Origin of the sequence: Leisingera sp. XS_AS12 (genome assembly GCF_041224635.1) — a bacterium.
Taxonomy (GTDB): domain Bacteria; phylum Pseudomonadota; class Alphaproteobacteria; order Rhodobacterales; family Rhodobacteraceae; genus Leisingera.
Window position 1 is genome coordinate 54,518 of the sequence record NZ_JBGFGM010000085.1, and the last position, 104,594, is coordinate 159,111.

109 protein-coding genes and 2 tRNA genes are annotated in these 104,594 nt (G+C 59.8%); 65 read left to right on the forward strand and 46 right to left on the reverse strand.

Translation table 11 applies throughout. The features are described from left to right. Positions 1–272 precede the first annotated feature (272 nt). Positions 273–797, forward strand: coding sequence for a hypothetical protein (locus tag AB9K35_RS07785; protein ID WP_369925178.1), 525 nt, complete (start codon positions 273–275; stop codon positions 795–797). A 7-nt stretch (positions 798–804) separates the two neighbouring features. On the opposite strand, the gene AB9K35_RS07790 is transcribed toward AB9K35_RS07785, so the two are convergent. Together AB9K35_RS07790 and AB9K35_RS07795 are read right to left on the reverse strand one after the other, a co-directional pair. Next, a complete protein-coding gene (locus AB9K35_RS07790) occupies positions 805–1,443 on the reverse strand; it encodes an acyl-homoserine-lactone synthase (RefSeq protein ID WP_369925179.1) in 639 nt (212 codons plus the stop codon). 105 nt (positions 1,444–1,548) lie between these two features. Beyond that, complete coding sequence (locus AB9K35_RS07795; protein WP_369925180.1) at positions 1,549–2,271, reverse strand: LuxR family transcriptional regulator; 723 nt, start codon at positions 2,269–2,271, stop codon at positions 1,549–1,551. A gap of 205 nt (positions 2,272–2,476) precedes the next feature. Here AB9K35_RS07795 and AB9K35_RS07800 point away from each other — a divergent pair, with 205 nt between their 5' ends. The 6 genes from AB9K35_RS07800 to AB9K35_RS07825 all read left to right on the forward strand — a co-directional run bounded on the left by AB9K35_RS07800 (position 2,477) and on the right by AB9K35_RS07825 (position 5,662). After that, positions 2,477–2,932, forward strand: coding sequence for a hypothetical protein (locus AB9K35_RS07800; RefSeq protein WP_369925181.1), 456 nt, complete (start codon positions 2,477–2,479; stop codon positions 2,930–2,932). 59 nt (positions 2,933–2,991) lie between these two features. Further along, positions 2,992–3,654, forward strand: coding sequence for a hypothetical protein (locus tag AB9K35_RS07805; RefSeq protein ID WP_369925182.1), 663 nt, complete (start codon positions 2,992–2,994; stop codon positions 3,652–3,654). Between the two features lie 12 nt (positions 3,655–3,666). Beyond that, a complete protein-coding gene (locus tag AB9K35_RS07810) occupies positions 3,667–4,134 on the forward strand; it encodes a hypothetical protein (RefSeq protein ID WP_369925183.1) in 468 nt (155 codons plus the stop codon). 13 nt (positions 4,135–4,147) lie between these two features. Then, the gene (locus AB9K35_RS07815; RefSeq protein ID WP_369925184.1) at positions 4,148–4,657 is read left to right on the forward strand and encodes a hypothetical protein; all 510 of its coding nucleotides are present in this window, start codon (positions 4,148–4,150) and stop codon (positions 4,655–4,657) included. Positions 4,658–4,674: 17 nt separating this feature from the next. Then, on the forward strand, positions 4,675–5,088 hold the full coding sequence (locus tag AB9K35_RS07820) for a hypothetical protein (RefSeq protein WP_369925185.1): 414 nt from the start codon (positions 4,675–4,677) through the stop codon (positions 5,086–5,088). 88 nt (positions 5,089–5,176) lie between these two features. Beyond that, complete coding sequence (locus tag AB9K35_RS07825) at positions 5,177–5,662, forward strand: hypothetical protein (protein ID WP_369925186.1); 486 nt, start codon at positions 5,177–5,179, stop codon at positions 5,660–5,662. A 52-nt stretch (positions 5,663–5,714) separates the two neighbouring features. Here the strand turns inward: AB9K35_RS07825 and AB9K35_RS07830 are convergent, their stop codons facing one another. Then, positions 5,715–7,472, reverse strand: coding sequence for an LPD5 domain-containing protein (locus tag AB9K35_RS07830; RefSeq protein ID WP_369925187.1), 1,758 nt, complete (start codon positions 7,470–7,472; stop codon positions 5,715–5,717). A 72-nt stretch (positions 7,473–7,544) separates the two neighbouring features. On the opposite strand from AB9K35_RS07830, the gene AB9K35_RS07835 reads away from it, so the two are divergent. The 4 genes from AB9K35_RS07835 to AB9K35_RS07850 all read left to right on the forward strand — a co-directional run bounded on the left by AB9K35_RS07835 (position 7,545) and on the right by AB9K35_RS07850 (position 9,608). Next, the gene (locus AB9K35_RS07835; protein WP_027234122.1) at positions 7,545–7,796 is read left to right on the forward strand and encodes a hypothetical protein; all 252 of its coding nucleotides are present in this window, start codon (positions 7,545–7,547) and stop codon (positions 7,794–7,796) included. Between the two features lie 64 nt (positions 7,797–7,860). After that, positions 7,861–8,409: a hypothetical protein gene (locus tag AB9K35_RS07840; protein WP_369925188.1), complete on the forward strand. Its 549-nt coding sequence runs from the start codon at positions 7,861–7,863 to the stop codon at positions 8,407–8,409. Next, positions 8,406–9,116, forward strand: a complete 711-nt coding sequence (locus tag AB9K35_RS07845; RefSeq protein WP_369925189.1) for a hypothetical protein — start codon at positions 8,406–8,408, stop codon at positions 9,114–9,116. Before AB9K35_RS07840 ends, AB9K35_RS07845 begins: the two co-directional genes overlap by 4 nt. Positions 9,117–9,221: 105 nt before the next feature. Further along, positions 9,222–9,608: an Ivy family c-type lysozyme inhibitor gene (locus AB9K35_RS07850; RefSeq protein WP_369925190.1), complete on the forward strand. Its 387-nt coding sequence runs from the start codon at positions 9,222–9,224 to the stop codon at positions 9,606–9,608. Between the two features lie 69 nt (positions 9,609–9,677). Here AB9K35_RS07850 and AB9K35_RS07855 read toward each other — a convergent pair whose 3' ends face one another. After that, positions 9,678–10,082 carry an EF-hand domain-containing protein gene (locus AB9K35_RS07855; protein WP_369925191.1) on the reverse strand — a complete coding sequence of 135 codons (405 nt, stop codon included), beginning with the start codon at positions 10,080–10,082 and terminating at the stop codon, positions 9,678–9,680. Positions 10,083–10,126: 44 nt separating this feature from the next. Then, a complete protein-coding gene (locus tag AB9K35_RS07860; protein ID WP_369925192.1) occupies positions 10,127–12,310 on the reverse strand; it encodes an AAA family ATPase in 2,184 nt (727 codons plus the stop codon). Positions 12,311–12,510: 200 nt separating this feature from the next. On the opposite strand from AB9K35_RS07860, the gene AB9K35_RS07865 reads away from it, so the two are divergent. The 4 genes from AB9K35_RS07865 (at position 12,511) to AB9K35_RS07880 (ending at position 16,017) form a co-directional block, all read left to right on the forward strand. After that, positions 12,511–13,776, forward strand: coding sequence for a hypothetical protein (locus AB9K35_RS07865; RefSeq protein ID WP_369925193.1), 1,266 nt, complete (start codon positions 12,511–12,513; stop codon positions 13,774–13,776). Between the two features lie 133 nt (positions 13,777–13,909). Continuing rightward, a complete protein-coding gene (locus AB9K35_RS07870; RefSeq protein WP_369925194.1) occupies positions 13,910–14,593 on the forward strand; it encodes an NUDIX domain-containing protein in 684 nt (227 codons plus the stop codon). Between the two features lie 178 nt (positions 14,594–14,771). After that, positions 14,772–15,401 (forward strand): hypothetical protein, encoded by a 630-nt coding sequence (locus AB9K35_RS07875; RefSeq protein ID WP_369925195.1) that lies wholly within the window; start codon positions 14,772–14,774, stop codon positions 15,399–15,401. 97 nt (positions 15,402–15,498) lie between these two features. Continuing rightward, entirely contained in the window at positions 15,499–16,017 is a 519-nt protein-coding gene (locus AB9K35_RS07880; RefSeq protein ID WP_369925196.1) for a hypothetical protein, read from the forward strand. Here the strand turns inward: AB9K35_RS07880 and AB9K35_RS07885 are convergent. Beyond that, entirely contained in the window at positions 15,990–16,394 is a 405-nt protein-coding gene (locus AB9K35_RS07885; RefSeq protein WP_369925197.1) for a WGR domain-containing protein, read from the reverse strand. The genes AB9K35_RS07880 and AB9K35_RS07885 overlap by 28 nt on opposite strands. Positions 16,395–16,426: 32 nt before the next feature. Continuing rightward, positions 16,427–17,047: a hypothetical protein gene (locus AB9K35_RS07890; protein WP_369925198.1), complete on the reverse strand. Its 621-nt coding sequence runs from the start codon at positions 17,045–17,047 to the stop codon at positions 16,427–16,429. On the opposite strand from AB9K35_RS07890, the gene AB9K35_RS07895 reads away from it, so the two are divergent. From AB9K35_RS07895 to AB9K35_RS07915, 5 genes are all read left to right on the forward strand, one after another. After that, complete coding sequence (locus AB9K35_RS07895; RefSeq protein WP_369925199.1) at positions 17,040–17,795, forward strand: hypothetical protein; 756 nt, start codon at positions 17,040–17,042, stop codon at positions 17,793–17,795. The genes AB9K35_RS07890 and AB9K35_RS07895 overlap by 8 nt on opposite strands. A gap of 11 nt (positions 17,796–17,806) precedes the next feature. Next, complete coding sequence (locus AB9K35_RS07900) at positions 17,807–18,451, forward strand: hypothetical protein (protein WP_369925200.1); 645 nt, start codon at positions 17,807–17,809, stop codon at positions 18,449–18,451. A gap of 3 nt (positions 18,452–18,454) precedes the next feature. Beyond that, the gene (locus AB9K35_RS07905; RefSeq protein WP_369925201.1) at positions 18,455–19,072 is read left to right on the forward strand and encodes an NADAR family protein; all 618 of its coding nucleotides are present in this window, start codon (positions 18,455–18,457) and stop codon (positions 19,070–19,072) included. Continuing rightward, positions 19,062–19,805: a hypothetical protein gene (locus AB9K35_RS07910; protein WP_369925202.1), complete on the forward strand. Its 744-nt coding sequence runs from the start codon at positions 19,062–19,064 to the stop codon at positions 19,803–19,805. The genes AB9K35_RS07905 and AB9K35_RS07910 overlap by 11 nt, the downstream gene beginning before the upstream one ends. An 82-nt stretch (positions 19,806–19,887) precedes the next feature. Beyond that, complete coding sequence (locus AB9K35_RS07915) at positions 19,888–20,397, forward strand: hypothetical protein (protein WP_369925203.1); 510 nt, start codon at positions 19,888–19,890, stop codon at positions 20,395–20,397. A 3-nt stretch (positions 20,398–20,400) separates the two neighbouring features. Here the strand turns inward: AB9K35_RS07915 and AB9K35_RS07920 are convergent, their stop codons facing one another. The 3 genes from AB9K35_RS07920 to AB9K35_RS07930 all read right to left on the reverse strand — a co-directional run bounded on the left by AB9K35_RS07920 (position 20,401) and on the right by AB9K35_RS07930 (position 23,691). After that, complete coding sequence (locus AB9K35_RS07920; RefSeq protein ID WP_369925204.1) at positions 20,401–21,423, reverse strand: restriction endonuclease; 1,023 nt, start codon at positions 21,421–21,423, stop codon at positions 20,401–20,403. A gap of 616 nt (positions 21,424–22,039) precedes the next feature. After that, positions 22,040–22,960 (reverse strand): sigma-70 family RNA polymerase sigma factor, encoded by a 921-nt coding sequence (locus tag AB9K35_RS07925; protein WP_369925205.1) that lies wholly within the window; start codon positions 22,958–22,960, stop codon positions 22,040–22,042. A gap of 164 nt (positions 22,961–23,124) precedes the next feature. Further along, entirely contained in the window at positions 23,125–23,691 is a 567-nt protein-coding gene (locus tag AB9K35_RS07930; protein WP_369925206.1) for a DUF3085 domain-containing protein, read from the reverse strand. A gap of 254 nt (positions 23,692–23,945) precedes the next feature. Here AB9K35_RS07930 and AB9K35_RS07935 point away from each other — a divergent pair, with 254 nt between their 5' ends. Both AB9K35_RS07935 and AB9K35_RS07940 read left to right on the forward strand, forming a co-directional pair. Then, positions 23,946–25,613, forward strand: a complete 1,668-nt coding sequence (locus AB9K35_RS07935; protein ID WP_369925207.1) for a hypothetical protein — start codon at positions 23,946–23,948, stop codon at positions 25,611–25,613. Positions 25,614–25,740: 127 nt separating this feature from the next. Further along, entirely contained in the window at positions 25,741–26,856 is a 1,116-nt protein-coding gene (locus AB9K35_RS07940) for a hypothetical protein (RefSeq protein WP_369925208.1), read from the forward strand. Between the two features lie 90 nt (positions 26,857–26,946). Here AB9K35_RS07940 and AB9K35_RS07945 read toward each other — a convergent pair whose 3' ends face one another. Then, on the reverse strand, positions 26,947–27,348 hold the full coding sequence (locus AB9K35_RS07945) for a hypothetical protein (protein ID WP_369925209.1): 402 nt from the start codon (positions 27,346–27,348) through the stop codon (positions 26,947–26,949). A gap of 823 nt (positions 27,349–28,171) precedes the next feature. On the opposite strand from AB9K35_RS07945, the gene AB9K35_RS07950 reads away from it, so the two are divergent. The 3 genes from AB9K35_RS07950 to AB9K35_RS07960 are packed head-to-tail and all read left to right on the forward strand — an operon-like array spanning position 28,172 to position 33,581. Beyond that, a complete protein-coding gene (locus AB9K35_RS07950; protein ID WP_369925210.1) occupies positions 28,172–29,386 on the forward strand; it encodes an exonuclease SbcCD subunit D in 1,215 nt (404 codons plus the stop codon). Positions 29,387–29,388: 2 nt separating this feature from the next. After that, positions 29,389–33,123, forward strand: coding sequence for an AAA family ATPase (locus AB9K35_RS07955; protein ID WP_369925211.1), 3,735 nt, complete (start codon positions 29,389–29,391; stop codon positions 33,121–33,123). Next, a complete protein-coding gene (locus AB9K35_RS07960; protein ID WP_369925212.1) occupies positions 33,120–33,581 on the forward strand; it encodes a hypothetical protein in 462 nt (153 codons plus the stop codon). The genes AB9K35_RS07955 and AB9K35_RS07960 overlap by 4 nt, the downstream gene beginning before the upstream one ends. An 80-nt stretch (positions 33,582–33,661) precedes the next feature. On the opposite strand, the gene AB9K35_RS07965 is transcribed toward AB9K35_RS07960, so the two are convergent. From AB9K35_RS07965 to AB9K35_RS07980, 4 genes are all read right to left on the reverse strand, one after another. Continuing rightward, a complete protein-coding gene (locus tag AB9K35_RS07965; RefSeq protein WP_369925213.1) occupies positions 33,662–34,543 on the reverse strand; it encodes a glutamate--tRNA ligase in 882 nt (293 codons plus the stop codon). A gap of 8 nt (positions 34,544–34,551) precedes the next feature. Beyond that, a complete protein-coding gene (locus AB9K35_RS07970) occupies positions 34,552–34,809 on the reverse strand; it encodes a hypothetical protein (RefSeq protein WP_369925214.1) in 258 nt (85 codons plus the stop codon). Between the two features lie 108 nt (positions 34,810–34,917). Next, positions 34,918–34,992: transfer RNA gene (locus tag AB9K35_RS07975), tRNA-Glu, on the reverse strand. 2 nt (positions 34,993–34,994) lie between these two features. After that, positions 34,995–35,070, reverse strand: a tRNA-Glu gene (locus tag AB9K35_RS07980). A 347-nt stretch (positions 35,071–35,417) separates the two neighbouring features. On the opposite strand from AB9K35_RS07980, the gene AB9K35_RS07985 reads away from it, so the two are divergent. The 3 genes from AB9K35_RS07985 to AB9K35_RS07995 all read left to right on the forward strand — a co-directional run bounded on the left by AB9K35_RS07985 (position 35,418) and on the right by AB9K35_RS07995 (position 37,638). Next, entirely contained in the window at positions 35,418–35,978 is a 561-nt protein-coding gene (locus AB9K35_RS07985) for a hypothetical protein (RefSeq protein WP_369925215.1), read from the forward strand. A gap of 157 nt (positions 35,979–36,135) precedes the next feature. Further along, on the forward strand, positions 36,136–36,837 hold the full coding sequence (locus AB9K35_RS07990; protein WP_051357666.1) for a calcium-binding protein: 702 nt from the start codon (positions 36,136–36,138) through the stop codon (positions 36,835–36,837). Positions 36,838–36,951: 114 nt separating this feature from the next. After that, positions 36,952–37,638 carry a hypothetical protein gene (locus tag AB9K35_RS07995; protein ID WP_369925216.1) on the forward strand — a complete coding sequence of 229 codons (687 nt, stop codon included), beginning with the start codon at positions 36,952–36,954 and terminating at the stop codon, positions 37,636–37,638. A 15-nt stretch (positions 37,639–37,653) separates the two neighbouring features. On the opposite strand, the gene AB9K35_RS08000 is transcribed toward AB9K35_RS07995, so the two are convergent. The 5 genes from AB9K35_RS08000 to AB9K35_RS08020 form a co-directional block, all read right to left on the reverse strand. Further along, positions 37,654–38,523 (reverse strand): ATP-grasp domain-containing protein, encoded by an 870-nt coding sequence (locus tag AB9K35_RS08000; RefSeq protein WP_369925217.1) that lies wholly within the window; start codon positions 38,521–38,523, stop codon positions 37,654–37,656. Further along, entirely contained in the window at positions 38,520–39,413 is an 894-nt protein-coding gene (locus tag AB9K35_RS08005) for a metallophosphoesterase (protein ID WP_369925218.1), read from the reverse strand. The genes AB9K35_RS08000 and AB9K35_RS08005 overlap by 4 nt, the downstream gene beginning before the upstream one ends. Positions 39,414–39,429: 16 nt before the next feature. Then, on the reverse strand, positions 39,430–40,035 hold the full coding sequence (locus tag AB9K35_RS08010; RefSeq protein WP_369925219.1) for a hypothetical protein: 606 nt from the start codon (positions 40,033–40,035) through the stop codon (positions 39,430–39,432). Next, the gene (locus AB9K35_RS08015; protein WP_027234095.1) at positions 40,035–40,295 is read right to left on the reverse strand and encodes a hypothetical protein; all 261 of its coding nucleotides are present in this window, start codon (positions 40,293–40,295) and stop codon (positions 40,035–40,037) included. Before AB9K35_RS08015 ends, AB9K35_RS08010 begins: the two co-directional genes overlap by 1 nt. A gap of 133 nt (positions 40,296–40,428) precedes the next feature. Then, the gene (locus AB9K35_RS08020; protein WP_369925220.1) at positions 40,429–42,360 is read right to left on the reverse strand and encodes a DUF4139 domain-containing protein; all 1,932 of its coding nucleotides are present in this window, start codon (positions 42,358–42,360) and stop codon (positions 40,429–40,431) included. Between the two features lie 430 nt (positions 42,361–42,790). On the opposite strand from AB9K35_RS08020, the gene AB9K35_RS08025 reads away from it, so the two are divergent. The 15 genes from AB9K35_RS08025 (at position 42,791) to AB9K35_RS08095 (ending at position 55,233) form a co-directional block, all read left to right on the forward strand. Next, positions 42,791–43,186 (forward strand): hypothetical protein, encoded by a 396-nt coding sequence (locus AB9K35_RS08025; RefSeq protein ID WP_369925221.1) that lies wholly within the window; start codon positions 42,791–42,793, stop codon positions 43,184–43,186. A 102-nt stretch (positions 43,187–43,288) separates the two neighbouring features. Beyond that, a complete protein-coding gene (locus AB9K35_RS08030; RefSeq protein WP_369925222.1) occupies positions 43,289–44,527 on the forward strand; it encodes a phosphoribosyltransferase domain-containing protein in 1,239 nt (412 codons plus the stop codon). Further along, positions 44,524–45,264, forward strand: a complete 741-nt coding sequence (locus AB9K35_RS08035; RefSeq protein ID WP_369925223.1) for a hypothetical protein — start codon at positions 44,524–44,526, stop codon at positions 45,262–45,264. The genes AB9K35_RS08030 and AB9K35_RS08035 overlap by 4 nt, the downstream gene beginning before the upstream one ends. 16 nt (positions 45,265–45,280) lie before the next feature. Then, complete coding sequence (locus AB9K35_RS08040; RefSeq protein WP_369925224.1) at positions 45,281–46,402, forward strand: cysteine protease StiP domain-containing protein; 1,122 nt, start codon at positions 45,281–45,283, stop codon at positions 46,400–46,402. Between the two features lies 1 nt (position 46,403). Next, positions 46,404–47,366, forward strand: a complete 963-nt coding sequence (locus tag AB9K35_RS08045) for an HpcH/HpaI aldolase/citrate lyase family protein (RefSeq protein WP_369925225.1) — start codon at positions 46,404–46,406, stop codon at positions 47,364–47,366. Between the two features lie 81 nt (positions 47,367–47,447). Then, entirely contained in the window at positions 47,448–48,041 is a 594-nt protein-coding gene (locus tag AB9K35_RS08050; protein WP_369925226.1) for a TerD family protein, read from the forward strand. Positions 48,042–48,053: 12 nt separating this feature from the next. Further along, positions 48,054–48,503 (forward strand): tellurite resistance TerB family protein, encoded by a 450-nt coding sequence (locus AB9K35_RS08055; RefSeq protein ID WP_369925227.1) that lies wholly within the window; start codon positions 48,054–48,056, stop codon positions 48,501–48,503. Positions 48,504–48,567: 64 nt separating this feature from the next. Then, on the forward strand, positions 48,568–49,548 hold the full coding sequence (locus AB9K35_RS08060; RefSeq protein WP_369925228.1) for a calcium/sodium antiporter: 981 nt from the start codon (positions 48,568–48,570) through the stop codon (positions 49,546–49,548). Positions 49,549–49,575: 27 nt separating this feature from the next. Then, positions 49,576–50,157, forward strand: coding sequence for a TerD family protein (locus tag AB9K35_RS08065; RefSeq protein WP_027234086.1), 582 nt, complete (start codon positions 49,576–49,578; stop codon positions 50,155–50,157). Positions 50,158–50,237: 80 nt separating this feature from the next. Further along, positions 50,238–50,816, forward strand: coding sequence for a TerD family protein (locus AB9K35_RS08070; RefSeq protein ID WP_027234085.1), 579 nt, complete (start codon positions 50,238–50,240; stop codon positions 50,814–50,816). 97 nt (positions 50,817–50,913) lie between these two features. Continuing rightward, on the forward strand, positions 50,914–51,438 hold the full coding sequence (locus AB9K35_RS08075) for a hypothetical protein (protein ID WP_369925229.1): 525 nt from the start codon (positions 50,914–50,916) through the stop codon (positions 51,436–51,438). 81 nt (positions 51,439–51,519) lie between these two features. Then, entirely contained in the window at positions 51,520–52,758 is a 1,239-nt protein-coding gene (locus AB9K35_RS08080; protein WP_369925230.1) for a VWA domain-containing protein, read from the forward strand. A 49-nt stretch (positions 52,759–52,807) separates the two neighbouring features. Next, complete coding sequence (locus tag AB9K35_RS08085) at positions 52,808–53,989, forward strand: TerD family protein (RefSeq protein ID WP_369925231.1); 1,182 nt, start codon at positions 52,808–52,810, stop codon at positions 53,987–53,989. 52 nt (positions 53,990–54,041) lie between these two features. Continuing rightward, complete coding sequence (locus tag AB9K35_RS08090) at positions 54,042–54,485, forward strand: DnaJ family molecular chaperone (protein ID WP_369925232.1); 444 nt, start codon at positions 54,042–54,044, stop codon at positions 54,483–54,485. Between the two features lie 13 nt (positions 54,486–54,498). Next, positions 54,499–55,233: a DsbA family protein gene (locus AB9K35_RS08095; protein ID WP_369925233.1), complete on the forward strand. Its 735-nt coding sequence runs from the start codon at positions 54,499–54,501 to the stop codon at positions 55,231–55,233. Between the two features lie 303 nt (positions 55,234–55,536). Here AB9K35_RS08095 and AB9K35_RS08100 read toward each other — a convergent pair whose 3' ends face one another. Next, positions 55,537–56,301, reverse strand: a complete 765-nt coding sequence (locus tag AB9K35_RS08100) for a hypothetical protein (protein ID WP_369925234.1) — start codon at positions 56,299–56,301, stop codon at positions 55,537–55,539. A gap of 342 nt (positions 56,302–56,643) precedes the next feature. On the opposite strand from AB9K35_RS08100, the gene AB9K35_RS08105 reads away from it, so the two are divergent. Together AB9K35_RS08105 and AB9K35_RS08110 are read left to right on the forward strand one after the other, a co-directional pair. Beyond that, on the forward strand, positions 56,644–57,687 hold the full coding sequence (locus AB9K35_RS08105) for a hypothetical protein (protein WP_369925235.1): 1,044 nt from the start codon (positions 56,644–56,646) through the stop codon (positions 57,685–57,687). Between the two features lie 229 nt (positions 57,688–57,916). After that, on the forward strand, positions 57,917–58,927 hold the full coding sequence (locus tag AB9K35_RS08110; RefSeq protein ID WP_369925236.1) for an IS30 family transposase: 1,011 nt from the start codon (positions 57,917–57,919) through the stop codon (positions 58,925–58,927). Positions 58,928–58,979: 52 nt separating this feature from the next. Here AB9K35_RS08110 and AB9K35_RS08115 read toward each other — a convergent pair whose 3' ends face one another. Next, positions 58,980–59,375: a hypothetical protein gene (locus tag AB9K35_RS08115; RefSeq protein ID WP_369925237.1), complete on the reverse strand. Its 396-nt coding sequence runs from the start codon at positions 59,373–59,375 to the stop codon at positions 58,980–58,982. 159 nt (positions 59,376–59,534) lie between these two features. Here AB9K35_RS08115 and AB9K35_RS08120 point away from each other — a divergent pair, with 159 nt between their 5' ends. Next, on the forward strand, positions 59,535–59,993 hold the full coding sequence (locus AB9K35_RS08120) for a hypothetical protein (RefSeq protein ID WP_369925238.1): 459 nt from the start codon (positions 59,535–59,537) through the stop codon (positions 59,991–59,993). 54 nt (positions 59,994–60,047) lie between these two features. On the opposite strand, the gene AB9K35_RS08125 is transcribed toward AB9K35_RS08120, so the two are convergent. Both AB9K35_RS08125 and AB9K35_RS08130 read right to left on the reverse strand, forming a co-directional pair. Next, positions 60,048–60,842 (reverse strand): thymidylate synthase, encoded by a 795-nt coding sequence (locus AB9K35_RS08125; RefSeq protein ID WP_369925239.1) that lies wholly within the window; start codon positions 60,840–60,842, stop codon positions 60,048–60,050. Between the two features lie 37 nt (positions 60,843–60,879). Then, on the reverse strand, positions 60,880–61,065 hold the full coding sequence (locus tag AB9K35_RS08130; protein ID WP_369925240.1) for a hypothetical protein: 186 nt from the start codon (positions 61,063–61,065) through the stop codon (positions 60,880–60,882). 168 nt (positions 61,066–61,233) lie between these two features. On the opposite strand from AB9K35_RS08130, the gene AB9K35_RS08135 reads away from it, so the two are divergent. Genes AB9K35_RS08135 through AB9K35_RS08145 form a run of 3 tightly spaced genes read left to right on the forward strand, consistent with a single transcriptional unit; the run spans position 61,234 to position 64,011 of the window. Next, positions 61,234–61,677, forward strand: a complete 444-nt coding sequence (locus tag AB9K35_RS08135; RefSeq protein WP_369925241.1) for a helix-turn-helix domain-containing protein — start codon at positions 61,234–61,236, stop codon at positions 61,675–61,677. A gap of 14 nt (positions 61,678–61,691) precedes the next feature. Next, the gene (locus AB9K35_RS08140; RefSeq protein ID WP_369925242.1) at positions 61,692–62,927 is read left to right on the forward strand and encodes a hypothetical protein; all 1,236 of its coding nucleotides are present in this window, start codon (positions 61,692–61,694) and stop codon (positions 62,925–62,927) included. Between the two features lie 19 nt (positions 62,928–62,946). Next, positions 62,947–64,011, forward strand: coding sequence for a hypothetical protein (locus AB9K35_RS08145; RefSeq protein WP_369925243.1), 1,065 nt, complete (start codon positions 62,947–62,949; stop codon positions 64,009–64,011). Between the two features lie 45 nt (positions 64,012–64,056). On the opposite strand, the gene AB9K35_RS08150 is transcribed toward AB9K35_RS08145, so the two are convergent. The 14 genes from AB9K35_RS08150 to AB9K35_RS08215 all read right to left on the reverse strand — a co-directional run bounded on the left by AB9K35_RS08150 (position 64,057) and on the right by AB9K35_RS08215 (position 81,058). Then, a complete protein-coding gene (locus tag AB9K35_RS08150) occupies positions 64,057–64,629 on the reverse strand; it encodes a GNAT family N-acetyltransferase (protein WP_369925244.1) in 573 nt (190 codons plus the stop codon). An 8-nt stretch (positions 64,630–64,637) separates the two neighbouring features. Next, positions 64,638–65,288 carry a hypothetical protein gene (locus tag AB9K35_RS08155; protein ID WP_369925245.1) on the reverse strand — a complete coding sequence of 217 codons (651 nt, stop codon included), beginning with the start codon at positions 65,286–65,288 and terminating at the stop codon, positions 64,638–64,640. A gap of 13 nt (positions 65,289–65,301) precedes the next feature. Continuing rightward, on the reverse strand, positions 65,302–66,348 hold the full coding sequence (locus AB9K35_RS08160; RefSeq protein WP_369925246.1) for a hypothetical protein: 1,047 nt from the start codon (positions 66,346–66,348) through the stop codon (positions 65,302–65,304). 60 nt (positions 66,349–66,408) lie between these two features. Beyond that, on the reverse strand, positions 66,409–67,383 hold the full coding sequence (locus tag AB9K35_RS08165) for a hypothetical protein (RefSeq protein WP_369925247.1): 975 nt from the start codon (positions 67,381–67,383) through the stop codon (positions 66,409–66,411). Between the two features lie 82 nt (positions 67,384–67,465). After that, positions 67,466–68,920 (reverse strand): hypothetical protein, encoded by a 1,455-nt coding sequence (locus tag AB9K35_RS08170; RefSeq protein WP_369925248.1) that lies wholly within the window; start codon positions 68,918–68,920, stop codon positions 67,466–67,468. Beyond that, positions 68,920–72,393 (reverse strand): TraM recognition domain-containing protein, encoded by a 3,474-nt coding sequence (locus tag AB9K35_RS08175; protein WP_369925249.1) that lies wholly within the window; start codon positions 72,391–72,393, stop codon positions 68,920–68,922. Before AB9K35_RS08175 ends, AB9K35_RS08170 begins: the two co-directional genes overlap by 1 nt. Before the next feature lie 314 nt (positions 72,394–72,707). After that, a complete protein-coding gene (locus AB9K35_RS08180; protein ID WP_369925250.1) occupies positions 72,708–73,814 on the reverse strand; it encodes a hypothetical protein in 1,107 nt (368 codons plus the stop codon). Between the two features lie 20 nt (positions 73,815–73,834). Continuing rightward, a complete protein-coding gene (locus tag AB9K35_RS08185) occupies positions 73,835–74,923 on the reverse strand; it encodes a hypothetical protein (RefSeq protein ID WP_369925251.1) in 1,089 nt (362 codons plus the stop codon). 102 nt (positions 74,924–75,025) lie between these two features. Continuing rightward, the gene (locus AB9K35_RS08190; protein WP_369925252.1) at positions 75,026–76,201 is read right to left on the reverse strand and encodes an ATPase, T2SS/T4P/T4SS family; all 1,176 of its coding nucleotides are present in this window, start codon (positions 76,199–76,201) and stop codon (positions 75,026–75,028) included. Then, a complete protein-coding gene (locus AB9K35_RS08195) occupies positions 76,201–77,805 on the reverse strand; it encodes a hypothetical protein (RefSeq protein ID WP_369925253.1) in 1,605 nt (534 codons plus the stop codon). Before AB9K35_RS08195 ends, AB9K35_RS08190 begins: the two co-directional genes overlap by 1 nt. A gap of 76 nt (positions 77,806–77,881) precedes the next feature. Beyond that, positions 77,882–78,391, reverse strand: coding sequence for a hypothetical protein (locus AB9K35_RS08200; protein ID WP_369925254.1), 510 nt, complete (start codon positions 78,389–78,391; stop codon positions 77,882–77,884). 13 nt (positions 78,392–78,404) lie between these two features. Then, positions 78,405–79,115 carry a hypothetical protein gene (locus AB9K35_RS08205; RefSeq protein ID WP_369925255.1) on the reverse strand — a complete coding sequence of 237 codons (711 nt, stop codon included), beginning with the start codon at positions 79,113–79,115 and terminating at the stop codon, positions 78,405–78,407. After that, entirely contained in the window at positions 79,115–80,572 is a 1,458-nt protein-coding gene (locus AB9K35_RS08210; protein ID WP_369925256.1) for a hypothetical protein, read from the reverse strand. Before AB9K35_RS08210 ends, AB9K35_RS08205 begins: the two co-directional genes overlap by 1 nt. 3 nt (positions 80,573–80,575) lie before the next feature. Then, complete coding sequence (locus AB9K35_RS08215) at positions 80,576–81,058, reverse strand: hypothetical protein (RefSeq protein WP_027234588.1); 483 nt, start codon at positions 81,056–81,058, stop codon at positions 80,576–80,578. Between the two features lie 237 nt (positions 81,059–81,295). Between AB9K35_RS08215 and AB9K35_RS08220 the strand changes: the two genes are divergently transcribed. The 14 genes from AB9K35_RS08220 (at position 81,296) to AB9K35_RS08285 (ending at position 97,262) form a co-directional block, all read left to right on the forward strand. Then, positions 81,296–81,784 carry a hypothetical protein gene (locus AB9K35_RS08220; protein ID WP_027234587.1) on the forward strand — a complete coding sequence of 163 codons (489 nt, stop codon included), beginning with the start codon at positions 81,296–81,298 and terminating at the stop codon, positions 81,782–81,784. After that, positions 81,744–82,925, forward strand: coding sequence for a hypothetical protein (locus AB9K35_RS08225; RefSeq protein WP_369925257.1), 1,182 nt, complete (start codon positions 81,744–81,746; stop codon positions 82,923–82,925). Before AB9K35_RS08220 ends, AB9K35_RS08225 begins: the two co-directional genes overlap by 41 nt. A 26-nt stretch (positions 82,926–82,951) precedes the next feature. Further along, entirely contained in the window at positions 82,952–83,347 is a 396-nt protein-coding gene (locus AB9K35_RS08230) for a toxin co-regulated pilus biosynthesis Q family protein (protein WP_161631080.1), read from the forward strand. Positions 83,348–83,371: 24 nt separating this feature from the next. Then, on the forward strand, positions 83,372–84,949 hold the full coding sequence (locus tag AB9K35_RS08235; RefSeq protein WP_369925258.1) for a hypothetical protein: 1,578 nt from the start codon (positions 83,372–83,374) through the stop codon (positions 84,947–84,949). Between the two features lie 62 nt (positions 84,950–85,011). Then, entirely contained in the window at positions 85,012–86,562 is a 1,551-nt protein-coding gene (gene pilO2 / locus AB9K35_RS08240) for a type 4b pilus protein PilO2 (RefSeq protein ID WP_369925260.1), read from the forward strand. Between the two features lie 58 nt (positions 86,563–86,620). Further along, positions 86,621–87,511, forward strand: a complete 891-nt coding sequence (locus AB9K35_RS08245) for a hypothetical protein (RefSeq protein WP_369925261.1) — start codon at positions 86,621–86,623, stop codon at positions 87,509–87,511. A gap of 77 nt (positions 87,512–87,588) precedes the next feature. Then, the gene (locus AB9K35_RS08250; protein ID WP_369925262.1) at positions 87,589–89,211 is read left to right on the forward strand and encodes a GspE/PulE family protein; all 1,623 of its coding nucleotides are present in this window, start codon (positions 87,589–87,591) and stop codon (positions 89,209–89,211) included. Continuing rightward, positions 89,208–90,086: a hypothetical protein gene (locus tag AB9K35_RS08255; RefSeq protein WP_369925263.1), complete on the forward strand. Its 879-nt coding sequence runs from the start codon at positions 89,208–89,210 to the stop codon at positions 90,084–90,086. The genes AB9K35_RS08250 and AB9K35_RS08255 overlap by 4 nt, the downstream gene beginning before the upstream one ends. Beyond that, complete coding sequence (locus AB9K35_RS08260; RefSeq protein WP_369925264.1) at positions 90,083–91,162, forward strand: type II secretion system F family protein; 1,080 nt, start codon at positions 90,083–90,085, stop codon at positions 91,160–91,162. The genes AB9K35_RS08255 and AB9K35_RS08260 overlap by 4 nt, the downstream gene beginning before the upstream one ends. Before the next feature lie 496 nt (positions 91,163–91,658). Beyond that, positions 91,659–92,132, forward strand: a complete 474-nt coding sequence (locus AB9K35_RS08265; RefSeq protein ID WP_369925265.1) for a hypothetical protein — start codon at positions 91,659–91,661, stop codon at positions 92,130–92,132. Between the two features lie 237 nt (positions 92,133–92,369). Continuing rightward, entirely contained in the window at positions 92,370–94,814 is a 2,445-nt protein-coding gene (locus AB9K35_RS08270) for a DotA/TraY family protein (RefSeq protein WP_369925266.1), read from the forward strand. 187 nt (positions 94,815–95,001) lie between these two features. Continuing rightward, complete coding sequence (locus AB9K35_RS08275; protein ID WP_369925267.1) at positions 95,002–95,415, forward strand: hypothetical protein; 414 nt, start codon at positions 95,002–95,004, stop codon at positions 95,413–95,415. Positions 95,416–95,636: 221 nt separating this feature from the next. Beyond that, positions 95,637–96,170, forward strand: a complete 534-nt coding sequence (locus AB9K35_RS08280) for a hypothetical protein (RefSeq protein WP_051357740.1) — start codon at positions 95,637–95,639, stop codon at positions 96,168–96,170. Positions 96,171–96,395: 225 nt separating this feature from the next. Beyond that, complete coding sequence (locus AB9K35_RS08285; protein WP_369925268.1) at positions 96,396–97,262, forward strand: glyoxalase superfamily protein; 867 nt, start codon at positions 96,396–96,398, stop codon at positions 97,260–97,262. A gap of 57 nt (positions 97,263–97,319) precedes the next feature. Here the strand turns inward: AB9K35_RS08285 and AB9K35_RS08290 are convergent, their stop codons facing one another. Genes AB9K35_RS08290 through AB9K35_RS08325 form a run of 8 tightly spaced genes read right to left on the reverse strand, consistent with a single transcriptional unit; the run spans position 97,320 to position 102,665 of the window. Continuing rightward, positions 97,320–98,387 carry a 3'-5' exonuclease gene (locus AB9K35_RS08290; RefSeq protein WP_369925269.1) on the reverse strand — a complete coding sequence of 356 codons (1,068 nt, stop codon included), beginning with the start codon at positions 98,385–98,387 and terminating at the stop codon, positions 97,320–97,322. Continuing rightward, entirely contained in the window at positions 98,377–98,700 is a 324-nt protein-coding gene (locus tag AB9K35_RS08295; RefSeq protein ID WP_369925270.1) for a hypothetical protein, read from the reverse strand. The genes AB9K35_RS08290 and AB9K35_RS08295 overlap by 11 nt, the downstream gene beginning before the upstream one ends. A 26-nt stretch (positions 98,701–98,726) precedes the next feature. After that, complete coding sequence (locus AB9K35_RS08300) at positions 98,727–99,050, reverse strand: hypothetical protein (RefSeq protein WP_369925271.1); 324 nt, start codon at positions 99,048–99,050, stop codon at positions 98,727–98,729. 21 nt (positions 99,051–99,071) lie between these two features. Continuing rightward, on the reverse strand, positions 99,072–99,578 hold the full coding sequence (locus AB9K35_RS08305) for a hypothetical protein (RefSeq protein WP_369925272.1): 507 nt from the start codon (positions 99,576–99,578) through the stop codon (positions 99,072–99,074). After that, entirely contained in the window at positions 99,575–99,952 is a 378-nt protein-coding gene (gene icmT / locus AB9K35_RS08310) for an IcmT/TraK family protein (RefSeq protein ID WP_369925273.1), read from the reverse strand. The genes AB9K35_RS08305 and icmT overlap by 4 nt, the downstream gene beginning before the upstream one ends. Further along, the gene (locus tag AB9K35_RS08315) at positions 99,952–101,226 is read right to left on the reverse strand and encodes a type IV pilus twitching motility protein PilT (protein WP_369925274.1); all 1,275 of its coding nucleotides are present in this window, start codon (positions 101,224–101,226) and stop codon (positions 99,952–99,954) included. Before AB9K35_RS08315 ends, icmT begins: the two co-directional genes overlap by 1 nt. 4 nt (positions 101,227–101,230) lie before the next feature. Continuing rightward, positions 101,231–102,172 (reverse strand): type IV secretory system conjugative DNA transfer family protein, encoded by a 942-nt coding sequence (locus AB9K35_RS08320; RefSeq protein ID WP_369925275.1) that lies wholly within the window; start codon positions 102,170–102,172, stop codon positions 101,231–101,233. A gap of 4 nt (positions 102,173–102,176) precedes the next feature. After that, complete coding sequence (locus AB9K35_RS08325) at positions 102,177–102,665, reverse strand: DotD/TraH family lipoprotein (protein ID WP_027234570.1); 489 nt, start codon at positions 102,663–102,665, stop codon at positions 102,177–102,179. 641 nt (positions 102,666–103,306) lie between these two features. On the opposite strand from AB9K35_RS08325, the gene AB9K35_RS08330 reads away from it, so the two are divergent. Both AB9K35_RS08330 and AB9K35_RS08335 read left to right on the forward strand, forming a co-directional pair. Further along, entirely contained in the window at positions 103,307–104,035 is a 729-nt protein-coding gene (locus AB9K35_RS08330) for a hypothetical protein (RefSeq protein ID WP_369925276.1), read from the forward strand. Positions 104,036–104,086: 51 nt separating this feature from the next. Then, a partial coding sequence (locus AB9K35_RS08335) for a hypothetical protein (RefSeq protein WP_369925277.1) occupies positions 104,087–104,594 on the forward strand: 508 nt, incomplete at its 3' end.

A 104,594-nucleotide genomic window follows, 5' to 3' on the forward strand; every position in this document is an offset into this window, starting at 1 on the left:
TCTTCGAGCAGAGCCTCATATTTCGGAAAGTCCGGTTTTTGAACCGGCGTCTTGCTCCGAAGGCTAGCGAGCTGGCCTTCCAGGGTCAATATTAAATTGCATTGCGCAATTTAATGCGTGCCAATAGGCTCCGCACAGATGTCAATGACCGGCGAGCTGTGCGCAATCCGTCAGAAAGAGGAAGAGCATCACTGCTAAAGATCGGCTGGGCCTCAAGAGTCGGCAGGGCAGAATGGGAGGACTTGCTGCGCGAAGCCCAAAGCCTGTCCGCCATGTCGGACAGCCCGCTGCATGGTGATAATCACTGGCGCGCAGTGGCCAGCTCGGGGCTTGATATTGCCGATGCGGACGCGGGGGTGAACCGCCGCCTGGTCGTTGCCTTCGGCCTCATCCACGACTTCCAGCGCATCGACGACGGCTGGGATGAGGAGCATGGCGCCCGGGCGGCCAATGCCATCGGGCGCCTGAAGTCATTGCCCGCAATGCTATCGCGAACCGAAATTTCCAAACTGAAAACGGCTTGCGAGGATCATGAAAAGGGCTTCGTTAGCGAAGATCCGGCCATCGGCGCCTGCTGTGATGCGGACAGGGTCAATCTCTGGCGCATCGGCGTCAAGCCGGATCCAGCGTTTTTCTCCGTTTTGCGCGTTGGCCGCGGCTTTGAGGAGGTATCGCACAAGGCGCGCGAGACCTTCAGGCATCCTCCGGGCTGGCAGGAGATTTTCGAGCGCCTCAGAGCGCCCCGCCGCACTCTGGGTGATGCGACCTATGACGTCCCCGGCCAACCCATCCTCTAGCCCGGCCTTACGCCATTTCAGCAACACTTTCGTCAGCGCGCATCTTCTCAAGGTAGCGGATCTCATTCGACAGGGCGATCACCCGAACTCGATTAAGGATTTTCGCACTTACCTTGAGTTTGGCGGCGCCGGTTTCAAATCTGCCAATCTTCTTGACCTCTCCGAGCAGCTGGTACTCGCAGCCGGAAGCCTCCAGGCTCCGCTTGAAAATCATGAGCGGCATAACGCCAATGAAGTGATCTATGCCGCGCTTGAGGCCAAACCGCTGGCATCCCTCGATGAGCCCGGACACGACCCGCGCCCGCTCCCGCGCTGTAAGATCATGGTCACAGCAGAACCTGGTCGCTTCCCATATGGAAGCATCGCGCGGCCGGTGGCTGCCGAGCATCTCCGGCCACAGATCCAGCGCCATATACGGCATTGTTGTCGGCACAAGCCGCACAGATCCCTGCACGACGCCCTGGTCATTTTTCCAAAGGATGTACCAGCTGGCCGGCGTATCGTACTGGTCATATTCAGCGCCATCGGCACTTGGTATGTCCCACCCCATACGCTCAACGAAAATCTTCTTGCGCAGCAGGTGGTGCTGGTACCAAGCATCACCATACAGGTGAGCGTTCGCCCACCTGACTTCCAGAATAGCCAATCTCTTATTCCTTTTCGCATACCCGAATCTAGCGAGTTGAGCTTATGCGAAAAAGAAGCTAGGAGCGCAAGCTTCAAAGGCCTACGCTCCAGGTTAGACGGGCCGTCACTCGATGTGGAAAGCGCCCGCGGTGATGCATTTCAAGACTGCAACCGTCCGGTTCTTGGTTCCGAGATGCTTCATTGCGGTCTTGATGTGATAGGTGACAGTGTTTTCCTTCAGGTCCAAAATGTCCGCGATGGCCTTTGAGGACTTCCCCATTGCAGTCCAGTACAGGCATTCAACCTGACGCTTGGACAGCCGTGCAACGGCCGTGTCGTCCATCAGCATCTTGTCAAGTTTCGAGAACGCCAAAAGCGCCATAGCGTGAGCTTCATTGATCGCGTTCAACGCCAGCGGCCGCTCATCGGCAGTGGCAAAGCAGATAAGTCCAGGTTTACCGGAGCGCCCGTGCAGAGGGATTGTGATCCCATCGGTGAGGCCGTGAACTGCGGCCTTGGCAAAAACAGCGGCCTCCTCACGGGTCAGCTGGATTCTATCGCTCATCTCGGACCAGATGAATAGTTCGTCGATCTCGTGGCTGCGCTGAACAATGGGATCCACGCGATACAGCCCCTGTGCCTCGTATTGCTCAACCCATGCAGCCGGATAATTCACCATGCCATAGTGCTTGACGGTAGTTGCGTCACTGGCCGGATTATTGGCAACCTGCCCAAAAGCAGAGAACTCAAAGCCAATCGTTTTTGCATAATTCTGCAAGAGCTGAAAGACATCCTCCGCCTGCTTGCACTGCTGGAGGTCTTCAGAAAATTTTGCCAGTCTTTTCATTTTTTTTCACCTACTGCCTTGTCCCGGCATGGCCGCCTTGTCGCGCGGGATTGTTATCCCGGGGCTGAACCATGTTCAATCAAGTCCGGATCGCAAAATTTGAAAGCGACGCAGCGGCAATAAACGGTGCTAAAATCATTGCCAATCCGGAAATAAATTCTGATATTGTTATGCGAAAAAGAAACTCCAATGACAAGAGGAAAATGTGCAACCACTTATGATTATCGGCCTACTGGCAGCAAAGGCTCTAGCTAGCGCAATTCTCTACAGATCGCTCTCAGATCCGCTTTCCGCCAAGATCACCGAATATGTGCTCAACGTACCAGCCTCTATGATCTATGTCACAGATGAGCCGGGATATCTCGCTGATGTACTGCACCGTTCGTATCCGCTTCCCGAAGTTCCCCAGCAGATTACCTTCCCGAACAATGGCAAAACCATTGTCTTGCCCGGCGGCGCCGGCGAATTCGAAGTCTTTGCATTTACTCCGGAGCAGGGAGGGGCAGTTGTGATTGCTGCGGGATATGATCGCAAGCGCCGCTTCCGCATGCTCCCCATCCTGGTGCGAGGCGGGAATGATGAAGACCGCCAGGCGATGAAGCACCGCATTGAAAAACTGTGCAGAGAAAAAGGCCGCCTGGACAAAATGCGAAAAACATAATCACTTGGCGTTTTCCCTGAGCCCTAGCAGGATTTCAGAAAGCTGCCTGGAGAAAGATCATGTTGCACAGAACAATCGAAATACGCCCGCTGCGGCTCTACACGAGCTATGTGCCCGCAGATGAATTCGACATTTTTGTGCGAGAGCATGGCGCGAGCCCGGCTTCAGCCATTGCTGAATACCTTTCCGTGATGGAGCACCACCCAGGCATGAAGGGCATTCGGGCCGCCATGGTTTTGGATATGCAGGAATTGCGCGATGGGGATCATTTGGGCGGACCCGTAGATGTCGAAGGCCGCCAGATTGAATTCCTGGACAGCTGGAATGCCTTCCTCAGCGGGGAAGACAGCCCGGAGATCCATGCCCGGATTACTGGGCCCATTCAGGCGCTGATCGAAAATGAGGCCGTCCGGCTCTTTGCCCCCAACAAAACCCGCCGCGGACCGATCCGCCCTCACCATCTGGGCCATGCGATCAGTCTTGAGACTGCCGTCAGGCGTCTGAATGGGGTGGAGCGGGGCCTGGCTGAACGCTTGATGACAGGCACATCGGGGGCCGCATTCACAGGCTATCGGACCGCGCATGACGGCAATGGGTTGATCCAGGTAAAGCTGGAAGGCTTCAAGCCCGTCTTGGAGCGGGCCCGCAATACCCGGAACGTGATGACCTGGCATGCGCTCGAGATGCGGGATCTGTCTTCAGATCCGGAACCGGCAATGTGAGGGGTCGAGAAAATGGAACGTGATGAGAAAATTGAAGAGATCTACTGCTATGGCGAGTGCTACGCGATGGCAATTGCCCTGCATTGCGAGCTGGGCTGGCCTATCAAGACCCTGACCGCCTTACGCACGAACTACGCCACGCTGCCACATCCTGCGCATTCCTGGGTCGAGGCCCCGGACGGGCGTGCTTTTGATGCCAGCGGCTTTCGCACAGAAGCCGATATTCTCGAAACCTACCTCGCGAACCGCCCGGCGTTCACGGTTGACAGCGCTCGCATTGCGCAATCGGCGGATCAGGTTGAATACATGAGCTTCCTGCTTCACCTGGCCGACGGCGGACCTGACTTCAAGCAGTGGTTTGAAAGGCAGATGGCTGAGGCGATTCCGAAAGCTGCAGACGCCATCAGAACCTATTTGCAGCCCCGCTATGATCCTGCAGCCCTCAATGAACATGCCGCAGAACCCGAGTTCGCCCTTTAGGAGTTCCAATCAAATGCAAGATTTTCAGGTCCGATATCAGCCCGATGGCATCACCTGCGGACCAAGCTGCCTCGGCGCCGTTCTCGACGCCCTGATCGATAACGCCCCGTCGACAGAGGAAATTGCGGAGCTTTGCGGAACCAACCCCTACACGGGCACAACGGATGTCGCCATGAAAAGGGGGTTGAAGGCGCTCGGCGTTTCTTACACCCACCCGGCCTCTGAAGAGCGCAGAGCGCCAGGCTTTCTTGATGCGGCCCTTGAGGACGGGAATGCAGTCATGCTTCGGACCCTGGTCGGCGGCATCAAGCACTGGGTTACTGCTCACGCAGTGACGCCGGCGGGGTACAGCATTGCCTGCCCTGTGGCCGGAAATGTCATCTGGAGCCGGGAGGACACCCGAGCGGCCTGGGGCGCCCGGGATTACGACTGCATCATCATCCCAAGGGTTCCATCCGCACACCCGGAGCTGATGCGCGCATCGATCCAAGAAAGTCCGGAAGAGACCGGACCGCTGCTATAAGGACGAAGGACACCTCTATGAGCTATCATCGCTATATCACCGGACGCCTGCAGATTACCCCGGCTCTCACCCCCGCCGCGCTGCCTGAAATTCAAAGCTGGCTGCAGCAGGAGCATGTCACCTCCGTGCTCCAGGGCTGGGAAGCGTCACCGGAGGCGGGCTGGTTCGACAATGATGCCTCCTGGCGTCCCGGGATGGACGAGCCATTCGATCTTAGCAGCTTCGCATCGGGAATCGCGGCCTTTACGGAGAAGGCCAATCAGGCGGGAAGTGTGGCTTCCGGGACCATCACCATCACGAGTGAGGGGTATGGGGATGCAGATGACATCTCCCGCATCCGGGTGGAAAAGGACGGAACCGTCACTCTTGATGGGTACCCAGTTGGGCCTATGGAACTCCAACCCTTGGAAATTGAGCACCCCGAGCTCTAGCCGGAATTTCCGTTCAGGACTGATTTGCAGGATTGAGAACATAAAGAGAACATGCTACCTGAGGGCATTCCCGGATAAGGAGTATCAGATGGGTCTTGTTCTACGTTATGTGCCTGGTTTTGGGACCTACCCGGACGGCCGGCTGCGTGCCGGCCCCTTCAATGCTGACGGCGTCGGCATGCTTTACCTGGCCATGGATAAATGGGGCATCCGGCCGGGCGCCGAGGGCTCGCAAGGCATTGTTTCTCAAACCCCTGAGGGGATCATGCTCTCAGCACAGGGGGAGGGCGTTACCGGCTATCTTCTCGACGCGGAGGGGCTGGAATCTTCCCGCAGCGATCTCGATGGTTTCATCCTGGAAACTGTCCGGCCAGGAGCGGCATGCCGCATCAATGGCCATTGGTGCCCGGACCCGGACCGCATGATCGTATCAGAAGCGACCGCTGTTCATGACGGGCGCTATGTGACCTGGGTGGAAACCCGGGACATTCTGCACCGGGACGGTGGTCGGCAGAATATCAGCCGCAGCCTCCCCGTGGCGCTGCCAGCGCAAAGGGCGCTCCGGATCGCCTGATAGCGACCGGGCAGGAACCCGGAATGGCTCCAGCGGCAGACCGAACGGCCGCTTAGCCAAACACGAGATCGTCGTCTTCGCTGATCTCAAGCTCATCTTCCCGGACAGCGACTTCCGCCTCCGGGTTATGCGCCAAAGCCCCCTCCGTTTCCCGGACGCCTTTGATGGTGTTCTGCCCGGAACCGGATAACTCCACCACTTCCAGACCGCCCAGCAGCTGCGCGATGGCCCCCTCGGGACCGAATGCGCTATCGAAGACGCGAGAAATCTCTGCCATCTCCGACCGCCGGGGATATGGATAGCGGCTGTCCGGCAAGCCGAGGAGACTCGCCTCTGCGTCGAAAACCTCTTCGGGGAGGATGTTTGCCAGGTAGTCATTGTGGGAACCGGTCCGGCCCAGCCGGTCGCAGACCCACGCCTCAAATGCCCTCGCACTGATCTCGTAGGGAAGACTGTAATACCGCGTCGACCGGTACCGGTCAGCCGTCTTTGCTCGTTCCGCCATTGGCGCGGAAGCGAGATCCGCCCCCAGCCTGGCCAGCGCCTCGACCGGCGCCCGATCTTCATAGGTGAGCCCGGCCGAGCATCCCTGCTCAAGGCCCGTGCCAAAATAGGTGGCCGCTCCGCGCTTGCGCCCCACCATATTGTCGAGCGCATGAAACCACTCGTGGGCAAGAGAGCCAGCACCCTTTGACTTGGTGAGATTGATCACCGTCTGCAGGGGCTCGTAATGTGCGGCAGCCGCCCCGACGCCGCCGGTTCCCCGAGCGCCGAAGGCCAGTCCAAGACGCCCGTCCAGCGACAGCGCGGAAGGCTGACACCCCAGGACCTCAGAGAGGTCCATCAGGGCATCGAATGCATCGTTCAGATCCTGCTGACGGCGGGGTCCCTCAACATAATTGCCGAACTGGACGCCGCGGAACCCAAACGTTGCCGAAAACTCCCCTGGTGTCACGTCACGGCCGCCGCGGTGGTCGGCGCCCCGCCTGTCACGGTTGGAGGCAGCACGCTCTCCCGGTGTCTTCTTGAGGTCCTCATAGCGCTGGACCAGCTCTTCAAAATTATTGAGCTTGTACTTCCGGGCCTGGGCGGCGGTGTCGAAGGAAATGATATCGATCAGCTTTCCTCCGAGCTTACGCCCAAGCCAGACCCGGCCGCCTCCGTTGCGGTAGGTGTAGATTTTGAAATGCTTGGCCTGGCTGGAAGCCGCTGTTGGGGCAGGCCCCTGATCCGCGACATGCTGTCCGAGACTGCCGATCACCTCATCGAGCGTGCCTCCTTGTGCAAAGAACCGGTTCTTCCGGTTCTCGATCGTCCAGCGCCGTTGCGGCGGATCAAAGGCAATACCGTCAAGCCGCCTGTAGACACTGTTGCCGATCACATATGGCTTCAGGGAGGTGCCGTGACCGAGGCGCTCGTAAGCGCGGATCTTGCCCAGCAGTGAAGCCGTTTTCAGCCCGCTGCGCTGCAATGCGTCCTCAAGGGCCTCCGGACCAACCTCTCCGTTCAGGAGCTGCCGGGAGAACCGGCGCAATGACAGCACCGTGTTCCCCCAACTGACCAGGCGGTGCTTGTTGTTCCGGGTTGCCCGGGGTTTGGCCGGGATACTGTCCCGTGCCGCGCGGATGAAGGCCAGGACAGTGCGATCAACACCATCCCTCTCCAGAGCCTGGTAGCTGGGCTCAGGGAAGATTTCCGAAAACGTGTGATCGAGGATGGCGCGATCCTCAATCGCGCTCAGACGAATGCGGTACCGGCTCCACCGATCCTTGGCCGCGCCATCAATTTTTTCGCCAAAATCCTCGATCATCACCCACCCCATTCTTTGCGTTTCACTTCTGAGATGCTAACGTGAGTATGCGAAAAACTGATTGGAAATTTGATGACCGTGACAGCAGCGCCCTTGAAAGGCGTCCCCGCCGGCTTTGAAGACCTTCCCGCCCTGCTGGAGGAGCTCGAGGAGCATTTCGAGTATGACTACAACAACCTCTCAGGCACGACCGGCCTTACCGGGGATGAGACCGCTGAAGACATTGCGCAGATGGAGCCCGGCACGGATCGCGAAGTTTGGGAATTGCGCAAGCTGGCGGATTTCCGGAAGCGCATTGCTCAGCTGCAAGCAGCGATGCGCTGACCAGGTCATGCGAATTTTCGTTCGCTGCTGCTAAGAATATCCGAAACATAATGGGAGTTGCGGCATGCAGTGGGTACACACAGGGGACGTCAAACCTGAGAACGGGGCCGCCTATGTGCGGAACCCGGAAATTGATGAGGGCGGGGATTTTTCTGCGGAAATCATCGAATGCATCCCGGAAACCAATGTTGGCGGTGACGAAAAGCGGCACCTCCTGCGCCAGGGCACCGTCTTCCTGCCCCGGAAGAGCTTCAAGGACGCCTTGGCTACGGTCGGCGCGCGCATCGACGGCAACCACATCGTTCGTCCGGGACACCATGGCTCAGATGAGCGTTACGCAGCTGACAGCCCCGAGGGTCTGCTGGAACTTTTCCATGCCGCGCATGCTTACGGCAGCATCGAGGCTGAAATCGAAGTCGTAGTCCAGATCGGCGCGGATCAGGACTACGACCAGGATCGCAAATTCACGGGCGAACGCTGCATCTTCTATCACGACAGTGCCCTGGAATCGATTATAGAGCAGCTAATGGATGCGTTTGATTATCCGCATGGCAAGCCGAAGGCGCGGCTGCTGGAAGTCGAGGAAGCACTTGAGGAGGGCATGTCACCATGAACGATAAGGATCTGCGGCGCGAAGAAATCATGCACCGCTTCCGGATGCGCTACCGTGGCGCATTCACCCACGAAAGCGGTGGGAGCCTGGATCTTGCCGAGGCCGGCAAGGGCGATACCGGCGCGGGCCAGGTGCAGCAGCTGGTGAATGCTCTGAACCGGGTTCGGGTTCCGGGATGGAGCCTGGCAGGTTTTTCCGGAGAACTTGCTGAGCCGGTACCGCCAGAGCCGGAAGGCATGACCGCCGAGGAATACCATCGCCGCATTGATGCCGCGGTCAATGTATTGCGGGAAGCCGGGGTAGAACAGCCTAATCAGGTATATGGCCTCCCCGCAGGATGGACCCGTATCATTGAGCGCGCCTGCGAGGGGATCGCGGCCCGGCTGTCCTTGGAGGAGGATGCGCTTGTGTGCATTTCCCAAACCAAAGAGAAATTTGGGACCCTGCGCTTCTACGTATCCGCCATGGGCCCGGATGAATTCATGGATGATATCCACGCCATTGCATCCTGGGCGGAGACCGCCTCTGAAAACAGGTGCTGTGCGACCGGGCGCCCCGGCGAGATAAGGGGGCAGGGCTGGTACCTGACCCTGTGCGATGAAATGGAGGCGCTCCGCCGCGATAATCCAGCAGCATTCCGCAGCATCGTGTATCCGCCCGAGCCCGCTGAGCCGGCCGGCGGAGATCTCGCCGCACCCGGCGCATGAGCGCAATATGAAGGGATGTGGAAAAAATTTTTCACATCATCTTGTGTGCGCGCCGAAGGCGGCCTAATTTTTGGCAAAGAGCAAAACACGGACCAGGAGCCTCATATGATCCGCCACGCCATTTGCGCAATTGCGTTCTCCATCGGCCTGACAGCCGCGGCACAGGCCGACGAGCTGCGCTTTCATGGCGCTCTGGCGCAGGATGGCGTTCGGGAACGGGTGACTGAGCTTTTGGGCGAGCAGCCCGCTTGGGTTGATTTTGTGCTCGAAAGGGGCGGCGTTGAAGGCAAGCCCATCACACTGACCCTGAAGGATCAGTCCTACGAGTATTACGAGACCTGCCGGCCGCATGAATGCGTCATGAAGCGGATCGGGATGATGATCGGTGAAGATGGCGTGGTCTATGTCCGCCTGTTCGGCACAAAGACGGATGACCAGGTGTTCGGCGAGCCTCCGGCCGAGATCGAGAAAGTGCTGCGCGCTCAAGGCTGAGAGCAGGCAGATAAAACAAAAAAGGGCTCCGGCAGCATGCACGGAGCCCTTTTCTATTGCTTCCCAGCGCTATCGGCCGAAGCGGGCTACTGCCTCGGCATATTCCTCTGAAGAGAGGCTGCCGCTTCTATCCAGGTCTGCGGCCTGGAAGATCATCGGAAGATCCTGGGCGATCTCATCGTAGTCCAGCTGATTGTCACCATCGGTGTCCAGCAGCTCGATGTAGTCCGCCGCCTGCCGCTCATTCATATGCGCGGCAGCACGGGACAGCTCCTTGGGATCGAGCTTACCGCTCCTGTTGAAATCCGCTTCGAGCGTTCGTGTGTCCATGAAGTGCCGCGCTTCGGCCATGGTCAGCGCCCCGTCCCGATTGCGATCGAGACTTGCAAAGTCCGGGATGCCTTCAGCTGCCACCCAAACGGGGGAAACTGCCAGCGCAGCGGCGAAGAATGCGATCCTCTTTTTAAACGTCATGAGACCTCCACAGTTCAATTCAGATAGGCCGGATTACGCGGCCGCTAGGCGGCCTGGAAACCGATCTTGCGGCCGCCGCCGAAGTCCACGGCCTCCTTTTCCAGCATCCGGACCATTTCAGCGGGGCTTTCGATGCCCATCATCTCGCAGCGCGCCTTCACCAGGCCGAAATGGGCCGGCGTGAGGCCGGAGAGTCTCGCAATCGCGTCCGGCGCCGGCAGCCCCAGATAATGGGTGAAACAGGCAGCCGCCTTCTCGCCGGGCAAGGTCTTGAATTCCACATGGAAGAGGAACCGGCGCATTGCCGCCTTGTCCATCCGGTCGCGCAGGTTGGTGCATCCAAAGACCGGCGCATCATGATCTTCCAGCGCTTTCAGGAACTCATTGACCTGACTGGTTTCCCAGCTTCGGCCATGATCAGAGCGATCGCTCAGCAGACTGTCGATCTCGTCGAAGACCAGCGCAGCCCGTTCATCCCGCGCCTCTTCAAAGGCAGACCGGATCAATTTTTCGCTTTCCCCCACATAAGCCCCCAGGAGATCCGACCCCCGTTTCTCGATCACCTTCACTCCCATTGCATCAGCAATATGCCGCGCCCCGGCACTCTTGCCGGTTCCCGCGGCTCCGAAGAACAGGAAGCTCGCTCTGATCGCGCCGCGCCCGCGCAGCTTTTCAACGAAACCCGCAAGCGGGATGTCGGTCTCGGAAAACTCCGGACGGTAGATATCTTGCGCGGCTCTGCGCGGGGATTTCAGGCGGCGGCCGGTCAGAGCGCTATTGAGGTTGAGGTAGGCTCTCTCAAGATCCCGGGCACCTCCGCCAGCCAGGCTGGCGGCCTTTACGGCGGACCTGGCCACTGCCGGGACAACATCAGCAACCCCCTGCATGCGGGCGATGTCGCCATCTTCAACTTCAATAGCCGCTTCGCAAGCCAGGCTTTTCAGGATGCTGCGCTGGATCTGCACAGGCGGAACAGGGACCTCAAGAACCAGCATCATCCGCCGGAGCAAATAGTCCGGGATCATGTCGAGGTCATTGGCAACGAAGACCGTCGGCACCTTGGCATCATCCAGAAACCGGTTCAGAACAATCTTGCTGCCCTCACCGGTCCGGCGCACGGTGAGATCCTCCATTTCATCGAAGACGCATGCCGCATCCGGATCATTCTCCAGCAATGCATGCGCCATGAGCAGATCGCCAATCCGCGCTTCCCGGTCGAGATCCGCGCCATCCTCCTCCTCGGCGACAGCAAAGGCCTGATAGCCCGCCTCCGCAAGAATGATGCGGCTCAACTCGGTCTTGCCCGTGCCCGGAGGCCCATAGAGAAGGATTGAGACGTTCCGCGTGCCAGCCGCCTTTGCGCCCTTCAGGGCGCGGATGCAAAGATCGGCATCCGCTTGCAGATGAGGGGCATTACTCAGGGAGATACTCGCCGCCTGCGCTTTGGGCAGCAGCCCCGCGCGAAGCTCTTCAGGCTCCAAGTCCTCACTGCCCATATGGATGCGAATGGGCGGCCGCAGCTCAAATTGATCAGTAAATCCGGAATAGTCCGGGTCCATGATCAGCACCCCGCGCCGCACGCTCAGACTGCGGCCGTTGAGAAGCTCCTTTACGCTACTGCGGTCTGCATCGATGAAAGCGCATAGCGCCGCTTCCCGGATGCTGACATCAGACGTCAGGTTGTTGACCACCTTAGCGATGGGGCTCATCTCTGTTGCGGCATGAAGGATATAGAGCATGCGCGCCTCATAGTCGCGCAACCCGAAAACATCCGCGATCACATCCGCATTCGCCAGGCTGCGCCGCTTGAATTCGCTTTCCGGCATCTGCGCGAGCATATCCAAAAGCCGGGTACGGACCTCGGTCAGGAAGAGGATCTCATCCCGGCTGCTGCGCCGATCCCGTGAGCTGCCCTTCCTCTTGGGGTTTTCTTCCTGGCCACCCCAGAATTCAGTGGCGTCTTCAGCAAGCTCGGAGAGCGCATCGCTGAGGAAACCGCCGCGGAAGTACACGTCAATGTTCTGGATTCCATTCGCAATGACTTCCCGTGCCGTTGCATTGAGCATGCAGCGATCCAAAATGCGGCAAACCAGGTCGATATAGGTATCCAGCCCGCCCTCAGGCGCCGCACGGTCGAGATCAGCGATCACCGCCTCGAGCCCAGCTGCCGCTTCGGGCGCGGCTCCTGCGTCCATGGCAAGCGCCAGCTTTCGGTTGTGGTCATTCATGCGCAATCCAATTTCGAACAATACATTTCCCTCATACTAGAACTGCAGACGGTGAATGGAAATCAATTTTTCGCATTTCCGATTGCGGGCTATGCGAAAAAGTATTACAACATCTGAGCAATGTGCTGCGGAATTCCCATTTTGGTTTTTCAGTCGTTGCTCATAGGCTCCACCATGAACGAAGAACCGAGGAGAGATCCATGTCCATCGACCTGAAGAAGGCCCTCAACGAGAAAGGCCTGAATGCCACCTACGAAGGCAACCCCGCCAAACTTCTGCCCATCAGCGAGAACGTTCTGAGCGAATACAAGAGCGCCGCTGATGCGAAAACCGGAAAACACCTCGTTGCCGGCGATATGATCGTCACCTGGCGCGGTGAGAACGGCGGTTTCCGTGGCGAAGTGCTGGACCCGATGGCAGACAATGATCTGAAGATCATGATCCGCAAGAGCGACGGCGAAGATATGGCCGTGCCCGCCGGCGACATGGGGGACGCCATCGTCCGCCTCTCCGCGCTGGTCAAGGATGACAAGCAGAACCGCGCTGAACTGACCGAGACCAACCGTGCCGCCGAAAAGGCGCACCGTGCGGCCGTCGCGCGCAACGAAATTGATGAAGATGAACAGTTCACGCCCGTGAAGCCGCGCTTCGCCGACGGCGCCTTCGCCAAGCTGCCCGACCTGGTGGACTGCATGAAGTCCCGCCTGAGTGTCGAATATGGCAACGAATTTACCGGCGCGGCAGGCAAATCCCTGGCGGCCCTGAACGAGCTCAAGGTTGGCGATGCGACCCGCCACAACCTGACTGATGCTGAGCTGGCCAAGGCCAAGGAGGCTCACGCCCTGCGCGCGGAAATCGCGAAGCTGGAAGCCAACGCCGCCGAGGCCCCCCAGGCCGAGCGCGAGCATGGCACTGAGCGCGTGGAGGCAGCCCTGGAAGATCTGCGCTATCCCGGCGAGGGCATCAACCAGGCCCAGATGGCCGCCATCATGCCCAACCAGGACCTGATGAACCTGGCATTCCAGCCGTTCACCACTCTGCCGCCGCATGAAATCCAGGCCCGCCGCCTTGGCCCGCGTGACGCGAACACCGTGCTGCAGGACCTGCGCCGTTTCGAAGACAAGGAATGGGGCACCACCGCGGTGGAGAAATGCCGCAAGCTGCTGAAGAGCCGCATGCCGGGTTACGACTTCTCCGCCAAGGTCTTCAGCCGCGATGGCGCTGATATGCTGATGGTGGCAGACCAGGCTGGTGCGGTTCTCTATGCCTGGGACAGCGAAACCCGCGTGAACGACTTCGATACCGCGCCGGAGCTCGTGTCCTTCTCGGAAGCCGACGTTCCGAGCGATGAAGAGCTGGAAGCACTGCGCGCGCAGCTGCGCGACATGCGCTATGACGCCAACGGCGATATCGACTTCGACTTCGATATCGGCGGCGATGACGAGGACCCGGTCCTCGAAGGCTAAGCAGCCGCCTTGCGAAAATCTAAAGCCCCGCTCTCGCGGGGCTTTTTCTTTGCCCGGCTTCGCACGCGGCATTTATCAAGTTGCACGGTGCGATTTTATCTGCGATCCTGATCTCAAGAACAGGAGCCACCGAATGAACGACCCGGACATCATCTATCCAATCACCACAGTCGACGTTGTCCTGCTGACCATCTCCTCCGGCCAGCTGTGCGTTCTGCTCCTGAAGCGCGAACAAGATCCTTTCAAAGGATCCTGGGCTTTACCCGGAGGCTGGGTCCGGACCAACGAGGATGAGACCGTCGAGGCAGCCGCGCACCGCGTGCTGCGCGATAAGGTCGGCATGCCGCCCTATCACCTGGAACAGCTCGGAGTGTTCTCCGGCGCCTCCAGGGACCCTAGAGGCTGGTCGCTGTCGGTCTCCCATCTCGCACTCGTGCCGCATGAGGAGCTCGAAGATCTGGACCAGGCGCATGTGTCCCTGTTTCCGGTTGAGGAAGCTCTGAAGGCGGCCACCGCATTCCGGCATGATGAGATCATCGCTGCGGCTCTTCAGAGGCTGCGAGGGAAGGGGGCATACTCCTCTCTGCCGGCCAGCTTGCTGCAGGATGGCTTCTCGCTCGCACAGCTGCATCAGGTCTACGAGATCATCTCCGGTGAGGAGATCAACTCCGCTTCGTTCCGGCGCAAAGTTCTGGATCTCGGCTTCATCGAGGAAACCGGCGAGTCCCGGATCATGCCAGGCCATAAGAAGCCATCGGTGCTCTACCGGGTCACAGACCGGGCGCGCACCTTCCACCGCACACTCACCCAGGTCTGAAACTGCAGGATGCCGCCTAAGAAACAGGCTATATTTCCAACTGGATGCCAGTTTGGGAACTCTCTTTGCGCGTTTGGCCATTAACATGCCAACAAGAAATTAACTAACTGCTCAAGCTTCTTGATGGTATGCCTGTTTGGTCGTAAGGAGGACCCTAATCAATGGCGAAATCTCACTCATGTTGTTCCCGGAAAATTATCCCGCAAGCCCAGACGATCTGATTTTTTTCGAGCTGGCCCCACTTACGGCGCCGCTCTATTCCATCGGATATCCGCCATATGCGAACCAGGAGACGCTCCGCGCTCATGGTGTCGCATCGATCGAGATTACGCCGGTTCTATACGAGCGGCGCACTCCGGAGTGGTATGACGGAGCTACAAATGAAGACCCGGTGCATGAAATACTGCTATTCTTTGATCCAGATGAGTTCCCGGTTAAGGATTATGGCCTGATCTTCGGCGACAAGGGGCTGGAGGCGATGATGGCCAGACACATGGGCCGGATTCTCCCGCAGAAAAGATTTGGCCAGCCTGAATACTCCAGCCTCAATGAGCAAGGCGATGATTTTGTGTCCATGCGCTACCCGATCGGTGGCGGCCGCGGCTTCAGCAAGGAAATCCGAAAGGATCCGGATTTTTTCAAGGTCCTGAACGACCATCCTCAGGTCAGATCAATCACCCTGGTTAATCCGCTGACGGCAGAACGCTACCGCCAGGCCATGGAGCCACGGCGCCCTGACGGCGCCCGCCCCGCGCCGCCACAGGGGCTCTACGCAGGAATGTGGATAACCTGGGACGGCAGCCTTTAAACAGCTTCCAGCCCCCTGCCGGCCGGTTGCCGTTGAATTTGCGAAATTGCATATTGTTCGCAAGTCAGCCATCCGCAGGCAGGAGGTATCCGCAACAATGGACGGTGAGGTCATTCACCTGTCACGGGAGGTAAGGGAGCGTCCTGCGGGCGCCAGCCCGGTTCCCGCGCTCAGCAGCCGCACACTGCAGCTCGTTGGAACGGTGTCTGGCAACTGGCACCGGATCCGCTTCAGCCCGCAGCTTCGGCTGCGGCTGGGATTGAGCCGAACAGTGCGGAAAATCAATTCCGGTGAGATTTCTTCGCCAGTCACCTGGTTTGCCCAAACGGATGGGGCTGGGCGCACGGCGGCGCTGGCTGTGCATTGGCAGGAACCTGTATTTCTGGACATTGATCAGCTGCAATTCGCACTCCGGGAAGAGAGCGGCAAGCTGGCCTCCGATATGGCGCTCAGCGACCAGGTCATCGTGCTTCCGCTTAATGGCGGGCAGGAACTGTCTGAAGAGGATGCCCTGCCATTGATGCGCCATCTGAAGACCATCCTGGTGGGCCAGGAACTGCACCCGCAGCCGATACCGGAAATTGAGCTTCATCTTGCATCAGGTGAAGCTGCATAGCCTGACACAAGACGCTCATGCGCAGGTCCGGCGCTCTCAGATAGCAAAATGCTGGAAAGCGGATCTTCGATGATGTCAAAGGCCCTGCTCCCAGGGCGGAAGCGGGATGGCTCCGCTTTCGCATGTGGCGAATGCGCAAAGATGCGGCGGTATCCGCGTCTGAGCTTTTGCCGAGCCAGAACACAGAATGCCATTTCCGCCTGGTCCGGATACCTGAATGTTTCAAAGAGGATCCGTCCGGGCTGCCCAATGCGCCCCCACTCCCGCATGAGCTGAGGTTCACCAAACAGGCTCCGCAAAATCCTGAGACGATAGAACCGTCGTTCTTTTCTCTCAGGGTTCACCCGGTACAAGAGGATGTCGCTTGGAAAATCCATGGTTGAATCATGGAATGCGGAACTCTCCTCAGTCAAGCTGAGAATTCTGCATCCATGCCTTCAGAGCCTGACAGCCCGGTGGGCATAGGAGTATGCCCCGGTCCGATCTGATGATCTGCACGGTATTCCATATCCAGATCGCGCTCCCAGGTCTCCGGGTCCCCGTAGAGCGCCTGGGCCGCGGCGTATCCTTCTTCATCATCGAGATCCACCCATCCGGATCCTTCCCCGGAGTAGAAGCGGCGAACCCAAAGATCCAGAATCCATTTCCGGTCTATGACCGCAAAATCATGGCGCTCGCGAAGCTCCCCCATGACCGTTGCAGCCGGGTTTTCAAAGCACCAGAACCCGTAAATCCTGACCCGGTCCCCCAGCAGCTTCCGGGCCTGGACCGCCCATGCAAGCGGATCGGCCGCGTCACTTCCATCGCGGAACGCACCAATCCCGAGGGAGCCAGCCTCCAGCTGCCCCGCCAGCAGTTCTTCGAGCTGCCCAACATCGCAATCACGACCGGTCAGCATGGTGCGGCAATCTCCGGATTTCGTTCTTCGGGAGAATATACAGATTGCGGGAAAAACCCAAATTTCTTTCCTTGTGTGATTTTTTCGCATCTCCCTCATAAAATCTGAGGGAAAGGAAAATGCTATGAGCATCCATAATCCGGATCCCTTCGACGACATCACATCGCTGCCTGTGGCGGATCGCGGCCCCTGGCTAGCGACATCGACTGGCGGCATGTGGTCCATCAAGCATCCATCGCCGCGCGATGTGTCCATTCGCGATATCGGCGCCGGGCTGTCACGATGCTGCAGGTATAATGGCCAGCTGGTCGAGGAGTGCGATTTTCTTTCCGTTTCCGAGCACTCCGTTCTTATGACGCAATGGGCCATCGAGAACGGCCTGATCGCAATGCGGGAGGATGCGCTTGCCCTGCTGCTGCACGACGCCTCGGAAGCCTACTTCGGGAATATGGCAACACCTCTCAAGGAGCTGATGCCGGCATTCCGCACTTATGAGGACCGCTCCCAGGCGGTGATCATTGAAGCCTTCGGGCTGTCCCCGAAGAATGTGGACATTCAGAAAATCCAGATAAAGCAGATCGACCGCAGGATCCGACTGGACGAGCGCGACGCGGCGATCTGCGAACCGGCCCGCAGTGCGGGCAAGGATCTGATCTGGAAAGAGGACCCTGCGCTGACCGAGCTGGGCGTCCGTATCCGGGGCCTGAATGCCCGTCAGGCGCGGCAGGAATTCTTCGAGATGTTCCTGCATTGCGTTGAACATCTTCCTGCGCGGGATCCAGGGATCTCACAGCTGCTCGAGCGGCACGCCGACCAGGCGCGCGCACACCTCGATCTCATGGAAAAGCGAAAACCCGCATTTGATTGCCCTAGCATGTGAAGGAGATGGAAATGGTATTCCCGGCGACTGACCCTTTCGACAATATCGATCAGCAAACATTGCGCCATGTGAGCCTGAAGGTCTTGCAAAGGGTCAATGGCTTGCGCACCGGCTTCCTTCGCACCACGGACAACCGGCCGCATCTGTCCGTCTTGTCCGACGCTGAGCGCAGGCTCGCCTTTGGCGTTCAGCTCACCGCGGCGCGCACCCTGGCCATGGCGGGTGTGCTGCCGGATGCGGATCCCGCCGTGTTTCTGGCTTCGTTCTCCAGGTCTGCCGCCGCTGAGCAGCGCGGAATCTTCAGCCGGATGTTCAGGGGGCAAAAACAGGCGGCTCAGGCCGGGCTGATGGAGCGCATGATGCCGATCCTTGCCGCCTGGCCAGCCTTTGACGCCGATGCATTCTGCGAGGGCTCACCACAGCCCGATGAGTTCATGGCTGAGTTCACAATTGATTTTCCCGGACTTCGGGAGATGGCATATGAGGTCAGCAAGCCAAAGCAGGTCCTTTTGCAGCTGGAGAGCCACTTGGCTACCCTCGCGCCCATCTACAGGGATTTCGAGGGGGCGCTCTTCTCCGGCATCGATCGGGACGCGCTCTCGGCCTTCATTTCGAGGTCCGCCGAGGCGGCCCCGGAACCTCAACCGGTAATGTGAAAAATGCCGAGCATCCGTGAGTATTCTGAAGCCGAATGCGCTGCCTTCCATCGCGTCCGCGATACGTTCGGCCCCTTCTCCAACATGGCCTCAGGCTATGGATTTCAGATCGGTGATGTTGCGGTTTTGTCGAGCGAGCATCAATACCAGGCCATGCGCTTTCCGCACCGTCCTGACATTCAAGAGCAGATCCTAGCGGTGAAGTCTCCCATCAAGGCCAAGCGGAAAGCCTACGAGTTCATCTCGCAGACCCGGGAGGACTGGCATCGGGTCAACATCCCCATCATGCGGCATTGCATTCAGTTGCGGCACGCCTTCAATGCGGATCGCCTGCAGCCGCTTTACGACCAAAGCGCAGACATGCCCATCGTGGAGAAATCGCTGCGTGATGATTTCTGGGGCGCGAAGCCAATTGGCTCCGGACGGCTGCGCGGTGTGAATGCCCTTGGGCGGCTTCACATGGGGCATCGCCTGGAATTGCGAAATGACCCTGATTTCTGCGTTCTGACTGTTGCTCCTCCCGAGATCCCGGACTACAGGCTCCTTGACCGGAAAATCGACGTGGTGGATGTTCCTCGCATCAATTCGGCTAAGGGATGGCAGACATCGCTTGACCTCTGAAAAGGAGAAAAATTCGGATATGCTGCAAGTGGACGGGCCGATTTTCGGAGAAGCATCAGCTGCACAGTATGAGAAAAGGTGCCTCCAACTTCTTGAGGACAGGCCCCGCGATGCCCATGGCGAGGCCCTGCGCATGGCGCTTGCCCTTGGATCCGCTCGCGTTCAGGGCATAACGGAAGCATTGGGCGACCCTTTCACCCATGTCTCCCGGGCACAGCACTTGCTCACAGAGCTGACCGACCGCCTCCAGGCGGCCGATGCGATCACATCGGAGGACTGGCACCACTTCTACCATGACGGTGTGAAGGCGGTTCAGGAGGGCAGGGGCTCTAACCTGCCGCTGCTGACCTCCTCGCTGGTCAATCTCCATCGCTACACCTTGGAGGAGGCGGAAACGCTAACCTTGTACCTCGTGGCGGTAGGCGCCAAAGACGCGCTGGCTGAGACCATCGCTTCAGCGACCGTAACGGCCGGCACGGTCGCCTGCCTCTGCGGGCGCTTTTCCCAATGGGCCTCTGCGCTGGCGCGCCACAACATGAAACCTCTGAGGGCTCTCCCGGAAGCTTCAGCGGAAGCTTGCCGTGGATTTCAGGCGGCAACGTTGAAGCGATTTTCAAAAATCCGGAATTTGGATGACATCGAAAGCGCCCAGGAAGAGCAGCGCGCGCAACGTATCGCCCTTCACAGAGTCCTTCTGGAAAATGACAACGAAAATCGAATACTTGTAAGTTAGATGTTCACTTTTTCGCTTACTATTGTTTTTCTATTTTTAGAACGGGGGCTATCATTGTCGCACTGTCCACCAAGGATTCATCATGACGGAGCAAATCAGGAAACAAGACGCACACTGTGAGCCCGGAAAGAACCGGAACGGTGCGATCAAGAGCCGGATGGATCTCGCAGAAGGGGATTTGATCATCTACCCATTCCTTTGGTCATGGCAAAGCGCCCGCGGTCACACGCGGTCCGACAAGCTGAGGCCATGCGTTGTTCTGATGCGCGAAGAGACCGAGGATGGCCCGGCCGTCCTTCTCTTGCCGATCACCACCAAAACGGCACGTGAGCATGACAACCGGATGCCGGTTCCGATCGAGGAATGCATGCGCGTAGGGATGGACCCCAGCCGCCAGGCGTCTATTGGCATGAATGATTACAATCTCGATTACATCGAGACGTCGACCTGCCTGCGCCACAACGTGCCGATCAGGTCCTTCAGCCCCATGTTCATGCATGACCTCATCGGCGAGTTCAGGGAGGTTCTCGCGAGCCGCAAGGCGCAGCAGATCATCCGGATTCCGTCGAAGACCGAAGAGCTGAGCTACTGACCATCACGCGATCCAAGCCTTGCGAAGGGGCATGGTATCGCGGATGTGCAGGGGCAGCCGGTCATAGCAATCGACGAACTCATCCATAACGTCAGCGGCCGACCACATGCGGACCTCATACCAGAGCTGTTCGCTGCGCGCGGCGACCTGACGGGTAAAGCCGCCCCAGCTGACCAGGAGCCCCTGCTGCGCCTTTGCCGCTCGCATAGCGCCCTCGAGGCGCTGCAGGATTTCATGCCCGGCCGTCTGATCTCCGGATTTGACCTGGACAATCAGGCGGCTGTCACCTCCCAGGTCGCCCTTCCCTGCATAGATGTCCACGCCGCCATCCGGCCCGGGCGGCGAGACCCGAACCTGATACCCGCGCACTTTCAGGATTTCGCCGATGAGATCGGCCAGGGCGTGCCCGCTGAACACCACACCCATGCGGGACATGATCCTCTGGCGCAGCAGGCTCTCCAGCTCATCCGGGTCATCCGGCAGAAGCCCTCCAGCCCCTTCCGGGCCAGGATCTGTGTTCCCGCCCAGAACCGCCTCAATGCGCCTGGCCGCGTCATTGCGCGCGATTTCACAGACCTTCTGCTTTGCGCCCAGCGAGTAAAGAAGGTCGTGCATCAGCTGATTTCTGGGGACATCCTTGCGCAGCCATTGAACCATACGGCCCGGCCTGCCGTCCCGGTCAACTCCGGTGTCGCCGCGGAAGACGCCCACTGCCAGCCGTCCGCTGGTGCGCAGCGGAGAGATTGCAAGGTCCCCGGCCTGAATGTCATGCAACAGGAGATGGAGCTGCCGCGCCGAGGCTTCTTGCCTCAGCAGACTCTCGCCAGGATTTGCCTCAGCGACCTCTTCGAGGATATCGGCAAATTCGAGATGATCAGACAGGTCTGCGCGCACGCCCGCGTCAAAAACAACAAGCCCGGTCTCAAGCGCCTGAGCTTCCGCCGCAGCTGTCCTGTCAAGCCTGACCATCCAGACGCGGCGCAATTTTGAAAGACCTGTAGCCGCGGATTTCTCCAGCTGCGCCATGCCACTCTCCATCGGGAGCCTGGCCCCCTTGATGCAATCAATTAGTGCCTCTGGAAAAATGACCCGGACAGTGTCCGGGTCAGTTGGGGATTAAGAGGCAGTCTGCCTCGGCAGATGAGACTAGAATATTTGCGAAAAACATTGCTGTAAAGACGTCAGGGCCAATTTGCGAAAAATAAAACTCCACCGCGCTGTGTTTCTATGCGACTATGGGGGACGATGAAGTATTGAGGTGGACGATGAGTTCCGTGAAATGCGGCTTGTGCAGCAAGTCATATCCCGCCATTTTCTCGCGGGACAAAACACAAGGCCGCGGCTGCTCGGCCGAAGTGACCGAAGATCTCCTGGTGGGGCACTACGGTTCTGAAGTCGCGGATATGGAGGTTCTGGCGTTTACAGGCAAGCCTCCGGCAAACGGGACGCTTGTCTGCGACGATTGCATTCGATCCGGGCTGGCCTCGGGCAAACTGAAGCGGCTTCCGGATAAGACGCCTGGCTTTTCTGCGAGGACTGACAGCAGCGCTATCATTGAGATGTTCGACAAGCTGCAGTAGGGCGGCGGAAGTCAGGCCGCTGCCTGCTCGGAGGCGGACAGCTCATGTCCACCTCCTGTAATTCAAGGCACGAAATCCTGATATCTGGACCCGGCCGATTTGATTGCGCGCTTCATCTTCTCGAGAGCTCTCGCCTCGATCTGCCGGATCCGCTCACGGGAAAGACCATACTGCACGCTGAGTTCTTCTAGCGTCGACGGCCGCTCCTCCTGAAGCTTGCGCTGGCGGATCACGTCCCGCTCCCGGTCAGAAAGGCTGAGCAATGCGGTTTCGATGAGGTCGCTGGCAACCTTTCCAGAGTTACTACTGATCAGCTCAGCTTCAGCGTCAGGCGCCTCATCCTCCAGGAAGTCCAACCAATCGCCGCCGCCCCCGTCTTCGCTGAAGGTTTTCAACGGAACGTTCAGGCTGACGTCGCTGCCGAGAATCCGCGCACCATACGCAATCACAAAATCCTCGGGGACGCCCAGCTTCTCGGCGGCAAGGCGCAAAAGAGCATCGCTGGTCAGCCGCTCGCCGATTTTCTCATGCTTGGCCTCGATCGCTTTCATGACTTTTCTCAGATTAAAGAAAAGCATGCGCAGGCGCCCTGAGCCGCCAATCCGCACGAGGCTGTGCTGCGAGATGATGTAATCCTGCATCGCAGCGCGGACCCACCAGCGGGCATACGTCGAGAAGCGAAACCCTTTGTCCGGGTTAAACTTGTCGGCCGCCTTCATCATTCCAATGGCGGCTTCGCTTTTCAGGTCCCCCTTCATTGCAATAGCCTTGTCCACGGGCATTTTTCGCAGAAATGCGGAAACTTCGCTGCTCAGGAAGCGATCGAAGGCCAGGACGAGACGCTGGCGGGCCTCATAATTCTTGTGCTTTTGCCAAGCCAAGGCCAGCCTGGCTTCCTCCTCCTGGCTCAGTAAGCCACCTTTCGGTCCACCACGACCTACAGGCTTACCTTTACGCGCGGCAACCGCATTCATCGATGTCATCGTCAATCCTCTTGGCCGGATCTGCCGGTCCTTGCTCACTTTTTCGCATTTTCCGGCGGTCTCCGCAAGAACGTAAGGGGCCGGGCCTGCGCGATCCCTAGTACAATTCTGTTAGATGAGCAGGCTTTCAACTGCGATCGGCTGGCGGGCCGCATGCTTCAAGATTAAAGATCCGGAACGCCAACTGCGTCGCATGTCTCCATGCCCGCCTCCGGGAGGCTCATGCGCCGCTCCTTGGGCAGAACTGGCAGGATCATCGTCTCGGGCGTGATCAACAGCCGATACTTTCCGGCCTTGGGGAGTCCGGCAGACACTGAAGCTGACGACAGGAACTCGACGCCATCATCTCCCCCGAATGTGGCCCGCTTCATTCGGATCCATTCCCCAGGAGAGACCAGTCCGGGGTCGCAGCCCTCCGCGTATGCGGTGTGCTGGATTCCCTTGGCGCGCAGATATTCGATGGGCGCATTGGACATCAGATAAACGCCTTCTCCTCCCACCAGCCACAAACCCGGTTCTATCCGGCTCGGGTCGATATCATCCGCGCTCACACTCAAGACCACACCAAGCGTTTCAAGCTCTTGGCGCAGGAGCCTGATCCGGGACGGATCCAGATCCTGCCGCCAAAGATCCGGGTTCATCATTTGTGACAGGCAAGGCAGCCTTGCGGAAGAACGCAGCGAGGCGCTCAGGAGCGCGGCAACATGTTCAGCTTCGAAAATCAGGTCCATCGGATCCTCCAATTTTCAGGCAGTGTTCCAGCATGCGGCGAAAATGCGAAGCACGGGAAACAACGGACATCAGCTTCCATTCCCGGTCCCGGCGCTCTGCTTCTCGTCCTTGCATTTCGGAGCCTCATTTGCGATTGGCTCGGTCAATTCATCCACAGGGGGATCAAATGGCTCGAACCGGGCTCCAGACACTCATAGACAGCCATTTCCCCACACTGAATGAGAGGGAGGCCGCAACGGAGCTTCACAAGCTCATGAAGCCTCTGCCGGGCAACACCACAAGTGTTGAGAGGATCGAGCGGCACCTTGCCGGCGAGCTGCCTCTTCCGGCTTCATTGGGCATTCATCTGGGCATGCTGATAGGGGGATACCCCAAGCCCCTTCTGGGGATGATGGGGATCGGGCCGAAATGGCAGAGCGGGGCTCGCGCAATTCTGACCGACATCAGCAATGTGAAGGGGGAGCTGACCGAAAGCCCTATGAATTGGCTTGCCAAGATCATGGAAAGCGAAGGCGTTCCCGGCAACAGGGGCAAGATTTCCGGGCTTTTCTCAGGAAACAACCCGCCACGAGCAGCCACCTGTGAGGTTCTCGCGAAACACCTGCCAACGTTCCGCAGCCACCTGAAGGAACGGCAACTGAGCAAGGATGTCAGAGCAGGCCGGGGCAAGGCCGCTATAAGGGGTGCCCTGCAGCTGACCGGCAGCCCCCAAGTCCAGGACCTGGCGCCCATATGCGGCTCCATTCAGAGCAAGAACTTCATATCGAACTTTGCGGATGCCCTTCAGGGGGCGCCAGGTGCTCGCGCAGCCCGCACAGCCTTGGCCGCGGCTATGAGGGAGCCGGACAAAATGAAATGGCCACTGGCCGTTCAGATCTCCTGGCTGCTGGGTTTCACGCCTGATTGGGTCTTCCCGATCAGGGTCGAAGATCGTGACCGCAAGTTGGCGACAATGCTGATCCAAGCGCTGCTTGATGCAGAAAGCCTGCCTCATGGCTCTGACTTGTACGAGTGGCTGAAGCCCCGGCTTCAGGAGCAGGGCATAACCCCAACATATCACGCGCTCGGAAAGTGGTTCAAAGGCCTGACACGACCAAAGAGCGCCACACTCAGCGCCTTCCTGAAAGCGTTGAATGCAAATGAGGCAACGTTCAATGCCGTGCTGTATACGCGCGGGCTCCCCAAAAATGCATCGCCCTCCCGGCCCAGAAACCGCCATCCGGTGAAGAGCCTTCGACAGCTCGATGGCCGCAAAGATATCGTGGAAAGCATATCGGTCCCGAAAGCTGACCGAAAACTCAGCGAGCGCATCCGCCTGGCCGCAGCGGAACACCTCGGATCATATACGTCGGATGTGCCTGAACTTGCAAAAGCCATGCAGAAACGGCTTGCATCCATGGCAAAGTTCAAGGTGCCTCTTGGGCTGGTCGAGCAATGGCTGGCCGGCACATCCGGCATCTGTGACCTTGAAGTGGACGTGATTGCCGCGAGCCTATCCATCAGCACCCCCAAACTGATCAGCGGCAGGGCAAATTTCCTCGAAAAGGTGCATAGAGCCAATGATGCCAAAGTCATTGGCCACAAACTGAATGCGTATACGAACACAAGCCTGCGGATCTACCCTCTCATGGCTGCGCATGAAGGCAAACCTGAATTTGAGGACCGCCTGAAGATGCTGCTCTATGTTCGAGGCGTAACCCAAAGCCCAACCGCCTCCCGCGAGGAGGTGTCAGAGGCTCTCAAGTACCTGATGGGCTTCCAATACAGCCTGGATCGCAATTCTTCTGAGCCGATTGACCCGTCGGAGATCCGCGATCTCGTCCTGGTGGAGTCCAGATGCGGCTCGGCGCGCGGCTGGCTGGAGGACGGCATCCTCACGCGCCAGTCAATCGTGCAGTTCAACCTGGACCGCATGCGGTAAACCCGACCATCCTGACCCCGCCGCTCTCACCTGGAGGCCGCGGACAGGGATCAGGTAAGAACGCAAAAATATTTTCACATTATCGCTCTGATCCTCTACGTTGATTATGCGAAAATCGGAGTGGATCATGGAAAGCAAAAGCATCAAGCTGTACAAAACCGAGGGCAGTTCGGACAAGGTCTACAACGTTGACCTCTTCGAAAAGGATGGTGCGTGGGCGGTCCACGCCCACAACGGGCGCCGCGGCAAACCGCTCAAGCTCCAAAACAAAGGCGAAGGCATGTCGTATGAGGCGGCACTGCCGATCTACGAAAGCCTTGTGAAAAAGAAAATCAAAGGCGGCTACACTGAACATGAAGACGGGGTGAGCTTCTCTTCCAGCGAGTTTGCCGGCGAAAAAACGGACTTCCAGGCGCAGCTTTCAAATGAAATTTCGCTCGAAGACGCGCTGGACTTCGGCGACGAGTGGCTCGTCCAGGAAAAGCACGACGGGGAACGCCGCGGGGCAAGCTTTGATACCGGATCTGCTGTCTATTCGAACCGCAGCGGCCTTGCTGTTGGCGTTCAGTCCCCCATTGATGAGGCCTTCAAGGCCCTGCGTGAAGCACTGGGCGCCCCGATCGCTGTTGATGCGGAAGACCTTGGGTCAAAACTGGTCATCTTCGATATCAAGCGGCACCCGGACCTGCCCCCTCAAGCAACATTCAGCCAGCGCACTGCCGTTCTGGAGACCCTCAAGGAGCAAATCGCGACGGCTGGGCTGGACGAAACCCTTCAGGTGGAAATTCCGATCCCGGCGCGCGACTTCTTCGCAATGCATCTCCCGGAACTTCAGGAGCGCAAGGCTGAAGGCTTCATCCTGCGCCACCGCGACAGCCTCGACACTCCGGGAAAGCCCAGTTCCGGCGGGCAAGTGCTGAAGGTCAAATTCTGGAAAGACGTGACCTGCCGTGTAGGAGAGTCGCGGCCGGGCAAGCGCTCGGTCGGGCTTGAGCTGCTGGATGACGAGGGCAGCTGGACGGCTGTGGGGAACGTGACGATCCCCGTGAACGCTGAAATCCCTCCCAAAGGCAGCCTGATTGATGTCAAGTACCTCTACGCCTTCAAAGGCGGCGCGATCTATCAGCCCACATACAAGGGCCTGCGGACCGACATCCCGGAAAGCGACTGCCGGGTGGACCGCCTGAGCTATAAACCGGAGCCCGAGGATCCCGGTTACGCCTCGGCCGGCCTCAGCATGTAAGTCTTCAGCGTCCCGGGCATGCCCGGGGCGCTGCGCCTGATGCATTCAGGCATCTCACCGAGCGGACCGACGATATGCCGGATCAGGGCTTCAGCCCCGCATTTCCCGCACCGTGTTAGCGCACTGCGCGTGCGCATTGGGTTTGCCGATGTGATGGGGGTTGAGGACCAGATACCATTCCGGCTCATACCCGGGTGCCTGCGTCCGCGAGTAAGTACACCCTTCCGGAGACGTCCAATAGACACCATTCCCGGGGTATGGATAGTAGTCGCCAGCATAGCCAGACGGGATCCTGCGCCCGCCATACGGGTTGTTCGGATTGGTTGCCGTTCCGAATACATCCGAGATGTCACCAGGGTCTTTCGGGCCGAATGTCTCAGTAGCATATTCAACCAGATCGTCCATGCCATCCGGGCCATCAAACTGCTTCGAGGATGAGCAGCCCGCAATCGCAAAAAGAAGTGCTCCCGCAAGCAATTTTGTTGAATTCATTGTCAATTCCTCATTGTGATCGGAGCGACCATAGATTTTCTGCGAATTTTAGTAATTTGTTTTTCGAACTTATCCACATCTTGACACACGCGCTGGCTCAATGTGAAAAAGATGCACATGTTAACCTTGCGCGAAACGTCAAGATCCATATTGATTTTTCACATATGTATTGTACTGATGTGTGTGATGTAAATTACATAAACTCGCAGCACAGTGGATGCGCTATGATACTTCGATGCACAGCCGTTTCAGCCTTGGTATTCGCCGTGATGGCGAGCTCGGTTCATGCTGACTATGTGAGGATACCGCATTGGACCGTCGAGAAGGTGGACGCGCATGGCGTATGCCGTCAAATTGGCAACCTTAGCGGTCGCGCGATCATGGTCCCATTTCGCAGCGCAGATGAGTGGAGCGTAGGATCAGGTGCATTCCTCAATACTGAGCATGCCAAGATCGACCTCTATGCATGCAATGAAGACCCGCCCTGGGTCGATTATGGGAACTATGAATACAAGACTTGCACGTCCGACGTTGAAGATTTTGGGACAGGTGGCGGAAGGGATCGAACCAAATTCACCATCACAACGCATAAGGCGGTTAATGGTGTCGTCACAACAACCACAGGCTACTCTTACAGGTGGGGCGCCTGGAGCTGTTATCACTACTAGACAAGCCCTTCACCTGCAGCATCCAGGAATAACGGCGGTATGCTCTAATCGCCCTTGAGTTGCGAAAAAATATTACATATCATCCCCCAAGCTGATTGAGAAGACACTATTGAGGGCGGTCGCCCAAATTCACTTCGGGGGATGAATTGCGGTTCTTGCACACGGCTGACTGGCACTTGGGACACAGCTTGAATGGGTGGGCGCGCGATGGCGAGCACAGGGTGTTCTTTGAACGCCTGGCCCGGATCATCGAGGAAGAGCAGGTTGATGTGCTCCTCGTTTCCGGGGACATCTACGATGGCATCAATCCTTCCGGGGAAAGCCAGAAGATCCTCTTCGATGCACTGGCAGAGTTCCGCAGGCGGCGCCCGGACCTCCTGACCATCATGACATCTGGAAACCACGATCCCGCAGGCCGTCTCGAGGCCCCCGAGGCCATTTTGTCCGGGCAGGGCACCAAGGTCATCGGCACTGTCCGCCGCCAGGATGAAGACGTCGACCTGCAGCGCCACATCATCGAGGTGTCGGGCCCGGACGGGGCTCCGGCCGCTGTGGTCATGGCGGTGCCTTTCCTTCGCGCCGCGGATATGCCGGGGCTCTCATTTGCTGGCTCCGATCCGGGCCGATCTCCGATTGTTGATGCCGCGCGCAGCCTTCACCGGCAAATGGCCGCGGCCGCCCGCGCCGCTGCCGGGGATCTTCCCATCATCGCGATGGGGCATCTGACGTGCATTGGCGGCGAGGAAAGCGAGGGCGCAGAACGGCGCATCCTGATCGGCGGCGAACACGCGCTGCCGATCGATGTCTTCGATGAAGACATCGCATATGTTGCCTTGGGCCATCTGCACGGCCCCCAATCGCTCGACGGCGGCCGGATCCGATATTCCGGCTCCTGTTTTCCGCTCTCCGCCGCAGAGATCCGTTACCGCCACGGGGTAACCCTGATTGATCTTGCTGATGGCAATGTTGAATGGCGCCATGTCGAAATTCCGCGACCGGCAGAATTCTACCGCCTTCCCGCAACCGGCAACATGTCCCTCGATGAATTCCGGGTCGCACTTGACGCTTTGGACCTTGACCCGGAGACGCCTGCGGATCTGCAGCCCTTTGTCTATGGGACATTGTCGGCGGATGGCCCCGCTTCGGTCATTCTTGCAGAAGCCGAAGCGGTTCTTTCCGGGTATCCGGTACGGACGGCCGGGCTGAAAGTGCAGCGCGATGTTGCAAATGATGCACCTGTTGTGAAGGTTGCCTCCCTTCAGGACACGACTCCTGAGAAGCTCTTCATCGAAGCTTTCCGGAAAATCAATGACACCGATCCCGAGGCGCGGCATCTCGCAGCGTTCCGGGATGCTGCGGCGGAGGTTTGAGCATGCAGATCCTGTCCATCAGCGGGCGCAATCTCGCCAGCCTGGCCGATCAATTCAAGATCGACCTGCGCGATGAACCGCTCCGGTCAGCGGGCCTCTTTGCCATCACTGGCGAGACCGGTGCAGGCAAATCAACCATCCTGGATGCCATGTGCCTGGCGCTTTACGGGGAATGCCCCCGGCTGAGCTCTTCCGGCATCAATGATGACGTGCCCGATGCGTCCGGGGAAACCATCAAGGCCCGCGACCCGCGCGGCGTGCTCCGCCGGGGCGCTGCATCTGGATATGCGGAAGTCGAATTCATTGCCGCGGATGGCGCAGCCTACCGGGCGACATGGGGCATCCGTCGCGCGCACAACAAATCCGATGGGCGCCTGCAAAAACCTGAACGCAGCCTGACCCGGCTTTCGGACGGCCAACTGCTGGCCTCTCAGATCAATGCGGTCAATGACGAAGTGGTGCGCCTGACAGGCCTGCAATACGATGAGTTCCGCCGCAGCGGCCTGCTCGCCCAAGGCGATTTCGACGCCTTCCTGCGTGCCGACACCGCAGATCGTGCCGCCCTTCTGGAAAAGGTCACCGGGACCGGGATCTACCGCGAGATCTCGAAGCGGATCTATGCCCGGGAAGGTGAGGCGCGGGAAGCTTTGGAGAGGCTTAAGGCGCGGCAAGGTGAACACAGCACGCTCTCGGACGAGGAGCGCGAAGCTCTCCGCCTGGAAAGCGGGCAGCTGACCCGGGAGATCGGTAAAGCAGACGCCACTCTCAAAGAGCTTGCTGCCGATCTTCAGAAGTACAAGGATGCTGAGGCTGCCGAGGCCCGGTTGAAAGAGGCCGCCGCAGCTCATAGCGCGGCTCTCAAGGATCAGGAGGCCGCCGCCTCCGAACGCTCCTTCCTGCAGCAGATCGACATCGCATTGCCGATCCGTCCGGCATACGACCGGGCCGTGAACGCCCGGCAGCGGACCAAACAGGCCGCGCTTTCCCTGAGCCAGGCCAATGAGGCGCTGCAAGCCCGGTCAGCTGCCGCCCTGAAGGCGCGCGACGTGGCTCAGGCTTCCGGGCATCAGGCCGCCAAAATGGAGGCGGAATTCAAAGCCTTCGCTCCCCTCTGGGATCAGGCGACTGCCCTCGACAGCAAGATCGCAACAGCTGGCGAGGAGCTGAGCCGCGCACAAGATGCGCTCCGGGAAGCGGATGAGGCCCTCAGGCTGGCCACCAAGAAAGCAGCGCAGCTGCAAGAATCCCGGACATCCCATCAGAACGCTTTGGCATCCGCTGAAGAGGGGCTGGCCAAATTCCCGGGACTGGAAAAACTGGCATCCCGCTGGGATGAGGTGCGCGCGCGGATCGATGCCCGCGCGAAGGTCTCAAAGGACCGCACCGAGCAGCAGCTCCTGAACGACAAGGCGGGACAGGCAGCCGAAAAGGCACGCAAGGAGATCGAAAAACTCGACGAGGCGGACCGGCAGGCGCGCAACCGCATCACCGAGCTGTCCGGGAAAGATGCCGCTGACAGCCAGCGCCTTCAGGATATCGAGAAGGATGATCCTCAGGACCGGATGGCCCGGCTGACACAGGCTCAGGGCGCGGTGAGCGAACTGCGCAGCCACACGCGCTCTGCGGATCAGGCTCAGGCGCGCCTGAAGGAAGCAGAGGCTTCCCGGGAGGCCGCCGCGGCCGGTTATGCCCAGGCCGAAAAGGACGCTGCGGCTGCCAAAGGCCGCATCAGCGCTGAGGAAGCTGCCATCCGGGCGCTCTCTCAGCCGACCGAGAGGGCGGAAGCGGCCGCCTCCAATGCAGCCGCCCAGCTCCGGGTTCATCTTGAAGATGGGGAGCCATGCCCGGTCTGTGGCTCCCCGGACCACCCCTTGAGCGCAGATGAAGCGCTGGCGGAGCTTGCTTCCGGGATGCGCCGTGAGCTTGAAGGCCATCGCAAGGCGCTCGAAACGGCCTCCAAAGATCTGTCTTCGGCACAATCCCGGCTTGCCAGCTTTGAAGTCCAGAGGGCACATGCCAGCAAGGACGCGGAAAGCTGCCGTGGGACGATTGCCAGCAACCGGTCAGAATTCAGTATCATCCGGGAACGCGAAGCTGTCGCTGGAATTTCCAACCTCATCCCGGAAGAACCGGTGGGTGCAGGCCCTGCACTGTCGGAGGTCGACGTAAAGCTTCAAGCGCGCGGCCAGGAAATCAGCGCCCTTGTTCGAGAGGCCAGCGCATTGCGTGCTGCACTCGACCAGCGCGCCAAGGAGCGAAACCGGCTCAATTCTGAAATCGAAGAGCGGAGCACTATCCGGGAAGGCCACAAAGAAGCAGCTGCACTGGCAGATCAGGAAAAGGCCCTCTCAGCGCAGAGGGTCGAAGCCCTGGGCGCACGCCTTAGCGAGATCACTGATGAGATCGCGCCAGCTCTTGCCGCCGCCCGCACCACCCCGGAGGATCTGGACACGGATCCGGATGAAATGATGCGCAAGCTCAGCCGCCTGTGCGAATGGTGGACGACCCAAACCGGGATCGTTGAGCGGACCAGGGCGGCTTTGACGGATCTTGTTCCGGAAATCTCTTCGGCTGAGAGCGAGAAGGCGGGCGCCGAGGCGGCCCGGAAGCGGGCGGGTGCCACAGTTTCCGAACGCTCGGGTGTCCGGGATGGGCTTGTCCGAGAGCGTTCCGGTCTCTTGGACGGTGAGCCAACCAATACGCACCGGAGCCGGATCAATGCAGCGCGCCTGGATGCAGCCAAACGCAAGGAGGAGGACGATCAGGCTCTGACTTCCGCGTTGGGTCAGGAGGCCGCCGCCCGTCAGAAGGCCGAAACGGCGCAGGAAACCGTGTCGGAAGCAGAGGCTGCGCTGACAGCCGCGGAGGCGGCTCTCTCCGAAGAGCTTCGTGATGCTGCGCTATACCCGGAGACCCTCTCAGAGATCCTCGCTTTGGGCCATGCTGAGGTGAGCGCACTTCGCGCGAAACTTCGCGACACGGATGACCGTGTGACCCGGACGTCATCGGCGCTTCAGGAGCGTAAAGCGGATCACGAGCGCCTTATGGCTGTCGGCCTGCCAGCGATCTCCAAAGAGGATGTTTCGGCCAGAATGGCTGCGGAAGAGAAGGGGCAGACTGAGCGCCGCGCCCGGATCGGCCTGATCCAGGGCCGCCTGGAAACGGATGACCTTGCCAGAACCCGCCTTCAGGGCCTGCTGCGCGACATCGAGAAGCAGAAGGCCGAATGCGATACCTGGATCCCGGTGAACGCGGCGGTCGGCTCAAGCAGCGGCAACAAATTTGCCCGCATCGCCCAGCTCGTGACCCTGTCTGTGCTTGTGGAGCGCGCCAACACGCATCTCGCCCTGCTCAAGCCCCGTTATGAGCTGATCCAGGGCGGGGAAGATCTCGCGCTGCATGTCATCGATCATGACATGGGGGATGAAATCAGATCGACCCGCTCCCTCTCGGGCGGTGAACGCTTCCTTATCTCCCTCTCCCTGGCTCTGGCTCTGTCGGGCCTGGGGCGGCAGGGTGCAATTGCTGCCACGCTCTTCATCGACGAGGGCTTTGGAAGCCTTGATGCGGACTCTCTCGACATTGCCATCGAGGCGCTTGAAGCGCTGCAAAGCCAGGGCCGCACCATCGGCGTCATTTCTCACGTCGAGGCCATGAAGGACAGGATCCCCGTGCAGGTCCAGGTGCGCCGCACCGGTAGCGGGAGAAGCCTTGTGGAAGTCGGGCTGGCCGCATGAGCGGCCAGCACCTAGTACGCAGAACGCATTCGGATAAAGAAATGCCAGTATATCGCCTGTTCCATCTCGACCACCGCAATGAGCCCATGGCTCCGTCAAGCAGCGCCATGGAAGCCCGCTTCCAGGCTATGATGGGCCGCGTTGAGGAGGCGGTGCGCCTCGGCCTGTACCGGGAGGTGGCCCGGGTACAGTCCCCGGACATTCATCAGCTGTTCCCGCTTACCAATCACATTGATGCGGATTGGGCCGAAGGTGCGAATATTCTTGCCGCATCTACACCTGCGCGTTCCACCAGCGTCGGCGACATCGCCATGGATGAGGAGACCGGACAGCTATCCGCATGCGCGGCTAACGGCTGGGACGGCCTCGATGCGGAATATTCCGGGATGCTCCGGGACCATCTCGGCACGGCCATCCCGGAGCTCCCTGCACCGGCAAGCCCGGACTTGACCCCCTGAGTGTGCGTATTTCAGTTTCCGGGTTCGTTTCTCCGCAGCTTCCGGGCCATGCTTCTGCGGGTCCTGGGAACCAAAGACCGTCAGGGTGAGGGCCGCTGCGCCTTCGCCTTGTACTTCCGATCGAAGCTTGCAAGCTTTTGCGGATCAAACGTGGCCGGGCTTGCTCGCATCCTCCCGGACTGCAGGAAGAGCCCTGTCGCGCGATCGCGATCGATCAGAGCCATGGACTTGTCGTCGCAAGACGGCCCCCATCCCATCCTCAGGAGGAAGTTCAGCATGGCATCCCGATCGACGCCGGCATCGCGATAGGACAGCAGACTTGCTGCCGCATCTCGCTTCGACATCTTCTTGCCGCCCAGAGTGATCAGGCCCAGGTGTGCGAAATGGGGCAGGGGATGGCCGAGCGCGTCATAGATTGCCGTGTGCCGGTACGTGTTCGTCATATGATCAATTCCGCGGAGCACCAGGTTGATCCCCATATCCGCATCATCCACCACCGACGCGAAGTGATAAACCGGCATCCCATCCGCCTTGATCAGCACCTGGTTCCGCGCCAGATCCTGCACCTTGCCGCTTGGCGCCTGATTGCCGGAAATGAGGTCGTGCCAATGGCCTGCGGCACCATCCGCAAGCAGGATCGCTCCATTATCCGCGCGAACTGCGCGCCCGGCCGAGATCAGCTTCCCGGCAATGCCGTGATACAGATCCAGCCGATCGGACTGCCGGTGGACCGCATCCGGAATGAGACCAAGCCAATCCAGGCAATCGTGGATGACATCCACTGATGCGCCATTGTTGCGGGCCAGATCGGTGTCATCGATCCGCAGGATGAACCGGCCGCCGGAGGCTCGGGCCGCGAGCCAGTTGAAATAGGCGGTGCGTGCCGTGCCAATATGGAAATTCCCCGTTGGAGAAGGGGCGATGCGGGTGGTGTATGCGGGTGTCATTTCGGGTTGCGCCATTCTTGATATCAGGGGAGGAGCGGATGGTCCGGGATGTCTTCCGGATCACAGATCACGGAGCGGCTGTATGGCGAGGCATTCTGCCTGGCCAGCTTGACAAGTTCCGGGTTCTCCGCCTTCAGGCGGCGGTAGGAGGCAAGCTCCTCAGGGCCAAAAAACGATCCGGCATGGATGGTCCCTGGCAGGTAGTCGCCGCTTGAAATATCAAACAGCAGCGCCGCAGTTTCCGGATCGCTTGCGCGCAGATAATCAAGCCTCTGGCGCATCCACACATCCGCCTTGCCGGGCTCTGGCCAACGGCCTGGATCTTGCGGGCGTGCGGGCTTGCCCCGGACCGCTCTGAGTAACTTTTGCAGCATAAGAAGCCTCTGGTATGGCAGCGCCTACGGGGATCGAACCCGTGTTTCCTGGTTGAAAACCAAACGTCCTAACCACTAGACGAAGGCGCCATTGGCATCCGCAAGGGGGCTCGAACCCCTATCCCAAGAGTGAAAGTCCTGGATTCTGACCAGTTGAACTATGCGGACGATTGGGCGCGGTGCTGTCTGCGCCCGGGCAACAAAAAACCCGCCTCAAGGGGCGGGTGCAGGGCATCGGTCGCGTGCTGGATCTCTGTCCGCGCGTTACACGATGCCCATCTGTTCGCGTTCATATTTCATGGCGTGCAAGCTCCAGCTTTACAGTCAACTTTCGGCCAAGGTAGTTGAAGGAAAACGCAGAGTCAATCTTTTTTTCGCATAAATACGAAGCCCGCCGAATTTTGCGATTTACCAAGTGATATTCCGGATAATCCTTGAACTCATGCCTAAGCTCTGATTGTAGTGGTGGGGCGCGAGTTGCAGGTGATTGTATATTCCCGGAACAGGAGGAGGCTATGGCCCCCTTAAACCAAGAATTCAAACCCACCGTGCTTGCAACCGGTCAGCCGCTGCCCCTGGAAATGGGTCTGGCCATTGCCAGCCAGCCCGCCGGAATGAGTGGCGGATTGTTCTTCGACCTCAACATGATCCTGATGCGGCTCGATCAGCCCAGAAAGCGCGAACTGCGCGATTTCAACAGGCAGGCGACGGTCCGCCTTGGCGATTTTGGCAGCTTCCTGCTGTTCAGCCCGAAATTCCGCGGCTTTTCCTTCGACTTGCTGTGGTCCCCGGTTATTGCCCGCGCCCAGGACGGCGCAGGCATGGTTGCGGTCAATGAGGGAGAGCGCCTCAACCTCAACTTCGTTCTGGTCGATGAGCGGACGATCGTCCGCGGCATCCGGGTCGGGACAATCGGCCCGAAGGCGTCCGGATTCCTTGCCAGAACCCAGAGAAATCTCATTGGGCGGGATGTCGACGCCGAGCAGGTCCAACGGGATATGGAGAGGCTGTTTGGAGAACACCCGCATGGCATCCCGGACAAGATGTTCAAAGCGCGCTCTGCGATCGGCGCCTGAACAAAACGAGCCGTGTCAAGCTCCCTCAGCGAAATCAACCTGCAAAACATTGCAATGTTTTTCGCACTGCCCAAATGTATAGGCGGACATGATTTCCGGGCAGCCAGCGCGCCCGGAAACGAGAGCCGGGCTACGAAACGCAGAAAGGTATGAGCGAATGGCGAAAGATATTGAGATGACCCCGAACGAAGAGGATGCGGTCCAGTTCCAGGTCGGCACGCCCGAGGGCGAAAGGATCTTCGGAACCGAAGTTGATGATATGATCTTCGCCGAGGAAGGCAATGATACCGTCGATGCGGGCGCCGGGAATGACACGATCGAGGGCGGGCAGGGCGCTGATGTGATTAAAGCGGGCCGCGGTCATGACCAGGTCTTTGGCGGAGATGGCGCCGATGTGATCTATGGCAATGATGGCAACGACGAATTGCATGGCGGTGCCGGGCGCGACAAGCTTCGCGGCGGCAACGGGGAAGACATTTTGCTCGGCGGGGAGGGCCGCGACCAGTTGTTCGGCGGTGCAGGTCGGGACACCCTCGATGGGGGCAGCGGCGATGACATCCTGAAGGGCGGCCGCGGCAACGATGTTCTGACCGGGGGCAGCGGCGCTGATACCTTCGTATTCGGCCCCAACGACGGGGCTGACATCATCACAGACTTCTCCGTGGTCTCGGAAGGCACTCAGGAGGCAGATGTGCTCGACATTTCGGCCTTCACGCGCCTCGACTCCTTTGGCGACGTTACTGAACACCTGACCCAGACCTCTTCCGGTGTGATGTTCGAATACGAGGGCGCCTCGGTCTTCCTCGAAGGTGCGCATCTCGACTTGATGACCGTGGACAACTTCATTCTCGCCGGCTGATCCGCGCCAGCAGATCTATCAACATCCTGCCCCGTCTGGGGCAGGATTTTTCAATTCCGATCTTCGTTTTCACATATCCCGTTTATTCTTGCTCCAGCGCCCAAGGAGTGAAGCATGTCCAAATTGATGACCCGCAAAGAGCGGAAACTGGCGGCCAGGCTGCTTATGAACGATCTGCGCAAAGCCCGGCAGCGCGGCCGTTGGTCTGATGGAAACCGGCTGTTTGACGGCGAGGAGATCGAGGAGCTAATCGGGAAACTGTCCCGGAAGCTGATCAACGACACCGCCGACAAGCGGCCAAGGATCCCTCGTTTCTCTAACGCCCTTGCCGGTTTGTCCCTGGTGCGGCGGAATCCGGCCATTCATGGCCTCCCGGAAAAGGCGCCCGCACTGCTGGCCGAGCGGGCCCGTAAGACCTACGGCTGCGCGCTTTCCGGCACCCCCGGCTCAATGGATCACTTCGTTTTCTCCCGCCGCCTTGCCAGGAGGGCAGGCTCAGTTGAACGCACTGAGCTGCTGCTGGATCAGGAAAGGGCGGCATTCACGCGCAGGCTCAGCCGCCCCGGAACGGTAATCATTCGCAGCGCCTGCTTCGAATTCACCGATGGGGAGCCTGTGCCTGCAGGCACGCGTCTGACGGGCACCGGCCACGGCAGCTGGTTCGACGCGCAGGGCAGGGAGGCCGAGATCTCACCGGAGAACCTGGTGGCCACCCAGTGCAAACCCGTGCGCATGACCAAGGGTGAAAGGCGCCGCCTGGCGGAGCTGACCGCAGAGGCTGACCACCTGTCACCGTGGTAACGGCTCCTTCGGGCTTCAAAGAAGCAGCCTGTCCAATCCCCGGGCGATCGCGCCAAAGTCGGCGCCCGGGTAGAAGCCCGAGGATGTGAAGCCATTCAGCTCCACAAGCCGCGGCACGCCATCCTCATCCATGACAAAATCCGCGACCACCGGGTCGGCCCAGACTTCAACATGCCCGGCAACCTTCGAAGCCAGGCTTTGAACTGCCTGAGGGCATGGGGGCGCGGGCGCATCGGCCTCGAAAGAATAGGCCGCGCAGGTCAGGACCTCGCCGCTCATGAGCCAGAAGCGGTATTCGTGCGGCGCGATAGCCTGCGCTCTGTCAAAAGCGACGAGGGCATCTCCGTGGACATTGTGAATCTGGCGCTGCGCCGAAAGCTCCTGCGCCAGATCCGAGATCTCAAAGACTGTGCCGGAGAAGTCCTTGCGTGAGGATGCCGGACGCATGAACAGCCTCTCCCCGAACAGCGCTCTGAGCTGATCCTCCCGGCTTGCGGCCTGTCCGAATGGCAGCAGGATGGTTTCCCGGTTCAGAAGCCACTCCCGGGGCATAAGTCCGGAAAACGTCTGTACGGACAAGTGGTCTTCATCCTGAAGGATGCCCGTCGCCAGATGACCGCAGTTGCGGCGCACATATGCGGCAACCTCCAATGATCCAAACACTGCGACCCGGGTTCCGGACATGGGATCCAGCGGGCTTTCCGGGGAGAGCTCCGCGTCAAGCCGGTCAAGATCAGCCCTCCAGTTCCCTGAGGTGCTGAAGACAAACGCTGCAGCGCCGGAAGAGCTGACCCCCGGAACCGGATCGAGCCCCCGCAACAATTCTTCCTGGAAGATCATATGGACCGGGCCGGCGCGCCTGGCCGGAACCATAGGCATTTTCATGGCATGAGGTCTTCCGTTTCAGGTTCATTGGCCATCCTGGGCGCATTGCTGTCCAGGATGCGCAGCGGCTCGAAGCCCGCGCCCTGTCCGGGGTAGCCGCGAATATTGCGCAGAAAACGGATGTCGCGCTCCTGACCGGAAAGGAGATACTCCACGGCATCGTGGCTGTGCCCGCAAATCCAGGCGTCGACCGGGAACGGCTCGATTTCAGATGCAAGGTCGGACGCATAGGCTGCTGAAATGATGTCAGCCTCCTCGCGACGCTTGGGGTTCAGCATCTGTTTGACCGGAAGATGGTGGGTCATAACGATGGTTCGCCCATCAAATGGCTGGGAGAGAAGCTCGAAGATCCGGGCCTTTTCCTGCAAGTGCATGGCCCTCGTGTCGCCGGGGAGCATCTTGCGGTAAATCCCGGTCCTCTCGTCGAAGAACCGGACCCTGCTGTAGTCATTCATCGTGGATGCAACGGCACGCTCTGCACCAACAGCCCGATCCGGATAGAGCTGCAGATCCGTCCAGAGCGTGGCCCCGATAATCCGGGTGTCGCCGATCGTCCGGGATGTTCCCCGGAGGATCTCGATATCAACGCCTTTCGAACGCCTCTCGGCAATGCGCTGATCTTCAAGCGCCCAAAGCTTTTGGATCCTCTTGGCGCCATACGGCTCATGGTTGCCATCGATCATGAGGATCGGGCAGCGCCAGATATCCCAGACCTCTTCCGCTAGATCGATGTGCCGGCCCTTCACGTCCGTATCGCCAGCAATGAGGATCCCGTCGATATCAGACCGCGCAGGCGCATCGCTGCCCGCGCCGGGTGCTTCGGCCGGAAGCGGCACCTCGAAAGGCTCAAACTCACAGTGGAGATCGCTCCAGAAAAGAAATCGCGCCATGGTTTTTGCCTGCCTTTCAGAAGAGATGGATTTCAATGCTGGAACGAAGCTCTGACACCGTTTCCCCGACGCCATCAGCGATCCCCAGGAGGTACCCCTTGTCGCCGGAAGGGACATGCTCATTCTGGACCCCGTCCCGCAACCGCTGCTCAAGCCCAGCCAGGTAACCGCTCGCCTTCTCCCTGCATGTCACAAGATCCCAACCGTGCCTCGCTTCCATTTCCTGACGGACCTGTTCCGTCTCTTCACGCATGACCTGCGGATCCAGAAACCCGCCCAGATCCAGCAGGATGAGCCGGTTATCTTCGCACGGCCGGTGCTCAATGGTGCTGAAAATCAACTTGCCTGCAAGCCTGTCCGGCTGCTCCAGGTGCGATTGCAGCCAGGCTTCAGAGTCCCGCTCTGGCTGATCCGTGTCAACAATTACATCGTGCGTCGCAATAGATCTGTCCAGAGAGACGCAATAGGGAAAACCGAAAAGGTTTGCCGCGCGGTCATACATCACATGAGGATGATTGAAGTCGTGGTACCGGCGCCAGCCTTCCATGGCATGGCGCTCCTGCGCCGCAGACCACAAAGCGGTTCCCGGCAGGCGCGTCCATTCCGGCGTTCCCGCCGGCATCAGGCCCTGCTCTCCATAACCGCGGAAACGCCGAGCGTGGTGATCCGCCAGGTGGAGGCTTTACCCGCCTTGACCGGCGTCCGCTCGACCATCTTGAGCTTCTCAAGTGCCTTCAGGGGCGTAATGGCCCACTCTTCCTTGAGCTTTTTTGACGTGGCAATGTCTTTGAATTGCGGGACCGTCATATACGCCTCCGCGGCGACCGTAGCCATCAGCCGCTCGAGAACGCGGAGCTGAATCGGGGTGGGTGTCTTGCTCATCAGTCTCTTCTCCAGGATACTTCACTCATTCGGGTAACGGATTTCACGCAATGGTAGTCTTGTTTTATTTTTTCTCACACTCCCTGCCTAAGGAAATATGTGGAAAATCCCAAGGCAGGAAGTGGATTTTCAATCAGGCTTCACCCAAACCCTCCAGCTCGGACCGGACCTTCTCCATTGCCTCATCGACGGACCGCAGGCTTCCTGACAACATGTTGATCTGGTTTTCCGCCTCCATGAGGGTCTCCAGGAAGCTGCTGTGCTCCATGCTGCCACGGACCAGGACACTGAGCATATCCCGGCTGCGCCGCTGATCTTCGATGGCCGCGCCGCGCTTCTCAAGAAGCGCCTCCCGTTTCCCTTGGAGCTCTTCCAGAAGCGTTTTGATGTCGAGCGCCCTGGCCAGGACTTCATGCTGAGTACGCTTCAGACCCTGCCAGGCCATCCAGTCCAGGATCTCTGCCGGGGTAACATCGCTCAGCCTGTGCAGCGTCTCCCGCGGCAGCTGCTCCTCAACTGAAATCTCGTGCGCCTCTCCCGCGGGAAGCTCAACTCGGATCATGACCCATCCCGGTCGGGAGTTGTCGGGCTCCACAGAATGAACGGCACCCGATGCGGAGACGGACGGGGTCGCGCCGTGCTGGAGGGGGTGCTCGATGAGCAGCTCACGGCTCTCTTGCTTCGGGGCCGTCACAAGGTAGCGGGTGCTGCGCACCGCAACGTCTTTCAGCAGCACGGTGCCGCCAGAGACGACAAGGCCCGCCTCGCGCGTTTCCAGTCCGGCGATCTCCGATACTTCGGTCTTCTGATCCATGCCGAAGGCCACTGAGCCGGTAGCGCCCGGCGCAATCATCGGGAATGCCGCATCCCCCGCATAACCGGTCTCAGCATCGTGAATCGTCATAATGCCGGGCGGCAACCGGACCGGCAGATCATTGGTGACCACGAGCTGAAGTTCGGGAGCGCCTTTGCGCTCTCCGGCGCCTCCGGTCCATACCGAATAGTAATGCCCGTCCAGGCTCCCGGCGATAAACGGAACCGACATCATCTTGCCGGACGGCAGATCGATCAGATCAGGGAACGTGAAACGTGTTGCAAGGGCGCCCTCATGGCCTGCGGCGCTTACCTCGGCCGCCATCAGCTCCGGGGCCATCCCCGCTGCAAAGCCCATGCTGTCGGCAGAAAATGCTTCCAGCCTGGCGGCTTTGGCAAAGACTGGGCCGCCATCTTCATTCTCATACCGGTCCCGCACAGCCCACTCCCGCGAATGCAGATCGGATTGAAGGGTCTTGGGGGCGCCGGAGCTGAGCGTCAGACTGATGTCCGACCAATCCTCACCGGTCGCATTTTCGATGACTGCCCATGCCTGAAGCGAGACCTCCCCCTCTGCGCCAAGAACGCCACGGTACGCAGTCTTCCAGATCGGCGCAGGCACCACGTAGCTGATGGTTGTATCCGGTTTCGGATCTGTCAGCTCGAGAGTGATTTCTTTGACTTTCTGCCGGGAAGCGCCTGCAACCGCCGCCACTCCCGTGCTGATTGCCTCGCGGACAGCGCCATCGAGGATCTTGACCCGCACATCCGCCGCCAAGGGAATGCGCGCGACATCGCCCTCGTCCGTGATCAGGTGCAAGCTCGCCTGGCATTCGCCTTGCGTGCAATTCCCGGCAGGCGACACCCCAAGAACACGCCCGCCAGTGACGCCGGACGGATCCGTCACGCTGACACGCGTGCCCGGCAAGGCCTTAAGCAATCGCTCGATATTCTGGATGTCAGCCGGGCTGACGGGCAGCGTAGTGAAGGTATCTTCGATCGGAGATGACCCATCGAGAACGATACGTGCGGCACCCCCGCCGCTCCCTTGCACAACAAGGGATTTCAGCACATCGTTCACATCTTTCAAGGGCACCTTCAGAGTGAGGCTTTGCTCCTCTCCAGCCGCTCTCTTGATATCTGCCACACCGGCATCAAACAGCGTCACAGCCTGAATTGGCGCATCGCCCGCAGCTGCCGTCGAAGCGGCTGCCATCAGAGCGGCAACAGCCATGTTGGAGAATTTCAGCATTTGGACCCTTCAGCTCTATTTCTCGCATAACATGCGTCACGAGGGCCAGGATTGGCAACTATTTTCGCAAATGCAGAGCCTCCAGAACGCCTCAACTGACGGAAGCGGCCTGGTGAAACGCCCTGTTTCACCACCCGTGTTTCACTTAACATGCTGAATTTACTGAGGCAATTCGGGTTGTAACAGTGAAACAGCCGAAACGGCGGGCGAATGTCTATAGGGAGATAAGACTCTCTGTGGGACTCTTCTTCTATATATATATCTATCTATATCTTGTTACAGTGATACATAGATAAATAAATATAGAGAAACTAGGGGCTTAGCTGGTATCAACGGGCCGATACCACCGTGATACGCCGATACGCAGGCTTGCGTTTTTATTTTTTCCCACATTCCGCTATGATCCGGGGACCTTCCAAAGGAGCCCCAGATGACACGTGAATCCGACATCAGGTCTGCTGATTTTTCTTTCGCCGAGACAAGGGTCAACCCAGCGTCTGAGGTGGATGTTTTCCGCCCGGACGGGATCGATGGCCTGGAGATCCAGGTGACGCTCATGCGTCATCCGTCAACGTGCGACCTGATCGCTGACAGTGTTCGCCTCACCGACCAGGAGGGCAAGCCCCTTCATGTCACCGGAGAGCATGGACAGGCTTTGAATGCTGATGAAACTGAGGTCCTGATCTGGGAAATCATCGAAGATGATGTTCAGCGCAGCCTGGAGTACAGCTACGGGAGGGAGCCGTCACGGCTGGCTGACGGTGAGCTAGCCCCGGCCGGTGCAATCCTGGAGGCGCCCGAGGACGAGATGGCCTTCGAGATCTGACCGCCCGAACACATCCAGCCGCCACTTTTTCGCATTTTTGTCTTGCCATCCCCACCGGGCCGGGCAATTATGCGAAAATCTTTTTCCTCAAAGGGGCGGTTGATGTCTTTCCAAACAAGATCCATTGCTGACACGCAGACTTTGCCTCAGCGCCACATTTTCCCGCTGTCGCGCGGCACCATGACGCTCGACGTGACCACCAGCAAAGCTGACGTCACCGGCATCATCAAAATGGCTGAGCGCCAGAACCCCAAGCGCGCTTTTCTGTTCGTCTCCACGGTCCTGGGGCGCCACATCCCGGTGCCGGCCGCCAGCCATCGGCGTGTCCTTCAGGCACTGGCCCAGGAAGCTGCACAGCAGATCGACACCGCCCGCGACGTTCTTGTCATGGGATACGCCGAAACCGCAGTGGGGCTGGGCGCGGGGGTCTACGACGCTCTTCGGCAGTCTCATATGCTGGAAGGCCGTGCGGCCTATCTGCCCACAACGCGCCACCCGGAAGGCCGCCCCGTCTGGGCCGGGTTCAGTGAAGACCATTCCCATGCCACCGCACATAACGTCCTGGTCCCCGAGGATCCTGAGATCCGGGATGTGGCATTCAATGCGCCGACCCTGGTTCTTGTCGATGATGAGACCACCACAGGGAAAACCTTCGCAAACCTGCTCGCCGCTCTGGCAGCGGCTGGCCGGACGTTTGAAAGGATTTGCCTGGTCACCCTCACAGACTGGTCTGCGGGAGAAGTGCGAAAATCAATTTCCGAGCTGCCCTTCTGCCAGCAAACTGACGTCCGCAGCGTGAGCCTGGTCGAGGGGCGTTGGAGCTGGTCGCCAGCTGCGGGCTTGGCTGAACAGACCATTCCGGCCTCCAAGGACAGGATCAAGGATGCCCGGATCGATGCCTCCGCCGGCAGCTGGCGGGCTGGGATCATGGGGGGCACCTCGCCCGAAACCGATGCGCTGATGCGATGGCTCCCCTCTGCCGATGAATGCGGCCGCGTTCTCATTATCGGAACGGGTGAATACGTTTGGCAGCCGTTCCGGGTCGCTGAAATGCTCGAAGAGGGCGGCTATCAGGCCTCGTTCCTCGCCACCACGCGCTCCCCGGTTCTGCTTGGGGAAACCATCACGCGTAAAGCCATCTTCCCGGATCATTACGGGATCGGTGTGCCGATGTATCTCCACAATGTCGATCCGCAGGCTTGGGGGCGGATTGTTCTGCTGAATGAAAGCGAGGACCTCTCCGGCCTCGCAGAGCCTTTGCGCGAATATCTTTCGACCTTCGCCGTCATGACGCCCGCCGGGCGCATCCACCAGTTCAATAAAGGGAAACTCTGCGCATGACCCCTGTTATTCTTGCAGACCTCGACGACACGATCTTCACCACCTTGAAGAGCTACCCGGACAGGGATCCGAAGACCCTTCAGCGTGTGACAACTGCCAAAAATGGCAATCACAGTTACATGTGCAGCCATCGCCAGGCGCTCCTGGCTTGGCTCTCCAGCGGCGCCACGCTTCTTCCTGTGACTGCGCGCAGCTTGGATGCGTTCAACCGGGTGCATCTCGATTCCTTCCGGGAGGGCGCAATCGTATCGAACGGTGCGATGATCCTCGCTCCGGATGGCACTGAGGATCTGGCATGGTCCGAAGCAATTGCCGAAAAATGCGAAAAGGCAGCAGCCACCCTTGCAAGGGCGATCGAGGAGCTGGAAAAAGCCCCAATCAACATCCGTATCCACCAGCACATGCACAAAGGCATCATGCTGGGGATGACGGTGAAATCAAACGACGAAACCCAGTTGGGCGTCGATTTGAACCTCGGAACAGCAGAGAAGCTCTTCAAGGAGAGCTTTCAGCTCTCTGACGTCCAGGTGCATCGCAACGGTAATAATCTCGCGTTTGTCCCTGGCGGCGTCTCTAAAAAGTCTGCCGTGCAGTATCTTCTCAGCATCCGTGAAGACCTGCAGAACCGCCCGACGGTCGGAGCAGGGGACTCTCTGGCGGACCTTCCCTTCATGGAGCTCTGCTCGATGATGCTGGTCCCCAACAACACTCAGAATTCCAAAAAGCTTTTTTCGTGAACCTGGAGGTTTGACCATGTTAGACAATTCTTCAACCCGAGTGCCTTTTTCAGGAAGCTACACCAAGGATGACGTCGACTTCCTGCTGAAACCGGTGCAGATGCGGCCGACCGGCATCGATGAGAAGGAGGCGGCCATTCAGTCGGGTCGCCGCCACTATTCCGAAATGATCTCCGAAGAGGCCCGGCCCGATCAGCGCTACCTGAGCATTTTCGAAGATGCCTGGCAGCGAGGCCGCGAACGTATCGCCGCCGAAGTGATGGCTATCGCCAGGGAGATCCGCGCAGGCGTTGAGGAAGGAAGCCTCCCCGCTCAGGTGACCCTCTGCTCGCTTGTCCGGGCGGGTGCGCCTCTGGGCGTTCTGCTGCATCGTGCCTTGCGCGATCTTGGCGTGGACAGCGCGCACTTTGGGATCTCCATCATCCGGGATCGCGGCATCGACATGAACGCCATGCGCTATGTTATGGGCAAGCGCGACCCGGACGGCATCCTGTTCGTTGATGGCTGGACCGGCAAGGGCGCCATCACGCGCGAGTTGCGCCACACTTGGACCGAAAACACCGGTCGGCGCCCTGTCCTTGTCGTGCTCGCAGATCCCTGCGGCGTGGCAGATATTGCCGGCTCGAATGATGACTGGCTGATCCCATCCGGCATTCTCGGCGCCAATATCTCGGGCCTGATCTCCCGCTCGATCCTGAATGCCGACGTCGTTGGCGAAAACGACTTTCATGGCTGCATCCCCGTGGATCATCTCCAGGACATCGACTACTCGGCCAGGTTCGTCGATGACATCCACGGCCTGATGCGCCAGCAGCAAGGTGCAGCGCTGGCTGAAGCAGTGTGCCAGGATCAATCCAGCGGCACCTCCAATGCGCTCACGCTGGACTCCGCGTCAGCCGTGACCCGGATCATGGAGATCTTCCAGACGGAGAACCCGAACAGGGTGAAGCCGGGCATCGCTGAGGCCACTCGTGCCGTCCTGCGCCGCAAGCCCCTTCACGTACTGGTTTCCAGTGAAGCGGACCCGGATCTGCAGGCGCTGATCCACCTGTGCAAGGAGGGTGGCGTTGACTATTCCGTACGTCCGGATCTCACCGGCCCGTACCGAGCCGTTACCGTGATCTCCAAGGTTTGCTGATATGCACTCCGACGAACTGCATACCCGCGCCGTCGGCCTGGGCGCCACGCTCTACATGCCGGCAACAAATCCGCATGCGAAACGGGTCTTCGCAGGTGAAGACCTGAATGGCGCCGGATCCGTGGTCATCTGCCTGGAAGATGCGCTGCATGAAAACGATGTTGAGCGGGGGCTGAATGGCCTGCGCTCGCATTTGAAAACCCGATCCGAAAATGGCGCCCGCCACCAGAAAACGATGGTTTTTGTGCGCCCCCGCAATCTCGGCATGGCCCATCTGATCTCTGAAATGGAGGGCTTCTCCACGGTGAGCGGGATGATCGTGCCCAAGATGACTTTGAAAAGCGGGCCCGGGTGGTTCGAGCTGGCCAGGGATCATGAGACACTGATCATGCCGACCCTGGAGACCGCGGAGTATTTCGATCCGGGATACGTGTCTTCAGTGGCTGACATGTTCGCCAGCGAAGGCCTGGACCGGGTCATGGCTGTCAGGCTTGGCGGCAATGACCTTCTGAACTGTCTCGGCCTGCGCCGCACGCCCGGCATGACCTCCTACGAGGGACCGCTGTCATACGTCCTCTCCATGATGGGTTCCCAAATGATGGCGCGCGGCCTTCCGGTGGCGGCACCGGTCTTTGATATCATCCATGACACCAAGACATTGATCCGCGAGGTTGAGCAGGATGTGCTGCGGGGGTTCATCGGCAAGACCGCGATCCATCCGTCTCAGATCGGTATCATTCACGAGATGCTCAAGGTGAGCCGTGAGGATCTGCACATGGCCAAGGCCATTCTCGACGATGCATCCGCGGCGGTCTTTCAGATCCATGGCGTCATGTGCGAACCCGCCACCCATTCCCTCTGGGCCCGCCGGATTCTGTCCCGGGCAAAGACATGGGGTGTTTACGAGCAGCCGGAGCTCGAGGCGGTCACGTCCGGACACGGCCGCGAAGCTGTCGCTGTGTAATTTTTTCTTTTTTTCGCATTTTCGCTTGCAAGCACTTTGCGAAAAACAATATGTTCAGGGTGAACTTAACAGGAGACCATAATGACGATCTCTCTCTCGAAGGGTCAGGCGCTGTCCCTCTCCAAGGAAACCGGCCTGAGCAAGGTCTACATGGGCCTGGGCTGGGATGCCGCACGGCCGCAGAAGACCGGCTTCTTCAGCCGCGTGCTGGGCGCCGCCGCCGGCGGTGGCGACATTGACCTGGACGCTTCGGTCATCGTTTTCGACGCCAACGGCAATGAGCTGGACACGGTCTGGTACCGCCAGCTGAACGGCATGGGCGGCGCCATTCGCCATTCCGGCGATAACCGCACCGGTGATGGCGACGGCGACGACGAAGTGATCTCGGTTGACCTGGCCGCTCTGCCGGCGAATGCTGTGAGCCTGGTCTTCACCGTGAACAGCTTCACCGGTCAGACCTTCAACGAGGTCGAGAACGCCGAATGCCGTCTCGTCGACCAGAACGGCAACAAAGAGCTGTGCAAGTTCGTGCTGGCAGAAAAGGGCTCGCACACCGGCGTCGTCATGGCAGCGCTGTCGCGCAAGGGCGGCGAGTGGTCGATGACCGCGATCGGCGAAATCGCAAATGGCCGCACCGTCCGCGATCTCGCGGATGCCGCAGTGCGCTACGCGTAAGAGGGGGCTGTTATGCTGGGTTGGCTGAAAAACACCACCGAAAACGCGCGCTCCGCTCTGGTGGCCGAGATGTCGAAGTTCCGCAACCGTGAGTTCATGGAGGCCTGTGTGGCAGCCGGTGCTCTGATGGCGGCGGCGGACGGCGAAATCTCGAGCGATGAGAAGCGCAAGATGATCGGCGTCATCGAGAACACCGATGAGCTGAAGCACTTTGACATGGGCGATGTGATCGCTTTCTTCGAAAGCATCGTTAAAAAGTTCGAATTTGACGTCGAGATCGGCCGTGCAGAGGCGCTGAAGATCATCGGCCGGATCAAGGGCAAGGAAGAACAGTCCCGTATGCTGGTCCGTGTGGCCTGCATCATCGGCGGCGCTGATGGAAATTTCGACGATGATGAAAAGGCTGTTGGCCGCATGATCGCCGTCGACCTGGGGCTGAACCCGGGCGATTTCGAGCTGTAAAAGCCTCGCCCGAGGCATTCCCGCCTCGGGCACACTTTGCGAAAATGTAAGGAATTTTCACAAAATGCATAGCCTCGAAACCTACCAAATGGCCATGGTTGCGCTCGGCGCCATCGGTTTTGGCGTTTGGCTTCTGTGCAAGGGCGGGGACTGGACTGTCGATTCCGCCTCTGCCATTGCAGAACGGTCCGGCCTGTCCAAGCTTTTCATCGCGGCGACAATCGTGGCCTTCGGCACTTCCGCGCCGGAGCTCTTCACCTCCATCAATGCCAATCTGTCCGGATATCCTGGCATCTCCGTTGGCAATGTGATCGGTTCGAACATCGCGAATGTGCTGATGGTGTTGGGGCTCTCGGCGATTATTGCCCCGATCCTGATCGACCGCAAGGATGTGCGGGTTGATGCCATCGTCATGCTGCTGGCGACCGCGACGCTGGTCCCGGCAATGATCTACGGCATTCTGCCCCGCTGGGCGGGCGGCGCAATGGTTGCGACGATCGTGATCTACATCCTCTATCAATGGCGCGCTTCCAAAATCGAGGTTGAAGACGACGAGGATGGCGAGGATGAGGGTGCAAACCCCTATCTGATGGTCGTGGCCGGGATCACCACCTTGCTGATCGGCTCCGAGATCCTTGTACAGGGCGCGGTTGCGGGCGGCATGGCGCTGGGTGTTCCGGAATCCGTGATCGGCATGACAGTGATCGCTTTCGGCACCTCTTTGCCGGAGCTGACGGCCTGTATCGCCGCGGCACGCAAAGGCCACTCCGAAATGATCGTTGGCGGAATCGTCGGCTCCAACATCTTCAACATCTTCTCGGTCTTGGCTTTCAGCGCCATCGCGAAGCCTCTGGTGATGGATAGCGGCTTCCTGGGCTTCGATCTGCCCGTCGTGATCGCGGTGACCCTGATCTTCGCCTTCTTCCTCCTGGCCCGCGGCCGGATCAGCAAGCGGGCAGGCGCCGTGATGCTCGCCTCCTATCTGGCCTTCATTGGCTGGCAATACTTCACCCCGGCTGCAGGCACCCTGCTGGCAGCCATCTAATCTGCGAAAATACGAAAGGGCTTTCCCATGACAATCTCTCTCTCCAAGGGCAGCAATATCTCCCTGAGCAAGACCGACCCGTCGCTGACCCGCCTGCTGGTCGGCCTGGGCTGGGACCCGCGCGCCACTGATGGCCAGGAATTCGATCTGGACGCATCGCTGTTCATGGTGAACGGCACCGGCAAAGTCCGCGGCCCGGAAGACTTCATCTTCTACAAGCAGCTGACCTCCCCTTGCGGCTCCATCGAGCATACCGGCGACAACCGCACCGGCGAGGGTGAGGGCGATGATGAGGTGATCAACATCGACCTGTCGAAAGTCCCGGCTGACATCCAGCGCCTGATCGTCACCGTCACCATCCACGACGCCGAACAGCGCCGTCAGTCGTTCGGCCAGGTCGGCGGCGCCTTCATGCGGGTTGTCAACCGCGACTCCAATGCGGAGGTCGCCCGCTACGATCTTTCGGAGGACTACTCGACCGAAACCGCCATGATCTTTGGCGAGGTCTACCGCCACAACGGCGACTGGAAGTTCAAAGCAGTCGGCCAGGGCTTTGCCGGCGGCCTGCTGACCATGTGCCGCCAGTTCGGCATCGACGCCTCCGCATAAGCCTGCGCCCCGCCCGGGCGGACCGGGCGGGGTCAACCACGAAAACACCTGCAACACAACCGTTCTGAAAGGACATTCCCATGGCAGTATCGCTCTCCAAAGGCGGCAACGTTTCCCTGACCAAAGAAGCGCCCGGCCTGACCGCCATCCTCGTCGGCCTGGGCTGGGACGCCCGCGCAACCGATGGCAAAGACTTCGACCTGGACGCCTCCGTTTTCGCCGTCGGCGCTGATGGCAAGGTCCGCTCGGATGCGGACTTCATCTTCTACGGCAACAAAACCGGCCTGGATGGTGCCATCGAGCACCTCGGTGACAACCGCACCGGCGACGGCGACGGTGATGATGAGCAGGTCAAGGTCGACCTGTCGAAAGTCCCGGCCGATATCGAGAAGCTGGTCTTCGGCGTGACCATCCACGAGGCGGAACAGAACGGCCAGACCTTCGGCCAGGTGTCCAACGCCTTCATGCGCATCGAGAACCAGGACGGCGGTGCCGAGCTGGCCCGTTTCGATCTGAGCGAAGACGCTTCGATGGAAACCGCGATGATCTTCGGCGAGCTGTACCGCAAGGGCGACGAGTGGAAGTTCAAGGCCATCGAACAGGGCTTCGCAGGCGGCCTGGCGCCGCTGGCCACCGCACATGGCGTGAACATCGGCTAAGGCCAGAGCCGGGGCCCGCGCACACCGCGGGCCCTTTCCCGAAGCCGTGCATGTCCGCGGCTTCTGGAAAGGGAACCGGAACCCTTCAGGAGTCAGCATGAAACTCGTTCCAGGACAGAACATCACCCTGTCAGCACAAGCAACACTGATCCGGGTCAAGATCCCGCAGCAGGGCTATATCATCCACGCGATCGCGCTTGGATCCGATGGGAAGGCAGTTCCTGCGGCGGCTGCAGCCTATTATGGCCGGACCGGCCTGCCTGGCCTCACCCTCGCTAAACCTGCGAGCGCTGAGCCGGTGGTCCAGGTCCGCCCGGAGGACATCCCTCATGGCACCGAGCGAATGCTCCTGTGCCTTTCGGCCTGGTCCGGGTTCATTTCCGCTGCAGGCAAGGATGCGATCGAAATCGCAGATGATGAGAAATCCTACACTGCGGACATTCCCTTCACCGGCGAATACGAGCGCACCCTTATCCTCGGAGAGATCTACCGGCGCAAAGGCGAAATCCGGTTCAAGATCAGGATGGAAGGCTTCAAGCATGGCATCGAAAGCCTGAACCAAACCTATGGTCTGGGGCTCGAGACCACACCGCCGGTCCGTCTGCATTCGCCACAGCTGTGATGCCCCGAGCGGCCAATGCCCAGCCTGCGCACCGGCACTGCCGTCACCTCTGAACACATGATACATCGAAGGAAGGCCGACATGACCTCACTTTCCATGGGCGCTAATGCGCCATTCCCGGACACGCCGGCCGATCTGCGCATTGGCCTTCCCGCAAGCATCGACGTGACCGCCCTCATGACCTATTCCGGTGGCAAGGTGCGCGGGGATGGCGATATGCTGTTCTTCAATCAGCCCGACATCGCCAATGGCGCTCTGAAACTCCGGCAGGCCAGCGGCGAGGCCGTGATCCATGTCGATCCGGCGCGGATCCCGGCGGACGTCGAGAAGATTGTGATCACCGCAACCCTCGATCGCGCGGGAGCAACCTTCGCCCAGGTTCCCGCCTTCACCATCCAGGCAGGTGAAGGCATTGCCCTGCCGATCGACCCGGCCGGCAGGAGTGAAGCGGCCCTGATCCTCGCAGAGATCTACCGGCGGGGAGGCGGCTGGAAGATCCGCAATGTCAGCCAGGGCTTCAATGGCGGCCTGGCTGCCCTTGCCACGCACTTCGGGATCGAGGTGGCTCAGGAGGAAGCTCCTGCCGCAGCTGCCTCAGTTTCTCTGGAGAAGAAAATGGTCAGCCTGGAGAAGAAGGATCCAGGGCTGGTTTCCTTGGTCAAGCAGGTCGGCGTCTCGCTTGAGAAGAAGGGTGTCTCCAGGGACCGCGCCAAAGTCGCCCTGGTGCTTGATATTTCCGGCTCGATGAACTCCCTGTACCGCTCGGGCAAGATCGACACGCTTGTCCGGCGCGTGATGGCTCTTGGCTACAGGATGGATGACGATGGGGAAATCGACGTTTTCCTGTTCGGGCGCAAGGTTCATGACTTCGGCTCCGTGTGCATCGACACCTACCAAGGCACCGTTAGCCGCATCCGCGCTGAGTACCCGCTGGAAGGCGGAACCCGGTATGGCGACGCCATCGCGCGTGTCCGGGCGTTCTACGCCCAGAACAACCCTGAAGGCCTTCCCGTATACGTGATGTTCGTCACCGACGGCGGCACGGACGACAGAGCCAAGACCATCCGCGAAATCCGCGCGGCTTCGGCTGAGCCGCTCTTCTGGAAGTTCATGGCAATCCAGTCCGGCGGCGGCCTGTTCGACCGGAAGCGGTTCGAGTTCCTGACCAACCTCGATGATCTCGATGGACGGGTCGTGGACAATGCCGACGCCTTTTCCCTGCGGGATCCCGCGGCGCCGAGCGACGCGGAAATGTTCGACCTGATGATGGAGGAATATGCCGATTGGATCGCCGCGGCGGAAAGCCAGTCGATCCTTTGATTTCACGCCCGGCCCGCGTGGCCGGGCAGCTGCTCAAGAGGTCTATACCATGCAATCTTTGACGCCGGGGGCCAATGCCCCTCTCGGGGCGCTTGCTTCCCGGATCCAGTTCGAAACCGGCACGATTCCGGGAGCAGAGATCGATGTCTCCGCCTTCCTGATCGGGCAGGATGGAAAAGTACGCGGTGATGGGGATATGTGCTTTTATGGCCAGCCGCGCGTTGCCGACGGCGCCGTCGAATTTCTTCCCGAAAGCGGACGTGCAGGCCAGAGCGTCTTCTCATTCGATCTGCACCGGCTGCCGCGGGGCGTTGAAAAAATCATCTTTGCCGCGACCATCTATGAAAACCGGGCATCCTTCGGGCGCATCCCCGGCATTACCGTCTCTTGCGAAACCGGCCTCTCCGGGCAAATCCCCTGCACCGGAATGACCGAAACGGCACTCATGCTGGCTGAGCTGTACCAGCGCAACGGGCAGTGGAAGCTGCGCATGCTGGGGCAAGGTTTCAATGGCGGCCTCCCGGCGCTGGCAACGCATCTTGGCGTGGATGTGGCAGGCGCTCCATCCTCCCCGGCGCCTGCGGTAAAGCCCGCGCCGGTGCCAGCGCCTGCCGCTCCTACCGTTTCGCTCAGCAAAGTCTCCCTGACCAAGGAGAAGGCAACGGTTTCCCTCAAGAAGCCGGACGGCCGCTTCGGCACAATCCGCTGCAACCTCAACTGGCAGCAACGCCCTCCGGCGCGCGGTATCATGGGCGGCCTGTTTGGCAGCCAGCAAGTCGACCTCGACCTGGGCGCCCTCGTTGAGGACCGCTACGGGAACAAATTCTGCGTCCAGGCGCTTGGCAACTCCTTCGGGGATTTCACCTATGCGCCGTATGTCCGCCTCAAGGGCGACGACCGGACCGGTGCGGTTGCGGATGGTGAGTGGCTGGAGATCAACGGTCAGCAATGGCCGGAGTTCAATCGCATTCTTCTGTTCGCCTTCATTTATGACGGGGTGCCGGACTGGCGCCAGACGGACGGGGTCGTGCGGCTGTTCATCCCGGATCAGCCCGAAATCGAGGTGCGGATGAATGAATTTGGCTCGCAGGACGGAATGTGCGCCGTTGCGCTGCTGGAGAACCATGGCGGCCAGATCAAGGTGAAGCGGGAGGTGAAATTCTTCTCCTCCCACAGCTACATGGATGCGCACTATGGCTGGGGCATGAACTGGGTTGCCGGCCGGAAGTAACGCTGTACCCCGGGCCCGTGCAAGCGCGCGGGCCTCTTGAACAGAGCAGGTGATGCAGGTGGATATGATCGCGGGAGCTATAGGGCTGGCAGGCGCATCCGGGCTTCTGTGGTCTGCTCGGTCGCTGCTGAGATGGATCGAGAGCAATGCCGATCTGCGCCGCGAGAACCGGGAGCTGCGCACTCATATCCAGCATCTCGAGGCCAACATATGGGGCCTGTCGGAAGGCCTGGCCGCATGCCTGCGCCAAACCCCGGACGGGTCTGCTGACCTGGCCGATGATGAGGATCCGGTCCGGGTAAACCGGCCGAAATCCGAAATGCAGGCTTGCAGGGTGCTGAGCATCGATCCGTTGCGCCCGATATCCCGCGAAGTCCTGAGCGCGGCATACCGGAGAGCCATCAAACAGGCTCATCCGGACGCCGGAGGAAACCCGGAAACATTCCGGGACGTCCAGGAGGCATATGATCTCCTCACCAAAACATGCGAAAAATAGAAAGGAAAATGACATGAAGACCCTTTTTGCCGCGGCCGCCCTGGCGGCGCTGTCGGCATCGCCCCTGGCGGCCCAGTACAATGCGGCGACAATGCCGCTGGCGGGCGAGTTCATCCGCTCCTATCTGCTTGAGAACCCGGAAGTCGTGGTGGAAGCCCTCCAGGCGTATGAGCAGAACCGCAAGACCGACCAGCTGAACGAGATGACCGCTGCGGTCGGCGCGGCGCACGCCGAGCTGTTCAACGATCCGGACTCGCCGGTCATCGGCAATGCAGAGGGCGACGTGACTGTCGTCGAGTTTGCCGATTACCGCTGCGGTCATTGCCGCAATACGAATGCTGCACTGCGCTCTGTTCTGGCGGCCGACCCGGGCGTGAAAGTCATCATCAAGGAATGGCCCATTCTGGGTGCTGCCTCACAGACTGCGGCGCGCTACGCCCTGGCGGTAAATGCGCTTCACGGGGCGGAGGCCTACCATCAGGTCCACGATGCACTCTATGACGCTGCGGGTCAGTTTGATATCGCCTGGTTCCGCGACCACGCGGACGGGCAGGGGTATGATTTCGACGAGCTGTCCCTGGCAATGGACAGCGCCGAAGTCACGGCTGAGCTGGCGCAGACCATGCGCCTGGCGGAGCGCATCGGCATTACCGGAACGCCCTTCCTGGTGGTTGGGGATGAAGTCGTTCCCGGCGCCTTGGGCGCAGAGGATTTCACAACGCTGATCGCGCAGGCGCGCCAGGATTGATTGACGGCTTCGCCGGGGCCCGCTGTGCGGGCCGCGGTCCGGATTCCTGATCGGATCCGGACCTTCATTCTTTGAAGAAGAGAGGGTGGGGGAGTGGTCAAGGGAGGTTCTGCCGTTCGCTCCGTGCGCGGCAATACTGATCTTTTGGCCTCATTCCAGCGCACGCAGCTGCGATGGTCCGGGTTCTTCATGGCTTGGATGCAATGGCGCGGGGCGCGGAATGCCGGCGTACCCGGCGCTCGATGCAAAAAGGGGGCGCGAAATATCGCGCCCCTTGTTCCTGATTGGGTACCCCGTTGATTATTACGGAGCGTAGGGGGAGAGAGTGAAGCCACCGTTCGCCTGGAAGTCGCCATCGGTGCCGCCGACCAGACCGATAACCCCTGCGTCGTCACCCGAGCCGACAACGATGCCGTCGATGGTGCCGGTGTGGGTGCTCACAGAGGCGCCATCCTCGCGGTAGATCACGCTTGCCGCATTGTCGGAGAACTCACCGTTCACGAGGTTTGCGGTCGAGTAGTATTCCACCGAGTTGAAGTCGCCGGTCGCAACGGAGCGATCGGTTGCCATGCCACCGAAGTGCGCCTGGCCGGTCGCGGTATCGAGGGTCACAGATGCCTCACCCGAACCGATGTTCCAGGTCGAGCCGCCATCCACGGTGTAGGAGACCTCGAAAGCGCCGTTGAACTGGCCGTCCGGGACATCGGTCGACGCCACCAGACCATCGTCCAAGGTGTAGAGGGTCGCCTCGTCGCCTTTGACGTACTGGATCAGGCCATAGGTGCCGTCAGCCAGCCGGTCGACGGTCACGGTGTGGCGCTCGCCGTTGACGACCTCGGAGCGCTGGAGGCGGGTCATGTCGTTCTCGTTGGTGTGCTGGTTGTAAACCACCGCGCCGCCCTCAACGACGTAGTCCAGCAGGTCAGCCGAGGAGTTGGAAGCGGGTGCGGTCGCTGCCGGGGGCGGAGTGACAGGGGAGCCGCCAGTGCTGCCGCCCGAGCCGCCGCCGCAAGCCGCCAGAGAGATCAGGCCCAGAACTGCAACGCTTTTGATGGTGAAGGTGTTCATTTTTCGTGTCTCCGGTGGGTGTCGGCTCAGGGGCCATTCGTTGTTTCTGTCACTAACTTATTCGCAAAGTTTTTCCTAAGCAAGAGGTCAAAAGCAGATTTGCGAAAAAATTTTACACGACCCACCAGATTTGAGGGGGCGGCTGAGAGTTCAAAATATAATCGCGTCATACCAGACAGATAGATCATGCCCGCACGCCGCGCGAGCGGCTGCAGATATTCCTGCCTGCAGGTTTGCGAAAAACTCGGCTTAGGTAATAGTTTTTCCGTTGACTGTTTTTCGCATAACTGCCAAATTGACCCCAGAAAGACTTTTCACATACAGCGTCACAAGGTTCTGATCATGATGAAGCGCGCCTCTGCAGTTCTTGCTCTTCTTTCCTCTCTGGCCGCGACACCCGCCGCTGCGCAGGTGCGGCTTGGCGAGCAGCTGGACGCAATCCGCCTTGCAGGCTCAGAGCGGATGATGGTTCACGTCCTGTCTTACAAGGGCCTACCGGCCCAGGCGCGTGCGGCACGCGAGAAGGTACTGACCCGCATGGGGCTGCGCGGCCAGCCCGGCAGTGTCAGCGGTGCCAGCTTCCAGTTCTCACCGATCATGACCCATGACAGCAACATCAATGGCGGCTTTGCCAGCGACAGCTTCACCGTAGCGGGTATCCCGTTCACCATCGGGGAAGACTACCGGGCTGTCGGCGGTCTGGTTCTTGGTGTCAGCGGCTCCGGCCGGGCACGGGTTGCGCTTGGCAACTCCACCGCCCTGGACCTGCGTGCCGGCGGCTCCATCGGCTACGCACCGGAGCATGACATGGTCAAAACGTCTCTGGGCGGCACCGCCTGCATCGAGCACATGGTCAGCTACTCGACCTATGCCAACGCATGCGTTGATGCCAGCTACCACGGGTATGAGCTTGGTGAGAGCAAGCGGATCGGCGCACGCGTGGGCATGAGCCACATCGTGTCTTCCAGCGTCGGCGTTCACGAGATCTCGGCTTCTGTCCTTCTCAATCGCCACCTGAATACCACGATCTACAACCAGAAAATCGGCAGCCTGTCCGTCTCCTCCGCGATCCCGGGCCCCTTTGCCGTGAACCTGGGCGTTCAGGTTGGCGAGAGCGTCTCCGGCGTTAAGGCCATGCGCTACCGCGCCTATGCCGGCCTGGGCTTTCTCGCCTTTGACCGTCCCAGCTCCGTCTCTGTGAGCCTGCAGGAAAACGAAGGCGGCATATGGATGGGCCGGGAGCTTTCGGAGACCATCACCAGCCTGGGCGTCCGCCATCAGATCAGCAAAAAGCTGACCGTTTCGGCAAGCGTTTCCATGATCGACAGCTCTGACAGCTTCTTCGATGACACCCAATACGGCGTGAATTTCGCCTGGCGCTTCTAACCGGGCGCCCCCCCCCTCCAAACCTCTCTCACTTCAAAGAATAGATGGCCCGGATCCGAACAGGATCCGGGCCATTTCCCGCTTGCGGGCCCTTGCGGAGCACCACGTCCACCAGGACGGCAGTAATTTAACATAACGGTTCTTACAGGGCATCCGGTGCAGGGATGGTGGATTCACAAACGAAGTGCAAATTCTGTACGGATACAGAAGCTTGCACGGAGGATGATGAATGGGACGCCACTACTCTCACCTGAGACTGGACGAACGCCGGAGGATTGCCAAGTGGCTTGAAGCCAAAATGCCAATTACAGAGATGGCTGATCGGTTAGGCCGCTCCGCTTCGACACTCTATCGGGACATTAAGCGGAACCGGTACACTGATACAGAACTGCCGGAGTTGAACGGATATCACGCTGTTGCGGCTCAAGATATGTACGAGAAACGGCGCGCGGTTCATCGCAAGATGATCGTACACGCCGAGCTGAAAGCCGCTATCGAAGACCGGCTCAAGGCCGGATGGTCGCCGGAACAGATCGCAGGTCGGATGCGGCTGGAGCGCCACCCGATCCGGGTCAGCCATGAAACGATTTACCGTTTCGCCTATTCCAAGGATGGCCGCGCCGAAGCGTTTTATCGGCACCTGCCCGAGCATCGCAAACGCCGTCGGCCGCGCGGGTACCGGCGGCATCATCGTACCCGGATCTTCGACAGCCAATGCCTTTCACGCAGGCCTGAGCGTATCTCGGAGCGCACTGAATTCGGCCATTGGGAGTGTGATCTGATGATGTTCCGCAAAGAGCACGGGAAGGTCAATGTAACGTCTTTGGTCGAGCGCGTCAGCCGTTACACTGTCGTCATGCGCAACGAAGATCGTCATTCGAAGCCGATCATGGAAGCTCTGATCAACGGTTTGGCTCCCCTGCCCGCCGACGCACGCCAGTCGATCACTTTCGACCGCGGCACCGAGTTCTCAGCTTGGCAGCGCCTGAAGGATGGCATCGGAGCCGAAAGTTGGTTCTGCGACCCCCAGGCTCCCTGGCAGAAAGGCACGGTCGAAAACACCAACAACAGGCTGCGAAAATACCTTCCAAGATCAACCGAACCGACGGCGCTGACAAATCGATATTTGAAGTCGATTTGCCACCGCCTCAATTCCACGCCCCGCAAGTGTCTTGGCTATCGGACACCCGCCGAGGTCTTCGAAAGCAAGCTTGTAGAAATTCAGAACCGATTGGAATAAAACGACATATCTGAAATTGCGCTTCAGCGTGAGTTCACAGATGCGCGTCAGCTCAAAACGGGATCTCCGGATCCAGGTCCCGGTCCGGCTCCGGCCGTGGCTGCTCGACTTCCGCCTGCACCAGCTGCGGAGCGATCTCCACCTCTTCACCGGCGGCGATACGCAGCCGGGTATCCATTTCGATGCGGACGTGATGCAGCGTATCCTTGAGCTGGGCTTTAATGTGCTCCGCGTCTGTGAACCCTTCCGACCACTTCCCTTGCTGGAAAGTTTGCTCCATGGCAATCTGCTCATCCATCCGGGCAATCCTGCGCTCAATGAAAGACGCCAGGTTTTGGAGATGGCGATCATCTATGTCGCCAAGCCGGACTATCTGGCCCCGGGCAGTCACCCAGCACCAGTCTTTGGCAGCGCGGCGCTGCTTGCCATCATACGGCGGATTCATCATAGCCAGGCCTCCATTTCATCGGCAAGGATAGCTCCTGGCCGCGAAAAAGGCGCGACCGGTCATGGGACGCCCTTCGCGCCGGGCTGAGTTTCTCCGGAAAGATCCCATTTACAAACAGTGCGTTAAAGGGTTTCTTGCCCACAATGGAGGTAGCTTATCATGCATGAACAAGTAAGGGGCCTGTCAACCTACAGCCATGGCTACTCTGGAGCGCAACTTGCAGACTACAAGCGCCAGAAACCATTTGCCGATAAGATGGACAAACTCCTCAAGGATCTCGGCTACAAAGAAGCGATCATCGCCAGAGATCATGATCGTTTGCTGGAAATCTCGAAGACTTACATCGACCAATGGCTGGAATTCGACCCGGCCTTTCCCGGTCTGCATAATTTCTTCCAGGCGCCCTACTGGCTCAATCGGCTGACCGGCGGGCTTGTCCGGCACAAGCGCTTTGAGGAGGCAAAGTCCTACCTCGACATCTACTTCGGCAGAGAGTGGGATCGGCTGTTCTTCCCGAACAAAGGCTCTCTCAACAAGACCTTGCGCAAGCGCCATGAACGTATGGAAAAACTCGTTTCTGAAGCCAGGGATCCACAGCAGGCTGCGCCTTCCCCATGAGCCGGCCGCACGTTTGCGGCCAGCTCATGGGGTCATAACTCTCTGGCGGCAGCCTTAGACCGCCACCGGAGCCTTGATCGCCGGATGAGGGTCATACCCCTCGAATTCAAAGTCTTCGAAGCGGAAGTCGAAAATTGAGCTCACCTGCCGTTTGATCTTCAGCCGCGGCGCCGGGCGCGGCTCGCGGCTCAGCTGCAGCTTCACCTGCTCGATGTGGTTCGAATAGATGTGGGCATCGCCGATCGTGTGAATGAAGTCGCCCGGCTCATAGCCGGTCACATGTGCAAGCATATGCGTCAATAGCGCATAACTTGCTGAATTAAAAGGGATTCCGAGCAGCATGTCACCGCTGCGCTGATACAACTGCAGGTGGAGCTTGCCCGCAGCAATCCGGACCTGCCAGAGAGTATGGCACGGCGGAAGGGCCATCCGGCCGATGTCTGCCGGGTTCCAAGCGGTGACGATCAGCCGACGGCTGTCAGGGGTATTTCTGATGTCGTCCACCAGCTTTTCGATCTGATCGATCGTGCCGCGCTCACCACCCGGCCATTGGCGCCACTGCGCCCCGTAGACCGGTCCCAGATCGCCATTCTCATCCGCCCATTCATCCCAGATCGAGACGCCGTTCTCTTTGAGGTAGCCAATATTGGTGTTCCCGGAGAGAAACCACAGCAGCTCATGAATAATGGACCTCAGGTGGAGCTTCTTGGTGGTCACCAGCGGGAATCCGTCTGCCAGGCGGTAGCGGGATTGCATGCCGAACAGCGAAATTGTTCCTGTGCCGGTGCGGTCTGTGGACGGCGTGCCGGTCTCAAGGATCTCGCTCAGAGCATTGAGGTATTGCTTCATAATCTGGTTCCTGAAATTCGATCAGCCCGCTTCGGGCCTATTCGTAAACATACCAGGCCATGCCCGGCGTGGAGATTTCCAATGCTAGCAGTCCGACCGCCACCAAAACGGCGACCGCAAACACGGACAGCGCAATCTTGGCATAGAAGCGCGCGCGTTCGGCCAGGCCTCCAGGCCGGGCGTTCTGCTGCTTTTTCGCCTTCGCGAGGTAGTTTGTGCTCATGGCCGCTCCAAATTTTCTGTGCAGATCCGATAATATGTTTGCGAAAAACGATAGACAACATTAAATTTTACCGCGCATACTGCACAGAGCGGCGACAAGACCGCATTCTCGGGAAAACGAGCCATCTGCCTGGCAATCGGAAACACAAACTAAGAAGTGATGACATCAATGACCGCCAGCAAGAATGCCGCAATAGTGGATTGCGTTAGCGCCAATCCCACGGCTGATCAGGACTACCGCGTGCAGGCCCGCGGCCGCCCGGAGCGTGACCCCGTAGAAACTGCCCGGCGTATTCTGCGGCGCAAGCATTTTGGCAACCGCATGCGTGAACTGCGCAACGGCGCCTCGCTGACACTGGCACAGGCCGCAAACCTTGCCGGGGTGACCTCGCCGCGCAAACTGTCCCAGTATGAAACCACATGCTACCCGCCTGGCGAAGTCATCGTCGGCCTGGCGCCGCACTATGGTGTCAGCGAGAAGGATCTTGCCGGTCTCGTCCTGGCGCATTCGGATCCCGACCTGTTCAAAGCTCTCACCGGCAACGCCGGATACGAGCCCAGCCGGGCGGATATTGCCGCCTTCATCAACGCCAACGCCGACGGCAGCGCCTAACAGGAGCACATATCGTGATTGCGAAATTCAAACTCGGGGCGCGCGGCGCCCTCCTCTCTGCGACCGTCATTGCGGCATCGGCCAGCGCTGTGCATGCCCAGCAGGCGGCCAGCGCGCTGGATTTCCAGCTCAAGGGTTCTGTTGAAGGAATGACGGCCTATGAGGTTTCCGGTTCCGACGGTGTCTGGCTGATGTCCCCGGATGGCAAAACCTTCATCAACGGCATGGTCTACGACCTCAGCGGCGACGCGCCCGTCATCAATTTCAAAGAGGTCAGCGAGGATCATTTGCCGGAGTTTCTGCGCCAGCCGAAGCCACGATCCCAATCGACGCCGGTTCCGATTGCGCAAAAGCCTGCTGTCCAGGAAGGCAACATCATTGCTGATGTCATGAATGGCGCCGGCGCGGCTCTGGTCAATGTCGATGATGCGAAAAAACATGAGCTTGTGGCCGACCTGGTTGCCCGCATGGACCGCGCGCAAAGCCCGGAGGAATTCAAGCTGCTGATCTTGGAGTGGCAAGCTGAAATCGAAGGCAATGCGGACGCGGTGGCCGCGGCGGGCAAAGCCTTGAAGGAGCTCTCCACCGAAGCGCCCGCGGAACCGCCCCGCCCTGCCCTCCAGAACAGCTCCGCCACCGGCGGCAGCGCAGCCGTGCAGGTGACCCTCGCGCCCTCCCCGGTCGCAGCCATTGCGCATGAGGAAGTGCCAGCACCTGTCGAGGCGTCGGCCTCCCCCCAAACCGATGGTGAAATGCTTCTGCAGACCATGCGCGAAGATGGCTTCTGGTTTGCGATTGGCGAAACCTCTGCGCCGGTGGCCTACGTCTTCATCGATCCGATGTGCCCCTACTGCGCGAAAGCAATCCACAACCTGAAACCCAAGCTCGACGACGGCTCGCTGCAGCTGCGCGTCCTTCTGGCGCCGGTACTGTCGCGCGCGTCCTACGGCAAGATCGCCTCCATTCTCACCTCGCAAGACCCGGTTGGCACCTTCCTGGAGCACGAGCTCGAATACGCCCAACGCGGCGCTTCCGGGCTGCCAAGGGCCAACGAGGATGACATTCCGGCGGAACTGGCGGAAGGCGTCCGGGCCAACTATGGCATGATCTTTGACAACGGCCTGCCAGGCGTTCCCTTCTTCGCCTACGAGACCAGCGATGGGCCGAAATTCCTGTCAGGTGTGCCCCAGCCGGATCACTTCTCCGACGCTTTGCCGGATGCCTACAGCGGCACCGTACCCCGTAAGTGATTGTGGAAAGGACGACGACATGAAGCACTTTCACCCCCTCATTGGTCTCAAGACTGCGGCGATTATGGTCACCGCGCTCGGCGCGGGGCTTTTGATCTTCACACCGCCGCATACCGCAGTCGCCGTCGAAAGCGAGGTGACGGCACCGGATGCCTTTGATGGCATCCCGGGCCTCACCCCGACAGATCCGGTTGCCGGGATGAATGCCTGGAAGGCCGAAGGCTCCACCATGATGTATCTGCAGGATCCCGAAACCGGTGATCTTGTCGCCGGCTTTGCCTTTGATGCGGAAGGCAAGGCCCTGCATCCTGATCTCAAGGAGGTCGAGAACTCCGGCATTCGCCGGATGATCGAAGAGCTCCACGGCCCCTCCATTTCCATTCCCGAGGCGCATGCGCCAACGGTGGAGGAAAAGCTGTCAGCGCTGCCGGAAGCGGAGCGCAAAATTGCCATTGGACAGCTGATTGATGTCCTGCGCGGCGTTGAGGACGAAGCCGACTTCAACACCGCCATCGAAGAATGGATCGAAGGCATTGATGCCGCAGGGCCTGAAGAGGTTTCACTGCTGGACGCGGCCCGCGGAAGCTTTTGGATGCAGGTCGGCAATCCAGATGCGCCGGTTGCCTATGTATTCACGGATCCGGCCTGCGAACCTTGCCGCGCATCCACAGACCTGCTGCGCGAGAAGGTGGAGGCAGGTGAGTTGCAGCTGCGCGTGATGATGCTGCCAATGGTCGATGAAAATTCCCCCGCCACAATCGCCGGCATTATTGGCTCGGAAGACCCTGCGGGAGCATTTCTGGCCATGAGCTTGGAAAGCGAGGCCCCCCTTCCGTCGGCAGAGCCCGATGATCTGCCGGACGTCATCCAGGCTGGCTTGGAGCGCAACCTTCAGCTCGCAGAGGCGGCCGCCATCCCGCAGCTTCCGTTCTACATCTTCGATACAGAAGAGGGCCCGCGCTACATCTCGGGCGTTCCAAGCGTGGAGCAGCTGAAGAACGCATTGCCGCCCACTGTCCGGCTTCAGCCCGCCGCCGCGGCAGCGCCTGAGGATGGGCCGGGCGAGGGCAAGGCAGAGGAATAGAGGAAAGGGCCCCGGGTTTCCGGGGCCTTTTTCTTAGCCATGACCCTAATGGCTGAAGCGGCAATCGGTGTCCAGCTGCCTGAGCCGGGTCAGCTCGCCATGCAGAAGATTGTAACCGGAAAGATGCGCCGCACGACCGCCTGGCGAATATGCGGGGCTGTCCAGGCTCCATGTGGGGAGCGACCCGTCCATGAGGAAGCGTTCCTTCACCAGGTGTGATCCGACCCCCCTGCGGCGCCAGGCATCGCAAACGCCAAGCTGGCATCCGGTGTAGAGGCCGGCAATCGTCTCTTCCCCGGGGCGAAGGTCAATCGCGGCGACCCCGATGACGAAGCCGCTGCTGTCCGCGGCCTCGCAGATTGCAAAGCCGTAAACGGCCATGAGGCTTTGCAGACCTGGCCGCTTTTGCAGTGTCTCAATCGCCCAGTCTCTCAGAAGCCCTTTATCAGGGATCCCGAGGTCGGTCATAGCGTCCTGGAGAACATCCCCCCAAGGCTTTTCAAAAACAGGGTCGATGTCCAAATCCTGCTCCGAAAAGCCGGGCCCGGTCAGAAAATCCGTTTCATTCAGGCCGCCAAAGGTCTCTTCAAGAAAAACGAGCAGATCGGCGTCGCTCATCGGTGAGGTCATAGGGCCATCACTGGCTCGGGCTCTTCTAGCTCGAAAATCTCTTGCAGCAGCGCATCAAACTCCGCCCTCATCGTGGCGAGATCAGCGCTGCAGTTATCAAAAACGTGGTCAGTGCCGACCGCGGAAACGAACTTGTCCGTTTCCATCCCGGCCGGGCGCTCAACCCCCTCGATCTCGCGCTGCACTTTGATGATCTTGCCGCCAAGCGCGCGCAGTTCAGGAGCTTCATAGACGATGGATTCCACAACCAGCCGTTTCTGCTCGCCGGGATCCTTTCCAAGATGCCGCCGCAGCTCCATGCCGATCGTGAATTCAGGCCCCATTTCAATGCCCATGCACTTGCCGAATTTTTCCATGAAAAACCGCGGCATGTAATGGTCACCCAGTTCGCACTTGCCGGGGATCACGTGCTCGGGGTTCGTGATGATCGGCAGCAATGGGGATGGGACATCCTTCAGATCGCCATCCGTCATCCGCCAGGCTTCCTCCTCGGTGGCGCCGATATGCATGAAATAGGCGCGCGAGGCCGCTTTGCCGCCATCAAAAGGGTGAACCCGGCTGAAACCGTGGTTCTTTACCAAGTGATCAGCGACCTTAGATTTTCCGACGCCGCGCCCGCCCTTGAGGCCAATGATGATATCTTTCATGGTTCAGCTTCCGTCAATTGAGGGTCATCGCGCTTTCGGTATTCGCGCTTTTCATTTTCGCAGATATTGCGGGATGCACACGCAGATCACCGCGCGGGTTCACGCTGAGGATCAATCCGCCCTCGATGGCATGGATCGGCCGGCGCGCAGACCTCAGCGACGTCTGGATCAACTCCTGCGTCTCAGGAGCGTCTGAGTTTGCCATGGACTTCATGACACCTTCCCGCAGGCGCTTATTGAACTCGCGGGACACCCAGATCACCTGGGAACTGTTGGCCAGCTCCATGTCTTCCGACAGCTCCGGGGCCTCCGGCTCTGCAGTGCCCGGGCCTGCAGCAAACGCTGCACGGCCGCAATTGCGCACAGCCTCTTCGCTGATCGCCCCGCTGGTGATTTTTTGCGACAGCTGCTCGATTGCCGCACCAGCATCCTCGGCGTTGCTGACGGCGATGTTGACATGCACGTTGGTCACCGGTGCCGGAGGGCTGGAATCTGCCGCTTCTTTCTTGCCCAGAAGCTTTTGCGCGGCCCAGCCATAGGCCTCTTTCAGCCCCATGAAGACACCAAAGGCTTCCGTTGCCATGACCAGCGCCTTCCCGGCATTTTCGACCGCACCGACCGGGTCCTCGGTAATGGCATTGCGGATTGTCGCGTGCCAGTGCGAGGCCGCCTCCGCCCCCTTGGAGGACATAACCGAGAAAGCGTTTTTCGCGACTTCTGCCTTGTCGCCGAGATAGGTCCGCATGGTTTGCAGGATCTGTGAGCAGCGGTGGCCGATGTCACCTCCGACACTCTGCAGCCAGTCACCAATACTGGTGCCCGTGGCGCTCAGCCACGTCAGGCCGCCATCAAAATAGGCATTGATGGCCTCGACGGACGGGGCCAGCGGTGTATGGGAAATCGCATAGGCCAAGCCATCCTGCGCCATCATGATGACTTCGGGGAGCGGGGCGCCGAAGTAAGTCGACGCAACCACGCTTCCGGCCATGAACAATGCCTGCCGTTCAGGGTGGCGGCCGAACAGAGTATCGATCCGCCCATTTATCATCTCATGTTTCACTGCGCACCTCGTAGATTTCCAGAGCAGTCTACCGGCAAGCAATGAAAAAAACTGCGCCAATCAGGCAGGTTTTGTCATGTTCTTGTGGAGCGCGATCCACGCAATATCCCGGGCAACCCCCTCGACTCCGGCGGACGCCTTTTTGGCGCGCGCCACAACCAGATCATGAAGGTCCTCCTCCGGCGGCTGGCTCATCTCGTTCTCGAGGCCTTCCAGCATCTCGTCAAACTGGTCGAGCACATTATCCACCGAAAGCGCTGCCATGGCGACAAGTGCGCCCGGAATGTTTTCCAGACTGCGCTGGCAATGACGCAAGGCGTTGAGGCTGCCGCTGCTGTCCTCAACCAGCCGCGCAAGCACCCTGCCCCGGCTGATGGGGTCAGACGCCATCAAGCCTGCGCTGTTGGCAATCCGGATGACTTCCGCGCTCGGGTAGGAGATCGAAGCATATACCTCCCGCCTGCGGGTGCAGGCGAGCCCCTCCTCCTCCGGGTTGAGGCGGTTGTCGATGATGTTGATCGTCACGTTTCCGCCATCCCCGCTGAATTGGAAGCTGCCCCGGCCCATGCTCTGCATACCCGGCGGGACCAGATCATCGGCCGCGGCCGGGCTGACCATGCGCAGCAGAATGACCCCTTCGCCTGAAACCAGGGTGAAGCGCTCACTGCATTCCAGCATTCCGATCGCTTCCAGGGTCCGCAATGCCGCCAGAGCCTCAGGCATCGTGTCGTAGACCAGGATCCGATAGTCCCCGGCCGGGATCAAGCGGGTGTTGTCAGCGGACAGCGCCGGGCCAGACTTGCGGAATGTGATCCGCAAAGCGTCTTTCCTGCGCCGCTTCATATCAAGGTGCAGCGGAAGGAAGACGGTGTCTTCAATCCGGGGCAGATCGCCCAGATGTCCCGGCCGTTTACGGGCTAAGGCGGGGCAGACTTTCAGCATAAAATCTTCGACCTGCCTGACCGTAACCTGCTTCTCCTCACAATTGTTCATTTTTGTTCTCCTCCGATAGAAGTGACTTGCATTTAGATACAAGGCGATCCGGGAAAGGTTTCACGCTCAGTCATTTTTTTTGACCATCTGGATAAAACCTTGGTGTGCGGCATGGGCGGCCCCTTCACCCGCGCCGCATGGTCAGGCCGAGCTTTCGCGCCAAGCCGTTCACATCCGTCAGCGCCAGGAGCGTCATTTCGGCCAGTCGCACCGGAAGCGCGGGGGCGGCCTTGATGATCATGGTCTCCGCATCCGCAGCATGCCGGAAGAACTCTGCGATCTTCCCTGTCGACTGCCGGACGGATCCGGCAATCCGCTTGGGGCTCTGTTCCGCAAGAAGGCCGCCGAACTCTTCGATATAGAGGCCGGACGGCACCCCTGTCAGGTCAATCACATACCGCTCCAGCCCCCTGTCCTTGTAGGTCAGGGCCGCATCCTTCAGGGAAAGCTCCGGTAGCAGGTGAGCGCCGAGGTCCTTGCCCGCATTGGCCGCAAGGAGCTTTGTGCGCGAATATGGCGCAAGATCCGCCGATGCTGTCAGCCCCAGGTCAACAAGCCCATTCAGAGATGCGCTGGCTTTCAGCAGGAGATCCCCTTTTGAGGCCAGAATGCGAAGACCGGAGGAGCCGGTGACCGTCGAGAGCCCGACCCTGCTGAAATTGGTGACCGCTTCCGGCGGCACGACACCGGCCGAGAAAATCCGAGTGGTCGAGGATGAAGCCTGCAGGTCCATTTCCAGCAGCGTGAGCGCATTGACCATCTGCATAAGGTTGAGGTCGGGATTGACCTTTCCGCCGCTGAGCGGGCTGCTGTGCAAGACATGCAGCAGCCCCTGGAGGCTGGCCGCCTTCATCTCCGCAGCCAGGTCAACCCCGGAGAACCCGTATGTCGGCGTCCGGCCTGCTTTGCGCAATTCGATTTCCGCTATCTTGGTCCGGAGCGAAGCGGCGGTCCCCTGGGACCTGGCCGCACTCACCCGGTTCCCGGGCATGCCGATTTCCGATCGCATCTGCGACACCTGCACAGATGCGCCTTCTGCGCGCCGCACATCCGCCCTGCCGACAGCCAGCAAGCCGCTAATCCAGCAGTTCTCCGGCACGCGCCTGGCTTCAAACCCCAGATCCTCAATACGCATGGACCCGATCCCCGCGGGTTCCGCGGGGAAAGTCATCTCCGCGGCAGAGATGTTCGCCTTGCTGACCACATTCATCCAGTTGCAGAACATGTCGCCGCCCTGGGCCGGCCAATCCTCCATCTGCAGGCTGATCCCGCTGATCGAGATTGCCGGGGACAGCTCGTCCCGCGGCTTCATCGTCAAGGCGCCGATGTGGACAGAAATATCCCCGTCCGGAGCCGGACGGAACGTGATCTGGTCAATTCCGATTGCGGAGACGTCAGAACGCAGCGTGATGCCGGAATAGGTCCTGACGCCCTCAGCGTAGACATCCTGACGGACCTTCGAGCTGTACATGTCGGGCGGGAAGAGTTTCTGCAGCGGCTCCAGGGCCTCTGCAGCTGGGGCTTGAGCTGCGATCAGCGCCCCGACAGCCGCAGCAGCGGCGGAAAGCATTCGGTTCATCATTTCTGCTCCGTGGAAATGGCCTTCTCCAGCATGTCGACCGCTTCGCTTACGAAGGCCGGGTCCTGCATGGAATTGAGGGGCACCGGCTTCACACTTCCGGACCGCCGCAGGATCTCCAGGCCGAGTTCCCCGTCGACATCCTCTTCCGCGAAGATTTTCGCAAACCGGGAGCTGTTCTCCGCCACGAAACTGAAGAATTCCCCCATAGACCGGCGGTTCTCGCGCTCTTCATCAAGCCGCTCTGCCTCCTCGTCCCGCAGCTTCTCCGCGATCTCCCTGTTGGTTTGAGCCTTTTCTTTTGCCCGCTCCTGGGCAATGAGAAGGTCGATCATGCCTCCGTGCCGCTCTTGCGGCGTGCGCCCGCGCGCAGCGCGGTGCAGACCGGACACCACGTCCCCGACCTCTTCGTCATCCTCCTCCAGATCAATCCCGTCGATTTCCATCTCCGCCATCCGTCGGCGCATGTTCCGCTGATCCACAGCTTCAGGATCAAGCTCATCGAAATCACCCCGGATCCCGAGCTCGTCCATCAGGTCCACATCAAGCTCGTCTTCCCAGTTGCCGCCGCGGTCGACTGCCTCATCCTCATACTCGGGCACTTCGGCAGCTTCACCGGCCAGCAGGCCGCCAAGCCACGCATTGTGAATGTTGCGCGGATACGCGGCATGTTTCCCTGCCTTCCAGAGCAGCCCCTGCGCGATCCGGGCAACATCGGTCACCGTGTCGGACAGCGGATCGAGGTTTTCTGCACTCTCCGGGCTGCGCGCAAAGCCGAGGATCTTCTCTGACGTATCCATCATGGATCCGATGAAGTTGATTTCGACGGTCTGGTCGAGGCCCGGCACCCGGTCAGTCGGGCCGCGCACCTTCAGGAACTTGTTCACTGAGAACGATCCAGCGAAGTCCCCGCCGATGTAGAACGTGGACGCCCGCACGATGGTACCGTTGAAGAGGAAATAGAACTCCCCTTCCATCATGTGCTGCAGCTCGTCCAGCCGTACCTTCTCGACCTCCTGGAAGGAGGCATCCATCCGGTCAACCCACTTCGTTCCGAGCATTCCGGATTGCGCAGAATACCCTGATGTCACGGAAACCTGCGTCCGGCCGAACAATTTTTGAATGAACCCGGCCGTCTTGTCCGCATCCATCGTCTTGCCGGCAGCAACGATCGATGCGTTTGCTGATGCGGTTTCGGCGATCTGCGGGGAGATCGCCTGCATTGCCGCCATATCCTGACCGGCAACGATGATCATAAAGCCGAGCGAGCGGGCCTGCGCCATCATCACGTCAATGCCCTTGACCATGTAATAGCCCGCCTCGTCGAGCACGACGATGTAGGGGGATGGGGCGCGTGTCTGCTTGGAATCCACGATCTCCTGCTTCGAGCCATGAAGCGCCGAGCCGGAGGCGTTACCCATCATGATCTTCACGAGGTTGACCACGATCTTCCCGCACATCTGCATTTCCTCGGGCGCCTTCTGCAACGCAGGGAGGAGTACAATCAGGATGCGGCGGTTCAGAACCACGTCGTCAATATCGACCTCGCCAAGAGGGGTTCGGAAGATGTGACCGTAGTCATCTGCCAATGATCCCAATGGCTTAGTCAATTGCATACTAAGGAAGCCGTACTGCTCTGAGGCCTTCCCGTCCTGCGGATCACCCTTCAGAGCCTTGCTCATATTGAAGCCAGGAAGTGTATCAAAGAACGCCTTTAAGGCGAGTCGGGAGGAGTTCGAAAAATCCCCCTTCATAGCCCTCAGGTACAGCTCGATCATCCCGCCCCGCGTGCGCAATTCGTGCCACGCCTCTTCCGGAACATCCTCGATGGTGCGGATCGGCTTGCCCTTCAGAAGCTCTTTCTTGAACCCTTCGCCGAGCGGGAGGAAGTCCCGGATTGCCTGCACATCCAGCAGGATGTCACCGGCGTCTCGCATCTGTACAAGCGCCTTCATGGCCGCGGTAACCAGTGACATGGCGCGGCTCTTCCACATGTCGTTGCCCTGGCCTGCATCCCCCATCAGGCCCACGATGAGGTTCATGAGCTGGTCGGCGCCGCCTTTGGAGAACGGGTTCAGGGTGTTGGACTGAACATCGGGCCCGCCCGCCGGAGCATCCGGGTCGCCGCCCGCGTCCGTGAAGTTCAGAACGCGGACATCATCCTCGCGGCCGAAGCGTTTCGCGAGCGTCCAGGCGCGCGCATAGAATTCGGTTGTCCCCTTGCCGTCGATGAAGAGAAAGCCTGATGACCACATCAGCGTCTGTGACACGATGCCAAGCAGAAGTTCGGTGTTGTGGGTGACCACGTGGTTTTCCATCACGTAGAGCCCGTCTTCCCGGTCCGTCTTGATGCAGGACATCTCCACATCATCATGGAGCCGCTCAACCTCGGTGATCTCCAGCCCCTCGCCAGGGAACTTGCAGCCGGATGCCTGGGGCCACAGATCTCCGATGCCCTCAAACATCACAACAAGATCCACTCCCCGATCGCGCTTCTTGGTGCTGCCGCGGACATAGACGGTCGCAACACCGCCCAGGGACCAGACAAGCTGCTTCAGGATCTTGGCATCCGGCGTGCGCAGACCGGTCAGCCTGACGCCGTGCTTTTCAATCGCGACACCGATGTCAGCGTTGCGGGACCAGGCCTTGAGGAAGGCGATCCGCTGGGCCGGCGTGCCAAACAGCGACGGCATGTAATCCAGGTGATGGAGGCCCGCCGCCGCGCCCCGCTGCGCATGCTCCTCCGACAGGATGCCGGAGCCCTCCGGAATACTCATGCCCTGATGCGGGACAGCCAGGGGGATTTCGATGTGCAGCTTGTCCCCGTGCATGCCGTGCAGGATGCCGATGTCGCCAGCGGTCATATTTTTCCCGCTGTCACCGAAACCCAGCCCTTCCGCCAGCCCCAGCTTGCGATCTACATTGACCCTGGGCCGGGCGCGCACATGCCAGAGGTGGTCGAGCGAGCAATCTGCATGGCGGCCGTCAGAGAACCACATCCGCACCGCCGGGATCACGCCCTGAGGGTGGATCGAGTCAATCCGGGAAGTCCCGCCCAGAGGGTGGCAAACTTCATCGCCCGGCCGGAGATCCCCGTTCAGCACCCATCCCCGCGGCGTAAGTACCGGGGTATCAAGCGGCAGCGCCTTGCCTGAGCCGGTGGTTCCCAGGAAGAACCCGTGCCGGCGCGCATCACCGTTCTCGATCCAAAGCTCCTCCTGGCTTTGCTGGTCGCGCCCGAAGTAGAGGATCCCAGACGCCTTGGCGTAACCGCTGCCGCCCGGCTTGGGGGCGCCAAAGTCTGTCCCGCCCCAGCTTTGGGGAACCTTGAAGGGCAAACGGTATTTCTTCGATGACGCCCACATGTAGTAGCCGAGGGAAGCAGGCAGAACACCGATCCAGCTCGGAGAATACAGCGCCATAACCGAAACCGAGATCGACAAGGTCATCATGACCGTGCTCTTGGCGCTCATCGTATCCCTGAAGGATTGCATCGGGGACTTGATAGGGCGCCGGACCATTCCGGGATCAACCTGATCCTTCACGGACGGCAGGGATTGTGACTTCTGTATATGCTCGGCCATGCTTCAAGCTTTCATTTTTTCGCATTCCAGCACCACCGCACTTACGCGGATGCATGAATTGCCCTTTTATATCACCAATCGATGCAGCCGCCGTCGCCTGAGAGGCGGTTATCAACATGAAAATGCACCCGACCGGCCGCGCAAATGAGAAAGGGCCAGGGCAATGCCCCGGCCCTCTGACCTTGGAACCGTCCGGTTGCGGCTCAGCCGCCGTTGTTCAGGATCGACAGGATCTGGGTCTCAACGATTGCCCGCCGGGTATCCAGTTCGAGCTGCATATAGTTCATGCGGGCGTTGATCGACATGACATCGAGGATCTCCTGCAGAAGCTGCTTTTCGGACCAGGCGGCGCGCTCCTGGAACACCTCAGGTTTCGGCGCGTAATGGCGCAGCGTGCGGATGTCGATCGCCTGCATTTCCGAAACCTCATCCCCAAGCGGGCGGTTGTAGTTGGAAATGTCCTCGACATAGGGCCGCCACGGATCGGCCGGGCCGACCTCGGTGCGCATGTTCATCACCATGGAAACCGTTTCCGCGCTGGCGTTGTTCCGGGTTTCCTGGATTGCCCTCTGCTCCGCGCGCGCCACGCCGGCGGGTGTCTGCAGTTCCGCCGCGGTCACCGGCCGTGGCGGGTTCGGGTCGGTCAGGTTGCGCACCAGCCGCTCGGCGGCACGGCGGTCTTCTTCGCTCTCGATCGACAAGGTCGGGTTCTGGAGAATGGCAGCAGGATCCACGGTCGGATCCGCAAAGCCACCCATCGTCCCCTGGAGCTCGGCGCGTTCGTCGATCATCGACTTGGCACGGGCGGTGCCGCCCTGGCGCACCGCAGGGTCAGCGCCGTTGTTCAGCTGGCGTGCCCCTGCAACGGTTGTTGAGCCGCGCGGGTTTGGCGCCGTTGCACCGCTATCGCGGAACAGGCCAGCCAGCAGACAGATGTCCGGGCTCGGATCGAACTCGCCGCTTTCCGCACGCGCGCGGAATTCCTGGCGCATACGTTCGGTGGCATTCAGCTCCGCGGCATCCGTGATCCGCCGTGTTGCCTCGATCTGCTTGTCCTGATAGGCGGATTGTTCGCCGGAATGACTGCGCAGCGCCGCGATGATCCGGTCAGCAGCCTCCTCCATCGAGCTTTCAACCTGCTTCTCCAAGTCTTTCACATTTTCGCCGGTGCGGACCTGGTTGTCATTCAGCGAGCTCAACTGCCGAATGATGGTGTTCGCCTGAGGCGCCGTTGCCCATCCGCCTGCAAGCGCCATCTGCGGCAGCACCGTAGCCAGGGTCAGGCAGGTTCCCAAAAGGATCTTCTTCATGTTCTACTCCTTGCCCGGTCTTACTTGTCCAGCATGTCCCAGATGGTTGCGGGTCCGTTTTGAGGTACGGTGGATGAATTCTGAGCAGCCGCCGGAGCGCTGCGGTCCTGCCCGCCCTCCCGGTCGACATCCTCATTCCGGGCGGCGCCGCCCGATGAGTTCGAGCTGGGCGCGACTTCGATGGTAGTGCCGTCATCACTGCTCAATGTCGCGGGCCATGCGCCCGGGTTGAATGTGCAGCTGGAAATATGGCCGGGCACATTCCAGGTGCCTGACCCGTAGTAGGTCCCAGTGACCTGCGTGCCATCAAGCTGCCCGCCAACGCGGCAACCGATATACTGGCCAAGAGCCATCATCAGACGCTGGTTGTAGAGGTTCCAGGCGTCCGAGTTATTGTTCACCACGGTGCTTGCAACCGTGTAGGTGACCTCCTCAACGTCGCTCGTGGAGGGCGAAACATCCGGCAGGGTGTAGTCCGAGATCGTGCCGCTATAGCCGGAGCTGTCGCTGCTCGAGACGATGCCCGAATAGCCGCCATAGCCGGAGGCCGTTGAGGTGGTGTTTCCCGAACTGTCCCAGCCGCTTTCGGTGATTTCAGAAAAGGCCGAGTTCAGCTGACCATTGATGCGATCGTCGGCGCTGGCTGCAAGTGAGGCGAAACCGGACATGGACTTGTCCATCTCGCTCAGCGGCTGCGTCAGCGTTGCGAATTTCTTTGCAGCAAAACCGCAAATCATGCCCGACACATCGATATCAAGGTTGAGCGGCATGGACGCAATATCGCCAAGGCCGGACTGAAGGCTGCCCAGCAGTCCTCCGACATTGGAGAAGATGTCCAGCGGAGCGGTCATCAGATCATTGAGGCAGCCAAGATCCCCGACAGGGGTCGGAGCCTGAATGGACATCTCTGCCCGGCGCACAGATGCCTCGATCGCGTTTCGGACATTGCCTGTAATGCCTGCGATATCTTCCGGCGCGCAGCGTGAATCCTGGATAGAATCCAGCCAGTCTTCTGCAGACGCACCGACAGGCGCCGCGACGCCGGCCCCAAGGGCGATGACACCGGCAATGGCAGAACGGCTGAGAAGCAGTGTTTTCCAGTGGCTCATATTGCCAAACTCCGTTTTTCTCACTCTTGGAGATGAATTCCCCTGAGCGGGGTTTCTGATAGTCTACTCAACATTTGCGAAAATTCAACATCATGCGACGGATCACCCAGCCCTGGCCGGGCTATTGCTGTTGATAACCTGACGCTCGAAGTCCTCGTAGAGACCCCGGAAGTTGCCCGCTTTGATCTTCGAGCGGATGAGGTGATTGTCGACGCCATGGATTTTGGCCTGCTTCATCAGCACCCGCCCGCTCACCATCTCCTGATGGAAAACATGCTGCAAAGCTGCGGAGATCATGTCCTTCGCCATATCTTCAGACATCGCCGACGATGCGAAGCGAAAGAGCGACACGATGGCCTGCACAGGGTCGGACGCATGGATCGTGCAGATCGCCAGCGGCCCAGAGATTGCCATATGCAGCAGCTCGCTCGCAACGTCGCCCGTCCTGACCTCCCCGAGAAAGACGTATCGCGGGGACCAGCGGCGGGCGTGTTTGATAGCATCACGGACCGAGCGGTCCATGAGATCGATCTGATAGATCACACCCCTGTCCTCAGTCACGCGCGCCAGCGGGATTTCCGGCGGATCCTCCAATGTGATGCCAACGTCCCGGCTTTCCGCGACCCAGTGATCCACGATCGATGAGGCAAGCGTCGTCTTGCCTGACGCAAACGGGCCGGAACAGATCACCAGCCCCCTGCGGATGATCAGGTCCTGGATGTTCTGCCGGGTTTCTGCGGACAGACCCTGTTCTTCAAAACTGGGCGCGGCACCACTCACCTGCCGGATACACCATCGCACCTCGTTTTCCCGCAATGGCTCCAGCCCCTCTGTAAACCGGAAATCCGGCGGAGCGATCAGAGCGCAGCGGTATGACCGCTCATCGTGAACGACTGTGAACTCCCGCTTGTAGTCGGAATGCTTCCATTTGCGGTCGATCACCTCGTAGAGCCGTGTCGCGTCATCGTAGAGCACCTCAGGGAGCCGCACGAGCCCCTTGCCGAAAGCGCTCAGACCGATGGTTGCTGCCCTCAGTCCGCGAGCCATGATCGGCGCCAGGGGATCGTTTGATATGTAGAGGTCAATGAAGTTGTAGGCAGACAGGATTTTGGCGAGGTCGCCTTCCGGCATCAATTGCGGGGCCAGCCCCTGGGGCGGCCTGGCGGCCGCACCTGCAGGGGGTTGCGGCGCCGCGGGCGGCGCCGGTGGTCGGGATGCGGCCTGCGGCATTGCCGCTGATGGAGCCGGGCGCGGTTTGCTGGATGAACGTCCGAACATCAGTAGCACCGGGTTTGAGCAACAGCTGCACCGAAATCACCTTCCAGCTCCCAGACGTCCGCACTGCCGTCACCCCGGTAGGTATCCACAACATTACCGGTGTAGGTCGTGCAGTTTCCGCCGATCGGTGAACCGTTCGCCCGGAAGGATGTGGAGCTGACCATCATGGGGCTGGAGGGATCGTTCGTGCAGAAATCCTGCCCCACGAAGATCATCATCCGCACCCGCCAGTCTGTGCCGAGATCTTCCGCGAAGGCCCGCACACCCACAACGGGGCGTCCGCGCGGATCCGAATAGGCGGCCGGCGTCACATAGATACGCGGCTCCATGGGGTTTGCACCGTCAATCGTGGTGGCTGGGCAGGACGGCTTGGCGATGGTGTCCCGGGCCCGGACAACGCGGCTTGAGGTGACAGCTTCAGAGAAGTCCTGGCCGCCATTGACACCCGCAAGGGTGAGGCGATCGGCATTCAGAATGTTTTCGTCAGTGCCGTTGATGTTCTGCCGTTTCAGAACATCGTCCCCATCGAAGCCGATGCCATCCGCGCGGACCGTCATTTTGCCGATGTCAGCATTGTCGCCCAGAGAAACAAAGTCACCAGTCAGGCGGGTGGTCGCACAGTCCACGGTGAACTCATTCAGATTGCCCGAGCCGGAACCGTCCGCACAGTCCAGCATGGTGACATTGCGAAGCGCGGGAAGCACGTCAGCGGTACCGTCATTGTCGCTGTCAAAGGGCCGAAGAACGATGTCGGTGTAGACCTCGTTTGAGCTGATGCAGTCTGCGTAATCGTCCGAGGCGATGTTCACCCCGTCACAGCGCAGGAACGGGTCGATGGCGGGCTCCGTGCCGCTTTCAGAGCCCAGAACCCCGTAGCTGGACAGCGACACAACGCTGGCAAAACGGCCGCGGGACGGGTACTCGGGCAGAGCATTGAACCCGGAGATGTTCATCGTGAAGTTCTCATAGGCGCCGCTGGCCACATCGTTGTCCGCAACGAAGCCCCCAAAAGACGCCTTCATCTGGCCGATGACATCACCTGCAGCACCGATCGGAATGCTGTCTCCCCCGTGAGAGACCAGGATGGATTCGATCTCCAGCTCACCGTTGGAAGGATCTCCATCCGTCAGAGCCACATCGATTTCGCCGGATGCCAGCGGATCCATATCCGCGTATCCCATCGTTGCCTGCGGCTGGGCGCCGTCGCTGCGGTCAACTGCGCGGGCGAGAAGCGCATAGTCCTGCCCATAGGCCGTCTTCAGAATGCCGCCCGAATAGGACGCAGGCAGGAAGCCGGCATCAGCCAGATCGCTCAGGCTGTAGGTCATGACCCCCTGCCCGCCCGTATCAGCAGCATCGAACAGATCCATCACCACATCGTGGTAGCGCTGCTGCAGAAAGCTGCGGGCCGCGGTGACGATGACATCGTGTTCCGATGCGACCATCACGCGTTTCTGTTTCTCAAGCTCCTGCTGGTTGGCCTGGGCGACATAGCCGACCAGACCGAGAAGCACCGAGATCGAGAGGGCTGCTTCCAGCAGCATGCTGCCCCGCTGCCGCTGGATGTTGATTTTGAAATCCGCATTTTCTTTTTCGTGCTTCATTTTTTGTCTCCCGGCATCCTCGAAGAACGCCTTTTTACCTGCATGCTCGTCATGACCCGCCATTCAGCCTTGTTTCTCAAGCGCCGGGACCACTGGGGCCGGTGTAATCCTGATTTATCACCGTGATAATTGCCGGCCCGTTTGCCGGGATCGGCAGATCCATATCTGAGAAATCCCCGCGCCCAATCGTGCCTCCGGTCCCGGTTTCGGAATACTTGTAGTTCCCCGCATAACTCTCGGGCAGCTTGCGCAAGCTGAGAGGTGTCACCTCTGAAAATGCCTTTAAGGCACTTTGCTCGGCGCCCTGGATGCCATCCGGAAGATAAGTGACGACAACGGTCCGGTGCCCGGATGAAACCACCCGGGTTGTCCAGTCGCCCATCTGCCGGAAAGGACCGCCCAGTGCGCTTGTGATGTAACCCGATGTCCGGCCATCCTCCATTGCCTGGGCAACGGATTGCTTGTGATGAAGGGTCAGGTTCGACCCCATCACCGTGCCACGATCGTCCACTGTCCTCTCTCCGAATGAAGCGAAGGCAATAGTGATTGTGAATGTAACGACCAGCATGGCTGGTATCATAGACATCATGGCATCATCCTCACCAAAAATAGATCAGCAGCGCGGCCCAGACTACCGGAAGGCACACGGAGAGGAAGGGGATGCTTTTTCGCATATCCGCGATATCCACATCCATGTCCCGGGCGACATTCTCGCCGTTCCCTGGCTTCTCAAACACGGCGTGGACCCAGTCAAAGCTGCGACAAAGCACCAAGAGCACAGCAGTCCCGAACATGATTCCGATCGAGTAGGGTGTGGCTCCGAAAAGGATGAACGGGATGGCTATGCCAAGGATATCTCCCGGCGGCAGGATCCAAATCCAGCCGGTCAAGCGCACGACAGCCATCCAGAGGAGATTGACAGCCAGCAAGCCGCCTGCGCCCGCCGCGGCGGCGCTCATGAGGCTCAGATCCCATCCGTGTAAGCGGGACGCCAGGACCACTGCGCCGGCGGCCAGGATAGCCATCAGAATATCCGGCGCCCAAGAAGTCTCACGGTCCACAAATGCCGCGAGGCAGAGGGTGGCTGCGAAGGACACTGAAATGAGGAAGCCGGGCAGGTTTGTGATGCCGGCGCCGCAGTCCTTTATGAGCAGTGCTGCAGCGCTCATCCCGCCTGCCAGGGCGAAGAAGCAGGCGGGCCAGAAACGGACCGTCTCCTCCCCTGCCGAGGACATCCGCACGCCGATCCGCCCCAGAAGGGTTACAAGCATGCATACGGCAAACGCGCAGTAATAGAGATCAACTGGCATCATTCGTCTTCCTCAACGTCCAAATGCTCTTCAGCCTGGTCAGGCGCATCCCCGAACATGATCTGATCGCGCAGCATGTTGAGCTGGTCTCCCGGGGAGCGCTGGCGCAATGCCTTGTCCCGGCGGCTTTCGATCCGTTCGGGGGTCATGTCGAGATAATCTTCGAGCAGCGCCCGTGCCGCCTGATACACAGCCGGGCGGAACAAGGGCTTGGAGATCTGAGTTTCAGCGCGCGAGTGGGCGATCGCCCCGGCGGCCTCGACCATCACAGCATCATTGCCCACATTATTCAGGATGTACCAGAGCAACCGGTCTTCAACCTTCAGCCACAGGAACGCGGCCGGCGGCAGCACGCCGCGGTCCTTGCGTGCCACTGCCATGAGCGTTGGGAAGGCGCTTTCCACCCATGCATGGTGCTGCGCGCATTTTGCCAGCATCTTGCCCTGACGGCCCAATGCAATCTTGTCGACCTTCGCCATCATTCCAGCCTCATACTGGATCGCGAAGTCCATGCCGCCGCGCCTGACGCCGGTGCCGTCTGCAAGCAATGCAAGCTCATTGAGGAGCTTGTTGCCGCCGTCGATATCATAGTCGTAGAAAAGGGCCATGACAGCATATACGGCCCGCAGCGAAGGGCGCAGCTGCTCAGGTCCTTTCCAGGGGGAGCGGAGCTGTACGGACAGCACTTCGGAGATCTCTTCAAGATCCAGCTGCTCCCAGCTTCCCTTGAACTCGAAATCCGTAACCTTGGCGTTGCGCTCCGGATCGGACAGCTCCTTGAAGCGGTCGGGATCAAAAGCCAGCCCATTGCTGATCAGCCATTCCTCAGGCCGCAGCGCCCGGTTCCAAGTGCCGGGCTGCATCATGATGACCCGCTTGGGCAGCAGATTGCCCGGCATTGCCGTATCGGCATTGGCACGCCCTGAGACAGCCTCCGCGATGCGGCGGGCATCGATTTCCTTGCCCTTGAGAGGGTTTACATGCCGCGCAATGCGCGAGGTTACCCAATCCTCGGACTGGACCCGTATCATGGATTCCAGGGTGTGCAGAGTGCGATACTTCTGGTCGACGCGGAAGTCTTTGCCGCGAACGGCAATCCACGACAGGACGGCACCGTAAATGACCGTTGCGCTGCGCCCGCCCGCCGCGAGGATGGCGGTGCGCTGAGGGGGCTCCATGACGGCATAGCCGCCCCGCTCCAGAAATGTCATCGCCTGCATGGCGGGGCCAAAGAGCCAATTCCCAAGGAAGGGGATGTCAGCGAGGAAGGGAACGTATTTGCCTGCCAGGGCAAATGGGAGGATATGGACCCAGGTTACAGCACCAATGACCGCATTGAGCCGATACTCCTGGGTTGCAAGCACCCCCCAAAGAATGATCACGCATATGAGCAGGCAGATGCCCAGCTTGATGAATTCCTGGTCCTCGCCGCCCGGCTGTTGTTGCTGCTGGGACATGCATCAGCCCTCCTGATGGGCGAGGTCAGGGACGATGGAACGCTCACGCGCATGTTCCGCAACCCGCGCAACAAGGCTCATGTCAACATCGATCCGCCCAAAGTGCCGTTCCAGCCGGCGCACATGGCGCTCCAGCTCATCGATCACCACTATCGGCTCACCCTCGCCGGGCACCGTCGGCGCGACAGTGATCGCATAGTGCAGCCCTACGCCGAGCAGGGATTCCGGAATCTTGGCGAATGAAACAGGAATACTGCCCGCTTCATCCTGAAGGCCGGCCATGGACTGGATGTTCATCGAAAACAGTCCCAGCTTCAGAAGGTCCCGAACCAGAACCTGGCTTTGGAAAGCAACGGCGGCCGGGAGCGTGCGCCCGTTCCGCGAGAACTGGTGAGGCATGCTGGAGCCGACATCCAGGATCACATGCGCACGCAGATCGGTGTCCTGGTGAAGATGCACGCTCGCGGCTTCTTGGTTTACGTCCATTTCAATCTCCGGGCTGAAGGGCTGCGAAGGGCCCCGTGCCGTTATTTCGCTGGCTCAGCATAGTTTCCAATACGCGAAAAACCAAAGTTGAAACATTGAGCTGAACTATTTCCTGAAGTGAGAAATCCGTGTTCTTGAGGTGTTTTCCACATTTATCGGACAGAGCCCCTCTGCCGGAAATTGAACGGCTCAAGGATCTGTGAAAAAACATTCTTGCGAATAATTTTTGGCGGCAACATGAATTCCGAAAATCAGAACACCAATGGCGCTCTTCCGGAAACCGTGGTCACCGCGCTGATCAGCGCTTCCGATGAGCTGACACAGCGTGAGACCTGGGCTGCACCGCGGCGCGGCGGTGCGGCGGCAGCTGTGCCGCGTATGATTTCCGTCATCATGTCCGCCCAAAGGATGATCCGCCGCGGCAGCTCCGCCCGAACCTTCGTGAGGCAAAACAGCCTGCGCGTCATGGCGTATCTTCCAGCGGATATGCGCCTGAGTGCGCTCATCGAAATGGCCAGCCGCAATCCGGAAGCGCTCGACGACATTTTCTCCGGTCAGATTTCGCCTGAATTCGAAGTCTACCGCTACAACGTGATTTCGTCCCTGGGCGTTTTTGCCCGCCATGGTCTTGTCGAGGAGGTCTTCACCCGCGACCGGATCGAGGCAGTCGGGGCTTCGGTGCGCAATGTGCGCCGGCGGACATCCGCGGACCAGAAGGACGGGTGAGTCAATGAAGCGCGAGTTCAAGTTTTCCGGCATCGTTTTTGCAGCCCTGCTGAGCGGGACGTCCCTTTCGGCAGCTGAGCCTCAAATAATTCTCCCGGATGAGGACGCTCTGACCAGCGATGAAAGTATGCACGCCCCTGTGAGGGAGGCCGTTCCAGCCGTTGTGCTTCCTGAGGAGGATTTACCGCAGGAAGCCTCAGGGTCTGCTCAAAAGCCTAATGCGGCTGTGCTGGATCTCTTGCGCGCCGAGATCACGAACCGCTACCTGAACGACGCCGCGCCCGGTATCGACCAGCAGCGCATCGCAGCCCTGCTCAGCGGCGAGTACATCGCCGATTACGAGTACGGCGAGCGCGAACCGGTTCAATTTCACAATGGCGTCTTCCTGCCGCAGCAGAAGAAGGAAGCCGAAAGCGCTGTTCCAGACCGCAAGCCTGTTTCCGTTGAAGGCCAGCCCGGCGGCTTCAGGCTGACCCCGGAAGCGATCCGCGCCATGTCGGCGATGTCCCCGGATCAAATCGAGGCCATTGCGCTGATGATGCAGCTGGCAAACGATCCCTCTTCTGCCATCATGCCGTCGCAATCGGTCCTGCAGGGCATCCCAAGCCTCAGCGATGACGGTATCGGATCCGCTTCTCCGGAAGAACTTCTCTCAATGGCCAGGCAGGCGGGCGCGGCTGCGCCGCGCGTGGTGGATGTCGGCAATGGCAAGGATATGTCCCTGCAGGGCTGGGAAGTGATAGCGAACCCCGATGGCACCATCTCCCTGAGCAACGCAAAAATTCCGGGATCCAGGTTCAATGTCGAGCCCGGCATGGTTGTCGGCCGCTATGGCCGCGTAGTGGATATTTCCACTGAACCCGGCGACCTGCATGTCACGTTCGAAACCGGTGACCGGGTCGAGGGGAAGTCTGTGTCGCTGAAGCATGGCATCCCCGCCATCGAAGCTGCAGGCGATGATCCGGCCCCCGGCGGCGGTGAGATCCTTGTATCCGCCGCTGTGCCGGTGCCTCCAGCGCCGCAGCGCTCTTCTGCCGAAGCCGGTATCGAAGAAGAGACCCCCGAGAATGCGAAAAACAATGATGGCCGGTCCTCTCCGACCGTCTCTCTCCGCCCGAAGCCCAAGCCAAGTCGCCTCTGACGGCGACCATTAAGAGGATGATCGAAATGAAAACGTCGTCAGACAAAAATGCACTCATGCGCCTGGCGTTTGCCGCAGGGCTCGCGCTGTTCGCCTGCACCCATGCTGCACCGCTTGCAGCGGGCGGCGGTGCCCCCGGCGATGCGCCTGCGGCGTCAGCGCAGAACAAATGGGTTGTCATGGCCGGCACGTCTTTGAAGGACACGCTGGACGGCTGGACCCGGGTGTCGGGATGGACGCTTATCTGGGACAGCCCGGATGATTACCGGCTGCGCGCCTCGGCGACCTTTGCTGGCGGTTTTGAGGAAAGCGCGTCGAGCCTGATCGACTCCATTTACCTGGGCAACCCCGAGCTTTCCGCAACATTCCACCGCGGCAACCGCGTGCTGCACATCCAGCACCAGCCGCTGAGCAGCAACTGAGCGCCACCCCGGAAGGATTGAAAAATGAATAAACTGTTGTCTTTTGGCGCTGTGTCGCTGATCGCGCTCACCGCTTGCTCGACGGGCGAGGATGAGAAAATCAGCCGTTATGAGACGGGCGTGAAAATGGGTCTCGAGCGCCTTGGCGGACGTACCGCCAAACGTGCAGGCGGTTCGCAGTTCTCAGATGGCATCTTTGTCGGCGCCTCCCCCGAGCGCCACAATGCTTCGGCCTTGCTGCCGTCCCACCTGGAAGCGCCGGGTGCGATCAAGCTGCAGAGCCGCGACCCCATGGGTCTGAACGAGATCATTCAGCGTATGGCGGACATCACCGGCATCCCGCACATTCTGGCCCTGGGCCCGACCGGAAAATTGTCCTCTGCGAATGACAACAGCGTCATTTCCGCGGACGAAGCCACGTCGAGCACCGACAGCACCGGCCGCCCTGCGCCGCGCAATGCGGTTGCCGGCGGCCGGTCATCACGCGCATCTGAAGAGCCTGGCATCACCATGCGGCCTGACCTGCGCGGCTCTCTCTCCGACGTTCTGAACCGGATTGCTTCGACCTTCGAGGTTGAGTGGTCCTATTCGGACGGGAGGGTGATCTTCCGCGATTACGTGACGCGGAAGTACCAGATCACAGCGCTGCCTTCGACCTCAGGCCAGACCTCCTCGATCGGCTCCAACAACATCACGTCGACCTCCTCGATCAACTCTGATGTCTGGTCGGAGGTACAGGCCGCAATGAGCGGGCTGGTGGGAGAAGGCGCACAGGTCTCGATTGGTTCGACCACCGGCCTGGTGACCGTCACTGCCAAAGTGGCCGACCAGAACCGGGTGCAGGAGTATATCGAGCAGCTGAATGGCACCATCAGCCAGCAGATCAGCTTCGACGTGCAGGTCATGACCGTTTCCCTCAACGATGAGAACAAGTTCGGCCTGGATCTGGGCGCGGCCATTGCCAACACGACCGACGGTGCAGTGAAATTCGGCTCCAGTGTGTTTTCGGGCGGCGCCCTTGGCGATTACAACATCGGCATCCTGTCCGGTGATGTCTCCGTTGGCGCGGTTGTGAATGCGTTGTCCACGCAGGGGCGCGTATCCGTCAAAAGACGCGCCGGCGCCACGACGTCGAACAACCGCGCAGCGCCGATCGAGGTGGTCACCGAGACCCCGTACCTCAAGGAGATCACGATCGAAGAGGATGAAGACGGCGATGACCGCATCATCCGCACCCCGGATATCGTGACCACCGGCTTCCAGATGCAGCTGTTCCCGCGCATCATGAACAACCGCGATATCATGGTGCAGTACACGGTTCGCCTGTCGGAGCTCGACGACATGCGCACCTTCGGCGAAGGCAATGATGCGATCCAGCAGCCGGTCGTCTCCAAGACGTCATTTGAACAGCAGACCGTGGTTGAGAATGGCCAGACGCTGATCCTGGCGGGCTTCGAGCGCGAACGCATCACCACCGAGAAGAAGAAAAACGCCAACGGCCTGTCTGCCTGGGGCGGTCACTCGGAGAAGACGAACGAACGCGTTGCAACGGTCATGATGATCACGCCGCGCATTATCGACCGGTCCAAAGCCGCACACTAAGGGGGCGGCCGGGTTCGCCCGGCCCCGCTCAGCCGGACCGGCTGCGATACGAGGATGCAACGATGAATTTCGACAATGAAGAAACCCAGAACATTGACCAGAAGGCTGACGGCGCGGCGCCGTCCGGGCTTTCTGCGCTCTTGCGGAAGTTCAAATGGCGGCGCTCCGCAGCTTCCGAAACGGAAGAGAGCCCTGAAAGTGCTCCCGGCGAAAGTCTCTATGAAGATCCGCCCGCAGAAGACGTCTCCAAAGGCGCCGCTTCAGGCAGGCTCGCATGGCTCCAGCGTCTCAAGCCGCAGGCTGGCCGCAGCAGTGAGCAGGTATCGGATGACATCTTCCTTGAAGATGCGGGCGTCCTTTCCTTCGGAACCAAGAAAGCCGCGATCGGATTGACCTGGACCTCGATCGAAGAGGATACGGCCATCAAGGATAAGATCGAGGAGATGAACGATCTGACCCGGGGCGACCCGACCCAGGCCACTGTCGATTTCAAACTCTACACCGACACCCTGGACAACGGTTTCATCGGCTTGGGCAGCCCTGATCAGGGCCAGGTGCCTGGGATGCGTGCGCTTGTCACGATGCTGCCCCCCGAAGTGACCGGCCCCCGATGGATCGGTGTGTTCCAGCTCAGTGAGGCCAGCGACATCTGGTGGGTCGGCTCGATCCGGGACGGCAAGGTTTTCGATGACCAGATCCTGCGCTCCCGGGAAGCAGCGGAGCAGATTTTCCTTGCAGACCTGGAAGCCCCTGACTGGACCGCCGTCTACGCGCCTTTGGAGTGGGGAATTCCGCAGACACGCCGTGAGAAGCTGCACGAGCTCGTCGACCTGCGTTCCGGCAGCAAGCTGAAATCCTGCACCCCGATCAAAGACAATCTGCCGCGGATCCTGCTGGGCAGCGTTCTCTTGGCCGCCGCCGCCGGCGGGTACTTCTTCATCGATCATCAAAGGGCTGAACAGGAACGGGAGCTGAGGGAGTTGCGCCGCCGGGCGGAGCAGGGAATGATCTTCTCCCCTCAAGATGTGCCTTGGCACAAATCGGTTGAGATTGGCGGGTTTATCGAAGTCTGCATGAGGGAGATGGCCAAGTCCGCCATTCTCATCCCCGGCTGGGAGGCCCAGCCCATCTCCTGCTCGTTTGACAAAGGCAAAGGGACGATCAGCACCGGCTGGAGCCGCTCGGGCGGAAGCTTCAGCTGGCTTCGCTCAGCCATCCCCCCGGACGAACCAGCACCGCGCCTGTCCGCCAACGGTAAAACCGCGTCCTGGGGACGGACCTTTGAATTCGGCGTGAATGAGACCTCCTTCCAGGAAAAACCCTGGTCGGGCGTCCTGATCGAGGAGCGGCTGCGTGAGCGCTTCCAGGTCCTGGGTGCTCCACTGGCCATTCGCCCGAATGACAAAAACCAGAAAGCGGCACGCACGCATCCGGTTTTCAACTCGCACGACATCCGTATTTCGGCCCCATACAGGCTGACGAATTTTGGGGATATCCTGGAGGATGTACCGGCGCTCGTCCCGCAGGCTCTGCTATACAATATGCAGACCGGGATCTGGGATTTGGCGATCAAAGCCTACCATCCGCCTATGCTGCCTCCGCCTCCGCGTTAAGCGGACCGGGGAATAACACCATCACGAATTGACCGAGGCCGTCATGAAGAATGCGAAAATGAAATACCTCAATCCGATTGGCATCTCTGCGCTGGCCCTGCTGGCGTTCCAGCTGCCCGTAAACGCGCAGGCGCCGTCCTCAGAAAATCCGCCCTCCGGACCGGAGATCGTGATCGATGGCAGTGTTCGAGACACTGCCGCAGCCGAAACGGAAGGCGCGTCGGCACCCGCCGAACGCGATTTTCAGGCCACCGTGGATGAGGTGGCCAAGGCCGACACCCTGCGGCTGGACCGTTACGGCATCGTCAGCAAGCAGGCCGACATCATGGAGCAAAGGCTGATCCTGGAAGGGCAGATCAGCCACGCCAAATCTGTCGAACAGCTGGTGGAGCTGCTGGGCGTTGACGCCTTCCGCCTGATGTATCCGGAGCTGGCAAAGCAGCTGGAAGGCAGCCCGATCCTGCTTGATGCCGATCTCAAGAAGGCCCAGATCAAGCGTGAAATCCAGGAAGCCCTGGAGGGTCCATCGGATAGCGTCGCCGAGGCCCCAAAGGCCCGTGATGACGGCTCGAGCTTCTTCGATCCCACCTATGTCGCGCCGCCGTCAGCAAACGCCAGGCAGACGGCTGCCGCCTCGGATGCGCCCTCCCAGTCCGAAATTGTCGAGCTGATCCGCAAAGAGCTGTCCTCCATGCAAGGCGCCTCTACCCTGGATGCCGGCGGCGCCCAGACGGCGGCCCCTCTGGCCCCGATCGACATCCCGGTGTCGCTTCGGGAGGTTTACGGGCTGGCCGGAAACTTCTCGGCGGTGATCGTGCATGGCGAGGAGCGGATCCGTGTCCGGGAGGGCGATCTGCTGCCCAACGATACGATCGTCCAGCAGATCGATGAGACTTCGATCACCATTCTGCGACACGGCAAGCCGATCAAGATCCAGATCCGCGGGTAAGCCCGCCTATCAGCCCCGTGGCGGAAGCCATGGGGCGATTTGCGAAAATTGACTGTAGTTTTTCGATTGGATGAACCATGAGCGCCGACATACTCAAGCAAAGCATTTCGAGTGCTGAACTGCTAACGCGGCCAAACGGGCCTGTACAGATTGCGGACTCCCAGCGCAGGCAGGTTGCGCTGTTCTCAAACGGGGTTGCCATCATCACGACCGGCGACCGCTGGTCCGCTGACGTAAAGATGGCCCTCTCCACGGCAACACGCCGCGGGTATGAGATCACTGAGTTCCATGAGGTCGAGCCCACCGTCCTCATGGACCTCTATGCTGATGAGACCGGGGGCGCCACTGAGGCGATCGCATTGGAGCTGGACCGGCAGGTCGACCTTTCGGAGATCCTGGCAAAAGCGGCAGCGGAACGCGCGTCCGACGTCCATATCCGCGTTCTCAAGCGGTATGCAGAGATCAGGATCCGTGTGTTCGGCCGGGCCAAGGACCTTGGCTTCCGGGAGCCCGATGAGGGGATGGCGCTGATCAAAGCCGCCTTTGCCGTTGCCTCTGACCAAAGCGGAGCGACCTCTGACCTGAGCTTCCAGCAGGGCGCGCTGACCTCGAAATCAAACCTTCTGCCCAACAAGGTGGAGATGGTCCGCCTGCAGTATTCGCCAACATCAGATGGCCGCGGCGCCCTTGTCATGCGCCTCAAATATGAAGCGCCGGCGAATGAGATCGAAATCGACCATCTGGGCTATAATGCCCAGCAGATTTCCGACATTGCCACGATGCGGCGCCGGACAAACGGGATGTATATCCTGGCCGGGAAAGTGTCCTCGGGAAAATCGACGACACTGCAGCGCGTACTGAACAAGATGTTCATCGACAAGCTGCGCGAAATCACGATGTACACCATCGAAGAACCGGTCGAACTGGATCTGCCCGGCGCCATTCAGGTGCCGGTACGCTCAGGGCAGAACGGGGTCGATGGCTTCACTGAGGCGATGAAAGCCTCTTTGCGCTCCGACCCGAACGTCATTGTCATGGGTGAGACGCGTTCATCTGAAACGAGCAACCTGGCCATTCAGGCGGTGATGACCGGCCACGCCCTTTGGACAACGGTCCATGCAGGCTCCGCGCTTGGCATTCTTGACCGCATGATCGACCTTGGTGTGCCCGCGTGGAAGCTGCAGGATCCGCAAGTTATCCGCGGCCTGGTCTATCAGCGTTTGGCCGGTGTCATGTGCGAGCACTGCCGCATCACTTTCAGGGAAGCGGTTGCCAAAGGCCAGTTGGACAAAGAGCTTGCGAAAAAGCTTATCAATATTTTCAAAAAGGGAGCCGATGATCTCTATGTCCGCGGCCCTGGCTGCGACCACTGCAAACTTGGCCTCTCCGGCCGGACAGTGGTTGCGGAGACGGTTCTCACCGACCCGAAGCTGCTTGAGCTCTTCGCCCGCGGCGAACGCATCCAGATGCGGGAATACTGGATGAGGCCTGTCGACGAGGGTGGACTGGGCGGCCTGCCGGTATTGCACCACGCCCTCTCCAAAGTCGGTGCGGGTCTCTGCGACATCAACGAGGTCGAAGAGGAGGTGGATCTGTTTTCGGCCTACGAGCGCGACTTCATGTTCCTGCAGGAACGCCTGCGCTCCGATGTCGCCGTTCTGGAACAGGAACAGGAAATGAAAAAGAGGCTGGAAAAGTGACCGAGCTGCATTTGGCGTTCCTGCCAAGCCAGGAGGCCGCGATAAAAGAGCTGATCCAGCGCTCATCCGGTATCGCGCTTGTCTCTGGTGCGGATGCGGACGCGCGCACGTTTGCGTTGGAGGCTGTGGTGCGTAGCATGCGCTCCCATGACCACATGCGGTTCTCCGTCGTTGCTCCCCCGGGGGCCTTCCGGGCTCCGCCCGAGAGCATCGTGCCCATGCAGCAGGGCGGCGACCGTATGGTCTCAGCTGTCCGCTACGCTATGCATTCTGATCCCGATGCATTGATCGTTGACCCGATCGATGCGGAAGGGGAGCCGCTCCTTGCCCGCACAGGAGCAGAAGCCGCTCGCTGGGGCATCGGCGTGTGGGCAAGCATTGAAGGAAGTGCTGCAGATAAGGCGCTCGAGCGCCTGGCTGGTTTTTTCTCTGAAGAGTTTGATCCTTGGGTGTCAGACCTGTTCTCCGGTATCTTCCATGTCACAAAGCTGCCCCGGCTTTGCGCTGTTTGCTCGTTCCCGGCTTCGGGAAAGATGTCAGGGGAGTTCTCAAAACTCTTTGAAGGGCGCGGCAGCTGGCGCGAAAGGGGCGCAGGCTGCGATTCATGCTGTGATGGCATCAGAGGTGCCGAAGTTATCGGCGAGATTGTCATTCGGCCTGGATCCGGTAAGCACGCCGCCCCGGGGCCCTCCTATCCATCACCAGGCTTGAGCGCTCTTGCTCATGCCCTCGTAAGAGCTGCGGAAGGGGTCTGCGAGGCTAAAGCAGCGCTGGACGCCTTCGGCCCCTTTCCAGCCAATCCACTTCAGTTATCAGAGCTGATGGAAACTCTACGCAACAACACCACCTCACCTGCCGGAAAGTCTTCGCCATGAAGCCTCACAAGCCCTCAAAGATTGAAAAGAAGCTGGCGAAACTTCTCTTCAGTTACCAACAGCGCACGGGTTTTTATGATCAATTGATCGCACTGATCGAAACGGGCATGAACCAGACCGACGCGATCCAGATGGCGTGGAAGACAGCCAGCGAGGAAGGCAAAAAGCCAAAAGAGACCCTGGCGATCATCCTGCATGACATCATCCAAAGCAAAAAGAATGGGTCCACTCTTGGCCAAGCGATGAAGCCTTGGGCCCCTCAGGAAGATGTTATGGTGTTGGAGGCGATCGAAAACTCAACCGATTTCGCAGGCAACCTGCGAAGTTACCTTGAGATGCTGGAGAAAAAGAGAAAAATCAAATCAACCATTATCTTGGGGTCTCTATATCCGATCGTTCTGATTTCAGTTCTCTTCGGCATCATGACGTATTTCGGCAAGGAAGTGGTTCCCACCATCGCTGAGATGCACCCCATCGAAAAGTGGTACGGACCTGCCGCCTTCCTGCGTTTCATCAACGCCTTCGCGATGAACTACATCACCCCGACGGTCTTGTTCCTGGTGACGACCCTGTCGCTGATCGTTTTCTCCTTTCCGCGCTGGGTTGGGGGCGGCCGCATCATCGCGGACAAGTTTCCGCTCTATTCAATCTACCGGATGTACACCGGCATCTCCTTCCTGATGTCTATGTCAATGCTGATCCAAGGTGGCATGCCCGCATCACAGGCACTGGACCGATTGCGGCCATCAGCGTCGCCTTATGTGGCCTACAGGATACTCAAGATCCGAAACCAACTACTCAACGGCAACAACTTCGGCGGTGCCCTTCATCGGGCTGGAACCGGTTGGCCGGACCGTAAGATGAATTTGAGCATCAAGATCTACGCTGAATCTCAGGATCTCTCTGCCCAACTCACCAAGCTGTCAAAGCGCTGGATCAATCAATCCCAGGAAAACATCACATCAGCCATGGGGACGGTCCGGAGCCTGGCCATGCTGGCTGTTGCCGGAACCCTGCTGGGCATTGTCGCGGGCGTTTTTGCGCTGCAAGGGCAGATCACGACATCGTTGCGCTAACTTTCCCGCCAGTCACTGCTGTGTCTCAGGTTAGGCCCCCGGAAACGGGGCCCTTTCACCGGAGGGGGAACACCCCGTTGCTGGACGTGGAGGCTTCGGCACTGGCCGCCTGCGAAGCGTCAACTCGACTCAAACGGCAGCGGCATCGAGCTGCTGCCGTTTGATAGGAAATCCCCGTCCTTCAGGGCGGGGAAGATGTTAATACATGCGAAGCGCTGTTCTGCGGATTATTCAACGCTGGAAATACATTGCGACAAGCGAGCGGAGATCGCCAAGACTCCTGCAGGGAGAGTTATCCGTCTTTTTAGGTAAACAGTGAGCCTGAAGGGCGAGTTTATCCACATTTGGGGCCATTCACTAGCAGAATGTAGTTTGCGAAAATACATCCAACGGAAGGATAATAATCATGCGGCTGCGCTTCCAGCGCCGCTTGTTCGAACCACCAGGTGCCATCGCGTGCCACCACGCTCCTAAGGATTAAAACGGGAACACGACCATGAAGAAACTGAACACCCTGCGCAAACGCGGCTATGACCTTTTCCAGATCTCACTCGGCGTGATCATCGTCCTGGGCGGCCTGGCCGGCGTGATGTACATGTACTTCCAGGTGACCAACTCCACCACCGTAGCCGACAACACCCGCACCGCCATCGCCATCTCCAGCGAAATCCACTCCCAGTACCGCCTGGATCCCGATTTCTCCTCGCTGACCGCGGATGCAGACAACAGCGGAACCATCGTCGGCTCGCAGTTCCAGATCGCTTCCGGCATGCCCGATCGCATGTTTGACGACATTACCGTGACCGGCTCTGGCCAGACCTTCACCATCACCATGTCCAACCTGAACCGCTCCGTCTGTGAGCGCATGAAGCTGGAAGACTTCGGTCCGCGCAGCAATGCCGGTGTGGACGGCTCGGGTACCGCGTCCGATTGCTCCACCGGCGTGCTGGACATCACCTTCACCCGCTAAGCGGACGTGATGCGAAAAAGAAACCCCGCTTCGGCGGGGTTTTTTGTTTTTGCAGGGGCCTTGTCCACAAAATTACTGCCCTGCCCGACTGGGAGCGGGACATAGCTATCGGTTCTTTCCCGCCTCGCAATTACAATTTTCGCAGATGTCCATCCGGAGAATCCGGAATTATCGGCGCGAAACGTCCGGAAGATGAGGTCCAATACCATGATACCAACCAAGGGGAGTCCCGCCCTCATGCCGGGATGGAAACATGTGCTAGGCATGCTGGGGCTTTCGAGCCTTATCATGCTGGTGCTGGCACAGGGCGCCGCGGCGGCTGATACGCCCAGCGTTCTGGAGACGGCCGCGCTGTTTGGCACCCAGCACGGCGATGCCTATACCTCGATCTTTCTGAACCAGCTCTTCGGCCCGCTGTTTCCCGCGGCAAACGGCTCGACGACCAAGACGGTGTTCTCCGAGATCATCGGATACTTCAACATCATCATGCTGGTTGTCGGCGGCATTCTGTTCTTCTGGAATGTCACGATCGGGATCATGCAGTCAGCCCACGAGGGTTCGGTGCTTGGCCAGAGGTGGTCCTCGCTTTGGGCCCCCCTGCGCGTAATCTTTGCCGTCGGCCTCATGGTCCCGACCTTGAACGGCTATAACCTGGCTCAGAACGGTGTCGCCTATATCGTCCGCGGATCCACCAATATCGCTTCCGCCATCTGGGGCGCTTCGGCAGAACTGGTGATCAGCGGGGAAGCACCGATCACCACGGATCCGCCGCAGATCGATCCGAAGATCGTAGCAACCCTGTTCAACAACGCGGCCTGCCAGGCGATCGTCAATCAGCAGTTTGCCACCGCAACGGGCGGCGCCGCCGGTGTGGGCATTACCACCCGCGTTATCCCAAGCCCGGACGGCACCCGCACGACCAGAATGTCTGCGGTGCAGGCGGCTGATGGCTCTCTTTCCCACATGGGTCTTTGCGGTTCATCGTCGACGCCCGAACTGCCCCGCTACATCACCAGCATTTCGGATGGCGCATCAATCAACGGCATTCCGGAAAGTGCGCGCGCTGGCATCCAGTCGCGGTTCATTGCCGCTCACCAGGGCTCCATGCAAATGCTGGAGACTGATCTGGCGAACATTGCCAACAGCATCCTTCCCGCGGCAATGGACAATGGCGCGCCCATCCCGGACATCTCCAGCGGGATCATTTCGGCCTGGCAGCGTGCCAATGCCAATCTGGAAAACGAGATCGATGCTCTGACCACATTGGCCGTCGGCACCGACCGCCAGGGCCAGGCGTCCCGGGATGCGCTCCTCAACCGGATCAAAGGTACCTGCTCGGAGAACGCTCCGGCAGACATCTCCAATCCATCCGTCGATAACGACAGTGTCAAATGCTACGGCGAAGGCTGGATCGGCGCCGGCTCCTGGTACATGATGCTGGCCCAGCTCAACAATGAGCTGGCATCGCTCACCTATGCAAAAGCCACGGCAAGCGAGGGCAATTACATCCGTATCGTCGGTGACGGCGCGCGGGATCTGTACATCGCCTCCGGCGGCGAGACCGGGTGGTTCATCGATGAGACCGACCGCGCATATGCGGCGGGTTTTGCCACCGAGGAAGAAGCTTCCCTGTGGATGGCGCGGATGATGGAATCCTATTCCAACTCCACCGCGGGCCTTGCTGCCCTGGGCTTCCCGATGTCGACCGATCATCTGGGCGAATTGAACAAGAATGTCGATGGTGGAAACTTCCTTTCCAAGATCCCCGGCTACTCGTATTGGCGCACCTGGGTGATGGAAACCATTCTTGAAATGACTTCGCCTGGCCAATGGGCTGCGGATCCGATGATCGGCCTGACGAAGCTTGGCAATGCGCTGATCAACCTGTCTGCGGTTCTGATCGGCGTGGCTTTCATCGGCGGTCTGTTCACCGGCGGTTCGGTGGCAACGGTGATGACACCCTTCATCGGGATCCTGCTGGCCGCGGGTGCGACCCTGTCGTTCATTCTCCCCATCATGCCCTTCTTCTTCTGGGTTCTGGCGGTGAGCGGTTACTTCCTCCTGATCATCGAGGCTGTGATTGCCGTCAACCTCTGGGCTCTGGGCCACATGAGAATGGACGGGGAAGGTGTTTCCGGCGAAGCCGGACGGATGGGCTGGCTGATGCTTCTCTCCCTCCTGATGACCCCGGTCCTGATGGTCTTTGGCTTCCTGATCGGCATGTCTATCTTCCGGATCACCTCGGCTCTGATCGATCTCGGCATCAACCAGGCCATCTCCGGGATCATGGGCAGCGGGCCGTTCGTCGAGTTCGGCGCAATCCTCTGCTTCGGCGTCCTGATCACGGTCCTCTACATGACCCTGCTGGAACGCAGCTTCTCGCTGGTTTCCGAATTCCCCGGACGCGTGCTGCGCTGGATGGGTGCGGATGCAAATATCACCAGCGGTGAAGAGAAGCAGGTCCGGATGGCTGCGGCTGGCGCGGCTGGTGCCATGTATAAGGCAGGTGCAACCCCTGCAAACGCAGCGCACCGCCTTGGCGCCAAATACGGCTTCTCTGCCAAGGGGACCGGCGAGCGGGATGCATCTGGCGGCTATGCCAAACCGGGCTTCGTGCGCGGGTTCTACGACACCTTCAAGACGTCCATCAGGGGCCCAGGCCGTCCTGGGGACTCTGGCTAAGACGATAAAGAGGGGCGCCTGCGGGCGCCCTTCTTCTTTGTGTACCAGGAACAATGGAGGTCCAGCAGGCCAACTCACAAGTTCCGTCCTCCCCTCAAATTTGGGGGGATGCGAAAAATTATCAGAACCTCGTTGACATAAAGTTTTTCGCAACCTACATTTAGTGCATCAGCAACGGAGAACCACAATGTCCTTCATCTACAGCCTCCTGTATATCGCCTTCATATCGGCCACGGCTGTCGGCTTCATATCGTCGACGGCAGATGGGGGCGACTTCCTCAACATCGGCCTGACCCCGCTCACCTGGGGCTTTGCGACCGCTGTCACTGCCGCTCTTGCGGTGGTTGCCCACGTCAAGATGTTCGCAAGCCTCAGCGATCGCAGCTCCGGCCTGATGATCTTCCTGACCGGCGCCCTGTATGCGGCTCACGGCCTGACGCTCCTGGCGTCTCTCGTGCCGGCCGCGCTGGTGGCGATGGCGGTTCTCGCGGGTGGCGGTCATGTCGGCCATATCGCGGCTCTGGTCGCGGTTGTGATCCTGGCCATACCCTACACTCCGATGTGCTGGTCGCTCATACGTGAAATGAACGCTCATACCTGAGCTGAGCGCCTGACCATCATGGTTCTCTGAGCAAGGCCCGCCGTTCCGGCGGGCCTTTTTCGTGTCTGACGCATTTCATTCATGTGGATATCAACAGGTAACTTTTTCGCATTTCCATTTCGCAGGATAGGTTAGCAGGAGACAAAACTGACAACCTGGAGCCATACGGTGCCCCTTCATATTGCAAATATCAATCCATCAGCCTCACAGGCGGTGCGCTGATGCGGATTACCACCTTCGACCCCGGCCGTGAGGCAAGCTGGGCGCGGTTTGATACCGCTACGCCCTGGACCGTTGAAATCGGCACGGTTACGACGCTGGGATCCGGCCGCCTCCTTCGCCCCTGCCCCATGCATATTGCCGAGGTGATCGCGGACAGCGACCAGGTGATCGTGGAGGAGGTTGGCGCCAGAACCAACCAAGGGGTGAGTTCGATGTTCACCTTCGGACTGTGCGTGGGCTCGATCCTCGGAACCGTGTCTGCCCATCACAAGCCGCTCATCATGGTCACCCCTCCGGAATGGAAATCTGCATCCCGCCTCGGCGGTCTTTCTGATGACAAGGTGAAGGAGGCTTCCCGGGCCTACGCGCGCGAGCTCTGGCCTGAGCATGAAAAAATTCTGCGGGTCAAGAAGAACCACGGTATGGCAGAGGCCGCGCTCATGGCGCGCTGGTTCTTCCTCAAGGGGCCCGGCCGTGACATCGCTATGGACGACGGTCCGATGCGCGCGCCTTGTCCGCCTGCAGCGGCCTGACCGGTATGCGGCCCCTGAGGCCGCATGACCCGTTCCTACCTTTCAGGTTGCATTTTAGAATAATCCGGGTTATGAGGTCATTGTGCTGCACATGGCCGTTCCGGTCCGGGATTTTCCTAAGAAGAACATGTGCATCCTAACGTTCATGATATCCTTCTATCCAAAGGTCTTCGTGGCGGTAATGGACCGAACCCCAGATGCGATAAGATCCTCAAAGGTAGAATCATGAATGCACTGAATGCCGGTTTCCCGGCCTCCTCCGACGTTGCCAAAGCCCAGGCAAAGCGCCTGCGCACCGCACTTGCACCGTCCTACATCGTATCCCACAGCCAGAGCCTGGAGATTATCGCCAAGATCCATGGCGAGCAGAGCTGGGGCCGCATGAGCCACTTGCTCTCCTCGATGGCCCGGAATGCTCAGCCGGCCCCTGCGCCCGCACCGGCCCCTGCGCCTGTACCGGCTGCCCCGCAGGCCGTATCCGGCGACCATATCGAACAGCGGGCACTTCAGGAAATCTGGAAGGGTCTGAACAATCTCAAGCCCCGCCCCGTCACCATAAAGGCGAAGGCCAGAGCGAAGATCCTGTCCGGACAGCGCCTGATCAGCACCCAGGAATTCGAGGCCTGGCTGGACAAGCTGAGCATGGATCTTGGCAGCATGGTATTCGGGATGGGCGTAAACAATCTCCTCGCAATGGCCAAGGTGCGCTCCGTCAGCCATTTCCATAAGCCGGGGCCGGACGAGGCTCAGGTCGCAAGCTTCTCGCGCGCCGTCACCCTGCCCGGTTTCGCCGCGGTGCTGATCTACCTCGAAAGGCTCGGGTTCGATACGCATCCCGAACTCTTCGTGGAACCGGTTCTGCAGCAAATCGAGAACGCCGAGATCATTGATGAGCATGAACTGACTTGCCTCTGGTACAGCAAGGAAAAGGGATCTTTCAGGTTTCAGCAGAAGATGGTCGATGCAAGCCTCAAGCTCGATAACACGGTATCCAGGACCTTAAAGCTGCCCAACGGGCTGACCGTTTCAGCAGAACTCGGCGGCGAACTCGAGCACTTGGTCCAGGAGCTTACCCTCCTGCGCGAACCCTAAAAACGGAAAAGGCCCGCCATCGGCGGGCCTGCTTCATTGTGCGGGGCTGAACCACGATCAGAACCCAAAGGCGCCCTGCGGCTCCTGCGTGACGCTTTTTTGAGCGACCACATCGATCGCGGTGCGCACCTCGGCGGTGCGGAACACCTCCTTGGTCACCGGGCGCCGCGCCGAGTAGCGTTCCCTTCCGGAAATCCGGAAGGCCGGCAGGGACGCGTCGCGCTGGTAGATCTTTTCCCTCAAAAAGTCAGCCTCTTCCGCCAGGACCTCCGGATCATCCGGGAGGATCTTGTACCAGGACTTCTCGTGTCCCGCGGCATCCTGGCCATCAGGCGACCAGCGGTATCCGTTTTCCTTGAGGTGATCCTTCACAGCAAACGTGCTGTTTTCCGCAATCAGCAGGATGGAAGACGCATTGCTGTTCGCATACAACTCTGACCACGGCGTGCCCAGCTCAGGATGGTCCTGGTTCAGGATATAGGGCATCACGTTGATATCGTTCAGCGCGTTGTGTGATCCGTAGACATAACCGGCCTGCAGCGCGATCTGCTCAAGCGAGCGGCCGTTGCAGCCGCGGGACAGCCAATCGACCTGCGCAAAGGTGCAATCGAAGTCGATCTTGTCGAAGCCAGCGTCCGGGAAGTTGCGCTCCACCATCTTCCGGTCGAACCCTGCGTTATGGCAGATTACCTTTTTCGCATCCCCGAGGAAGGCCCGGACTTCGCCGTCGTCAATCGTGTGCCCCTTCACATCCTCATCCGTAATCCGGGTGATCCGGGTCACCTCGGCCGGGATCGGCATCCCAGGATCGCGGAACCGGTCAAAGACCTCGCCAACGCTCAGAATGCCCTGGCTGTCGTATTTCACCTTCCGCATAGCCAGCTGGATGACCTTGTCCTTCGAGGTGTCGACCCCTGTGGTTTCCGTATCCATCAGGACGCCCTCTTCGGCATTGGCCAGGCGCACTGGATCAGTGACTTCCGGGAAGGTCATTGCTTCGACCTGCTGGAGCGTGCTGATCCCGCCGGAATGCAGGGTGTCGCGAATGAGGCTGAGGCCGTCCGAGGTCGACATCAGAGTTTTCAGAAGGGTGACGATTTTCTGATTGCGGTCTTCATTCGCCATTGAGGAGTTCCTTGCGCGGTTTGGTGTTGCCCGTATCATCCGGCGAATTTGCGAAAATCTCAATTCCGGGATTGCCTTCGCGGATCAGAATGAGCTCCCGAACCGGGGTTGCGCCTTGGATCGGGAACTCGCAAAGCTCGATCTGATCCGCACGCAAGAAGTCCTCCTGCACCTCTGCGGGAAGATCCAGCGAGATCATCTTGCCCTCGCCATAGATCTCCACCGCGGCCGGGGTTTTGATGCGGTACCCTTCAGCTGCGAAGGGGAACAGAGGCCGCACCACAATGGATGGGCCGTCCTCCCCGCTGAGCATTTCGACAGTCTTTTCGAAACCGGACGTCATTTTTGTGGCACACGGTATGTCTGGGAGTGGATCTTGACTGCCGGGTGTACACGGCCGGGCCCGGCCTTGCTGTATTTGCCGGTCTTGCAGCCCCGGGCCGTATAGGGCGGGTGACCCTCCAGGGTCTCGGCGCTAGGTGACGCGTTTTCCCAGTCGATATGGGGCTCGACCAGGGGGTCGCTGAGCGTGGTGTCCGCATCTGCGCAGTAATCCCCCGCGTAAGGCTGCAGGCCCTCGAGGTAGAAGCCTGCAGCTGCGGGTGTTGCGCTGATCAGCCCGGCCGCGGCAAAACCCAAAGCGGTTGCGATGATCCGTGTCATGATGTTCTCCAGAATTTACAATCAGGCGTCGCTGATCTCGTGAAGGATATGCGGCCGGATACCTATGGATCCGGACAGAAGTCCGTGAAGCCACTGCGGGGCTGCCAGGACGATGGCTGAGAAGCGGGCACCGGACCCGACAGTCTGCGAGAGGATATCGTCCAGTCCGGCGCTCATCTGGCGGCCCGCCTCCTTCACAAAGGAAGCCGTATCAACCATCCGGCCGTAGATCCGGGTCCGGCCGCTCAGGGCCAGGGTGATCGTTTCCTGTTCATCCAGGGTGATAATGCGGTCACCCAGGTTAACCGGAACGCCGAACAGAAAACTCCAGCCGAAGATCGCGGTCCAGCTCTTCGCACACTCCCCCTCGTCATCCAGAATGGTCACACGGGTTTCCCCGGGGCCAATTGTGACGAAGACCCGCTCTTCGCGCATTCCTGGATAGTCATCCGTAAGGCGCGGCTCGGGAGAGCGGAAAACGCGGATGCGTGCTGCTGTTTCTGCGGGTTCTGTGACAAGCGCGTTCATTTCCGCCCCTTCCCCTTCTTCGACTTTCCTTTTTCCGCTGCCTGACTGCGATGCTCGATCATCTGCCGGGCCCGCTGGACGTGGGCTTCGGTTTCAAATCCGAAATCCACAGCTGAGCGCTCGCGATGCAGACCGCGGGCGCTGCGCTTGCGGCCAACGAGGCGTGCCCGGAGGAAGCGCAGGATGCTATCCGCGCTGACACCTTTGCGCTCGAAGAACCACAGCACCAGGATGGTCACGATCGACAGGATAATCGTCCACATCCGGATATGCATGATGGTCAGAAAGAGCACTGCAACCAGGCGGCTGTCGAACAGCAGAAACCTCGGCTGCTTGTGGCTCTCACGCCAGTAGAGGGGCGTTCCGAAATACATCAGCCATGCCCTTCTACTGCATACCGTCCGCCCAAGTGCAGCGCGTCACGGCGGGTAATCTTTCCTTCCGCATAGAGCTTGGAGCACACTGACTGCAAAGACGCGTGCTGCATCTCCGGGTCCTGGCCGGCCAGCGCACCCTGCACCGCCTGATCAACAATCGTCGACCAGTCCTGCATCGGGGACGTCAGCAGGCGCTCACGCATGGCTTCCGTGAACTGAAGGTATTCCCGGACCGGCACCCGGCCGCTGCCATCAGGGGTCGGCACCAGATGCTGAACCATCAGGAAACGCAGCGCGTTGACCAGGTCGTAGCCGCGGCTCTCCCGCTCATTGCCGGGGAAAATCGTCAGCAGTCGCCGGATCGCAACAGCAACCGAACCGGCATGCGTGGTGGTGTAGACCAGGTGCCCCGTCAATGAAGCCTCGAGCGATGCAGCGATGGTTTCGAAGTCACGCGCCTCGCCAACGTTGATGATGTGGGGCTTGCGGCGCAGCGCCGAATGCACGCCTTCCGCAAAGGACCGCACGTGACGGCCGACTTCGGACTGCCCGATCGTCGAAGAGGATCCGCCCAGGCTGCTCATGACATCCCGGAAGGTGTATTCGATCGGCGCTTGGATATCGACGATCTTCACCGGCCGCGGGCTTTCCTCCAGGTGGTACCGCGTCAGCGCCGCCATGGTTGTCGACTTACCCGACCCGGTCGCCCCTGCGATCACAACGATACCGTCCCGGGGGGCCAGTGCCGCAACCTCATCCGCGCCCAGCTTGACCAATTCCAGATCCGGCGTCCGCCGCGGTAGGGCCCGGAAGGTCAGCTCCACGCCCGCGCCATCGCGGCCGTAAATGCCGGTGGCATTCACGCGGAAACGCTGACGGTCCCCGTCCGGCAAGTTCAGCTCATAGGAGAAATCGAGGACATTCATTGCATTGATTTCGGTAGGACCGTTCGACCCGCCGTAAGCCTCGACCAGAATAAGGTTCAGCTCCGTCGGCGACAGCGGGCGCGTCATCCCCCGGTAGAGAATGCCGTGAATTTCCGGCCGCGGCTGCTGGTCGGACTGAAAGGTGATATCTGAGGCGCCGGACATCACCGCCGTCATCAGCATCTGGCGGAAATCCTGCACGCTGATCCTTTGCGGCTCGTCAGGCAGCAAGCGGATTGTCCGGGCATCGGTATCCGGCTGGACTTTGACAGCCTTCTCGACGCCCGGCGACATTTTCCGAGACATGGGCGTACGCGGCTGGCTGGAGGGGCTCATTTCATTCATGGGGTCAATCCAGATTGGACAGCGACGGGATCTCTCCGGTCTCGACGATGAGCGCATGGCGTTCGGACACCGAGCGGACTTTCCAGCGTGTCGGGTCGGACTGGAACGATGCGTCGGATACGATCCGGACGGTCGAGGAGCCGATCCGCATCTGGCCGTTGTCTTCGGTCACGCCGAAGTCGGCGTCGGCAAGCACCATCCGGTCCATCATGCCCATTGCCACCAGGCGCCGGTATTGCAGCATCCCCTGATAGTCCTGCTTCAGCCGGGCAATGCGCTGCTCGAACTCAGCATCGGCCAGCTCAATTCCAGCATCAAAGCCATCCTCGAACCACCCCTTGAACATCTTCAGCTCCTGCGAACCTGACGGCATCAGGCTGCGGGCAGGTTCCTCCGGGGAGGGCGCGGCGAAGATCAGATAGTCACGCCAGGTCGGGGCATGCGCCGAAATCCTGCCAGGGCGAACGATGGTCAGATATTCATCAGCCACACTGGCCTCCCGCCCATCCGCATCGGTGGTGAAGGCATCGAATGAGCGCGAAACGACCGGCGGCAGAATGACACCCGCTTTCACCGGAGCGGAAGACACCACACGGTTGAAGTCGAACACCTGGCTCAGGTCGCGGGAGCGTGCCTCCAGGCGGCCGAGGATCTCCCAGGAGCGCCGGGCATAACCCATCTGCGATCCATAGCTCTGCGCGGCCTCCTTGAGGGCTTCCGAGCGCAGCTTGGTGATCTCGGACTTTGAATCGTCCGGATCATAGATGGCAATCCGGATATCAGACGCGGACGCGGGAGGCTCCGCGCCAATCCGCAGGTTGTCTGTTTCGGCACCGATCGCCGGAGGCACCAGATCGGAGCTCTTGCCGCGCTCAATGGCCGGCAAGGTGCAGGCCGAGAGCGCGAGGCCGGCGAGGGCCATGATTGCGGGGGCGCGGCTCGTCATGCGATCAGCCTCCGTAACGGATTTCGATGGTCTTGGCGGAGGGGTTGAAGCCGATGTCGGCATAACCGTGCGCCATGGCGCCCGCGCGGCGGACCACCCCGAAGAGGGGCTCTTCATTCGCGGTGATCGAGATCATCATGGGATTGGCCGGGGTGTCTCCAGTCACACTGAAGGCATAACCGGCACGCACGGCCATCTCTGAGAGGAACGGCTCGATCGCGCCTTGCCAGTCCACGGTGACCGGCTGCACGGCCTCTGGCGGCAGAACGACACCTGGCGGGACGCTCTGGCCCGGGCCTGCGCGCACCGGTGCGGCGGTTGCCACTTCAACCTGCGCGATGGCCTCGTTTGCCTTCGAGGAGGTCTCGACCGCTTCAGCGATCTGCTCGTCGATCTCAGGGATGGGATCGACCTTGGGGGTCCCGATCGTCATGGAGCCACAGGCCGAGATGAGCGTGACAAGGACGAGCGAGGGGGCTGCCAAATGTTTCATGAATTTCTACCTGTGTTCTCCTGGTGAAAACCTGACCCAGGCTAGCATTTGGCGAATGTGCGAAAAAAGGTCTGATGCAGGTCTTTCCCGATCGACCGGCTTGATTATTGTGGAAAACCCCGACGCGCCGCGGCTTGCTCCGCGCCCCGGGACGCTCGCATCATCATCTCTATAAAGTGCTGCCTGGAGGCTCCACGGCCGCAACCCCAGCCTGTCGGCGGACCTGCCAGCAAAAGCGCTGCGCTCTTTATGCTCAGGGTGAATGACTCCCAAATTTTCGCCGATGGCCAGAATATTCACGGCTGGAGTAAACCATGTGAGCCATGCAGGGGTGCAATCTGCCGCCGCAAGGTCGTGCAATAGTTTTTCCGATCTTCAGCCGGCTTCTTACGAGATCTTCGAGGAAGCACCCCGGCGGCGCTGGTCATCCACAGAGTTTTGCGAAAATGAATGCTCCAAGGCTACCTTCTTTCGAAAAGGCGCCCTATAAATGTGAAAGCGGGCCTGGTGACTCTCACTCGGTCACAGCGCGGCCTGGCGGCCTGCGCGGCAGGCTCGAAAACAGAACCCGGAATTTACCCGGTCCGATAATATGCGATGCCCCTCCCCTCCGGGGTTTATCGTGGCAAGATGGGAAAACCATGGAACAATACGTGAATGTCATCAACCGCCTGATCGATTGCACCGAACGCCGTTGCGAGGCCCTCTCACGCCCTGCGCGGCTCATCGATCTGGTGACGCAATTGTCGATCCGTTCCCGCGCGCTCTCCGTGGCCACCGTGAATGTCGAGATCGCAGCTGTGCGAAAAATCTTCTCAGAGGTGGAGCGCGCCGATGGAACCTGCTCCTGGCCCACGGGGGTCACCGTGCGCAGCTGGATGGAGGCGCCCGGCAGTGACGATTTTGAGGCCGCCATGCAATCCGTGCAGCGCCCCTACCGGACCATCATGGAAGACGGCGAAGAGATCCTGTCCGGCGAAATGGAAACCCTGCGCCTGAACGGGCATGACCTCGTTGAGGAGGAGCTCGTCGAGCTGCTGACCGGTAAGAAGGGGGACACCAAGGCGCGCACCGATCAGAAGTCGCAGCGGTTCCTCAATGCCCGGGATCTGACGGCCATCGAATTGGAACTGAGCCTCCATGACCCCATCGACAGCCTGAACTCGCTGAGCACCGGCAAGGCCCGCCTGGAGGGAACCCTGAGGCTCTTCGTGAACGTCATGTGGTTCACCGGAATGCGCCCGATCGAGGTCTGGAACTGCGCCCTTATGGTGCCGCGGATCGACCTCGCCTTCACGCCCGAGATGGTCCGCATGGTCAGCGAGAACCCCTCGATGGCGCTCCACCAGGAACTCATGATGACCGTCTAACAGGCGTCGCGCGACACCGGCGACAACCTGGGCGTTGCCGCCCGGAACGCCATGACGCGCAGCGGCGCCCCCAGCATCCTGATGATCAAATCGGCCAAAACGACAAACCAGAAAGCGGAACTGAAATCCGAATACCGCTTGCAGGTGCTCAAGAAAATCCCGACCCGGCAGCTCAACCTGATCGCACTCGCCACCCAGTGCCGCAAGCTGCGCCTCTCACCTGAGCGCAAGGACAGCATCCGCGCCTCGATGACCCGCATCCTCAAACAGATTGCCAAACAGGAACCGCGCTTCGAGGGCATGAACCTGAACCTCTACGCCTTCCGGCACTCCTTCGCGACACGGGCCAAGCTGGCCATGGAGCCACATGAGGCCGCGGCGCTGACCGGCCACACCGCTAAGAGCACGTTGCATGTCTATGGCGAGCGCAATCTGCGCAGCGGCACCGGGGGGGGGGGGCGAATCAACCAAGACTGGCTCCCCTCCCCCAACCCGATCTCTGCCGAAATGATCCGGCATACACGGAAAGCACGCCCCACCGCGGCAACGGCTCTCGAAA

Bases quoted from the DNA above. Each gene is read 5' to 3' on its own strand.
- AB9K35_RS07785 (WP_369925178.1), top strand. From the start codon at position 273: ATGTCGGACAGCCCGCTGCATGGTGATAATCACTGGCGCGCAGTGGCC.
- AB9K35_RS07795 (WP_369925180.1), bottom strand. From the start codon at position 2,271: ATGAAAAGACTGGCAAAATTTTCTGAAGACCTCCAGCAGTGCAAGCAG.
- AB9K35_RS07805 (WP_369925182.1), top strand. From the start codon at position 2,992: ATGTTGCACAGAACAATCGAAATACGCCCGCTGCGGCTCTACACGAGC.
- AB9K35_RS07810 (WP_369925183.1), top strand. From the start codon at position 3,667: ATGGAACGTGATGAGAAAATTGAAGAGATCTACTGCTATGGCGAGTGC.
- AB9K35_RS07815 (WP_369925184.1), top strand. From the start codon at position 4,148: ATGCAAGATTTTCAGGTCCGATATCAGCCCGATGGCATCACCTGCGGA.
- AB9K35_RS07820 (WP_369925185.1), top strand. From the start codon at position 4,675: ATGAGCTATCATCGCTATATCACCGGACGCCTGCAGATTACCCCGGCT.
- AB9K35_RS07825 (WP_369925186.1), top strand. From the start codon at position 5,177: ATGGGTCTTGTTCTACGTTATGTGCCTGGTTTTGGGACCTACCCGGAC.
- AB9K35_RS07830 (WP_369925187.1), bottom strand. From the start codon at position 7,472: ATGATCGAGGATTTTGGCGAAAAAATTGATGGCGCGGCCAAGGATCGG.
- AB9K35_RS07835 (WP_027234122.1), top strand. From the start codon at position 7,545: ATGACCGTGACAGCAGCGCCCTTGAAAGGCGTCCCCGCCGGCTTTGAA.
- AB9K35_RS07840 (WP_369925188.1), top strand. From the start codon at position 7,861: ATGCAGTGGGTACACACAGGGGACGTCAAACCTGAGAACGGGGCCGCC.
- AB9K35_RS07845 (WP_369925189.1), top strand. From the start codon at position 8,406: ATGAACGATAAGGATCTGCGGCGCGAAGAAATCATGCACCGCTTCCGG.
- AB9K35_RS07850 (WP_369925190.1), top strand. From the start codon at position 9,222: ATGATCCGCCACGCCATTTGCGCAATTGCGTTCTCCATCGGCCTGACA.
- AB9K35_RS07855 (WP_369925191.1), bottom strand. From the start codon at position 10,082: ATGACGTTTAAAAAGAGGATCGCATTCTTCGCCGCTGCGCTGGCAGTT.
- AB9K35_RS07860 (WP_369925192.1), bottom strand. From the start codon at position 12,310: ATGAATGACCACAACCGAAAGCTGGCGCTTGCCATGGACGCAGGAGCC.
- AB9K35_RS07865 (WP_369925193.1), top strand. From the start codon at position 12,511: ATGTCCATCGACCTGAAGAAGGCCCTCAACGAGAAAGGCCTGAATGCC.
- AB9K35_RS07870 (WP_369925194.1), top strand. From the start codon at position 13,910: ATGAACGACCCGGACATCATCTATCCAATCACCACAGTCGACGTTGTC.
- AB9K35_RS07875 (WP_369925195.1), top strand. From the start codon at position 14,772: ATGTTGTTCCCGGAAAATTATCCCGCAAGCCCAGACGATCTGATTTTT.
- AB9K35_RS07880 (WP_369925196.1), top strand. From the start codon at position 15,499: ATGGACGGTGAGGTCATTCACCTGTCACGGGAGGTAAGGGAGCGTCCT.
- AB9K35_RS07885 (WP_369925197.1), bottom strand. From the start codon at position 16,394: ATGGATTTTCCAAGCGACATCCTCTTGTACCGGGTGAACCCTGAGAGA.
- AB9K35_RS07895 (WP_369925199.1), top strand. From the start codon at position 17,040: ATGAGCATCCATAATCCGGATCCCTTCGACGACATCACATCGCTGCCT.
- AB9K35_RS07890 (WP_369925198.1), bottom strand. From the start codon at position 17,047: ATGCTCATAGCATTTTCCTTTCCCTCAGATTTTATGAGGGAGATGCGA.
- AB9K35_RS07900 (WP_369925200.1), top strand. From the start codon at position 17,807: ATGGTATTCCCGGCGACTGACCCTTTCGACAATATCGATCAGCAAACA.
- AB9K35_RS07905 (WP_369925201.1), top strand. From the start codon at position 18,455: ATGCCGAGCATCCGTGAGTATTCTGAAGCCGAATGCGCTGCCTTCCAT.
- AB9K35_RS07915 (WP_369925203.1), top strand. From the start codon at position 19,888: ATGACGGAGCAAATCAGGAAACAAGACGCACACTGTGAGCCCGGAAAG.
- AB9K35_RS07920 (WP_369925204.1), bottom strand. From the start codon at position 21,423: ATGGCGCAGCTGGAGAAATCCGCGGCTACAGGTCTTTCAAAATTGCGC.
- AB9K35_RS07925 (WP_369925205.1), bottom strand. From the start codon at position 22,960: ATGACATCGATGAATGCGGTTGCCGCGCGTAAAGGTAAGCCTGTAGGT.
- AB9K35_RS07930 (WP_369925206.1), bottom strand. From the start codon at position 23,691: ATGGACCTGATTTTCGAAGCTGAACATGTTGCCGCGCTCCTGAGCGCC.
- AB9K35_RS07935 (WP_369925207.1), top strand. From the start codon at position 23,946: ATGAAGCCTCTGCCGGGCAACACCACAAGTGTTGAGAGGATCGAGCGG.
- AB9K35_RS07940 (WP_369925208.1), top strand. From the start codon at position 25,741: ATGGAAAGCAAAAGCATCAAGCTGTACAAAACCGAGGGCAGTTCGGAC.
- AB9K35_RS07945 (WP_369925209.1), bottom strand. From the start codon at position 27,348: ATGAATTCAACAAAATTGCTTGCGGGAGCACTTCTTTTTGCGATTGCG.
- AB9K35_RS07955 (WP_369925211.1), top strand. From the start codon at position 29,389: ATGCAGATCCTGTCCATCAGCGGGCGCAATCTCGCCAGCCTGGCCGAT.
- AB9K35_RS07960 (WP_369925212.1), top strand. From the start codon at position 33,120: ATGAGCGGCCAGCACCTAGTACGCAGAACGCATTCGGATAAAGAAATG.
- AB9K35_RS07965 (WP_369925213.1), bottom strand. From the start codon at position 34,543: ATGGCGCAACCCGAAATGACACCCGCATACACCACCCGCATCGCCCCT.
- AB9K35_RS07970 (WP_369925214.1), bottom strand. From the start codon at position 34,809: ATGCGCCAGAGGCTTGATTATCTGCGCGCAAGCGATCCGGAAACTGCG.
- AB9K35_RS07985 (WP_369925215.1), top strand. From the start codon at position 35,418: ATGGCCCCCTTAAACCAAGAATTCAAACCCACCGTGCTTGCAACCGGT.
- AB9K35_RS07990 (WP_051357666.1), top strand. From the start codon at position 36,136: ATGGCGAAAGATATTGAGATGACCCCGAACGAAGAGGATGCGGTCCAG.
- AB9K35_RS07995 (WP_369925216.1), top strand. From the start codon at position 36,952: ATGTCCAAATTGATGACCCGCAAAGAGCGGAAACTGGCGGCCAGGCTG.
- AB9K35_RS08000 (WP_369925217.1), bottom strand. From the start codon at position 38,523: ATGAAAATGCCTATGGTTCCGGCCAGGCGCGCCGGCCCGGTCCATATG.
- AB9K35_RS08005 (WP_369925218.1), bottom strand. From the start codon at position 39,413: ATGGCGCGATTTCTTTTCTGGAGCGATCTCCACTGTGAGTTTGAGCCT.
- AB9K35_RS08010 (WP_369925219.1), bottom strand. From the start codon at position 40,035: ATGCCGGCGGGAACGCCGGAATGGACGCGCCTGCCGGGAACCGCTTTG.
- AB9K35_RS08015 (WP_027234095.1), bottom strand. From the start codon at position 40,295: ATGAGCAAGACACCCACCCCGATTCAGCTCCGCGTTCTCGAGCGGCTG.
- AB9K35_RS08020 (WP_369925220.1), bottom strand. From the start codon at position 42,360: ATGCTGAAATTCTCCAACATGGCTGTTGCCGCTCTGATGGCAGCCGCT.
- AB9K35_RS08025 (WP_369925221.1), top strand. From the start codon at position 42,791: ATGACACGTGAATCCGACATCAGGTCTGCTGATTTTTCTTTCGCCGAG.
- AB9K35_RS08030 (WP_369925222.1), top strand. From the start codon at position 43,289: ATGTCTTTCCAAACAAGATCCATTGCTGACACGCAGACTTTGCCTCAG.
- AB9K35_RS08035 (WP_369925223.1), top strand. From the start codon at position 44,524: ATGACCCCTGTTATTCTTGCAGACCTCGACGACACGATCTTCACCACC.
- AB9K35_RS08040 (WP_369925224.1), top strand. From the start codon at position 45,281: ATGTTAGACAATTCTTCAACCCGAGTGCCTTTTTCAGGAAGCTACACC.
- AB9K35_RS08045 (WP_369925225.1), top strand. From the start codon at position 46,404: ATGCACTCCGACGAACTGCATACCCGCGCCGTCGGCCTGGGCGCCACG.
- AB9K35_RS08050 (WP_369925226.1), top strand. From the start codon at position 47,448: ATGACGATCTCTCTCTCGAAGGGTCAGGCGCTGTCCCTCTCCAAGGAA.
- AB9K35_RS08055 (WP_369925227.1), top strand. From the start codon at position 48,054: ATGCTGGGTTGGCTGAAAAACACCACCGAAAACGCGCGCTCCGCTCTG.
- AB9K35_RS08060 (WP_369925228.1), top strand. From the start codon at position 48,568: ATGCATAGCCTCGAAACCTACCAAATGGCCATGGTTGCGCTCGGCGCC.
- AB9K35_RS08065 (WP_027234086.1), top strand. From the start codon at position 49,576: ATGACAATCTCTCTCTCCAAGGGCAGCAATATCTCCCTGAGCAAGACC.
- AB9K35_RS08070 (WP_027234085.1), top strand. From the start codon at position 50,238: ATGGCAGTATCGCTCTCCAAAGGCGGCAACGTTTCCCTGACCAAAGAA.
- AB9K35_RS08075 (WP_369925229.1), top strand. From the start codon at position 50,914: ATGAAACTCGTTCCAGGACAGAACATCACCCTGTCAGCACAAGCAACA.
- AB9K35_RS08080 (WP_369925230.1), top strand. From the start codon at position 51,520: ATGACCTCACTTTCCATGGGCGCTAATGCGCCATTCCCGGACACGCCG.
- AB9K35_RS08085 (WP_369925231.1), top strand. From the start codon at position 52,808: ATGCAATCTTTGACGCCGGGGGCCAATGCCCCTCTCGGGGCGCTTGCT.
- AB9K35_RS08090 (WP_369925232.1), top strand. From the start codon at position 54,042: ATGCAGGTGGATATGATCGCGGGAGCTATAGGGCTGGCAGGCGCATCC.
- AB9K35_RS08095 (WP_369925233.1), top strand. From the start codon at position 54,499: ATGAAGACCCTTTTTGCCGCGGCCGCCCTGGCGGCGCTGTCGGCATCG.
- AB9K35_RS08100 (WP_369925234.1), bottom strand. From the start codon at position 56,301: ATGAACACCTTCACCATCAAAAGCGTTGCAGTTCTGGGCCTGATCTCT.
- AB9K35_RS08105 (WP_369925235.1), top strand. From the start codon at position 56,644: ATGATGAAGCGCGCCTCTGCAGTTCTTGCTCTTCTTTCCTCTCTGGCC.
- AB9K35_RS08110 (WP_369925236.1), top strand. From the start codon at position 57,917: ATGGGACGCCACTACTCTCACCTGAGACTGGACGAACGCCGGAGGATT.
- AB9K35_RS08115 (WP_369925237.1), bottom strand. From the start codon at position 59,375: ATGATGAATCCGCCGTATGATGGCAAGCAGCGCCGCGCTGCCAAAGAC.
- AB9K35_RS08120 (WP_369925238.1), top strand. From the start codon at position 59,535: ATGCATGAACAAGTAAGGGGCCTGTCAACCTACAGCCATGGCTACTCT.
- AB9K35_RS08125 (WP_369925239.1), bottom strand. From the start codon at position 60,842: ATGAAGCAATACCTCAATGCTCTGAGCGAGATCCTTGAGACCGGCACG.
- AB9K35_RS08130 (WP_369925240.1), bottom strand. From the start codon at position 61,065: ATGAGCACAAACTACCTCGCGAAGGCGAAAAAGCAGCAGAACGCCCGG.
- AB9K35_RS08135 (WP_369925241.1), top strand. From the start codon at position 61,234: ATGACCGCCAGCAAGAATGCCGCAATAGTGGATTGCGTTAGCGCCAAT.
- AB9K35_RS08145 (WP_369925243.1), top strand. From the start codon at position 62,947: ATGAAGCACTTTCACCCCCTCATTGGTCTCAAGACTGCGGCGATTATG.
- AB9K35_RS08150 (WP_369925244.1), bottom strand. From the start codon at position 64,629: ATGAGCGACGCCGATCTGCTCGTTTTTCTTGAAGAGACCTTTGGCGGC.
- AB9K35_RS08155 (WP_369925245.1), bottom strand. From the start codon at position 65,288: ATGAAAGATATCATCATTGGCCTCAAGGGCGGGCGCGGCGTCGGAAAA.
- AB9K35_RS08170 (WP_369925248.1), bottom strand. From the start codon at position 68,920: ATGAACCGAATGCTTTCCGCCGCTGCTGCGGCTGTCGGGGCGCTGATC.
- AB9K35_RS08175 (WP_369925249.1), bottom strand. From the start codon at position 72,393: ATGAGCGCCAAGAGCACGGTCATGATGACCTTGTCGATCTCGGTTTCG.
- AB9K35_RS08180 (WP_369925250.1), bottom strand. From the start codon at position 73,814: ATGAAGAAGATCCTTTTGGGAACCTGCCTGACCCTGGCTACGGTGCTG.
- AB9K35_RS08185 (WP_369925251.1), bottom strand. From the start codon at position 74,923: ATGAGCCACTGGAAAACACTGCTTCTCAGCCGTTCTGCCATTGCCGGT.
- AB9K35_RS08190 (WP_369925252.1), bottom strand. From the start codon at position 76,201: ATGTTCGGACGTTCATCCAGCAAACCGCGCCCGGCTCCATCAGCGGCA.
- AB9K35_RS08195 (WP_369925253.1), bottom strand. From the start codon at position 77,805: ATGAAGCACGAAAAAGAAAATGCGGATTTCAAAATCAACATCCAGCGG.
- AB9K35_RS08200 (WP_369925254.1), bottom strand. From the start codon at position 78,391: ATGTCTATGATACCAGCCATGCTGGTCGTTACATTCACAATCACTATT.
- AB9K35_RS08205 (WP_369925255.1), bottom strand. From the start codon at position 79,115: ATGCCAGTTGATCTCTATTACTGCGCGTTTGCCGTATGCATGCTTGTA.
- AB9K35_RS08210 (WP_369925256.1), bottom strand. From the start codon at position 80,572: ATGTCCCAGCAGCAACAACAGCCGGGCGGCGAGGACCAGGAATTCATC.
- AB9K35_RS08215 (WP_027234588.1), bottom strand. From the start codon at position 81,058: ATGGACGTAAACCAAGAAGCCGCGAGCGTGCATCTTCACCAGGACACC.
- AB9K35_RS08220 (WP_027234587.1), top strand. From the start codon at position 81,296: ATGAATTCCGAAAATCAGAACACCAATGGCGCTCTTCCGGAAACCGTG.
- AB9K35_RS08225 (WP_369925257.1), top strand. From the start codon at position 81,744: ATGTGCGCCGGCGGACATCCGCGGACCAGAAGGACGGGTGAGTCAATG.
- AB9K35_RS08230 (WP_161631080.1), top strand. From the start codon at position 82,952: ATGAAAACGTCGTCAGACAAAAATGCACTCATGCGCCTGGCGTTTGCC.
- AB9K35_RS08235 (WP_369925258.1), top strand. From the start codon at position 83,372: ATGAATAAACTGTTGTCTTTTGGCGCTGTGTCGCTGATCGCGCTCACC.
- pilO2 (WP_369925260.1), top strand. From the start codon at position 85,012: ATGAATTTCGACAATGAAGAAACCCAGAACATTGACCAGAAGGCTGAC.
- AB9K35_RS08245 (WP_369925261.1), top strand. From the start codon at position 86,621: ATGAAATACCTCAATCCGATTGGCATCTCTGCGCTGGCCCTGCTGGCG.
- AB9K35_RS08250 (WP_369925262.1), top strand. From the start codon at position 87,589: ATGAGCGCCGACATACTCAAGCAAAGCATTTCGAGTGCTGAACTGCTA.
- AB9K35_RS08260 (WP_369925264.1), top strand. From the start codon at position 90,083: ATGAAGCCTCACAAGCCCTCAAAGATTGAAAAGAAGCTGGCGAAACTT.
- AB9K35_RS08265 (WP_369925265.1), top strand. From the start codon at position 91,659: ATGAAGAAACTGAACACCCTGCGCAAACGCGGCTATGACCTTTTCCAG.
- AB9K35_RS08270 (WP_369925266.1), top strand. From the start codon at position 92,370: ATGCCGGGATGGAAACATGTGCTAGGCATGCTGGGGCTTTCGAGCCTT.
- AB9K35_RS08275 (WP_369925267.1), top strand. From the start codon at position 95,002: ATGTCCTTCATCTACAGCCTCCTGTATATCGCCTTCATATCGGCCACG.
- AB9K35_RS08280 (WP_051357740.1), top strand. From the start codon at position 95,637: ATGCGGATTACCACCTTCGACCCCGGCCGTGAGGCAAGCTGGGCGCGG.
- AB9K35_RS08285 (WP_369925268.1), top strand. From the start codon at position 96,396: ATGAATGCACTGAATGCCGGTTTCCCGGCCTCCTCCGACGTTGCCAAA.
- AB9K35_RS08290 (WP_369925269.1), bottom strand. From the start codon at position 98,387: ATGGCGAATGAAGACCGCAATCAGAAAATCGTCACCCTTCTGAAAACT.
- AB9K35_RS08295 (WP_369925270.1), bottom strand. From the start codon at position 98,700: ATGCTCAGCGGGGAGGACGGCCCATCCATTGTGGTGCGGCCTCTGTTC.
- AB9K35_RS08300 (WP_369925271.1), bottom strand. From the start codon at position 99,050: ATGACACGGATCATCGCAACCGCTTTGGGTTTTGCCGCGGCCGGGCTG.
- AB9K35_RS08305 (WP_369925272.1), bottom strand. From the start codon at position 99,578: ATGAACGCGCTTGTCACAGAACCCGCAGAAACAGCAGCACGCATCCGC.
- icmT (WP_369925273.1), bottom strand. From the start codon at position 99,952: ATGTATTTCGGAACGCCCCTCTACTGGCGTGAGAGCCACAAGCAGCCG.
- AB9K35_RS08315 (WP_369925274.1), bottom strand. From the start codon at position 101,226: ATGAATGAAATGAGCCCCTCCAGCCAGCCGCGTACGCCCATGTCTCGG.
- AB9K35_RS08320 (WP_369925275.1), bottom strand. From the start codon at position 102,172: ATGACGAGCCGCGCCCCCGCAATCATGGCCCTCGCCGGCCTCGCGCTC.
- AB9K35_RS08325 (WP_027234570.1), bottom strand. From the start codon at position 102,665: ATGAAACATTTGGCAGCCCCCTCGCTCGTCCTTGTCACGCTCATCTCG.
- AB9K35_RS08330 (WP_369925276.1), top strand. From the start codon at position 103,307: ATGGAACAATACGTGAATGTCATCAACCGCCTGATCGATTGCACCGAA.